Annotated in this window: 115 protein-coding genes (2 of these 115 only partly in view); 55 read left to right on the top strand and 60 right to left on the bottom strand. The window is 60.2% G+C overall.

Annotation, left to right across the window (positions count from 1 at the left end; translation table 11 throughout):
* Both C3F12_05300 and C3F12_05295 read left to right on the top strand, forming a co-directional pair.
* Window positions 1–273: the 3' portion of an AbrB family transcriptional regulator gene (locus C3F12_05300; protein ID PWB47386.1), read on the top strand. Its footprint begins 3 nt before the window's first position; only the last 273 of its 276 coding nucleotides appear in the window; the start codon falls outside the window, past its left edge; the stop codon is at window positions 271–273.
* Window positions 266–649 (top strand): VapC toxin family PIN domain ribonuclease, encoded by a 384-nt coding sequence (locus C3F12_05295; GenBank protein PWB47385.1) that lies wholly within the window; start codon window positions 266–268, stop codon window positions 647–649. Before C3F12_05300 ends, C3F12_05295 begins: the two co-directional genes overlap by 8 nt.
* Before the next feature lie 700 nt (window positions 650–1,349).
* Here the strand turns inward: C3F12_05295 and C3F12_05290 are convergent.
* Window positions 1,350–1,598 (bottom strand): hypothetical protein, encoded by a 249-nt coding sequence (locus C3F12_05290; GenBank protein ID PWB47384.1) that lies wholly within the window; start codon window positions 1,596–1,598, stop codon window positions 1,350–1,352.
* A 445-nt stretch (window positions 1,599–2,043) separates the two neighbouring features.
* On the opposite strand from C3F12_05290, the gene C3F12_05285 reads away from it, so the two are divergent.
* Both C3F12_05285 and C3F12_05280 read left to right on the top strand, forming a co-directional pair.
* Entirely contained in the window at window positions 2,044–2,283 is a 240-nt protein-coding gene (locus tag C3F12_05285; protein ID PWB47383.1) for a hypothetical protein, read from the top strand.
* Complete coding sequence (locus C3F12_05280) at window positions 2,277–2,621, top strand: mRNA interferase MazF2 (protein ID PWB47382.1); 345 nt, start codon at window positions 2,277–2,279, stop codon at window positions 2,619–2,621. Before C3F12_05285 ends, C3F12_05280 begins: the two co-directional genes overlap by 7 nt.
* Window position 2,622: 1 nt before the next feature.
* On the opposite strand, the gene C3F12_05275 is transcribed toward C3F12_05280, so the two are convergent.
* Both C3F12_05275 and C3F12_05270 read right to left on the bottom strand, forming a co-directional pair.
* Window positions 2,623–4,860 (bottom strand): hypothetical protein, encoded by a 2,238-nt coding sequence (locus C3F12_05275; protein ID PWB47381.1) that lies wholly within the window; start codon window positions 4,858–4,860, stop codon window positions 2,623–2,625.
* A gap of 734 nt (window positions 4,861–5,594) precedes the next feature.
* Window positions 5,595–7,982: a TonB-dependent receptor gene (locus C3F12_05270; GenBank protein ID PWB47380.1), complete on the bottom strand. Its 2,388-nt coding sequence runs from the start codon at window positions 7,980–7,982 to the stop codon at window positions 5,595–5,597.
* A gap of 260 nt (window positions 7,983–8,242) precedes the next feature.
* Between C3F12_05270 and C3F12_05265 the strand changes: the two genes are divergently transcribed.
* Both C3F12_05265 and C3F12_05260 read left to right on the top strand, forming a co-directional pair.
* Window positions 8,243–8,635, top strand: a complete 393-nt coding sequence (locus C3F12_05265) for a hypothetical protein (GenBank protein ID PWB47379.1) — start codon at window positions 8,243–8,245, stop codon at window positions 8,633–8,635.
* On the top strand, window positions 8,635–9,063 hold the full coding sequence (locus tag C3F12_05260) for a hypothetical protein (GenBank protein PWB47378.1): 429 nt from the start codon (window positions 8,635–8,637) through the stop codon (window positions 9,061–9,063). The genes C3F12_05265 and C3F12_05260 overlap by 1 nt, the downstream gene beginning before the upstream one ends.
* A gap of 39 nt (window positions 9,064–9,102) precedes the next feature.
* Here C3F12_05260 and C3F12_05255 read toward each other — a convergent pair whose 3' ends face one another.
* From C3F12_05255 to C3F12_05195, 13 genes are all read right to left on the bottom strand, one after another.
* The gene (locus C3F12_05255; GenBank protein PWB47377.1) at window positions 9,103–10,539 is read right to left on the bottom strand and encodes a hypothetical protein; all 1,437 of its coding nucleotides are present in this window, start codon (window positions 10,537–10,539) and stop codon (window positions 9,103–9,105) included.
* Entirely contained in the window at window positions 10,514–12,019 is a 1,506-nt protein-coding gene (locus C3F12_05250) for a hypothetical protein (GenBank protein ID PWB47376.1), read from the bottom strand. Before C3F12_05250 ends, C3F12_05255 begins: the two co-directional genes overlap by 26 nt.
* Before the next feature lie 92 nt (window positions 12,020–12,111).
* Complete coding sequence (locus C3F12_05245; GenBank protein PWB47375.1) at window positions 12,112–14,298, bottom strand: hypothetical protein; 2,187 nt, start codon at window positions 14,296–14,298, stop codon at window positions 12,112–12,114.
* A 197-nt stretch (window positions 14,299–14,495) separates the two neighbouring features.
* On the bottom strand, window positions 14,496–15,803 hold the full coding sequence (locus tag C3F12_05240; GenBank protein ID PWB47374.1) for a hypothetical protein: 1,308 nt from the start codon (window positions 15,801–15,803) through the stop codon (window positions 14,496–14,498).
* Window positions 15,800–16,954: a hypothetical protein gene (locus tag C3F12_05235; GenBank protein PWB47373.1), complete on the bottom strand. Its 1,155-nt coding sequence runs from the start codon at window positions 16,952–16,954 to the stop codon at window positions 15,800–15,802. Before C3F12_05235 ends, C3F12_05240 begins: the two co-directional genes overlap by 4 nt.
* 125 nt (window positions 16,955–17,079) lie before the next feature.
* Window positions 17,080–18,450, bottom strand: a complete 1,371-nt coding sequence (locus tag C3F12_05230) for an NAD synthetase (GenBank protein PWB47372.1) — start codon at window positions 18,448–18,450, stop codon at window positions 17,080–17,082.
* Window positions 18,447–18,746, bottom strand: a complete 300-nt coding sequence (locus C3F12_05225; protein PWB47371.1) for an NAD(P) transhydrogenase subunit alpha — start codon at window positions 18,744–18,746, stop codon at window positions 18,447–18,449. Before C3F12_05225 ends, C3F12_05230 begins: the two co-directional genes overlap by 4 nt.
* On the bottom strand, window positions 18,746–19,888 hold the full coding sequence (locus C3F12_05220; protein ID PWB47370.1) for an NAD(P)(+) transhydrogenase (Re/Si-specific) subunit alpha: 1,143 nt from the start codon (window positions 19,886–19,888) through the stop codon (window positions 18,746–18,748). The genes C3F12_05225 and C3F12_05220 overlap by 1 nt, the downstream gene beginning before the upstream one ends.
* Before the next feature lie 424 nt (window positions 19,889–20,312).
* The gene (locus C3F12_05215) at window positions 20,313–20,519 is read right to left on the bottom strand and encodes a twin-arginine translocase TatA/TatE family subunit (protein ID PWB47369.1); all 207 of its coding nucleotides are present in this window, start codon (window positions 20,517–20,519) and stop codon (window positions 20,313–20,315) included.
* A 23-nt stretch (window positions 20,520–20,542) separates the two neighbouring features.
* Complete coding sequence (selB, locus tag C3F12_05210; GenBank protein PWB47605.1) at window positions 20,543–22,450, bottom strand: selenocysteine-specific translation elongation factor; 1,908 nt, start codon at window positions 22,448–22,450, stop codon at window positions 20,543–20,545.
* Between the two features lie 158 nt (window positions 22,451–22,608).
* Window positions 22,609–22,806 (bottom strand): hypothetical protein, encoded by a 198-nt coding sequence (locus C3F12_05205; protein ID PWB47368.1) that lies wholly within the window; start codon window positions 22,804–22,806, stop codon window positions 22,609–22,611.
* Window positions 22,807–22,900: 94 nt separating this feature from the next.
* Window positions 22,901–23,317: a hypothetical protein gene (locus tag C3F12_05200; GenBank protein PWB47367.1), complete on the bottom strand. Its 417-nt coding sequence runs from the start codon at window positions 23,315–23,317 to the stop codon at window positions 22,901–22,903.
* Window positions 23,310–23,627, bottom strand: a complete 318-nt coding sequence (locus C3F12_05195) for a hypothetical protein (protein PWB47366.1) — start codon at window positions 23,625–23,627, stop codon at window positions 23,310–23,312. Before C3F12_05195 ends, C3F12_05200 begins: the two co-directional genes overlap by 8 nt.
* A gap of 293 nt (window positions 23,628–23,920) precedes the next feature.
* Here C3F12_05195 and C3F12_05190 point away from each other — a divergent pair, with 293 nt between their 5' ends.
* Window positions 23,921–24,541 (top strand): XRE family transcriptional regulator, encoded by a 621-nt coding sequence (locus C3F12_05190; GenBank protein ID PWB47365.1) that lies wholly within the window; start codon window positions 23,921–23,923, stop codon window positions 24,539–24,541.
* A 73-nt stretch (window positions 24,542–24,614) separates the two neighbouring features.
* Here C3F12_05190 and C3F12_05185 read toward each other — a convergent pair whose 3' ends face one another.
* From C3F12_05185 to C3F12_05175, 3 genes are all read right to left on the bottom strand, one after another.
* Window positions 24,615–25,661, bottom strand: a complete 1,047-nt coding sequence (locus C3F12_05185; protein PWB47364.1) for a hypothetical protein — start codon at window positions 25,659–25,661, stop codon at window positions 24,615–24,617.
* A 1-nt stretch (window position 25,662) separates the two neighbouring features.
* Window positions 25,663–27,060, bottom strand: coding sequence for an argininosuccinate lyase (argH, locus tag C3F12_05180; protein PWB47363.1), 1,398 nt, complete (start codon window positions 27,058–27,060; stop codon window positions 25,663–25,665).
* Window positions 27,061–27,134: 74 nt separating this feature from the next.
* Entirely contained in the window at window positions 27,135–28,379 is a 1,245-nt protein-coding gene (locus tag C3F12_05175) for an argininosuccinate synthase (GenBank protein PWB47362.1), read from the bottom strand.
* A gap of 161 nt (window positions 28,380–28,540) precedes the next feature.
* On the opposite strand from C3F12_05175, the gene C3F12_05170 reads away from it, so the two are divergent.
* On the top strand, window positions 28,541–29,038 hold the full coding sequence (locus tag C3F12_05170) for a hypothetical protein (GenBank protein PWB47361.1): 498 nt from the start codon (window positions 28,541–28,543) through the stop codon (window positions 29,036–29,038).
* A 477-nt stretch (window positions 29,039–29,515) separates the two neighbouring features.
* Here C3F12_05170 and C3F12_05165 read toward each other — a convergent pair whose 3' ends face one another.
* The 19 genes from C3F12_05165 to speD all read right to left on the bottom strand — a co-directional run bounded on the left by C3F12_05165 (window position 29,516) and on the right by speD (window position 49,962).
* Window positions 29,516–29,773, bottom strand: a complete 258-nt coding sequence (locus tag C3F12_05165) for a hypothetical protein (protein PWB47360.1) — start codon at window positions 29,771–29,773, stop codon at window positions 29,516–29,518.
* A 302-nt stretch (window positions 29,774–30,075) separates the two neighbouring features.
* Window positions 30,076–30,450, bottom strand: a complete 375-nt coding sequence (locus tag C3F12_05160; GenBank protein PWB47359.1) for a hypothetical protein — start codon at window positions 30,448–30,450, stop codon at window positions 30,076–30,078.
* A complete protein-coding gene (locus C3F12_05155; GenBank protein ID PWB47358.1) occupies window positions 30,447–30,707 on the bottom strand; it encodes a hypothetical protein in 261 nt (86 codons plus the stop codon). The genes C3F12_05160 and C3F12_05155 overlap by 4 nt, the downstream gene beginning before the upstream one ends.
* Before the next feature lie 69 nt (window positions 30,708–30,776).
* Entirely contained in the window at window positions 30,777–31,712 is a 936-nt protein-coding gene (argF, locus tag C3F12_05150) for an ornithine carbamoyltransferase (protein PWB47357.1), read from the bottom strand.
* On the bottom strand, window positions 31,709–32,908 hold the full coding sequence (locus C3F12_05145; GenBank protein ID PWB47356.1) for an aspartate aminotransferase family protein: 1,200 nt from the start codon (window positions 32,906–32,908) through the stop codon (window positions 31,709–31,711). Before C3F12_05145 ends, argF begins: the two co-directional genes overlap by 4 nt.
* A complete protein-coding gene (gene argB / locus C3F12_05140; protein PWB47604.1) occupies window positions 32,909–33,817 on the bottom strand; it encodes an acetylglutamate kinase in 909 nt (302 codons plus the stop codon).
* A gap of 155 nt (window positions 33,818–33,972) precedes the next feature.
* A complete protein-coding gene (locus C3F12_05135; protein ID PWB47355.1) occupies window positions 33,973–35,325 on the bottom strand; it encodes an HslU--HslV peptidase ATPase subunit in 1,353 nt (450 codons plus the stop codon).
* Window positions 35,326–35,468: 143 nt separating this feature from the next.
* Window positions 35,469–35,999, bottom strand: coding sequence for an HslU--HslV peptidase proteolytic subunit (locus C3F12_05130; GenBank protein PWB47603.1), 531 nt, complete (start codon window positions 35,997–35,999; stop codon window positions 35,469–35,471).
* A gap of 39 nt (window positions 36,000–36,038) precedes the next feature.
* Window positions 36,039–37,019 (bottom strand): tyrosine recombinase XerC, encoded by a 981-nt coding sequence (gene xerC, locus C3F12_05125; GenBank protein PWB47354.1) that lies wholly within the window; start codon window positions 37,017–37,019, stop codon window positions 36,039–36,041.
* 95 nt (window positions 37,020–37,114) lie between these two features.
* Window positions 37,115–38,446 carry a methylenetetrahydrofolate--tRNA-(uracil(54)-C(5))-methyltransferase (FADH(2)-oxidizing) TrmFO gene (locus C3F12_05120; GenBank protein PWB47353.1) on the bottom strand — a complete coding sequence of 444 codons (1,332 nt, stop codon included), beginning with the start codon at window positions 38,444–38,446 and terminating at the stop codon, window positions 37,115–37,117.
* On the bottom strand, window positions 38,443–40,920 hold the full coding sequence (locus C3F12_05115) for a type I DNA topoisomerase (protein PWB47352.1): 2,478 nt from the start codon (window positions 40,918–40,920) through the stop codon (window positions 38,443–38,445). Before C3F12_05115 ends, C3F12_05120 begins: the two co-directional genes overlap by 4 nt.
* Window positions 40,921–41,056: 136 nt before the next feature.
* Complete coding sequence (gene dprA, locus C3F12_05110) at window positions 41,057–42,190, bottom strand: DNA-protecting protein DprA (GenBank protein PWB47351.1); 1,134 nt, start codon at window positions 42,188–42,190, stop codon at window positions 41,057–41,059.
* Between the two features lie 189 nt (window positions 42,191–42,379).
* Complete coding sequence (locus C3F12_05105) at window positions 42,380–43,447, bottom strand: hypothetical protein (GenBank protein PWB47350.1); 1,068 nt, start codon at window positions 43,445–43,447, stop codon at window positions 42,380–42,382.
* Window positions 43,448–43,461: 14 nt separating this feature from the next.
* Window positions 43,462–44,028: a phosphoheptose isomerase gene (locus C3F12_05100; protein PWB47602.1), complete on the bottom strand. Its 567-nt coding sequence runs from the start codon at window positions 44,026–44,028 to the stop codon at window positions 43,462–43,464.
* Window positions 44,029–44,279: 251 nt separating this feature from the next.
* Window positions 44,280–45,218 carry a protein translocase subunit SecF gene (gene secF / locus C3F12_05095; protein ID PWB47349.1) on the bottom strand — a complete coding sequence of 313 codons (939 nt, stop codon included), beginning with the start codon at window positions 45,216–45,218 and terminating at the stop codon, window positions 44,280–44,282.
* Between the two features lie 114 nt (window positions 45,219–45,332).
* Entirely contained in the window at window positions 45,333–46,880 is a 1,548-nt protein-coding gene (gene secD, locus C3F12_05090) for a protein translocase subunit SecD (GenBank protein ID PWB47601.1), read from the bottom strand.
* Between the two features lie 157 nt (window positions 46,881–47,037).
* Complete coding sequence (locus tag C3F12_05085; GenBank protein PWB47348.1) at window positions 47,038–48,501, bottom strand: arginine decarboxylase; 1,464 nt, start codon at window positions 48,499–48,501, stop codon at window positions 47,038–47,040.
* A 140-nt stretch (window positions 48,502–48,641) separates the two neighbouring features.
* Window positions 48,642–49,559: a polyamine aminopropyltransferase gene (locus tag C3F12_05080; GenBank protein PWB47347.1), complete on the bottom strand. Its 918-nt coding sequence runs from the start codon at window positions 49,557–49,559 to the stop codon at window positions 48,642–48,644.
* The gene (gene speD, locus C3F12_05075; protein ID PWB47346.1) at window positions 49,528–49,962 is read right to left on the bottom strand and encodes an adenosylmethionine decarboxylase; all 435 of its coding nucleotides are present in this window, start codon (window positions 49,960–49,962) and stop codon (window positions 49,528–49,530) included. Before speD ends, C3F12_05080 begins: the two co-directional genes overlap by 32 nt.
* A 277-nt stretch (window positions 49,963–50,239) precedes the next feature.
* Between speD and C3F12_05070 the strand changes: the two genes are divergently transcribed.
* From C3F12_05070 to C3F12_05000, 15 genes are all read left to right on the top strand, one after another.
* Entirely contained in the window at window positions 50,240–51,358 is a 1,119-nt protein-coding gene (locus tag C3F12_05070) for a transcriptional regulator (protein PWB47600.1), read from the top strand.
* A gap of 388 nt (window positions 51,359–51,746) precedes the next feature.
* Window positions 51,747–52,544, top strand: a complete 798-nt coding sequence (locus C3F12_05065) for a carotenoid biosynthesis protein (protein ID PWB47599.1) — start codon at window positions 51,747–51,749, stop codon at window positions 52,542–52,544.
* Entirely contained in the window at window positions 52,541–53,542 is a 1,002-nt protein-coding gene (hpnH, locus tag C3F12_05060; protein ID PWB47345.1) for a hopanoid biosynthesis associated radical SAM protein HpnH, read from the top strand. Before C3F12_05065 ends, hpnH begins: the two co-directional genes overlap by 4 nt.
* Window positions 53,543–53,547: 5 nt before the next feature.
* Complete coding sequence (shc, locus tag C3F12_05055) at window positions 53,548–55,536, top strand: squalene--hopene cyclase (protein ID PWB47344.1); 1,989 nt, start codon at window positions 53,548–53,550, stop codon at window positions 55,534–55,536.
* Complete coding sequence (locus C3F12_05050; protein PWB47343.1) at window positions 55,508–56,350, top strand: hypothetical protein; 843 nt, start codon at window positions 55,508–55,510, stop codon at window positions 56,348–56,350. The genes shc and C3F12_05050 overlap by 29 nt, the downstream gene beginning before the upstream one ends.
* A 29-nt stretch (window positions 56,351–56,379) precedes the next feature.
* On the top strand, window positions 56,380–57,591 hold the full coding sequence (locus C3F12_05045; protein PWB47342.1) for an efflux RND transporter periplasmic adaptor subunit: 1,212 nt from the start codon (window positions 56,380–56,382) through the stop codon (window positions 57,589–57,591).
* A gap of 19 nt (window positions 57,592–57,610) precedes the next feature.
* A complete protein-coding gene (locus C3F12_05040; GenBank protein ID PWB47341.1) occupies window positions 57,611–58,330 on the top strand; it encodes an ABC transporter ATP-binding protein in 720 nt (239 codons plus the stop codon).
* A gap of 7 nt (window positions 58,331–58,337) precedes the next feature.
* Complete coding sequence (locus tag C3F12_05035) at window positions 58,338–59,495, top strand: ABC transporter ATP-binding protein (GenBank protein ID PWB47340.1); 1,158 nt, start codon at window positions 58,338–58,340, stop codon at window positions 59,493–59,495.
* A 16-nt stretch (window positions 59,496–59,511) separates the two neighbouring features.
* Window positions 59,512–60,678: a multidrug ABC transporter permease gene (locus C3F12_05030; GenBank protein PWB47339.1), complete on the top strand. Its 1,167-nt coding sequence runs from the start codon at window positions 59,512–59,514 to the stop codon at window positions 60,676–60,678.
* Window positions 60,679–60,779: 101 nt separating this feature from the next.
* Window positions 60,780–61,046 (top strand): hypothetical protein, encoded by a 267-nt coding sequence (locus C3F12_05025; GenBank protein PWB47338.1) that lies wholly within the window; start codon window positions 60,780–60,782, stop codon window positions 61,044–61,046.
* Window positions 61,043–61,399 carry a toxin-antitoxin system HicB family antitoxin gene (locus C3F12_05020; protein ID PWB47337.1) on the top strand — a complete coding sequence of 119 codons (357 nt, stop codon included), beginning with the start codon at window positions 61,043–61,045 and terminating at the stop codon, window positions 61,397–61,399. Before C3F12_05025 ends, C3F12_05020 begins: the two co-directional genes overlap by 4 nt.
* A 120-nt stretch (window positions 61,400–61,519) precedes the next feature.
* The gene (locus tag C3F12_05015; protein ID PWB47336.1) at window positions 61,520–61,762 is read left to right on the top strand and encodes a type II toxin-antitoxin system prevent-host-death family antitoxin; all 243 of its coding nucleotides are present in this window, start codon (window positions 61,520–61,522) and stop codon (window positions 61,760–61,762) included.
* Between the two features lie 28 nt (window positions 61,763–61,790).
* Window positions 61,791–61,991 carry a hypothetical protein gene (locus tag C3F12_05010; GenBank protein PWB47598.1) on the top strand — a complete coding sequence of 67 codons (201 nt, stop codon included), beginning with the start codon at window positions 61,791–61,793 and terminating at the stop codon, window positions 61,989–61,991.
* Window positions 61,988–62,248 carry a hypothetical protein gene (locus tag C3F12_05005; protein PWB47335.1) on the top strand — a complete coding sequence of 87 codons (261 nt, stop codon included), beginning with the start codon at window positions 61,988–61,990 and terminating at the stop codon, window positions 62,246–62,248. Before C3F12_05010 ends, C3F12_05005 begins: the two co-directional genes overlap by 4 nt.
* Before the next feature lie 169 nt (window positions 62,249–62,417).
* Window positions 62,418–62,867 (top strand): hypothetical protein, encoded by a 450-nt coding sequence (locus C3F12_05000; GenBank protein ID PWB47334.1) that lies wholly within the window; start codon window positions 62,418–62,420, stop codon window positions 62,865–62,867.
* Between the two features lie 220 nt (window positions 62,868–63,087).
* Here C3F12_05000 and C3F12_04995 read toward each other — a convergent pair whose 3' ends face one another.
* The 5 genes from C3F12_04995 to C3F12_04975 form a co-directional block, all read right to left on the bottom strand.
* Window positions 63,088–63,234, bottom strand: coding sequence for a YHS domain-containing protein (locus C3F12_04995; protein ID PWB47333.1), 147 nt, complete (start codon window positions 63,232–63,234; stop codon window positions 63,088–63,090).
* A 114-nt stretch (window positions 63,235–63,348) separates the two neighbouring features.
* Entirely contained in the window at window positions 63,349–63,672 is a 324-nt protein-coding gene (locus C3F12_04990) for a hypothetical protein (GenBank protein PWB47332.1), read from the bottom strand.
* Between the two features lie 241 nt (window positions 63,673–63,913).
* Window positions 63,914–66,631, bottom strand: a complete 2,718-nt coding sequence (locus C3F12_04985; protein ID PWB47331.1) for a copper-translocating P-type ATPase — start codon at window positions 66,629–66,631, stop codon at window positions 63,914–63,916.
* Window positions 66,631–67,824: a hypothetical protein gene (locus tag C3F12_04980; GenBank protein ID PWB47330.1), complete on the bottom strand. Its 1,194-nt coding sequence runs from the start codon at window positions 67,822–67,824 to the stop codon at window positions 66,631–66,633. The genes C3F12_04985 and C3F12_04980 overlap by 1 nt, the downstream gene beginning before the upstream one ends.
* 12 nt (window positions 67,825–67,836) lie before the next feature.
* Window positions 67,837–68,115, bottom strand: coding sequence for a transcriptional regulator (locus tag C3F12_04975; protein PWB47329.1), 279 nt, complete (start codon window positions 68,113–68,115; stop codon window positions 67,837–67,839).
* Between the two features lie 313 nt (window positions 68,116–68,428).
* Between C3F12_04975 and C3F12_04970 the strand changes: the two genes are divergently transcribed.
* From C3F12_04970 to C3F12_04955, 4 genes are all read left to right on the top strand, one after another.
* Window positions 68,429–68,707 (top strand): DUF2442 domain-containing protein, encoded by a 279-nt coding sequence (locus C3F12_04970; GenBank protein ID PWB47328.1) that lies wholly within the window; start codon window positions 68,429–68,431, stop codon window positions 68,705–68,707.
* An 8-nt stretch (window positions 68,708–68,715) separates the two neighbouring features.
* Complete coding sequence (locus C3F12_04965; protein PWB47327.1) at window positions 68,716–68,946, top strand: hypothetical protein; 231 nt, start codon at window positions 68,716–68,718, stop codon at window positions 68,944–68,946.
* Between the two features lie 2 nt (window positions 68,947–68,948).
* Complete coding sequence (locus C3F12_04960; protein ID PWB47597.1) at window positions 68,949–69,311, top strand: hypothetical protein; 363 nt, start codon at window positions 68,949–68,951, stop codon at window positions 69,309–69,311.
* A 186-nt stretch (window positions 69,312–69,497) separates the two neighbouring features.
* A complete protein-coding gene (locus C3F12_04955) occupies window positions 69,498–69,896 on the top strand; it encodes a hypothetical protein (protein PWB47326.1) in 399 nt (132 codons plus the stop codon).
* Window positions 69,897–69,923: 27 nt separating this feature from the next.
* On the opposite strand, the gene C3F12_04950 is transcribed toward C3F12_04955, so the two are convergent.
* Window positions 69,924–70,895 (bottom strand): galactose oxidase, encoded by a 972-nt coding sequence (locus tag C3F12_04950; protein PWB47325.1) that lies wholly within the window; start codon window positions 70,893–70,895, stop codon window positions 69,924–69,926.
* A 235-nt stretch (window positions 70,896–71,130) separates the two neighbouring features.
* Between C3F12_04950 and C3F12_04945 the strand changes: the two genes are divergently transcribed.
* The 3 genes from C3F12_04945 (at window position 71,131) to C3F12_04935 (ending at window position 73,357) form a co-directional block, all read left to right on the top strand.
* The gene (locus C3F12_04945) at window positions 71,131–71,598 is read left to right on the top strand and encodes a universal stress protein (GenBank protein PWB47324.1); all 468 of its coding nucleotides are present in this window, start codon (window positions 71,131–71,133) and stop codon (window positions 71,596–71,598) included.
* An 860-nt stretch (window positions 71,599–72,458) separates the two neighbouring features.
* A complete protein-coding gene (locus tag C3F12_04940; GenBank protein PWB47323.1) occupies window positions 72,459–73,040 on the top strand; it encodes a hypothetical protein in 582 nt (193 codons plus the stop codon).
* A gap of 5 nt (window positions 73,041–73,045) precedes the next feature.
* The gene (locus C3F12_04935) at window positions 73,046–73,357 is read left to right on the top strand and encodes a hypothetical protein (protein ID PWB47322.1); all 312 of its coding nucleotides are present in this window, start codon (window positions 73,046–73,048) and stop codon (window positions 73,355–73,357) included.
* A gap of 100 nt (window positions 73,358–73,457) precedes the next feature.
* On the opposite strand, the gene hisN is transcribed toward C3F12_04935, so the two are convergent.
* A complete protein-coding gene (gene hisN / locus C3F12_04930) occupies window positions 73,458–74,240 on the bottom strand; it encodes a histidinol-phosphatase (protein PWB47321.1) in 783 nt (260 codons plus the stop codon).
* A 13-nt stretch (window positions 74,241–74,253) separates the two neighbouring features.
* Complete coding sequence (locus C3F12_04925) at window positions 74,254–75,948, bottom strand: carbon starvation protein A (GenBank protein ID PWB47320.1); 1,695 nt, start codon at window positions 75,946–75,948, stop codon at window positions 74,254–74,256.
* 339 nt (window positions 75,949–76,287) lie between these two features.
* Here C3F12_04925 and C3F12_04920 point away from each other — a divergent pair, with 339 nt between their 5' ends.
* The 9 genes from C3F12_04920 to C3F12_04880 all read left to right on the top strand — a co-directional run bounded on the left by C3F12_04920 (window position 76,288) and on the right by C3F12_04880 (window position 83,739).
* A complete protein-coding gene (locus C3F12_04920) occupies window positions 76,288–77,070 on the top strand; it encodes an inositol monophosphatase (GenBank protein ID PWB47319.1) in 783 nt (260 codons plus the stop codon).
* A gap of 212 nt (window positions 77,071–77,282) precedes the next feature.
* Window positions 77,283–78,401: a 2-alkenal reductase gene (locus C3F12_04915; protein PWB47318.1), complete on the top strand. Its 1,119-nt coding sequence runs from the start codon at window positions 77,283–77,285 to the stop codon at window positions 78,399–78,401.
* On the top strand, window positions 78,398–78,841 hold the full coding sequence (locus tag C3F12_04910; protein ID PWB47317.1) for a hypothetical protein: 444 nt from the start codon (window positions 78,398–78,400) through the stop codon (window positions 78,839–78,841). Before C3F12_04915 ends, C3F12_04910 begins: the two co-directional genes overlap by 4 nt.
* Window positions 78,842–78,925: 84 nt before the next feature.
* Entirely contained in the window at window positions 78,926–80,209 is a 1,284-nt protein-coding gene (locus C3F12_04905; GenBank protein PWB47596.1) for an insulinase family protein, read from the top strand.
* A 66-nt stretch (window positions 80,210–80,275) separates the two neighbouring features.
* The gene (locus tag C3F12_04900; GenBank protein ID PWB47316.1) at window positions 80,276–81,613 is read left to right on the top strand and encodes a hypothetical protein; all 1,338 of its coding nucleotides are present in this window, start codon (window positions 80,276–80,278) and stop codon (window positions 81,611–81,613) included.
* 25 nt (window positions 81,614–81,638) lie between these two features.
* Window positions 81,639–82,388 (top strand): cytochrome C biogenesis protein, encoded by a 750-nt coding sequence (locus tag C3F12_04895; protein ID PWB47315.1) that lies wholly within the window; start codon window positions 81,639–81,641, stop codon window positions 82,386–82,388.
* A gap of 243 nt (window positions 82,389–82,631) precedes the next feature.
* Entirely contained in the window at window positions 82,632–82,997 is a 366-nt protein-coding gene (locus C3F12_04890) for a hypothetical protein (GenBank protein PWB47314.1), read from the top strand.
* A gap of 159 nt (window positions 82,998–83,156) precedes the next feature.
* Window positions 83,157–83,450, top strand: coding sequence for a BrnT family toxin (locus tag C3F12_04885; protein PWB47313.1), 294 nt, complete (start codon window positions 83,157–83,159; stop codon window positions 83,448–83,450).
* The gene (locus tag C3F12_04880) at window positions 83,425–83,739 is read left to right on the top strand and encodes a 3-oxoacyl-ACP synthase (protein ID PWB47312.1); all 315 of its coding nucleotides are present in this window, start codon (window positions 83,425–83,427) and stop codon (window positions 83,737–83,739) included. Before C3F12_04885 ends, C3F12_04880 begins: the two co-directional genes overlap by 26 nt.
* Before the next feature lie 228 nt (window positions 83,740–83,967).
* Here the strand turns inward: C3F12_04880 and C3F12_04875 are convergent, their stop codons facing one another.
* The 3 genes from C3F12_04875 to C3F12_04865 all read right to left on the bottom strand — a co-directional run bounded on the left by C3F12_04875 (window position 83,968) and on the right by C3F12_04865 (window position 86,957).
* Window positions 83,968–84,336 (bottom strand): esterase, encoded by a 369-nt coding sequence (locus C3F12_04875; GenBank protein PWB47311.1) that lies wholly within the window; start codon window positions 84,334–84,336, stop codon window positions 83,968–83,970.
* Between the two features lie 76 nt (window positions 84,337–84,412).
* Complete coding sequence (locus C3F12_04870) at window positions 84,413–85,402, bottom strand: NAD-dependent dehydratase (GenBank protein PWB47310.1); 990 nt, start codon at window positions 85,400–85,402, stop codon at window positions 84,413–84,415.
* Between the two features lie 169 nt (window positions 85,403–85,571).
* A complete protein-coding gene (locus C3F12_04865; GenBank protein ID PWB47309.1) occupies window positions 85,572–86,957 on the bottom strand; it encodes a chromosomal replication initiator protein DnaA in 1,386 nt (461 codons plus the stop codon).
* Between the two features lie 532 nt (window positions 86,958–87,489).
* Here C3F12_04865 and C3F12_04860 point away from each other — a divergent pair.
* The 11 genes from C3F12_04860 to C3F12_04810 all read left to right on the top strand — a co-directional run bounded on the left by C3F12_04860 (window position 87,490) and on the right by C3F12_04810 (window position 99,295).
* Window positions 87,490–88,875, top strand: a complete 1,386-nt coding sequence (locus C3F12_04860) for an aspartate aminotransferase family protein (GenBank protein ID PWB47308.1) — start codon at window positions 87,490–87,492, stop codon at window positions 88,873–88,875.
* 12 nt (window positions 88,876–88,887) lie between these two features.
* Complete coding sequence (locus C3F12_04855) at window positions 88,888–90,249, top strand: hypothetical protein (protein ID PWB47307.1); 1,362 nt, start codon at window positions 88,888–88,890, stop codon at window positions 90,247–90,249.
* A 44-nt stretch (window positions 90,250–90,293) separates the two neighbouring features.
* The gene (locus C3F12_04850; protein PWB47306.1) at window positions 90,294–91,751 is read left to right on the top strand and encodes an FAD-binding oxidoreductase; all 1,458 of its coding nucleotides are present in this window, start codon (window positions 90,294–90,296) and stop codon (window positions 91,749–91,751) included.
* A gap of 47 nt (window positions 91,752–91,798) precedes the next feature.
* The gene (locus C3F12_04845; GenBank protein ID PWB47305.1) at window positions 91,799–92,560 is read left to right on the top strand and encodes a hypothetical protein; all 762 of its coding nucleotides are present in this window, start codon (window positions 91,799–91,801) and stop codon (window positions 92,558–92,560) included.
* On the top strand, window positions 92,541–93,083 hold the full coding sequence (locus C3F12_04840; GenBank protein ID PWB47304.1) for a hypothetical protein: 543 nt from the start codon (window positions 92,541–92,543) through the stop codon (window positions 93,081–93,083). Before C3F12_04845 ends, C3F12_04840 begins: the two co-directional genes overlap by 20 nt.
* A 9-nt stretch (window positions 93,084–93,092) precedes the next feature.
* A complete protein-coding gene (locus tag C3F12_04835) occupies window positions 93,093–93,521 on the top strand; it encodes a hypothetical protein (GenBank protein ID PWB47303.1) in 429 nt (142 codons plus the stop codon).
* A gap of 63 nt (window positions 93,522–93,584) precedes the next feature.
* Entirely contained in the window at window positions 93,585–95,279 is a 1,695-nt protein-coding gene (locus C3F12_04830) for a hypothetical protein (GenBank protein ID PWB47302.1), read from the top strand.
* A gap of 5 nt (window positions 95,280–95,284) precedes the next feature.
* Window positions 95,285–96,685 carry an efflux RND transporter periplasmic adaptor subunit gene (locus tag C3F12_04825; protein PWB47595.1) on the top strand — a complete coding sequence of 467 codons (1,401 nt, stop codon included), beginning with the start codon at window positions 95,285–95,287 and terminating at the stop codon, window positions 96,683–96,685.
* 8 nt (window positions 96,686–96,693) lie between these two features.
* On the top strand, window positions 96,694–97,437 hold the full coding sequence (locus C3F12_04820) for a macrolide ABC transporter ATP-binding protein (protein ID PWB47301.1): 744 nt from the start codon (window positions 96,694–96,696) through the stop codon (window positions 97,435–97,437).
* A gap of 7 nt (window positions 97,438–97,444) precedes the next feature.
* On the top strand, window positions 97,445–98,677 hold the full coding sequence (locus C3F12_04815) for a multidrug ABC transporter substrate-binding protein (GenBank protein ID PWB47594.1): 1,233 nt from the start codon (window positions 97,445–97,447) through the stop codon (window positions 98,675–98,677).
* 195 nt (window positions 98,678–98,872) lie between these two features.
* On the top strand, window positions 98,873–99,295 hold the full coding sequence (locus tag C3F12_04810) for a hypothetical protein (protein ID PWB47300.1): 423 nt from the start codon (window positions 98,873–98,875) through the stop codon (window positions 99,293–99,295).
* 2 nt (window positions 99,296–99,297) lie between these two features.
* On the opposite strand, the gene C3F12_04805 is transcribed toward C3F12_04810, so the two are convergent.
* Window positions 99,298–99,957, bottom strand: coding sequence for an endonuclease III (locus tag C3F12_04805; GenBank protein ID PWB47299.1), 660 nt, complete (start codon window positions 99,955–99,957; stop codon window positions 99,298–99,300).
* 44 nt (window positions 99,958–100,001) lie between these two features.
* Window positions 100,002–100,667, bottom strand: coding sequence for a TIGR00730 family Rossman fold protein (locus C3F12_04800; protein ID PWB47298.1), 666 nt, complete (start codon window positions 100,665–100,667; stop codon window positions 100,002–100,004).
* 250 nt (window positions 100,668–100,917) lie between these two features.
* Here C3F12_04800 and C3F12_04795 point away from each other — a divergent pair, with 250 nt between their 5' ends.
* Together C3F12_04795 and C3F12_04790 are read left to right on the top strand one after the other, a co-directional pair.
* The gene (locus C3F12_04795) at window positions 100,918–101,262 is read left to right on the top strand and encodes a hypothetical protein (protein PWB47297.1); all 345 of its coding nucleotides are present in this window, start codon (window positions 100,918–100,920) and stop codon (window positions 101,260–101,262) included.
* A gap of 40 nt (window positions 101,263–101,302) precedes the next feature.
* Window positions 101,303–101,518 (top strand): NrdH-redoxin, encoded by a 216-nt coding sequence (locus C3F12_04790; protein ID PWB47593.1) that lies wholly within the window; start codon window positions 101,303–101,305, stop codon window positions 101,516–101,518.
* 266 nt (window positions 101,519–101,784) lie between these two features.
* Here C3F12_04790 and C3F12_04785 read toward each other — a convergent pair whose 3' ends face one another.
* The 3 genes from C3F12_04785 to C3F12_04775 all read right to left on the bottom strand — a co-directional run bounded on the left by C3F12_04785 (window position 101,785) and on the right by C3F12_04775 (window position 105,016).
* Window positions 101,785–102,090, bottom strand: a complete 306-nt coding sequence (locus tag C3F12_04785) for a hypothetical protein (protein ID PWB47296.1) — start codon at window positions 102,088–102,090, stop codon at window positions 101,785–101,787.
* A gap of 224 nt (window positions 102,091–102,314) precedes the next feature.
* Window positions 102,315–103,088: an SCO family protein gene (locus tag C3F12_04780; GenBank protein ID PWB47295.1), complete on the bottom strand. Its 774-nt coding sequence runs from the start codon at window positions 103,086–103,088 to the stop codon at window positions 102,315–102,317.
* 17 nt (window positions 103,089–103,105) lie between these two features.
* Window positions 103,106–105,016, bottom strand: coding sequence for a bilirubin oxidase (locus C3F12_04775; protein ID PWB47294.1), 1,911 nt, complete (start codon window positions 105,014–105,016; stop codon window positions 103,106–103,108).
* Between the two features lie 371 nt (window positions 105,017–105,387).
* On the opposite strand from C3F12_04775, the gene C3F12_04770 reads away from it, so the two are divergent.
* From C3F12_04770 to C3F12_04760, 3 genes are all read left to right on the top strand, one after another.
* Complete coding sequence (locus C3F12_04770) at window positions 105,388–106,074, top strand: phosphatase (protein PWB47293.1); 687 nt, start codon at window positions 105,388–105,390, stop codon at window positions 106,072–106,074.
* Window positions 106,075–106,358: 284 nt separating this feature from the next.
* On the top strand, window positions 106,359–107,477 hold the full coding sequence (gene ald, locus C3F12_04765) for an alanine dehydrogenase (GenBank protein PWB47292.1): 1,119 nt from the start codon (window positions 106,359–106,361) through the stop codon (window positions 107,475–107,477).
* A 23-nt stretch (window positions 107,478–107,500) separates the two neighbouring features.
* Entirely contained in the window at window positions 107,501–108,307 is an 807-nt protein-coding gene (locus tag C3F12_04760) for a hypothetical protein (GenBank protein PWB47291.1), read from the top strand.
* 88 nt (window positions 108,308–108,395) lie between these two features.
* Here C3F12_04760 and C3F12_04755 read toward each other — a convergent pair whose 3' ends face one another.
* The 6 genes from C3F12_04755 to C3F12_04730 all read right to left on the bottom strand — a co-directional run.
* Entirely contained in the window at window positions 108,396–109,094 is a 699-nt protein-coding gene (locus C3F12_04755; GenBank protein ID PWB47290.1) for a hypothetical protein, read from the bottom strand.
* 144 nt (window positions 109,095–109,238) lie between these two features.
* Window positions 109,239–109,715: a hypothetical protein gene (locus C3F12_04750; GenBank protein ID PWB47289.1), complete on the bottom strand. Its 477-nt coding sequence runs from the start codon at window positions 109,713–109,715 to the stop codon at window positions 109,239–109,241.
* 617 nt (window positions 109,716–110,332) lie between these two features.
* Complete coding sequence (locus C3F12_04745; GenBank protein PWB47288.1) at window positions 110,333–111,316, bottom strand: RluA family pseudouridine synthase; 984 nt, start codon at window positions 111,314–111,316, stop codon at window positions 110,333–110,335.
* Window positions 111,313–111,801: a signal peptidase II gene (gene lspA / locus C3F12_04740; protein ID PWB47287.1), complete on the bottom strand. Its 489-nt coding sequence runs from the start codon at window positions 111,799–111,801 to the stop codon at window positions 111,313–111,315. The genes C3F12_04745 and lspA overlap by 4 nt, the downstream gene beginning before the upstream one ends.
* Window positions 111,802–111,901: 100 nt before the next feature.
* The gene (locus tag C3F12_04735) at window positions 111,902–114,721 is read right to left on the bottom strand and encodes an isoleucine--tRNA ligase (GenBank protein ID PWB47286.1); all 2,820 of its coding nucleotides are present in this window, start codon (window positions 114,719–114,721) and stop codon (window positions 111,902–111,904) included.
* Between the two features lie 112 nt (window positions 114,722–114,833).
* Window positions 114,834–115,343: the final stretch of a rod shape-determining protein RodA gene (locus tag C3F12_04730; GenBank protein PWB47285.1), read on the bottom strand. 606 nt of this gene lie beyond the right edge of the window; 510 of the gene's 1,116 nt are visible here — the last part of the coding sequence; the start codon falls outside the window, past its right edge; the stop codon is at window positions 114,834–114,836.

Genomic DNA, 115,343 nt, shown 5'->3' with positions numbered 1-115,343 from the left:
ACAGTCAAGTTGAAAGACAGCCCACGCGACGGGGTGGTAACCAGAATAGGTCGAGGGGCAAGGGTCGTCATCCCGGCCTCGTTCCGCAAGGCACTTACCCTCAGACCGGGCGATCCTGTAGTCATCAGGATCGAAGAGGCGACGTTGCGCCTGATCCCGCTCCGACAAGCCATTGCTGAGGCCCAACGCCGCGTTCGCCGTCATATTCCGGCAGACGCCGCCCTGGTCGATACGCTGCTGCGGGAGCGTCGGAAAGAGGCGCAGCGTGAGTAGGGCTGTCCTGGATGCCTCGGCGCTCCTTGCCCTCCTGAATCAGGAGGTGGGGGCGGAGAAGGTTGCCCCGTTTTTAGCAGATGCTGCAATCTCAACGGTCAACCTGGCTGAGGTCGTCACACGCCTGGCTCTTGCCGGAATGCCGGAATCCGCCATTCGGGAGGTCCTGAACGTCCTGCCGCTGGAAACCGTCCTGTTCGATGTCGAGCAGAGCATCGAGGTGGGACTCCTCGCGCCGGCGACCCGACCCTCAGGGTTGTCCCTGGGCGATCGGGTCTGCCTGGTTCTCGCCCGTCGTCTCGACGCCACCGCCGTTACGGCGGACCAGGCGTGGGCAGACATCGACGCCGGGGTATCCGTCAAACTGATTCGCTGATCAGCCCGGATGCAATGAATGGTCAGGCGGATGGTGCTGCCTCAGGGGGCGTACGATTCTTGCGGCGCGAGCTGGTCACGTCACGAGATCGATCAACAGGGGCACAATCTGGTTGACGTCTACGGCATTGGGGCGGTTACCGCTCGAACAGCTCGATCGGCGGTATGCTGAATCCCGGCAGGAGGGGTGTACTGAGGGCGTCGGCCGTCGTCGGGGAACAGCAGGTAATCGTCGTAGGTGAATTTGACTTGTACGTCACGGTCCTGGCCCCTTGTTATCTCGTCGTAACCCTACCAAGAGTGTCAGGCGGTGTCAATCTCCTGTTGAGTTGCACAGGATCTTGCGTCGCAAGTCCCCCCCTTTACAAAAGGGGGGCGCGGGGGGATTTGCTCACCGGTTCCCATCGGCCCCCTCACGGCATCGGCCCGAACACGATCACATTGTTCGTCTCATCCTGCTCGGCGATGACGTTGGCGGCATCAAGCACGGCGATCACATACTGCCCCGAGGCGGTCGTGCCGGGAGGCAGCATCGCGCTCAGACTCTTGCCCTGGACCTGTCCCGGGCAGCTCGGGGCCTGGCGCCAAATGCACCGCTTTCCCTCTAAATACGAAGACACCGCTCGCGTTCCCGCGTCGGGGTGAGGCGGTGGCGTAGTCGATAATGAGGGTCCGGACATCGCGGTTGACCAGCCACGTGCTCATCGCGCTCCCCAGGTCACGCCACCGTCGGTGCTCTTGAAACCGCCGAGCCAGGTCCCCACGTAGAGAGTGGTGGGGGTGGCGGGGTCGATGGCGAGGGACCAAATTTGCCCACCCAAAAAGCCAAAACGGAACCACTCTCTGATTCCAGGCTGGCCCGTACTTCTCCCGCACGCCCAGAGCAAGGCGGATAAGAACACCACGCCGACGGTGATCCGCACGGCTTTACACGACCTTCGATCTCGCATTTCGGCACCTCCAGCGAAAACTGTTCATCCCCGGTCGCAAGAGGACTCTTCCAGCTTTGGTATGGGCGTATCGGCCCTCTCCGCTCCCTCTCTTTCCCTGGGATTAGGCGTCCCGATAAGTTCACGCTGATTGTGGCACGCGCTGCCCCATCTGCGTCAATAGTTCATTTGGCGTATATGGCGCAGCCAGGGGCCAGGTGAAGGCATTAGGATGCGGGGGATAGCTGGGGGGGGCGAGGGGAAGCAAAAAGAACTCCTGAGCAAGATGAATATCTGGAACGGCCTGTGACAACCTGTCTCGTGTACCCCGGCCAGGTAAGGCTGTCAATACGCCTTTTGGCCTAGTGCAGCCGGGTGGGGTCGAGGGAAAAGGACGGGAAGACGGTGTCCCGGGCTCCGGATTCTCCGCCTTGACACCCTGGATATCTGTGGTTATACTATCGGTATGAAAACTGCCGTCTCCATCCCTGACGAGATCTTCAAGCAGGTCGAGAGGTTGGCCAAACGCACAGGCATGTCCCGCAGTCGGCTGTTCAGCGAGGCCCTCTGCGAGTATGTCGCACGGCATGCCTCGGATGAGGTAACCGACGCAATGGACCGCGTGTGCGCCGAACTGGGAGAGGCCACGCCCGATGAGTTCACTGCGAGAGCTGCGCGCCAGATCCTGGAGCGTAGCGAGTGGTGATCTCACAGGGAGATGTGTGGTGGGCTGATCTGCCGGAGCCCAGCGGATCCGGTCCCGGGTTCCGGCGCCCTATCGTTGTCATCCAGGGTGACAGTCTGAACCGTAGCCGAATCGGTACGGTGGTGTGCATCCCGTTGACCAGCAATCTCAAGTGGGCGGCGGCGCCGGGGAACGTGACCCTCGCGCCCCGCGCCACGGGGCTCACCAGAGAGTCGGTCGCCAATGTGTCGCAGATCGTCACTGTGGATAAGGCGCACCTCACGGAGCGGGTCGGCAAGCTTCCGGCTGTACAGCTAAGACTCATCCTCGCCGGGATCGACATCGTACTCGGCAGGTAGTTCAGAATCGGTAGCTCATGCCGACCAGGACGTTGATGGGCGGGGCGGGGTTTAGGAAGCGCTCGATCGGTTCGCCGGCGACCTTGGCGTTGGGCGCAAAGGTCCCGAACGTCTCGTAACGGTTGTCGGTCAGATTACTGATCTTCACGAATCCGGCAACCTGCTGCCAGTGAAGATCGAGACCGGCGTTCAAGACGACGTAGTCGTCGAGCTTCGCCTGGGTATTCGCCTCGTCGCCTCGGAGAAACTGATCGCCGACGTAGCTCAGGTCCAGCGAGAAGGACAGCCATCGATTGAAATGATAGCGGAGACCGGCATTCATCCGGTGGCTTGGGGTCATGGGGATGTCGTCCCCCGCGTCGACCTGCTGAGGGATGCCGGGCGTCCGAGGCGAGGCGAGCTGGATGTTGTCCCGAAATGTCGCCCGGGTCAGCGTGTAGTTGACGTATGTTTCGAGGAGGTTCTGAAAGATTCCGCGCAGGCCGATCTCGATCCCCTGCCGTCGGGTGTTGCCCACGTTCTGAAAGAAGACCGTCAGCTCGGCCGGATCGGAGACCGAAAAGATATCGTCCCTCACGTCGGTCCGGTAGAGCGCCAGGTTCCCCTCCAGCCATGGGAGGGGACGCGCCCGGAAGCCAACCTCGTAGTTGTGGACTCGCACAGGACTCAACTTGAGAAACCCGGTATCCGGCGCCACCCCCGCCTGCAAGCCGACGCAGGGCGAATCGGCCCTTGCGCAGGTCAGCTCCAGAAAGGCCGGGACACGAAATCCTTGCGAATATGAGAAGTACAACCCGTAACGATCCGAGAGATTGTAATTGATACCCGCCCTGGGGAGTACACGACTGTACGAGGCCCTTCCCGACGCCTTTCCCGGCTCTTCGGGACTCGAGTCGATAATACTGTGACGGACATAGTCGGCCCGGAGCGCCCCGGTCACAAACAGGCTATCGCTCGACAGCAATAGCCCGCGCCCCAGCTCGGCGGTATTGTGGATATATGCCCCGACGGTGTCCTGTTTGTCGGAAAGGACGGAGGTCAGCGTCTTTTCCGGGCAGGCGTCATCAGGATCCTCGCCGGCGGCGATCGCCTCCGCTCGGCATTGCTGACGGGACCGGTCGTTCTGCTCCTCGGAGACCGTAATACCCACGTCATGACGCGCACCCTCAACCCCAAGTGTGAGACTATTTTTACGCCCCCAGAATCGACCTTCGTGTGTCAGTTGCACCGTCCCACCGCCGGAGAAGGTATCGTTAAACAGACGGGTGTTCTCGCTGATCAGACTGACGTTGAACTGCTCGGTTTCAAAACTTCTGGCAAAGCCGTTGAGGGCCAGAGAGAAGCCGGCTCCGAGCCGCTGGTGAACATTGAGAACGCCCATATGGAGGTTCGGATTGAAGAAGTCTCCCCCGGTAAAGTTCGCCGTTCGATCGACATTCAGGACGCTTTCCGGCAATGTCCCTGCCTGCAGGATCCTGTTGTTTTGAAACTGGTAGGAGAGGGTGATGTCGGTACCGCCATGGCGAAATCCCAGCTTCCCGAATGCCTGGGAGAGGCGGCTATCGGTTTGATCCCGCCAGCCGTCCTCATCGAACCGGCTCCCGGCGAAGTAATAATCGATCAGCCCGGCGGTCCCGCTGATGTGCCCGCCGCCCTTCCGGCGACCGAAGCTGCCGCCCGACATCTCACCCGAGATCTCCTGTTCTGCACCCCCACGTTTGGTGACGATGTTGATAGACCCGGCCAGCGCATTCCGGCCAAAGATTGCTGTCGGGCCGCGGATCAACTCGATCCGCTCCACATGGTCGAGGGGTAAGAGGTCGAAATTGATCTCCTCGACAGCCGGCTCATTCACCCGGACCCCATCCACGAAGACGCTGATCCCCTGCGGGACCCCGGTGACCGAGGTCCCACTGAAGCCTCGAAGCGACAGATCAAACTGATAGGAGTTGCCCTGCTGGTCATTGAGATGGACCCCTGGAAGCGTCTGCATGACATCCTGGAGATTGAGAGATCGAGAGCGCTGAACCTCTTCGCCCGTCATCACATGGACGGTGGCGGGGATTTCCGCCAAGGATAGCGGCGCCTCGGCCAGGCGGGTCGGTGCAGTGACCACGATTTCCGGAAGCGGGACAATCTCCGACGGGGTGTCAGCCTCTTGAGCCCGCACGCCGTTTCCCGACCATCCGATGATTGATGCCGCCAGCGCGCCGACGATCCACGCTCGACCTCCCGTCATACAGTTACCCCTTTAAGGATGTCCAGTGTCCTGAATCAGAAGTTCGGTGAAGAAGTCGGCGCTCCATGTGTCGTCATTCCCACGAAAGCGGGAATCCAGAACCCCCGGTATTTCCTGAATTCCGGCTCGCGCCCCCGATGCCGGCTTGGCCGGAATGACGGCCGGACAGATATAGCGAATTTCAGACACACCGCAGTGTAGTCTCGCTGTAATCGGTTGGCACTGGACCCGTTCGGGCTGAGCCTGTCGACACCGTTCGTCCTGAGCCTGCCGAAGGAACGAACGGTGCTCAGGACAGGCCTGTCGAAGCCAAGCACACACATCTTCGATCAGCGTAGGGCGAACGGCATGTCGAAAGAAGCGTAAAGGACACTATGCCAGTTGCGTAGCGCCCCCGATCGACGTGAGGCGCTCGGTTGGAAGCCTGATGCGCCAAGCCGAGATGCCAAGCCGGGTAAGAGGCCATAACCTCGTGGTTCCGAATCGTTCGGACACTCAATCCCAGAATGCCTGCAGAGGGGCGAGTGAACACGAAAACCTATCATGGGGCGGGGTCGTGGGCAATAGATATCGCACTTCACCAGCGAGTTCCATCAGAAATGACAACAGGACCGCGCTGAGTACCAGGCATTGTGTTTTCATGGGACTGCCTCCTTCCTCTAAAATCTGTTACCGGCGCCGACCGGAACGTTGATGGGTGGGGCAGGGTTGAGAAAGCGCTATCAGTGCAGGCATCAAAAGCGCAACTTGACACCGACCCAGCCGGCTACGGGCGATCCCGGGGCGACGAACCGCTCAACGGCGATGGGATTGCTGAAGGCGTTAAAATTGAGCGCGCCCGCCGTCTCGTAGTGGGTATCGGTGACGTTGTCGATGCGCGTCCAGATCTCCAGGTTCTTGATCGGCACGTAGCGGGCATGAAGATTCAGTATCGCGTAGGCATCCGTCTTGCTTTGGTTGTTGCCGTCGTCGCCGCGGAGATAGTTGCCGGACACGGCGATCACGTTGCCGCCGATCCAGAGATTGTCCAGCAGGGCGTACTCTGCGCCAATCTTGGCATTGTGCTTGGGGATGCCGGGAATCTGATCGCCGTCCTTGACCCTCACGCCGTCTGATTCCGTGACGCTCGCGAGCGTCACGTCGCTTTGGTAGGTGGCATCAACATACGCGTAGCTCCCAAAGTATCTCAGTCGCTGCCACCTGCCCTGCAGGCCGACCTCGACTCCCTGGCGGCGTGTCGCGTCAACGTTCCGGAAAAAGCCGGCCCCACCGGTTTCAACGACGGTAAACAGGATGTCGTTGCTCAAGTCGGTGCGGAAGAAGCCGGCGTTCCACCGCAACCCATTTCCGATCGGCAGACTGCCGCGCGTGCCGAACTCGTACGTGCGGGCAACGACCTTGTTGAGCGGCGGATCGGCAACAAACGCATTCGGCAGATTGCACGGATCATTCTCATCGGCGCAGGTAAGTTCCGCCGGAGTAGGGGCGCGAAAGCCCTCGCTGTAGGAAAAGAAGAGCGTGGCGTTTTTCAGCGCTTGAAACGTCAATCCAACGGCGGGACTGAAGCGCTCGAATGTATGGTGGCCGTTGAGATCGTCGTTCTCGCCCGTCCGGTCGCGTAGGCGAATGTCCACATGTTGATATCGCCCCGACAGCGTCAGCGCCAGTCGCTCGGTGATGTCGAAGGTATTGGTAATGTAGACACCGGCATTATCCTGCCGGGTGCCGACGTTCACCTCCGTCTCAAAGGGTTCCTCGCGTTCCGTGCCCACGCTGTTGCCATCCGGCACCAGTTCCGATTCGGCCTCGCGCTGGTTGAAATGGCTTTCGTGTCGATCGAAGGCGAATCCGACAGTCAGCCGGTTGACGCGGCCCATGATGGAACCGCTATGCGAAAGCTGGAGTATTCCGCCAAAGTCATGGGTGCGGGTTCTCGTCGTACGGTCCTCACCCTCGGCTTCGCGCTCCAGTGCTCCGCTCAGCGGATTGCCGTCCTCGTCAAAGAATCCGACGGCTGAGCCGGCGCACAGCCCCAGATGCAGCGGACGGCCGCCGGCGTCGAAGACCCCCTCGCCGGTCGCGTCGTCCATACAGCCGACCTCGGCATCCCCATTCAGGGTCTTGCGCTTGTAATAGCGATAGAACCCGTTCCCCGAGAGCAGCAGGGCATCCGTAATCCGGCGACTGCCGCGCAGGTTGAGCAGGTGCATACGATTTTCGGTCCGATCGGGAAATGTGTGGACGGCATCGCGGTCTCGCGCCAGTGTACTCTCCGGGACCAAGCCGTTGCCGATAAGATCATTGTCGGCCCAGATGTAGTTCAGGTTGAGATCAGTGCGCTCCGTTTTATACCCGATTCTGCTGAATAACTGCCGTAAGTCACTCGGCGAGTGCTCGCGCCAGCCGTGTTCGTCCAGTGCGTTGAATGTCAGATACAAGTCGAACGGACCGTGCGCAACGCCGTGCTCTGCCTCCACCGCCCAGCGCCCGAAAGATCCTCCGGACGCTTCGATTTCCGTACCCTGAAAATCGAATCCGCGCTTGGTGCGGATGTTGAGGGCGCCACCGAGGGTATTCAAGCCGAAGACCGGATTGGAACCGGGAATCAGATCGATTTCCGCGATGGCGGACTGGGGAATGAGGTCCCAGTTGACGGTTTCCCCGAATCCGTCGTTGAAGCGCATACCGTCCATATACACGGACAGACCGATGGGGCTGCCGGTCAGGGGCGAGGCGAGAAAACCGCGGAAGGTCACATCGTTCTGCCAGGGGTTGTTCTGAGCGGCGTTGATATTGACCGAGCCGAGATTCCGGTAGAGCATATCCGAGAGATCGGGGGGGTTCTGACTCTCGACCTCTTCAGACGCCATCTCCTGAACGTTCCCCGGGTATTTCTCGATGGGAATGCCGAGAGCCGGCACAGGGGTATGTTCGATCACCTCCACCGCCGGGAGCTCAAACGCCTCGAGGGGGCTCGCCTCCTGCGGAACTTCGGGTTCTTGCGCCCACGCCGTGTCAGCCGAATACCCGATGATCAACCCGCCCACCAATCCGACTGCCAGTGCTAGAGTTCCCCGCATAGCATTACCTCCAGAAGGACGCCCCGTGTGTGTCCCATACATCCCTTTAGAGCGATGGTCATTCCGGGCTTCACTCCGGATCGAGTCCAGGTCAGGTTCCGGAATCCAGTCTTTCGACGCTGGATTCCCGCTTTCGCGGGAATGACGGCTCCAGAATGGATGTAAGGAGGCGTCAGACGCACTGCATCAGGTCTACCTGAGCACGTTCGAGTAGACTCCTCCCCCGGGAGAAGTCTATGTTGCAACACGTATGCCGGATATGACCGAGGGTAAGGAGAGACTAAGTTGTTGGATTGTCAGCAGTGATTCCAGATCTCGTCCGAGTCTGGGCGGGTGAACAGGTGGTTGATTTCAACCGACGGTTGCTTTCAACCGGTTTGGGGAGAACGACGTTCCTTGATAAGATCCATAGCATGGTGTACACTGGTAGTCATTACAGAAAGGAGACCGGCTTTATGAAAACTACCGGCATCAAAGAGGCGCGTCAACATTTCACAGAATTCCTCGCAAGAGTCGAGAGGGGCGAGGAGGTCATTATCTCGAAGCGGAAAGAACCGATTGCGGTCATTATGCCCATCAAGAAAAGGGTTAAACGTCACCTGAAAAGCCATAAAGAGTTCAGAGCGTCAATCCTTGCGAAAGGGAAACCCCTATCAAAGGTTGTTTCTGAATCAAGAAAAGAAGAGACGTTCTGATGCCCTCTCTCTTCGTTGATACAAGCGCCCTCGTCAAATTCTACTATCCCGAACCGGATAGCGACAGGATAGAAGCCCTGCTATTACGTGCTGAACGTATCTACATCACCAACCTAACCGTTGTTGAAATGGCATCCGCCCTATCCAAAAAGGTCAGAATGGGTGACATCCAGAAAGAGCAGGAAACGGTCGTATGGAATACCTTTCTTGACGATCTTCAGACATGGCAGGTGGAGTTGGTCACCCTCAATGACAGAGATTACCTGAAGGCAGCCGACCTGATACGGGAGTTGGGCAGACGGTATGGCCTTAAAACTCTGGATGCGCTTCAGCTATCCGCAGCCCACAGTTTCCATGATGCTAAATTCCTCTGCTCAGATAAAACTCTCACCAAAACCGCTTTAAAGATCGGTATCAAGATCATCTAAGACTGTGAGAGCTGCGCGACGCGACTCCTCGCCCTCGTATCATGACGAAGAGCGGGTGATGCCGTGCTTCTGGATGCGATAGCGGAGCGCCTCACGACCGATATTGAGTTTTCGGGCGGCTTCCGTAACGTTGCCGTCCGTCAGATCGAGCGCCTGCCTGATCAGTTGTCGCTCGACCTCCTCCAGGTCGACCCCCTGTTCGGGAAACACGATCTGCAACGACGTATCGGTATCGGACGGAGGTGTGCGCCTTCGGCTCGGCACATCGGAGAACGGGGTGTCCAGGCCAAGGGCCGATGGGGTAATCTCTTCCTCATCACAGACCAACAGCGCCCGCTCGACCTGATGGAGAAGCTCCCGGACATTGCCGGGCCAGCGATACGTTCTGAGGGCTTCGATGGCGGCTTCCGTGAACCGCCGTGGCGGAAGGCAATACTTGTGTGTAAGCTGTTTCAGGAAGTGATTCGCCAGCAGGACGACGTCGTCGCCGCGCTCACGCAACGGCGGTAGTTCCACCGTGAGGACCTTCAGACGATAGTAGAGGTCCGGTCGGAAGGCGCCCGTCTCGACGGCAGCTTCGAGGTTGCGGTTGGTAGCCGCGATAATACGGATATTGATCTTTCGCTCGCGCAGGCTGCCCACCCGACGAACTTGCCGGCGCTCGATCGCCTTGAGGAGTTTCGCCTGAAGCTCCGGGCCCAATTCGCCGATCTCGTCCAGGAAGAGGGTCCCGCCGTCGGCGGCCTCGATCAGGCCGGGCTTCGTCGTCGTCGCGCTTGTGAACGCGCCCCGCTCATACCCGAACAGTTCCGCTTCGGCCAGCTCCTTCGGGATCGACGCGCAGTCGATCTCCACGAACGGCTGTCCGGCAAGCGTGCCTTGGCGATGGATCGCTCTCGCCACCAGATCCTTCCCCGTCCCAGTCTCACCCAGTAACAGCACCGTCGGCAGTTCGCCTGCCGATCCGGGTTCGAGGTGTGCGATCCGTTCGATCAGCTCGATCACCTGCATGATCCTGGGGGACGCACCGATAATCTCACCATGAGCGGCCTGCTGAATCTCTTTGCGCTGAAAGTAGGACAGGCGTTCCCGCAGGCGATGCGTCTCCAGCGCCTTTTCGATCACGAGGCCGAGTTCGTCGTGATCGACCGGCTTCTGGATATAATCGTACGCCCCGGCCTTCATGGCGGCCACGGCACTCTGCACGCTGCTGTAGGCGGTCACCATGATGACGATCAGGTCGGGGTCCAGACTTATCAGCCTCTTCAGCGCCTCGAGACCGCTGATCCCCGACAGCTTGACATCGAGCAGAATGATGTCAGGCCGATTCGTCTGGAGTGAGGCGATCCCCTCCTCCGCACTCGCCAGACTTCGGCACTCGTGACCGTTCCTGCTTAAGGCATGGGCCAACGAACGGGCGAATACGACCTCGTCATCGATAACCAGGATCTTAGCCATCCTGAGCAGTTCCTCCATGGTGGGCAAGCGGAAGGCGAACGCTCGCTATCGTCCCGCCCTCGGGTCGATCCGATATCACAAGGCTCCCGCCGTGGGCGCTGATGATCTTCCGGGCCATCGTCAGGCCCAGACCGATCCCATCGCTCTTCGTGGTCACGTACGGCGTAAACAGTCTCTGGAGTATCTCGGCGGGGATGCCCACCCCGTTATCGACCAGGTCAATGGCGATACCTGTGGGGCCATTACCCTCCCGCAGCACTCGGGAGGCAATCGCAAGCCTCCCGCCCCGTGGCGTCGCTTCGCAGGCATTTGTCAGGAGGGCCACGAAGGCCTGTTCCAGATACCGTTCGTCGAGGGGGATCGGAGGCAGGTCCGAGGACGCGCTCCACTCAGCCGCAATCCGCTTCTGTTCGATCATAGGGCGAACGACCTCAAGCGCCTGCTCGATCACTCGATTCGGATCGGCGGGCGTGAGTGTCGCCGTAATCGGCTTCAGCGCAAACAGTAAATGATGGACCCACTGCCCTAAGTGATCGACGGTGCCAATGACACTCTGAAGATCGTCCCGAACCTCTTCCGATACCTGTGATGTATTGAGGGCTGCCTGAGCCGAGGATCGGATGCTGGCCAACGGGTTGCGGATATTATGGGCGATATAGGCAGAGAGTTCGCCGGCCGCCGCCACCCGCTCGGCTTGCAGCAGGCGTTCCTGGATCTCTTTCAGCGATCCGGCCATACGATTGATCGATGTCGCCAGATCGCCCAATTCATCCTGCGACGCCACCCGTACACGATGATCCAACGCCCCGGTACTGATGACAGCGGTCGAGCGACCGATTACCTGAAGAGGTTTCACCAACCATCGCTGGATGCCGAAGAGCAACCCGCCCCCCCACGCAAGAGCGAGCAGTATGACAATCCCCGCCAGCAACTCACTTTGGACACCGATCGCAAGGGTCCGCTGCAGCGACCGCTGCGACGCCGCATCATAATAGGCGCGGAGTTGATCGATCGCGTCGTCCTGTCGCGCGAACGCCACTTGCTCCAACTCGCGCTCAACCTTTGGTACGGCCCGGTCCCGAGACCCTGTTGCCAGGAGATCAAAAATCTCTCTCGCCAGCAGAGTCACCTGTTGATGCGCCTCTACCAGTGCGTGAACCCGCTCTCGCTCTTCAGGGGTTCGAGCATGACGGCGCAGGCCGGCCAGTTCGTCCTCTAACGCGACGCCCAGCGCGTCGAACTCCTGTCTGGCAGATCGATCCCCGCTGACCAGTCGGTCGAGGATCTCTTTGATCTGTCGATACAGATCGCCCCGCAGTCGCTCGGCTTTCAGGCCTTGCGCGTGGGCGTAGGTGAGGTCTTCTGTGGCCGCCCGCCAGCCATGCATGGCCCAGATCATGACCAGCCCAATGCAGAGCGCCAGGACGAAGATGACCAGATAGCCGATACGGAGCTTTGTGCGGATCAGCATGGAATAGAAATAGCGTTCGGCTATCAACAGTGATTGTAGGGGCAGGGCTTGCCCTGCCCTCAGTGGGCGCAGCAAGCAGCGCCCCTACAGAAGTTACGGCTGATTGCTGACAGCTTGTGTCAGAACCGGACCCGGAGGCCGCCGTGGACCAGCACGGGGGCACCGGTCGTGACGATGCCGTCGGCCGTTTTGGCGACCTCAAAGGTCCTGTCGAAGAGATTTTCTACCCCCAGGAAGACCTCCCCCGCAGACAGCTTGGGGAGGGGAATCGGCCGCCATATCATGAGGTCCGCCACGAAGTAGTCGCCAAGCTTCAACGAGTTGAGGTCGTCCTCGAACTGATCCCCGACAAACCGCCCCTGAACGTAAAGGTTGATGAAGGACGGGTTGGTGTAACCCACCTTCAACGTGAACTGTTGTCTCGGAACCTGCGCGATCCATTTCCCTTCCAATTCCGGCTGGTTGGAGGCGCTTAAGACTTTGGTATGGTTATACAGATAGCTGCCGGACAAGGTCCACTGCTGATGCGGACGGTATTCCAGTTCGGCCTCGATCCCCCTGATTCGCGTCCGGTCCAGGTTTGCCCGCTGACGGCAGACGCCGCCGGCAGGGACGAAGCCGCACGGATCAATGGTGATCCCCGCTGAGCCGGCATTGATTCCCCTGGTGACGTTGACGACCGGGTCCTTCACCTCGTTCCAAAAGGCGGTGAGTCGACCGAACAGGTTGCGCAGTATGGCGTAGTCCATCCCGACCTCTCCCCCAATCAGCCGCTCCGGGTCCAGTTTCTCGTTGGCCTCGGTGATGTCGTTTCGGACCCTGAACGGTCGAAAGAGTTCATTGATGGTCGGTGCCCGAAATCCCTTGTAAAACGAGCTGCGCAGCGAGAGTTGGTCGGTCGCATGGTAAAGGACGGCGACCTTCGGGCTGAAGGCGAATTCGTCCCGGTCGTCAAACGGATTTTCTCGAGTGATCGCTCCGGTCTGTTTATTCCTCTCAATACGGGACGCATGGAAGCTCTGCCAGGAATCGAACCGACCGGCAATCGTCACCTGCCATCCGGGCGCCGGCGTAAAAATATCCTGAACATAAGCCCCTGTTAAGACCTGTTCTCCCCCGGCTTTCCGCCGTCTGGTGAAATCGTTCAGGGTCTGATTAAATGTGAAGAATTCATTGGTTGCTCCATCGATCCACCTGACATCGGTTCCCGCCGTTAGCAGATGCGATTGAAAGATCCGCTTCGACCACTGAAAGTTTATCCCTGCATCCGTTGAAGGAACATCGAACTGATCGAGCGCCGGGGTCTCCGAGTTCCGATCTGGAGCCGCAGAGCTGAAGGTGCTGTCGAAGGTCTGCAGATGAGAAAACACTGTAAGCTGCCACTCGCTGCCGTCCACGGTTTTCAGACGGCCTCCGGTTGCCACATAACCGGTCTCGGTCGAATTTTCCTGAAGCGGGGTCCCGTTCCCGCGATCCTCATGGAAAAAGCTGCCGGTCAGATACAGCGAGGAGTTCGAAGAGGGCGCATACTCCAGTCGGCCGTTAAAGGTCTTGTGGTTGGAGGTCGCCTGAACATCGATGTCTCCCCGCTGGCTCTTCTTGACGATCTTGTAGCCGTCGGTGTCGAAGTAGTTGCCCTCAAGCGAGATACCCCACGGCCCTGTCGCATGACTGACCAGGAGGTCGGCATCGACCGTGTCCCGCGTGCCGACATCGAGCTTGGCCTGCGCCACCCGCGCCTCCGGCCGCCTGGTGATGATATTGATGACGCCGCCCAGGGCATAGTTACCCCACACGCCGGAGCCGCCGCCACGCGTCACCTCGATACGTTCGATGCTCTCCATCGGCACCTTGCTCCAATAGACCCACCCGCCGAACGGATCATTCAGCGGCACCCCGTCCAAGAGCACCAGCGTCCGGCTGACCCCGCTGGGTCCGATCCCACGCAACGAGACCCCCTGCGCCGTCGGATGCGTGACCAGGCTGCTGCTGCGCCGGAACAGACTGAACCCCGGCACCTGCCGCAGCAGATCGTCCACCGTCCTGGCCGGCGACTGCCTGATCTCTTCTTGCGTGATGACCGTGACATTGGCCGGGATATCCCGCAGTCGCTGCTCCACCCGGCTGGCGGAGACCACAACCGGATCGAGACGCACCGTCTCTCCGTTTGTACCCGCCGTCGGCACGCCGGCATCGGCCCCCCACGCCGCCGGAGACGGTCGCATGAAGGTAGCGATGGCGAACAATCCTGCCACAGCGATAATCGTTCGATATGATCCGAACCTCGCCTTCCCTGTCAGCGTCATGCTTCCTCCCGGCACCCCCTCACCTTCATCCTCTCCCCCAGGTGTGGGGGAGAGGTGAGTTTATTATTAATCCCTCAACCCTTCGTGCAGCGAGCAGGCCCCTTTTGTGTTCCCCTCTCCCCTTTGGGGGAGAGGGTGCGGGTGAGGGGGAACTTGCAGAGCAATACACCCTCAATGGTGATCCGCACCGTGTCGCCTCATTGTACGAACTGCCGTTCAACCGTTTGCTTCCTGAACAACCAACTCCACTCGGTCTTATCGATCAAGATGGCATTCGGGATCGGCTCTCCGAAGTTCTGGGCCATGGAAAAGGTGTAGGCCCCGGCATTGAACACTGCCAGCAGGTCGCCCGGCTTCATGGGTCCGCTCACCAGTGAGAGCGGAACCGGCTCAGACGGTGTGCAGAGAAAATCGCCGACGTGATACAAGGTGCGTCCTGGTGACACCCGACATGGTATGACGACATATTCGGCGTTTTCGCGAGGCGGCAGGATATTCCGTCCCGCGTCCACCAGCGCCCAGCGTCGGTGCGCTGTTCGCTTGCACGTGAGCACGCTCGTCAGGCATGCGGCGGCATCATTGACCAGATATCGCCCCGGCTCAACGATGACCTGTCGGTCACCGGCCAGACCGACAAGCGGGTCCAACATCTCACGCACGAACTCGCGAAACGGCCACCCGTGGGCCTCCATCAGATAGCGACTGCCGAACCCGCCCCCAAGGTCGAGGATGGGAATCCGGATCCCGAGATCGGCTTCCACTTGTCGCAAAAACTTCACTACTGCCGCCACCTGAGCGCGATGAGCGTCAGGTGTGTATTGCCGCGTGTAGCCGTGACAATGGACCGCTCGGAGGGAGAGGAAGCGTGAGGCGACGATGGTTCGCACGGCGTTCTCTGCCTCACCGCCGGGTACATCAAAACCGAACTTGGATCCTGGAGGGGTAAACGGACCCCGGAGACGGCGCGACAGAAGCGGATTGATCCTGATGCCGACCTCGATCGTTCGCCCCAGCCGTCGGCCTAAGCCGTCGAGAAACGCGATCTCCGGCAGCGACTCCACATTGATCAGACAGACCCCATCACTGACGGCACGCTCCAGGAACTCCGGCCGCTTCGCGGGTCCGTTGACGATGATCTGATCCGGCGTAAAGCCGATCCGTCGAGCCAGCAGGTATTCATATTCGGATATCACCTCGACATTCAGCCCGGCCTGTTGAAGAAGCGATACAACCCCAACCAGATAACAGGCCTTCAATGCGAAGTGGATGCGGATCGGCCGGGGTGACGCGGCCGCCGCGGCTGTCGCCTCGACAATGTTCTCGCGCAGCCGCGCCGCCGAGTAGGCCAGGAGCGGCGTGCCGAGCGGTTTCACAACCTCCCGGCAGGGCAACTGTTCGATCCGGACCTCCCCATCCTTCACATGAAACGGCCTGTCCTGTTCGAGGAGGCGGCGCGTAGCCGATGATGCAAACCGGCGGTAGTCGTGGATTGTGCGTTTTGTCATACCGTTGTTGTCGCGTCCGGATATGTCTGCTCTATCGTCGCGGAGAGATCTACGAGCTGATTATAGCACTCCGACCGACTTTGTCCGCGTGAGAAAAGTGTGCAGACCGGCTTTCCCGGCGCGATCTGCTCCCCTTCGTGCGGCAGATCCCGAATGCCCTGCTCGAACCACCATTGCGGATTGTGAAAAATCAGCGCCCGCGAGGCAAAATGAACGGCCTTACCGAAGTAGCCCACGTCATGGTGTGCGAGGGGGTCGAAATCCGGCAGTCTCCCCAGACAGGCATCGAGATGAGTCCTGAAGATGTTCAGGCCGTAGGCCCTCTCGATCAATTCCATTGAAGCGGTATAGCGGGGATTGACCTCGATCGGGTAGACGGTCTGTCCCTTCAAAATGAAATCGATCCCATTCACGCCGACAAGGTGGAACGCGCGGGTAATGGCCCGAACGACCCGATTCACGCGCTCGACCAGATCGCTCCATTCGCTCCAACCCGCTCTCACCGGCCCAAGGATACTGCCGCAGTAGCGAAAGCCGTCCGCTCCGAACTCGGTCCTGCCGATAAGCTGTTCGGAGATACCCAACAGGCGCGCCTCCGACCCATCCGCAGCGAAGACTGCGCCGCACGACACACCATCCAGGTATTCCTGAAGAAATACAGCGCACTCAAGCCGGTCTTCGGAACGGTGAACGGCGATTCCATGACCGCCGCCGCCGCGCAGCGGTTTGCGCAACCAGACGGTATCAGGACCCAGATCGAGCCGCTCGGCGTCAAAGACAATGCGGGGCGCAGGAATCCCGGCCTGCGTGAGAACGTCGAATAATCTGGCAGGGTCCCTCACCGATGTCAGGACGGTAGGGCTATTGCCCAGGATCGGTTTATCGCCGGCTATCGCCTCGATGACTGACGGATAGTTTTCCAGGTTTGCGGTATAGATCAGCACGTCGAACGGAAGGTCTGCGGACGCGGCGATCAGATGACGGGCCTCATACGGAAGGTTCAGATCGCGCTTGATTGAACGGTGCGGGCAGAGCGACCCAAGGTCGAAATCTCCGAAGTAGTCGGCCGCAACGATTCGATGCGCCAGACCAGTCCGAATCGCCGACTCCGCCATGGCGCGCGCGCTAACCCCCACAATCAGAATATCCACGATTCCTCTTGCCGCTATGAGGAGGGAGCGGACGGCGGCGGGTTATGCGCGGAACGGATATTATCTGATCCGGAACAGAAGAGGCGTACGGGGTTGGGTCATCTGGGATGACCGTCGCACACGTGCTAATCCTTCAGTGCCTGCGCCATCTTCGCGAGGGTCTGTTTCGCGTCACCGAATACCATCATCGTGTTAGGCAGCGTGAAGAGCTCGTTGTCGATGCCCGCAAAGCCGGCGGCCATACTGCGCTTGAGGACGATGACCGTACGCGCCTCCTCCACATTCAGGACCGGCATGCCGTGAATAGGGCTCGAGGGGTTGGTCTTCGCGGCAGGATTGACGACGTCGTTCGCGCCGACGACAATCACCGCGTCCGTTTTCGAAAACTCTTCGTTAATGTCCTCAAGATCGTACAGTTGGTCGTACGACACATTGGCCTCAGCCAGAAGGACATTCATATGGCCCGGCATCCGGCCCGCCACCGGATGAATCGCATATTTGACGGTGACGCCGTCCGAGCTTAGCAGATCGGCCAATTCCCGCAGCGCATGCTGAGCCTGCGATACCGCCATACCGTACCCGGGTACGACAATCACACCCTGCGCATTCCTCAGAACCGTTACCGCATCGTCGATCGTTCCCTCATTGATACTGCCGGCGGTAGACGCCGCACCGGAGGGGGCCGCTGCTGCCGTTGCGCCGAACCCTCCGAACAGAACGTTCGCCAGCGATCGATTCATCCCCTTACACATAATGTCGGTCAGAATGATGCCCGAAGCGCCGACCAACGAGCCGGTGATGATGAGCGCATTATTGGAGAGGACAAAACCGGCGGCTGCGCCGGCAATCCCGGAGTAGGAGTTGAGCAGCGAGATCACAACCGGCATATCGGCCCCGCCGATCGGTATCACCACCAGCACGCCGAGCACAAGACCGATCAGGTTCAGGAGGATAAATTGACCCCAGGCATCCGGAACCGTCACCACCCATACGCTCAGCCCGGTGGAAAGCAGCAGAAACGAAAGATTGACCCAGTGCTGGCCCGTAAAGAGAATCGGCTGCCCAGACATCAGTTCCTGGAGCTTTGCGAAGGCGATCATACTGCCGCTGAAGGTCACTGCGCCGACAATCACGGTGAGTTGAACGGCAATCAGGGCCACCATGGACAACTCGGCCCCCAACCGATAGAGTTCCGACACGGCGATAAGCTGGGATGCGGCGCCACCGAATCCGTTAAAAAGCGCCACCATTTGCGGCATGGCCGTCATCTGGACCTTCATCGCAGATACGGCGCCGAGAACAGTGCCCACGATGACGCCGGCCACGATCTGTGTCCACGTGAAACCCTCGCCTTTCATGAGCGTCGCCAGAATCGCAAGACCCATGCCCCCAGCCGACAGGTAGTTGCCAAACCGGGCCGATCCCACGTTGCTCATTAACTTCAGGCCGATAATAAAGAGTACGGCCGCGGACAAATAGAGGAACTCGATGATCATCGGGCCTTCCCTTTGGGTTCGCGTTTAAACATCCGCAACATCCGGTCTGTCACAAGGTAGCCGCCGACCACATTCAGCGTGGCGAACGCAACCGCAAGGAAGCCGAAGAGCCCGAGCAGATCGAATCCGCCGTAGCCGGCGGCGATAATCGCGCCGACAAGGGTGATCCCGGAGATCGCGTTCGACCCGGACATCAAGGGGGTATGCAACATCGGCGGCACCTTTGAGATCACCTCAAACCCCACAAATATCGCCAGCACAAAGACGTACAAACCGAGCATCATCTCATTGGACATCAGGCTCCACCCCTTTTTGACAGCAGCTCCTTGACCTTCGGCTGAACAATCTCCCCTCCCAGCGTGATGACACACCCTTGGGTGATCTCCTCCTGGAGATTCAGCTTCAACCCGCCGTCACCCATCAGGTGCAGGAGGAGTTTCTCCATATTGCGCGAATACATCTGGCTCGCATGGACCGCCAGACGGCTGGGAAGATTCAACCGGCCGAGGATCGTCACGCCATGCTTGACGACCTCTTTTCCGGGCTCGGTCAGCGCGCAGTTACCGCTCTGCTCCGCCGCAAGATCCACGATCACCGACCCGGGCCTCATGGCCTGGACCATCTCTTCGGTGATCAGAATGGGCGCGCGCTGACCGGGGATCAACGCCGTCGTGATGCAGACATCCGATTTGACGATATGCCGGTGCAACAGCTCGGCCTGTCGCCGTTTATACTCGTCAGACAGCTCCTTCGCGTATCCGCTGGTCGTCTGGGCGTCCTCGGCGACATCCACCTCAACGAACCGCGCACCCAGGCTTTCCACCTGTTGCCTGACGACCTTGCGCGTGTCGAACGCCTCCACCGTGGCGCCAAGCCGTCTTGCGGTGGCGATAGCCTGAAGGCCGGCGACACCCGCGCCCAGAATCAGCACCTTGGCCGGCGCAATCGTCCCCGCGGCGGTCATCAACATGGGGAAGAACTTTGGCAGCGTGTACGCAGCCATGATCACCGCATAGTATCCGGCGATCGTTGCCTGCGAGCTCAAAACATCCATCATCTGGGCCAGCGTCGTCCGGGGGATGCTGTCCACCGCGACCGCGGTGATCTTGCGGGCGGCAAGCGTATGCACGAGGTCGTGGTTGACCAGCGGATAGAGCAAGCTGATGATCGTCGTGCCTTCCCGAATCTTCTGGAGTTCCGCCGGGGTCGGGCGCTGAATCTTCATGATGACATCCGTCGCGGCGAGTAGCGCCTCTGCCGAGGGCTCTATTGTCGCGCCGGCCTCCTCGTACTCCCCATCCCGGAAGCACGACCCCTCACCGGCGCCGGACTCAACGCAGACCTCAACACCCTTTTTAACCAATCGTTTGACCGTTTCAGGGATAATCGCGACGCGCTTTTCTCCTGACTCGGTCTCCTTCAGGACTGCAACCCTCATCGATCGGCTCTCTTCGATATGGTTAGACGGTTACCCCGCACTCGTTCCTGCTCCGATAATCGGTATGACTCTCCGGGATCCCCGGACGTAACAAGCACAACAGATATGACAGATACGTATAGATCTTTCTCGAGGCTAGAAGCAGCGGTTCAGCGTATCGCGTGAGTCTCGCACGTGTCTACTGCTTGCGGAAGCACAGTGTACTAAAACGCGACACCCAAGGTCAAGCACAAAAATACTCACAAAATTCCCCATACTTGCGCATCACAAGCCTGCACAAGACAGTCCAGTCGTTTATTGCTCAGATCTCCGCCCCTCGGATTATCGTCCAACCCCACAATACGTGAATCCCAACATCCGTACGCGCTCCGGTTCGTAGACATTGCGCAGGACTATACAGCTCCTCAGTTTATCTTATCGTACGTTACACCTTTCCTTTACCGGATCGTTTCTCCTCATCCTTGTCGTTCTTAGGCGTCACATCGATGGCATCCTTCCCTGCCAGCGAATCCTTGAAGCCTCGAATGGCCTTCCCCAGGCCGCTGCCGACCTCCGGTAACCGGCTGGCGCCGAACAGGAGCAGCACGATGATGAGAATGATCACCAATTCTTGAATCCCCAATCCGAACATGCGCCCTCCTCTCTTGCGGCCTCTTAGGTATAGAGGACCCGCTCATCGTTATGCCGACGGGTCAGCTTGACACTATCGAAGTGCTCCAGAAGGGGGATCGCAAACCTCCGGCTGATCCCCAGGAGTTCCTTGAACTGTTGCACGGTAATGGCGGCATGGGTCTCAAAGTGTTTGAGAAGCATCTCCTTCGCACGGCCGTAATGATCGTGGTGCAGGTAGAGGTTGTCCTTGATCTTGATGACTATCCCCTCGTCCACAAGGCGACGAAAGATGGTGATCCCGGTCTTGCGGTCGGCGCCGGCCTGGGTCAGCGCCGGCTCAAGGTCCGCCGGCTGAAGGGCGGCCTGCAGGTAGATCGCGGCCAGACGCGCCTTCACGGCCTGTTCTGCGGCTGAAAGGGTCGGACGGTGCTCGAAATGTCGTACCTTTTCCCGGTCGAGCGCGATGTGCCGCTGCTCTGCGAGTCCCTGTAGCAGGTGCACGAACAGGGCCGGACCGACCTGATGCAGTTTGGACCGCAGCTCCTCCTTCGGCAACCCGTCCTTCAGCGGTTCCTGTTTATGGAAATCCTTCAGACGAGATACGATCTCTGCCGCCAAACGATCATAGCTTTGCCGGTGCAGATATCCGAGTTCGCCTTTGGTCCCCAACGCCACAGCCGTACCGCCCTCAATAAGTTGTCCAAGCTCTCGCTGCAACGCGGTCTCATCCAGGCCGGCCGATACCCTGAGCGCATCCGGCATGATCGGTACCGGACCGGCCTGCAACAGCAGGCGCTCGACCTGCTGGGCCGATGTACCGGTCTGCAGGACCTTGAGGTGTTCGAGCAGCATCGCCCTGGCCCGGCGCCGGACCGGGGGATTCGGATCGAGGATACTTCCACCCCCGATCGTCTGGGCGGGCGAGTAGCTTCGGATGACGTACCGATCGCCGGCCAGGGCAACGGTCATCCCCTCCAATCGCAGGTGGGCATACGCCTCTTCGCCCGGATTCAACTCTTCACGATCGAGCAAGACGACGCGAGCCAGAATCTCGCCGGTCCCCAAGTGGAAACGGACCCGCGTCCGATTCCGCAAGGCACGCGGAGCGTCCTTCAACAGGGCTAATGATACGTCGAGGGTCAGGGTCGGTTGCAGCGTATCCGGAAACGCCAAGAGATCGCCGCGATTGAGTTGATCGACCTCGAGACCCGGCAGGTTAACGGCGGTCCGCTGTCCGGCCCAGGCCTGCTCGACTGTGTGGCCGTGGACCTGAAGCCGCCGGACGCGCGAACGGCGTCCGACAGGCAGGATGACCACCTCGCCTCCAACCCGCACCGTTCCAGACCAGAGGGTGCCGGTGACCACTGTGCCGAATCCTTTGATGGTAAAGACCCGATCGATCGGCAGACGGAAGATCCCGCTGTCGCACCTCGGCTCGATCGTCTCGGCCGTCTCGCGGAGGATCGTCCTCAACTGCGAAAGCCCCTGCCCGGTCACCGATGAGACGGCAACGACCGGCGCACCCTCAAGGAAGGTGCCGGCCAGAAACCCCTGCAAATCGGTCCGCACCATTTCCAGCCAATCGGGCTCGACGAGATCGATCTTCGTCAGTGCTACGACACCCCGCTTGACCTGAAGCAACTCGCAGATGTGCAGGTGCTCGCGCGTCTGGAGCATTACCCCCTCGTCGGCTGCAATGACCAGCACAACGATGTCGATCCCGCCGACGCCCGCAAGCATCGTCTTGACGAACCGCTCATGTCCCGGGACGTCGACGATCCCGAGTTGCAGGTCATCGGACAGGACCAGGTCGGCGAACCCGAGCTCGATGGAGATTCCGCGCTCCTTCTCCTCCTTCAACCGGTCGGTGTCGACGCCGGTGAGGGCCTTGACGAGCGCAGTCTTGCCGTGGTCAATATGGCCTGCGGTCCCTACGATAATGTGCTTCATGGTCGCCACAGCGCCATGGTACCACACGCCTCCAAGCGGCCACAAGGTTAAGGGCTCCATACCCCTGCCCTGGGTTTCCCTTGACACGCCTGGTTTGACATTACGGCTCTTGGCGGGTTCAACGAAATCGGATTGGCGATGGGCCGATTCTTGTTGGGTTAATTGACATTGTTTTGGAATGGCTTGCGTAGACTCTGGGTATGAACATCAAGGTGATCGTCGAACTCGGAGAAGATGGACAGTACGTCGCGCACTGTCCTACCCTGAAAAGCTGCTGGTCGCGGGGCAAAATCCGTCAGGAGGCGTTGCAGAATATCTGCCGCCCTGATCTCCGCCTTAGCCTTTCCCGGAAGCAAGCCGGATCAGATCCTGTCTCGCATCCGCCGAGGGGAGTTCGCGCGTTTTTGTCTTCTTTTTTTGTTTTGAGCTCCAGGACCGTCTCTGGGCGCCTTACACCCCGTCCTTTCGATTCGGAGGTTGCTGAGCCCTGATAGTCTTCACAAGGGAAAGGAGGTAAGCAATGGCCACAGGCTTGGGAAGCACGAGGGCGGCCCCTGCCTGTTTGGCCTCCTCGATGAGATCGGGTGAATTGTGTGCAGTAATCAGAATCGAGCGCGGGCAGCAGCCCACGGTTCGCAGGCATCTGAGCAGGGTCAGCCCGTTCAGATGAGGCATCTGATAGTCGGTAATGAGGAGATCGTACGTCCCAGCCTGTAAGCTGGCAAGCGCCTCCAGACCGTCTCTCACGCAAGTCACGCGGCACTCTATCGAACTGAGGGCCTCAAAGAGCAGTTCGCGGATCTCGCTGCTATCATCCGCAACCAGAACCCGAAACCGGTCGCGCCCCTCCAGGCTCGGATCAACCATCGTCTTTCTCGCGCCCGCGTCTCGGACCCCTCGACGCCGGACCTATTAACCGCTCTAAACCAAAGACTGTTGAGTAGACCACAGGAACTACATCACCTCGTTCACGCCCGCCGGCTTCCGGCGGATAGATCACACGCACCCTGGCAAGCCCATGCCGGCCCAAAGCTTCGCCTAGCCGCTCTATCTTCTTGACGGTCAGTGATGCTCCCAGCCCCCGCTTTAAGATCTCCCAAGCGATCTGCCCTTCCTCGCCAATCCGTACAGCGGAAACCAGGAGGAGAAGATATAACTTCAGTTCTTCCGTGGACATCGATGAAAACCATCGAGATCGGCAAATCAAGGCCAATAGTGCAACTCGCTTATTCATGGCGTCTGCTGCCACACAGCGTGACATTCGTATTTAAAGATTGTTTTAATGATGTTACACGCTCTTTCATGCTGCGACGTTTTTCTATGCGCGAAAGTGTAGGATATATACACATTATTGTCAAGCCATAATCAAGACTATATATCGTTTTTCGAAAGCCTCCTATTCTATGAGGACTTGGAATCCTATTGACTTCAGTAGAAAAGCGAAGTACTTTTCGCTTCCAGGAGGAATGTGTGAGCGCAGAGCTGACAATTCAAATTGGCAGGCGTCTGAGGCGGATTCGAAGGATGCGCAATCTGACCCAGAAGGAGGTGGCCAATAAGATTGTAGGAAGGGTAGACTACACGTATATCGGAAAGATCGAGCGGGGAGAGCAACTACCCTCACTCAAGGTGCTGGAAAAGCTCAGCGACGCATTAGCTGCCCCTCTTGCGTTTTTTTTCCAGGAAGAAGCCTCATCTCATCTGCTGCCGGAGGAACTCAGAACACTCAGCGGAGAAGCGGAAAGAACGGCGCTGCTCCGGGAAGTCGCTAAGATATCGCGCAGCGATATCCCACTGCTGCTGGAGATCATCCGCGTCCTCAACGTCCATCGCAGGATGACAGGAGGCAAGCGGAAGGCCGTCCGGTATGCGGTCGAACGAAACACGCGACAACGAGCGGCTGAGCAGGTGGGCCACTACGGGACAAAGGGGACAGGATCGCCTGCGGAACCGTATCAGGAAACGATCGACGTGCTGGAGCGGCTGATCAAGCAAGCGAAAAGATCACGGTCCGCAACCTCTCATCGGGCCGTGCTTGCGCTGGAGCGGGCCTGTCGGGAGCTGAGGCAGGGCGCAAACGGTTCCGCGTAACGCGCGTTACCTTCCCGTCACCGAATCGTTTGGAAACCTCGGCGACGATGTCAACCGCCCGGTATCCGTTTTTCTATGGAACGCGGGCTTCGACGGGCTCCGAGGCGACGCTTTCGTTGTGTCGGGATGAGGCGTCAATCGCCGTCACGGTGTAGAGATATCGACCGCGCGATCTGACCGATCGATCGGTAAAGGTCGGCGATTTGAGTGGAGCTTCTGTCAGCCGTTGGGGAGGGCGTTCGGTCGCATCGCTTCGATAGACGTGATAGCCCAGCAGGTCCGCCTCGCGGTTCAGATCCCAACTCAGCGAGACGGCCAGGCCGGGTCCAACGACGGCCCGTACCCGTTGTGGAGGCGCCGGAGGCGTCAGATCCATCGGCGCGGCGCTCACCTCGCCGGACGACAATCCCTCCTGCCAGGGCGGCTCCTGACTTTCCACGGCGGCGATGCGATAATAGTAGGTCCGATCGTTCACCAGATCCGTATCCTGAAACTGCGTACCAACAATGGGCTCTCGATTGACCGGGACGGGATCGTATTGGCCGGGGCTCGCACCACGGTAGATGTTATAGCGTGGCACAAGATCCAGCGGACTTCCATCAATTCGTCGAGCAGGCGCATCCCAGAAAAGACGAACCGCTCGCTCGCCGGCTTCAACTCGCACGTTGGAGGGGGCTTCCATCTCGACCGTGACCAGGGCGGTCGCCTCCGGTGACGACGGGCCGACCACCCCTCGCCGACTCACCGCCTCGACGGTATAGGTGTACCTGGCACCCACAACCACACTGCCGTCGGTAAATGCGTACCGATTGCGCGACACGACCGCATTCTCCGGCTTCTCGGCCTTTACGGTGGCGATGACCGAGTAGCCGGAGGTCTGGGGGGCTGTTTGCGCTCGGGAGATCTGAAACGTCGCCAGGTATTTCAGCGCCGTGCCATCGATATTCGTCGTCGGTCTCGTCCATGCAAGGACCACCGCACGGTTGCGCACAAGCGCCGTCAGATCGGTCGGCGGAGAGGGCTCTATCGTAATCGGTATGACAGGCGGACCGCTCCGGCCACACCCCGAGAACACCAACAAGCCTAGAGACGCTGCAACGATGATCTCTCGAATCCGCATCTTATCGACTCCGAAGTCTGGTCTTCGCGGCTGTGATCGCCTTTTTCACTGCGCTGGTCGCGGTCCCGCCGACGGCTGTTCGTCGCTCGATGCAGGCCTCGAGCGTAATATAGGGAAAGACGTCCTTCTCAAGCAGGGGGGAGGCAGTCTGTAGTTCTTGCAGCGACAGATCCTCGAGCCGACACCGCTTGGTAAGCGCGCTCCGGACGAGCAGGCCCACCACCTCGTGAGCTTGTCGAAACGGCATCCCCTTGCACACCAGATAATCGGCCAGATCGGTAGCGTTCAAGCATCCCTCCTCTGCCGCCTCCCGCATGCGATCCGCGCAGAATGTCAGATGACGCACCAATGACGCCATAATGACGAGCGTCGCCTTGACCGACTCCACGCTGTCAAAAAGCGGTTCCTTATCCTCCTGCAGATCGCGATTATAGCTGAGCGGCAGCCCCTTGACGATAGTGAGCAGCGCCATGAGGGCGCCGAAGACACGGCCGCTCTTCCCCCGCGCCAGCTCGGCGATATCCGGATTCTTTTTCTGCGGCATCATGCTGGACCCGGTGGCAAAGGCGTCCGGCAGCTCAATGAATCCGAACTCTGCCGACGCCCACAGGGCGATCTCCTCCGCCAGGCGGGATAGGTGCGCCATGAGAAGTGCGCATGCAGAAAGCGGTTCAATGACGAAGTCGCGGTCCGACACCGCATCCAGCGAATTGGCCGACAGCGACGGGAAACGGAGCGCCCTGGCGACAAAGGCGCGATCAATCGGCAGGCCGACCCCAGCCAGCGCCCCTGAACCGAGCGGGAGCACATTTACCCGGCGAATGGCATCGCGCAGTCGCTCGCGATCCCGCTCCAGCATCTCGACATAGGCCATCAGGTGGTGAGCCAGGAGGATCGGCTGGGCCCGTTGCAGGTGGGTGTAGCCGGGCATGATCAGTTTCAGATGCGCTTCCGCCTGTGTGATCAGCGCACGCTCAAGCTCAACGATCAGGTGTCGGACCTGATCGATCTCCTCCCGCAGATAGAGACGCAGATCAAGGGCAACCTGGTCATTCCGACTCCGGCCGGTGTGGAGCTTGGCGCCGGCCTCTCCCACCTTTTCGATCAGCCGGGCCTCAATCGCCATGTGGATATCTTCCAGCGACGGATCGAAACGGAACTCGCCACGCTCGATCTCGCCCCCGATCTCGGTCAGCCCTGAGCTGATCTTATCGGCCTCGGCCCTGGTCAGCAGGCCACACCGCGCCAGCATCCGCGCGTGGGCAATACTGCCGGCGATATCGTGCTGATAGAGGCGACGGTCGAAGTGAATCGAGGCGGTGTAGGCTTCGACCCGCGGATCGGTCGCCTGCTGAAACCGCCCACCCCATGGCTTTTTAGCTTTTCGTCTTGTTTTCATGGTCTAACTGCTGCGTCATTACATGCACCACACACCTCAAAAACAGGGTGTAGGGTTTAGGGGGTAGGGTCTAGCTATACCCTATATTTCGCCCTTGCGCGCCCCCGCACCCCACGTTGTTTTCTTAAGGCGCGAATACGAAGCCGCAACGCGTTCAGACGGATGAACCCCTCGGCGTCGGCCTGTCGGTACACCTGATCCGCCTCAAAGGTCGCGAAGGCTGGATCGTAGAGCGAGACTGCCGACTTCCGCCCCACCACCTCGCAGTTGCCCTTGTACAGTTTCACCCGGGCCGTCCCGGTCACCCCCTCTTGAGACGCCTCGATCGTCCGCAACAGCATCTCCATCTCCGGCGAGAACCAGTAGCCGTAGTAGACCAGCTCAGAGAAACGAGGGATGAGGGAGTCGCGCAGGTGCATCACCTCGCGATCCATTGTGAGCGATTCCACGGCGCGATGGGCGGCCTGCAGGATGGTTCCCCCCGGTGTCTCATAGACCCCTCGCGACTTCATCCCGACGTAGCGATTTTCAACGATATCGACCCGACCGATTCCGTGCTCTCCGCCGATCTTGTTCAAGCGCTGCAGCAGCCCCGCGGGCGAGAGGCGCTTGCCGTCCAGCGCGATAGGTCGGCCATTCTGGAACTCAACCTCAACATAGGTCGCGCGGTCCGGCGCCCGCTCCGGCGCGACGCTCAAGACAAACATCTCGTCCGGCGGCTCCTGCCACGGGTCCTCCAGGATCCCGCCCTCGAAGCTGATGTGAAACAGGTTGCGGTCGGTGCTGTACGGCCGCGCCTTTGTGATCGGCACCGGGATATCATACTTTCTGGCATACGCAATCAGATCGGACCGCGAACCGAGGTCCCATTCGCGCCACGGCGCGATGACCCGAATGCGGGGGTCGATGGCATAGTAGGCGAGCTCGAACCGAACCTGATCGTTCCCCTTCCCGGTGGCGCCATGTGCCACGGCATCCGCGCCCTCCTTGCGCGCAACCGCCATCTGGTGCTTCGCGATCAACGGCCTCGCCATCGAGGTGCCGAGCAGGTACCGCCCCTCATAGACTGCATTGGCCTGCACGCAGGGGAAGACGAAGTCGCGCACAAACTCCTCTCGCAGGTCTTTGATGTAGACCTTGCTAGCGCCCGTCTTGAGCGCCTTCTCCCGCACCGGCTCCAGCTCCTCGCCCTGTCCCAGGTCGGCGCAGAACGCGATCACCTCGGCGTGATAGGTCTCGATGAGCCAGCGCAGGATCACCGACGTATCCAGCCCGCCGGAGTATGCCAGGACGATCTTTTTCACCTTTTTCATGCCTATTGTCCCAATCCGCTGATGATGCGACGATGCATGGATACCGTAACAGCCTGCTGCACCTCACCGCTTTGCGTCGGAAAGACTGTCGGCCTCAATGACAAAAACGGTATTTTAGTATATCATTTCACATATTGCAGCTAAAAAAGGGTTCCTCGGAATTCCATATGAGCAGAGACCCGGTCGAAGAAGCCAAGAATGGAGGCGTAGTTTTGGAATCCAGACAACCTCTCATCAGCCATTTAGAAGAATTTTTTAGAAACAATGCGGGACGCTATGGGATAGATATGGCCCTCTTGTACGGTTCGTGGGCCACAGGGTTCCCGAGACCGGATTCCGATATCGATATTGCCTTAGTTTTTTCACAAAAGCTTTCTTGTGAAGAAGAGATCTTCAGACATATCACCGACATATCGTTACGGCTGTCAAGGGAGCTTCATTCAGAGGTGAATGTCATCGCAATCGATCCCTCGTTTGGTAAACCGATGCTGTGTTATAACGCGATTGTTTCAGGTGTCCCCGTATTTTTTGAGGACTTTAATCGATACGTTGATCTGAAAAACGAAGCCGTTTCCCAGATGGAAGATTTTAGTCTATTTGGCCGCGATTGGCAGCTAACCGTTGCGAAGCGCAATCTGGAGGCGTTATCAAAAAAACCTGGCTAAGCTGGCTATTCAACGCAACCGTCTCGCCCACCGATACCTCAACTTTCGCTGGCAGGCCGTCAAGATGTTCGCTGATCAGAGAAGATTGATCGCGCAGTTGGCCACGTTGATTCTGGAAAGGGAGGAGAAACGGTAGATCTGGTAACATCTAAAGGAATGCTGTTGCGATGGGCACCGCCAGGCGACGTGGTCCAAGTCCAACGGCCTGATCGCCTCGGTACAGGACCACCGAAAAGCGAATTCGCTTCCCTAGAGCGCCTTCGCACACTTCAATCCCTGCAAGGTCGCTACGCTCTACGCGAGTGGTTGCTTTCACCTCAATAGCAACCATCTCTTCCCCACGGGCCAACAGAAAATCCACCACTTGATGGTGGATTTTCAGGCTACATCGCACCGCTTAAGAACAGGCGAGACTTCTGAGGTATTCCCCCTTGTAAAGCCTATAACACTCTAGCGGCCTTGAAGCTGAAAGGGAGGCTATCGCCGCTCACCGATCAGGTCCCGGAGATATCTCCGGTGCTGCTCGCCAAGATCCGGCGGGCCCCCGGACAGACTGCCGACCAGATCGCGAACTCTTTCGTAGGGCAGGCTGTCGATCCGAGCGACCTCTCCGCCCAGAAAGGCTTCAAGCGCCTTCCGAACGAGGTGCGAGCGCCGGACCCGACGTTTACAGGCCTCCTGATTAAGTTGCTTGAACAATGGCTCCTGCAGCCGAATCGAAATCTGCGTTCCCATGGGACACCCTCCTTATCCGACCACATCGACCGGGCATATCCCAACCACATCCCATATGTATCCCACAGTCAATTATCGTATATCCCTGCGGCGCACAGAGTTTTTATTTTCCCCTCGCCCCCATTTGGGGGTGAGGGTGAGGGGATTTTCGACGAGTGATCTCCCGATCCCAGGAAGACGACGCGGGGCCACCATTGAGCCGGATGCTACCAGAGGTCTAAGTACGTGGGTATTACGGGCGAGCAACGCTCCCTTGACCGATATCTTCCCCCGTCTGTGTTGATCCGACTGTCCACAAAAGATTACTCCTCAGCTTCAAAGGCCGGTTCGTGAACCCTGAGTCGGCCAGGTTCGACGATCCACAATCTGTGCGCGGGGTCTTTGCGTTTCAACCAATCGGCAAACTGGCGAACCAGGTTCAAGACACCGGCTGCCGTCGGTTTACGATGTCGTAGGACCACCAGTCCGAAATATTTCTCTGGAGGATAGGCGAACACGTTCGCAAAGTCGAGATCGAGCGTCACAAAGCAACGCCCTTCCTGCCGACAAGCCGCCTCCACAACGGTATCCGGCTGACCCGTTAGGTACTCATCGGGTACAGTGAGGACATCGTGACCGGCACTATGCAGGATTCTCACGGCGCGGGGATCCAGGTTCTCGTCGAGCTTCAGCCTCACGAAATCCCCACGACTTCCACGGGGATGACACGCTCGCGGGTCATCTCGGCGGCGTAGGCGAGCGCGGCCTGAACGTCCTCCCGGGTCAGCGACGGAAAAGCGGCGAGTACCTCCTCGACGGAATCCCCATTGGCAAGGTAATCGACGATGATCCACACCATGATCCGGGTCCCCTTGATACACGGCTTGCCATGGCATACATTGGGATCAATCGAAATGCGATCTCTCCAGTCGTTCACCTTCCCCCTCCCCTTCATCCCCTCCCACCGAGAGGGGAGATCAGTCACCCACCTCTTTGCCGATCTCCTGGAGCTGCACTTGATACCTCAATCCGCTGACTGGTGTCCCAGCAGCGTCACCAGGATGGCCTTTTGGACGTGGAGGCGATTTTCGGCCTCGTCGTAGACGATGGAGTGCGGGCCGTCGAGGACCTCGTCGGTAATCTCTTCGCCCCGATGGGCAGGCAGGCAGTGCATGACCAGGACGTCGGGTTTCGCCAGTTGAACGAGTGCCGCATCGACTTGAAATTCCTGGAAGTCTCGCCGCCGTTTCGCCGTTTCGGCCTCCTGGCCCATGCTGGTCCAGACATCGGTGTACAGGACATCGGCGCCCTCGGCCGCAGCCCGCGCATCGTTCAGCAGCGTAATACACCCGCCGGAGAGCTCGGCCTCACGGCGAGAGGCGGCCACCACGTCGGGGTCCGGCTCGTACCCTTTCGGACAGCCCACGTGAAGCTCGATTCCGGTCCTCGCCGCGCCGTACAGCCACGAATGACAGACGTTATTGCCGTCACCGATGTAAGCGACCTTCACGCCGCGCAGGGTGCCGCACCTTTCCTGAAGGGTATAGAGATCCGCGAGAATCTGACAGGGGTGAGTCAGGTCGCTCAGCCCGTTGATCACCGGGACCGCCGCATGGCGGGCCAGCTCCTCAACGGTGTTGTGAGTGAAGGTCCGTGCCACGATTCCATCGACCCATCGCTCAAGATTCTTTGCCACATCCTTGACGGTTTCCCGTATCCCAAGCTGTATGTCAGCGGGCGCCAAATAGATGGCGCGACCGCCCAACTGGGTCATGCCGACATCGAACGTCACTCGAGTCCTGAGCGACGGCTTCTCGAAGATCATGCCCAGTGTCTTATTAAGCAACAGTGGCTGAGCGATCCCCTTGCGCTGCTGCGCTTTCAGATCAGCAGTCAGGATAAACAGTGAGTTGATCTCGGAGGCCGTCAGGTCGCTGATCGACAGAAGATCCTTTTTCATCGAACATACTCCGCCAGAACCGGATCGAGGATGCCTATCGCCTCGTCCACCTCGGTCTCGCTGATAATCAACGGCGGCACGAAACGCAGGACCTGATCGCCGGCAACCAGGATAAGCAGGCCGTGATCGAGGCAGCGTTCGACGATCGGCTTGGCCGGTATCGTCAACTCCAGCGCCAGCATCAGCCCTTTGCCGCGGGCCTCTTTGACGACGGGGTATCGCGCTGCCAGTTGCCGCAGACGCTCAAGGAGGTAGGCGCCGATCTTCGCGGCATGATCCGACAACCGCGCATCGAGAATCTCTGTCAGGACCGTCAGCGCGACGGTCGTGACGAACGGGTTGCCGCCGAAGGTCGAGGCGTGACTGCCCGGCACAAAGGCGTCGGCCACGGTCGCCTTCGCCACCATCGCGCCGATCGGCAGCCCACCGCCCAGTCCCTTGGCGAGCGTCATGATGTCGGGCTGAATGCCCCAGTGTTCATAGCCAAAGAGGCGCCCCGTTCGACCCATCCCGGTCTGGACCTCGTCCAGTATCAGCAGGACCTCCCGCTCCGAACAGAGCCGCCGAAGTCCAGGCAGATAGCCGTCATCCGGGATACGCACGCCCCCTTCGCCCTGGATCGGTTCAACCAGCATCGCACAGGTCCGGGAGTCGATCGCCCGCTCGGCGGCGGGCAGATCGTTAAATGGGATATGCTTGAAGCCCGGCAGGAGCGGCTCGAACCCCTGGCTGTACTTCGGCTGGCCGGTGGCGGTCACGGTGGCCATCGTCCGGCCGTGGAATGAGTCCTGCGTGCAGATGATCTCATATCGGTCCGAACTCCACCGCGCCTTGGCATAACGGCGGGCCAGCTTGATCGCAGCCTCATTCGCCTCGGCCCCGCTGTTGCAGAAAAAGACCTTCCCGCCGAACGACTGGTCGCTCAGCACGCGGGCCAGTCGAATCTGCGGTTCGACATGATAGAGGTTTGAGACGTGCAGCAACGTCTCTGCCTGCGCCCGGATGGCCTGCACCACCTTGGGGTGGCAGTGACCCAGGACATCGACGGCGATACCGGCTGCGAAGTCGAGGTAGACCTTGCCCTCAGCATCCCAGACCCGCGCACCTCCCCCCTTCGCCAGCGCCACCGGGAAGCGGGCATAGGTGTTGGTCAGATAGCGCGCCGCCTGTGCGATCAATTCATCGGTTGTCGACATCTACGCAACGATCTCCGTGCCGACCCCTTCCGACGTAAAAAACTCCAGCAGCAGCGCATGGGGGATCGTGCCATTGATCATATGGGTCTTTCCAACCCCCTTGTCCAGCGCGGCAAGACAGGCCCGAACCTTGGGCAGCATCCCTCCCGAAATGACGCCGTCGCCGATAAGCTGTTCCACCCGTTGCCTGCTCAGCGTGGGAAGAAGGGTACCGTTTCGATCCAGAACGCCGTCAGTGTCGGTCAAGAAGACCAGCTTCTCCGCTTGAAGCGCGGCCGCAATCGCGCCGGCCGCCAGATCGGCATTGATATTGTAGGTGACGCCGGCCTCATCGACGCCGGTCGGCGCCACGATCGGCGTGAATCCGTCGCGCTCGAGGGCAAGCAGCACCCGTTCATCAACGCTGATAATCTCGCCGACGAATCCCAGGTCGACCTGCGACTCGACGGTACCCGTCGCAGGCTCAGCGGTCGCCGCCGGACCGGCCTTCCTGGCTCGAATCAGCCCGCCGTCCTTCCCTGAGAGACCGACGGCCGATCCGCCGCTGCTGTTGATTAGCGCCACCAGTTCCTGGTTGATCCGGCCAACCATCACCATCTCAACAATCTTCATCGTCTCACGATCGGTCACCCGGAACCCCGAGATAAAGGTTGGCTTGAGGCCCGCTTGCTCCATCGCCCGCGAAATCTCAGGACCGCCGCCGTGGACCACGACGGGTTGCATCCCGACATATCGCATCAGGATGATGTCCAGCGCCACCGACCGCTTCAGCGCCTCGTCGGTCATGGCCGCGCCGCCGTATTTGATGACGACGGTCTTACCGGCAAAGGTCTTGATGTACGGCAGTGCCTCGATCAGGATCTTTGCCTTATCGATCCCGCGTCGAATCTCCGACTTCTGCTGTCCCACCATCTTCTCCGCTTCCTAGAACGTGCCCCAGGCGTGTCATTGCGAGGCGCAGCCGAAGCAATCTGACCGTTTTTCAAGACAACAACGGCGAGATTGCCGCGCTCCCGTTGGTCGCTCGCAATGACAAACGGTAAGAGTAAGTGCGTTTGCTTTTGCTACAGGATATAGCGGCTCAAGTCCTCGCTCTTAACGATCTCCTGAAGCCGCTCCCGGACATACGCAGCGTTGATCGTCACCTGGGCCCCGTGCATAGCAGGCGCCTCAAACGAGACCTCGTCCAGCAGCCGCTCCAAGATGGTGTACAGGCGGCGGGCGCCGATGTTCTCGGTCGCCTGATTGACGGCGCTTGCGGTAGCGGCCAGCTCCTGTACAGCATCTTCTGTAAAGTTCAGCGTAACCTCTTCTGTCTTCAGAAGAGCGGTATACTGTTTGATCAGGGCATTCTGCGGCTCTGTAAGGATCCTGACGAAGTCGTCCTGCGTCAGACTGGCCAGTTCGACGCGCAGCGGGAAGCGCCCCTGCAACTCCGGAATCAGATCAGACGGTTTCGCCACGTGGAACGCGCCGGCCGCAATGAACAGGATGTGGTCCGTCCGCACCAGGCCGTACTTGGTGTTGACCGTGCACCCCTCGACAATCGGCAAGAGGTCGCGTTGCACGCCCTGGCGTGAGACATCCGGGCCGTGGCTTGAATCTCGACCGGCGATCTTGTCGATCTCATCCAGGAAGACGATTCCGGAATCCTCAACGCGGCGAATCGCCTCAGACCGCACCTCGTCCACGTCGATCAGCTTGTCGGCCTCTTCCTGAGCAAGGATCCGATGCGCTTCCCGGATCTTGACCTTACGCCGCTTGGTCCGCTGGGGCAACAGGTTCCCCAGCATCTCCTTCATATTGATGTCCATCCCCTCCATGCCGGCGCCGCTGAAGATCTCGACCATCGGCGTGGCCCGATCCTTGACCTCCAGTTCCACAGTGCGGTCGTCCAGTTTCCCTTCGTGCAGGCGCTTCCTGAGTTTCTCGCGTGTCTCGGCCACCGAGGCGGCTGCTGCGTCATGAGATTGTTCGATACCGGAGGGCGTGGGTATCCTGCTGGTGGGTAACAGCAGGTCCAGGAGCCGCTCCTCCGCCAACTCCCTCGCCCGTTCCTGGACCCCCTTGATCCGTTCCTCCTTCACCATGTCGACCGCCAGTTCGGTCAGATCGCGCACCATCGATTCGACGTCGCGTCCGACATAGCCCACCTCGGTGTACTTGCTGGCCTCAACCTTGATGAACGGGGCATCCACCAGCTTGGCCAGGCGGCGGGCAATCTCGGTCTTACCCACTCCCGTCGGTCCGATCATGATGATGTTCTTCGGCGCTACCTCGTCCCGCAATTCCGTCGGCAGCTTCTGACGCCGCCACCGATTGCGCAACGCAATGGCGACGGCTCGCTTGGCGTCCTTCTGACCGATAATGTATTTATCCAACTCGGCCACAATCTGTCGCGGTGTCAACTGTTCCATACCAGGCTCCCACTTCCCGTAACGTTACACTGTCATTGCGAGCGTAGCGAAGTAATCTCGTTCTTACCAAGACCATGAAGCTTGCCCCACGCCCTGAGATTGCTTCGTCGCGTTGCTCCTCGCAATGACGCTTACGGAATGATCTACAACTCTTCGATCGTGATCGTATCGTTCGTATAGACGCAGATAGAGGCAGCGATCTTCATCGCCTCTTCGGCGATCCTTCTGGCGTCGAGTTCGGAAAACCGTACAAGCGCCCGAGCCGCAGCGGCCGCGTATTGCCCACCGGAGCCGATGCCGACGACCCCGTCGTCCGGTTCAATCACATCCCCCGTCCCCGAAATGACCAGCGAATGCTCTTTATCGACTGTTACCAGCAGCGCCTCCAGTCGGCGCAGCGCCCGGTCGGTTCGCCAATCCTTCGCCAGCTCAACCGCAGCGCGCGGCAGGTTGCCGCCAAACGCCTCCAGCTTTGCCTCGAACCGTGATTGGAGGGCAAACGCATCGGCGGCCGCCCCGGCAAACCCGGCGATCACCCGATCATTCCATAGCCGACGGACCTTGCGGGCGGTCTGCTTCATCACCGTCTCGCCGACGGACACCTGCCCGTCCCCGGCCACCACGACTTTCCCCTTATGCCGTACCGCCAGAATTGTTGTGCTTCGTGTTGTTATCACCCTATACCCTCTACCCTCTACCCTATACCCTAGTTCTTAGGCCCGCGGATGCGCCTTGTCATACACCTCCATCAGGTGATCCAGATTCACGTGGGTATACCGCTGGGTCGTCGAAAGCCGTGCATGCCCCAGCAGCTCCTGAATCGCGCGCAGATCGGCCCCGGCCTGCAGCAGATGCGTCGCATAGCTGTGGCGCAGTCCGTGGGGTGTGATCTTCGGCCCCAGACCGCTCCGATTCAGGCACTTCAGTACGATTCGCGCGGTACTCCGTGGGGTCAAGCGGCCGCCTTGCTGATTCAGAAACAGCGCCGCCAGTTCGGGAGTATCGTGTTTTGACTTCAGGATCAGGTCATCCCGTTGATCAAGATAACGCCTCAGGACAGCAATCGCCTTAGATCCTATCGGAACGATTCGCTCTTTTCCTCCTTTACCTCGCACCCGAACCAGACCCTGCCGCATATCAACATCCCGCACATCCAAGCCCGTCAACTCGCTCAATCTGATCCCTGAGGCATAGAAAAGCTCGAGGATCGCGAGATCTCGGGCGCCGGGGGGATCTGGCTCATGGGATGACGCCAGGAGCCGATCCGCCTCGTCCACAGTCAGATAGGCCGGTAACCGCTTCGGCAGCTTCGGGGTCGGAACGAGCTTTGCCGGATTTGCTGTAACGATACCCTCCCGGCACAGGTACCGGAAGAACGATCGCAGGGTCGCCAGCTTCCGCGCAATGCTGCTTCTGGCGATGCCCCGTCTGTGCAGATCCGCCACAAAGGCCCTGATCGCCAGGACATCTATCTCGTTCGGCTCGATCTCCCGGCGGAGGGCATCCCCGTGTTCGGCGTCGCTTGTGGTGAGCCTGGTCGAACCGCTCCCAATCGGTTCCCGCCGCGACAACCCGCGAGTTCTCAGGAACGTTTGAAGCTGCTGCAGGTCGATCGCGTAGTTCTGCAGCGTGTGCGACGACGCCGCCCGCTCCACCTGAAGATACACAAGATATGCCTCAATCTGCTTCAACACCGGCTCTATCCCCGTCCGTTCCTGTCCGGTACGATACGAGGAATAGCCTGAAAGATCAAGCCCAAAGGTTGCAGTTGTGGGACCTGAGGCTGTCTTCAAGACAGATCGGGCAGGTCGCGGAGAGCGCGCGCGGCGAGGGCCTGGCGCCGCTGCCGCTTCGCCCGAATCAGTTCGTCGAGCGGCGGCAGCAGGCCGAAGTTCACGTTCATCGGCTGGAAGGTACGGGCATCGGCGTGACAGATGTGACGGATAAGGGCTCCGAGAGCGGTGGTCGGCGACAGCACGATGGGATCGTCGCCGCAGAGACGTCTCACCGCGTTGACCCCGGCTAAGAGTCCGGTGCCGGCCGATTCCAGGTACCCTTCCACGCCGGTGAGCTGTCCCGCCAGCAGGATTCCGGGATCGCCTTTGAACTGCATCGTCTCCTGGAGCAGGGCCGGCGCAGCGATGAAGGTGTTGCGGTGGATCGAACCGTATCGAAGGAATTCGGTGTCGCCAAGCCCAGGAATCATCCGTAGAACGCGGCGCTGCTCGCCCCACTTCATCCGCGTCTGAAATCCCACCATGTTGTACATGGTGGCCTCCCGATTCTCCAGCCGAAGCTGGACAACGGCGTAGGGTTGGCGTCCGGTCCGGGGATCGGTCAGGCCTACCGGTTTCATCGGCCCGAACCGCAAGGCATCCTCGCCGCGGGCCACCAGGACCTCAACAGGCAGACAGCGTTCGAAGTAGTGCGCCCCTTCGAACGGGTGAATCGGCGCGAGTTCCGCCGTCCGGATTGCATCCCAAAAACGCCGATACTCCTCACGCGTGAGAGGGCAGTTCAGATAGTCATGACCACCTTTATCATAACGGGAGGCGGCAAAGGCTACGGTGCGGTCGATGGACTCGGCGGCAACGATGGGCGAGATGGCGTCATAGAAATAGAGCAGATCGTGCGTATCGACGGAGGCCTCCACCGATGCCTGATAGTTCACCAGCAGATCGCGCAGTGCGTCGGCCAACCGACCGGAGGTGAGCGGACCGGTGGCGATAATGAGCGGCCTGCCGTCCGGAATCGCCTTGATCTCCTCCCGGATCACGGTGATGCGCGGGTGCCCCGTAAGCCGTGCGGTCACCTCAGCCGCAAAGGCATCACGATCCACGGCCAGTGCCGACCCGGCCGGGACAGTATGCGCCCGCGCGGCGGCCATGATGACCGATCCATACGAGGTCAGTTCCCGCTTCAACAGGCCGTGACAGTCGTCCGACGCGTCCGATTTGAGCGAGTTACTGCAGACCAGCTCGGCCAGCCGATCGGTCTTGTGGGCGGCCGTACAGACGGCCGGCCGCATCTCGTACAGGCGCACATGGGCGCCCCGCGAGGCGGCCTGCCAGGCCGCCTCGCACCCGGCCAGCCCTCCTCCAACGACGACAATCTCGGTCACGCCTTCGCCTGTACAGCCGCCTCGGCCTCCCGCGTATAGGTACACCCTTCGGCGCTACACCGGATCGTGACCCCGCCGCCTTTCAGCCGTTTCTCGATCAGGAAGGCCGCCCCGCACTGCGGACAGGCCTCCTGAATCGGACGATCCCAGATGGCGAAGGCGCATTTTGGATAGCCGGTACACCCATAAAAAACCCGTCCCCGTTTGGTGCGTCGCTCGGAGAGCGGGCTGCCGCATTGCGGACACTGGACCCCGATCGGGATCGGCTTGAGATGTTTGCAGGCGGGATAGGTAGAGCAGGAGAGGAAGCGGCCGTAGCGCCCCTCCCGCATAACCATCGGGCTCCCGCACTTCTCGCAGACCTCGTCGGTCGGCTGCGGCGCCGGACGCGCGCCGGCGGACTCTGCCGGCGTGAGTTTCCGGATCGTCTTGCACTCGGGGTAGCCGGAGCAGCCCAGGAAGGGTCCGAACCGGCCGCGCTTCATGACCATAGGCCGGCCACAATTTTCGCACGATGCCGTCTCGGCCTCGGCCGATGCATGGACATCCTCATCCGTCGCGTGCTCACCCTTCAGCTCGGCCGTCAATTCCCGCGTGCCTTTGCACTCCGGGTAGTTGGTGCAGGCCAGAAACCGGCCGAATCGACCCCAGCGGATCACCATCCGACTACCGCACCGCTCGCAGACCTCCTCGGTCTTCTCTTCCATCGCCTTGATATTCCGCATCCCGACTTCGGCCTCCTTCACCCACTGGGCGAAGGGTCCGTAGAAGCGGCGCATCTCCTCAAGCCAGTTCTTCTGTCCCTCCTCGATCTCATCGAGGGTGGTCTCCATCCTGGCCGTAAATTCATAGTCCATCACGTGAGGGAAGCTTTCCACCAAAAGGCCGACCACAATCCCACCCAACTCCGTCGGTCGGAATTTCCCTTGGGTTTTTACCACATAGTCGCGGTTCTGAATCACGCTCAGAATGGAGGCATAGGTGCTGGGACGCCCGATCCCCCGTTCCTCCAGCTCCTTGACCAGCGTGGCCTCGGTATAGCGTGGCGGCGGCTGTGTGAAGTGCTGGGCCGGGGTCACATCGAGCAGCCGCAACGGCTCCCCGACCTCCAGGGAGGGGAGCACCAATTCGGCCTCCTCCTCGACGGCTGTTCCCTCGGCTGTTTCATCTTTCGCCTCGGCCGGCTTGGTCTCGGCCGCCTCGTCCCGCCCCTCGATATAGACCTGCATGAAGCCCGCAAACCGTTGATGTCGACCGCTGGCTCGCAAGGTAAATCGTCCGCCCTGGATCGTCACCGTGGTGACGTCGTAGAGGGCCGGCGGCATCTGGGACGCGACGAAGCGACTCCAGATCAGGGCGTAGAGGGCTAATTGGTCCTTCGTCAGAAACTGCCGAAGCGATGCCGGATCCCGGTAGATCGATGTCGGGCGGATCGCCTCGTGGGCCTCCTGGGCGCCGCGGCCGCTCCGGTAGGTCGGTGGTCGATCAGGCACAAACGCCTGCCCGAACCGCTCGGCAATATAGCGGGCCGCCTCTGTCTGAGCCTCCCTGGAGACGCGGACCGAGTCTGTCCGCATGTAGGTGATCAGCCCGACGGCGCCTTCATCACCGATCTCGATCCCCTCGTAGAGTTGCTGGGCGATCTGCATCGCCCGTCTGGCCGTCAAGCGGAGCTTTCGAACGGCCTCCTGTTGCAGCTTGCTGGTCGTAAACGGCGGGACCGGATTGCGGCGCTTTTCCTTCTTGGCAAGGTCAGTGACCCGGAACTCCTGCCGGCGGAGTTCCTCGACAACCCGGTCGGTGTGCGCCTGGTCCGACAGGTTCACCCGTTCGCCGTCGATCCTGTACAGGCCCGCCGTAAACGGTGGGGGTGTGCGGCCTTCCAAGGCGACATCGACCGACCAGTACTCGGTCTTGACGAACGCCTTGATCTCCCGTTCCCGATCCACGATCAGGCGCAACGCGACCGACTGGACCCGCCCGGCGGACAGCCCACGCCGTACCTTGTCCCAGAGGAGCGGACTGATCTGGTAGCCGACCAGACGATCCAGAATCCGTCTGGCCTGCTGCGCGTCGACAAGCCGCTGGTCGATTGCGGACGGATGCTCGAACGCCTCCCGTACAGCACGCTTCGTGATCTCATCGAAGGTGACGCGGTGGACCGGTTTTTTGGCAAGGCTCAACGCCTGCACCAGATGCCAGCAGATGGCCTCGCCCTCCCGATCCGGGTCGGCCGCCAGATAGATCGCGTCGGCGCCCTTGGCCGCCTTTTTCAGCGCCGATACGACCTTCTCTCGTCCCTCGATGATCTCGTACTGAGGGGCGAAGTCGTGCGCGACGTCGATGCTCAGCGACTTGGCCGGCAGATCGCGGATATGGCCCATCGAGGCCGCCACCACGAACCCTTTTCCGAGATATTTTCCGATCGTCTTCGCCTTTGCAGGCGACTCAACAACTACCAATGACTTAGACACGCCCAACTCAGCCTCCTTTACCAGCTATCAGCGTAGGAGCCGGATTTTCCCTGCCCCATAGGGCGCAGCAAGCGGCGCCCCTACATTACTAGCCGCTGATTTTCTACCCTGCACCCTCCACGCTACACCCTCCACCCTATTTTTTTACCGGCCGGAGCCGCTTGGCAAAACTTTTCCCTGGCAGCTCCTCGATCATCCCCTTGAGCATCAACGACAAGAGGAGTGACGCCATCTGACCGGCCGGAAGCTGTGTCCGGTCGATCAGGTCATCGATCTGCATCGGTCCGGCCTCCAGCGTATCGACGATCAGGGTCTCTTCAGGCTCAAGCGGACCCCTCATGGGGGTCAGATCCAGCTCGATCTGTGTCGGCGCCGACACCTGGGGCTCAATATCCTCCCAGATGTCCTCCCACCCTTCCGTCAGTTTCGCGCCCGCCTTAATAAGCTGATGGCACCCGCGACTCAGGCGCGATGTGACCTGTCCGGGAACCGCGAAGACATCGCGCCCTTGCTCCAGCGCATAATTCGCCGTGATCAGCGCCCCGCTGTCGAGTCCGGCTTCAATCACGACGACGCCCCGCGCGAGGCCGCTGATGATCCGGTTCCGGCGCGGGAAGTGGCTCGGCTTGGGCGGCGTAAAAACAGGGAACTCGCTGATCAGGGCGCCTCGTGCGGCAATCTGATCGGCCAGTTCCGCGTGCTCGGAAGGATAGGTGACCCCGACTCCGCATCCCAGTACGGCGACGGTCCGCCCGCCCGCCCCCAGCGCCCCTCGATGCGCCGCGGCGTCGATCCCACGAGCCATGCCGCTTACGATCGTCACCCCGCGCTGTGCGAGTTCTGCGCTGATCTGTTCCGCCATCGCGCTGCCGTACGGGCTGGCCGTTCGCGAACCGACCACCGCAACAGCCACCCGATCTTCCGCTCTCATCGCACCTCGCAGATAGAGAACCGGCGGTGGTGAATGTATGGCGGCCAGCAACTCGGGATATCCCGCTTCACCGAATCGCACCAGACCAAGACTTCGTGCCTCGATCACTCGCAGTTCCCGATGAAGGGCATCACGCCAGGGAAAGGAGACAATGGTCTGCGCGTTCTGCAGGCTCACGCCCGGAATCTGCGTGAGCGCCTCTATATCGGCCTCGAGAACAGCCTCGGCCGAACCGAATCTCTCTACCAGGCGGTAAAAGGTGGCCGAGCCGACCTCAGGGATCAGACCGAGCGCCAGCCAGGCTTCCCGCTCCGTCAGTCGCTGCCTAGTTTCACCCATGACCTCTATCGCCTCGTCACTATGTGAAAAGCTGCCGGTCGTCAGCCCTCAAACCGATCCGGTTATTTCCGTACGTATGCAGGCAACAGGTTGAATGGAGTGAGCAGACCTGCGAATTTCCGGCGGCACGTCTCTCATAGGAAAGGCGGAAGAAAGCGGGATACGGAATCGTTGTGGCAGAGGACGGCCTTAGCCCCCTTCACCTTTCGGCATATCGGCAGCGCCTCCATCGGATACCCCGAGACCGGAGCCTCCGCCGCCGAGCGCGGCAAAACCGTACTCCAGCAATGCGACGGCCTCACTCCACCGACGGACATCGTTCAGGAGAACGGCGATCAGTTGGCGCTCGCCCCGCGTGGCCGACGCGACAAGGCACCGGCCGGCTGATGACGTGTAGCCGGTCTTGACACCGTCCGCCCCGACAAACTGTCCGAGCAGTTGATTGTGGGTGCGGATCACCCTTCGCTTCACCACGTTTCCTCTTCGCCCCGTCAGGATGGCGATTCGAACCTCGCGGGTCTGGACCATGCGGGCGAACGTCGGATTACGCAAGGCCTGACGAGTCAGGATCGCCAAGTCGTACGCGGTTGAGTAGTGATCCGGATCGTCAAGTCCGTGCGGATTCGCGAACCATGTCCCCTGCATCCCCAGAGCGGCTGCCTTCGCATTCATTTGGGTAACAAACCGCGCTTCACTTCCACCGACATGTTCGGCTGCGGCCAACGCGGCATCGTTCGCAGACTTCAACAGGATCGCCCACAACAGGTCTCGAAGCATAATCCGCTCACCGCGTCGCAGTCCCAGCCCGGTGCCGCTGACAGCGGCGGCCCGCTCACTGATCACCACCTGGTCATCCAGCCGTCCCTCTTCCAAAATAAGGAGCGCCGTCATGATCTTCGTCGTACTGGCGGGGGAGCGTCGCTCCGTGGGGTACCTCGCAAACAGTACCGCGCCCGTATCGGCGTCCATCAATAGCGCTGACGCGGCGCTCAGCGCCTCAGGATCGGCTACGAACCAATCGAGATCGGTTGAGACGCCCCCGCGACCCGTCTGTCGCGTCGGCGCAGGCCCATCTGATTGGCGAACCGTTTGTACGCGAGTGATCTGGGAGTGGCGGGTTGAAAGGCCGGTCACCGATGGGAGGGTAAGATCCTCTCGAATCCTTGCTGAACGCGGCGATCGCCCCCACGCCGGGAGAGCGGTTGCCAGGATGATGCTCAGCGTGACGAGCGCAATCCGCTTCTTCCCTCTTTCCACGGGCTCTCCTTTACCTACGGCGCGCCGAACAGCTCGGTCTCGACCATCTGACAGAGGGCGTGGCCCAGCGTGGCATGGACCTCCTGAATCCTGGGTGTCGATTGAGAGGGCACCACAAACGCATAGTCCACTGACTCAGCGAGGTTTCCGCCATCCCTGCCGGTAAACGCAACGGTGCGAAGTTGCATCTTGCTCGCCGCTTCGATTCCACATATGACACTCGGAGATCGGCCACTTGTACTGATTCCGATAGCCACATCGCCCGCAGAGCCTAGGGCTTCAACTTGACGGGCAAACACCTGAGCGTAACCCCGGTCATTGCTGATACTCGTCAGAATTGAGCCGTCAGTGGTCAGGGCGATGGCCGGGAGCGCCGGTCGGTCAAGCAAGAGACAGTTGACCAACTCGCCCGCCAGATGCTGTGCGTCGGTCGCACTCCCGCCGTTGCCGAAGATTAATATCTTCCTGCCGGCTCGCAAAGCGCCTGCGACCGCTGTGGCGGCCTGGACCATCAGGTCCAGGTGACCCTCCAGAAAGGCAAGCGTAAGTTCGGCGCTCTCACGGAATATCGCCTCGGCCATATCCCGACGCCAATATCCGACGTCGGGTTTCATATTCCTGACATCAGATCCCAGGCTGAACGGCTGTCCCACATCTGAGCCACCACGCGTTGTAACATTCCCATGTCTATCATGTGGAACGCAGAACCTGGTACGTAGAACCGACAATGGAATCGCATCAATCGCGGTTATAGCGGAGCTATTACCTTATGGTGAGTCTGATTGTCAAGGAGAAAAAAGGCAAAGGCACTGCAGGGGATGTGACTGCCGTGTTATCCCTTGGCTTTGACCTTAGCGGAGGCTTGCACTTTGGCCCGCTCCCATATACGCCACTCATAGACAATGGGAGAAGCCACAAACCAGGAAGAAAAGGTCCCTACACCGATACCGGCGATAAGCGCGAGAGAGAAATCGTGGAGCACCTCCCCGCCGAGTAGGAAGAGGGCAAACAAAACCAATAGAACCGTGATTCCCGTCACGGTCGTCCGGCTCACGACCTCATTGATGCTTATGTTGATGATCTCGCCCAGCGATTCTTTCCGTCGGCCCCGAAGGTTCTCACGGATTCGGTCGAAAACTACCACGGTATCAGACAGCGAATACCCGGCAAGGGTGAGCAACGCGGTGACGATGAGCAGGGTGATCTCCCGGTTTAATACCATGAAAAGTCCCAGCACCGCCAGGACGTCGTGGAGGGTAGCGATGGCCGCAGCCACCCCGAACTTAAACTCAAAACGCCAGGCGATATAGGCGATGATGCCGAGCATAGAAATCGTAATCGCCCATAAGGCGGCCTTCTGCAGGTCCTTTCCTATGGCCGGTCCGACCTCATTCGTCCCCTCTACGACAAAGGGATTATCGGGTAACCCTTTCGAAAAAATGTCCTGTACCCGCTGGGCCATCCCGACCTGACTGTCCTCCGCACGCTTCACACGAACCATGATCCGGTCCCCGCCGGCGAACTGCTGGGGTTCGCTGTCCTTCAGCCCACTTTCAGCCAGCAGCGTCCTGATCTGACCAAGGTCCACCGGCTTGTTGAACTTGAGCTGCACTGAGGTGCCGCCGGCGAAGTCGATGCCGAGATTCGCCGCGCCGCGCCCAATCTGAATGATCGCAACAATGCCGAGCAGGCAGAGAATCGACGATATGATAAACGCAATCCGCCGCCAGGCAACAAAATCAATCTGTGTCTTGCCGAGAAGTTCAATCACTGTTAACCCTAGGGGATGGGGGTTGGGGGTTGGGGGTTGGGGGTTGGGGGTTGGGGACCGGAACTCACTAGCCATTTTTTCCATACCCTATACCCTACACCCTGTACCCTGTCTTTAGATGCTTAAGGTTTTCAGATTCCACCGCTGGGTCATCCAATCGTACACGACTCGGGTGCCCGTCAGCGCCGTCACCAGGTTAAAGATAACCCCGAGGCTCAGCGTAACCGCAAAGCCTTTCACGGGCCCGGTCCCGAACAAAAACAACGCAAACGCGGTAATCAGTGTCGTCACATGGGAATCGACAATGCTGAAGAAGGCCTTGTCGTAGCCCCCATCAATAGCCGACCGGACCGTCTTACCTAATCGGAGCTCTTCACGAATCCGCTCCAGGATCAGGACGTTCGAATCCACCGCCATCCCGATTCCCAGAATGATTCCCGCGATCCCCGGCAGTGTCAGCGTGGCCCTGAGACTGGCCAATGCCCCGACCAGCCAAATCAGGTTCAGCAGTAATGCAAGGTTGGCGATAACCCCGGACAACTTGTAGTAGATCGCCATAAAGGCGATGACAAGAACGCCGCCGAAAATCGCGGCCTGCACACCCTTTTGAATCGAGTCCAGACCGAGCGACGGACCAACCGTCAGATTCGAAATGATATCGACGGGCGCGGGGAGTGCGCCGGCCCGTAACACAATCGCCAGGTCGCGCGCCTCCTCCATGGTGAAGCTTCCGGAGATCTGGGCCTTGCCGCCGGGGATCTTCTCCCTGATGACCGGCGCCGAATAGATCGTATCATCCAACACAATGGCCAGGCGTCGGCCCACATTGGCCGCCGTCGCCTCACCAAAGAGTCGTGTCCCCTCCCGATCGAACTCTATAGAGACGACCGGCTGATTCGTCTGGCTGTCGATCTGCACCTGAGCCGAGGTCAGCAGATCACCGCTGAGGACGGCCTGCTTGTGCAGAACAAGGGGGATCTTGCCGGTCTCGTTCTGCCCCCCTCCACGACGCAGATACAGAAGCTGATCGTCCACTGGGATCTTGCCGGCCATAGCTTCAGCAAGATTGGCATCCTCGACTACCAGTTTGAACTCTAAAAGGGCGGTCTTCCCGATCAGATTAATGGCACGCTGCGGATCCTTGATGCCGGGAAGCTGGACGACAATCCGCCGATCTCCCTCCTGAACAATGTGAGGCTCGGCGACCCCGAACTGATCAATGCGGTTTCGAATGGTCTCCAGACTTTGTCGGACGGCCGACTCCTGGATCCGCTTCGCCTCACCAGAGGCCAGGCTCAGGACCAGTTCGGTCGGATCGGCACCGCCGGATTGTTCCAGGTTGCTATAATCCTTCAGGATGCGTCGCAATCCCTCCAGGCCCTCTTTCGCCTGAAGTTTGACCCTGATCCGGTCGTTGCCCTCGCGAGTCATCCGCTCGACAGCAATGCTGTCCTTCTCGGTTTCGCGGCGCAATTCGGCCAGCAGTCGATCGATGGTGTTTTCTATTGCCTTTTCGGTCGCGACCTCCAGCACTAAATGCATCCCACCCTGCAGATCGAGTCCGAGATTAAGTCGCTCAGCTCGCGGAAGTAACGGCGGCAGCAGTGACGGCAGCGACGGCCGACCGGACAGCGTGGGAAACAGATAGTACCCCGCGATCACGGTGACCCCCAAGAGCGAGAGGGTCTTCCAGACGACCGTTTTTTTCATTCGACTAGGTCCGCCTCTTTAGCAACACGCAACGCCGCAGGAATATTCGGACGGCAAAATATACGGAAACGGTACCGAAAAAGCAATGGAAAAGTTCAAGGGGAAGGGCTCAGTCGCATAGGACGCGGATCTGGGGCTCATCCAGCTCTGAGACCCCGTCGATTCGCGCCCCGTACGAGGCAAGCGACAGTAGATAGTCAATTGCGGCCAACCCCACCTCTTCACCCGGCACAAGGACAGGCACACCGGGCGGATAGATCGTGATGATGTCGGCACTGACACGCCCCTCCGCCTTTGCAAGCGGCAGATACTCCGAAGGGCCAAAGAAGGCGTCACGCGGGGTTCGATGAAGCTCCCGACCCAACGGCGGCAGCAAAGAGGGAACAGCCCGCAGATCGCGGGATCGGGCACCACGCCCGGCCAGACTCTCCAGCGCCGCGACCAGCCGATCCAGGTCATCCCTGCGATCCCCGATGCTCACGATGACAAGGACGTTGAAGAGGTCGGCCATCTCTACCTGGATGCCGAAGTCGGCGTTCAGGATAGCAGACACCTCAAATCCGCTGAGACCGAGTCCCTTGACGCAAATAGTCAGTTTCGTCACATCCAGAAAGAAATCCCGATCTCGCAGCTCAGCCTCCCCAAAGCAGGAGAGACCGGGAATCCGATTGATACGGTTCCTCGCGTCTTGCGCAAGGTTGATGGCTTTATCCAACAGCTTCTCCCCCTCGGTCGCCATCTGCATTCTGGCCAGATCCAACGAGGCCATCAAAATATACGACGGACTGGTGCTTTGCAGAAGCAGCAGCAGCTTGACAACTCTAGGATAATCGATCGCCGCACTCTTCAGGTGCAGCATGGAGGACTGGGTCATCCCCCCCAGGATCTTATGGGTGGACTGGACGCAAAGGTCGGTGCCGGCATCAAGCGCCGAGGGCGGCAGGCCCGGGTGGAAATGCAGGTGCGGACCGTGCGCCTCGTCGACCAGCACGACGACACCCCGGCGCCTGGCCATCGCGACGATAGCGCATAGGTCGGCCGTCACGCCGTAATAATTCGGACTGGTCAGGGAGAGCACCTTGGCCTTCGGATGCTGCGCCATGGCGCGCCCCACATCCTCGGCCGTCACGTTTAACAGCATGCCCAGCTCCGGGTCGAAGGTCGGCAGGAAGAAGCGCGGTATCGCGCCGCTGAGGATGATCCCGGTCAGGATCGATTTATGCGCATTCCTCGCGATGAGGATCTCATCTCCCGGTCTGACCGTTGACAGGATCATGGCATGATTGCCGCCGGTCGTTCCATTAATCAGAAAGAACGAGTGATCGGCTCCGTATGCCTCGGCCGCCAACTCCTGGGCCTCCTTGATAACCCCGATCGGACGCTGCAGACAATCGACCTCGTCAAGTGTTGTCAGGTCGATCGTAAAGATCTTGGGGCCGACGAACTTGCGGAAGCGAGTCGAGATCCCCTTGCCGCTCTTGTGCCCGGGGGTGTGGAACGAGACCTTGCGGCTCTCCGCCAGGTTGACCATCGCATCAAAGAGGGGAGTCCTATACTGTCGTTCGGGAACCATCACAAAAACAGGGGATAGGGGTTAGGGTATAGGGTATAGGAGGGGCAAGAAGAGCAAAGAACCATGGGATGTGTGTTTGTAGGATAAGTTCTCGTCGGACCGATCTTGCATTCTAAACCCTTCACCCTAAACCCTGTCTTTCAGTGGAAGGTAAAGAGGGGGGCGTTGTCCTCGATGATCCGCTTCTCCTCTTCAAGCCGCTGCCGTACATACTTGGGGAGGAGAAACGACATCTGATGTGTCTGCCCATCATAATACCGCAGGTCACACCCCATCCGTTCGGCAATCAGGCGATCGATCGCATCCGGGTTAAACGCTCGCGGGTCGGCCCCCTTCGAAGCTATAGAAAATCCCCAGGGGAGGGCAAAGCTGGGGATCGTCGCCCAGTAAGGGGCTACGACGGGAAATACAGTGCGCAAGGTCTGGTGGATGGCAGTAAAGCAGGATAGATCTGAGAGACTGACCGCACCTGCCTGCAGCGCGATCACCCCCTGATCGGTCAGACAACGATGTACGATATGATAAAACTCCCGCGTAAACAGGAGATAGGCCGGACCCTCTTCCACCGGCTCAGAGATATCGATAATGATCACGTCAAACCGCTCGTCCGTCTCCTCCAGATAGCGTCTGGCGTCCAGGAAACGAACCTCGGCGCGCGGATCGTCGAACGCGCCCTTATGCCACTCGGGGAGCAGTTCTTTGCATCGATTGACAACCTCCTCATCAATATCGACCATCAGCGCCCGCTCCACCGTCGGGTGCCGAAGGACCTCCCGCAGCGTCGCCCCCTCCCCGCCGCCCACAATGAATACCCTCTTGGGGGCCGGATGACTGAGCATCGCCGGATGGACCAATGTCTCATGGTAGATAAACTCATCAAGGAGGCTCGACTGGATCTTGCCGTCGAGGATCAGGGCCTTCCCGTAGCTGCCGAGCTCCATAATATCGAGCGACTGAAACGGGGTCTGCGTCGAAAACAGGGCCCGCCGAACTCCGTGCAGGTGTCCCTCATCAGGACCCAGCGCTTCAATGAACCAGTGAAAGCTCTTGATCGGCATCGACAACCTTCTCGATGGACGAACTGAGTTTATGGATCAACTTCCCGACATGTCCTGGGATGATCCCCCGCCGCATCTCGACCACCGACGGCTTTTTGCACCGAAAGCGGGCGGCAATATAATCGACGGCTACCTCAGGTCTGAGAACATCCCCACAGGTAAAGATATCGACCGCCGCATACCGGTATTCGGGCCAGGTGTGAATCGAGATGTGAGACTCGGCGATCACAACCACGCCGCTCACACCAAAGGGATTGAACTCGTGGAAGGAGGTGTCAACAATAGTAGCCTTACAGGCATTCGCCGCACTAACCAGAATATCCCTGACAACTTCAGCTTTTTTCAGCGACTCTGGGTTACAACCGTGTAGCTCCACCAACAGGTGTTTCCCGAGTGCTTGCAACGATCTACCCCCCCTCGTAAAATTGTTGTTCGATATCCACCTCCCCGTACGTCTATACGCAAATGCCTTATATCGCGTTTTGAGAGAAATGCAAGAAAAAAATGAGGGGGTCGCGAAATTTCTCGTCCCCTTCTCTTCCGTTCCTCAGTCGGCACGACGGTCGATCGGACGACATCGTGAAAAAGCTGTAGACTTCATCGGCAGACGTGCGTAGAATTTTTAAAAGTGATAACGTAACGTAGACAATAGTGCTGGCATCCAGACGGATATGAATATGATGCGGGTCCCCTTCTTCGATTTGAAAGCACAGTACGCGGTCATCAAGCGCGAGATCAGGCGTGCAATGGATGAGGTCTGCGACAATCAGCAGTTCATCCTTGGCCCGCAGGTTCGGCGGCTTGAGGATGAGATGGCGCGGTATTGTGGAACCCCCCACGCGGTGGGCGTCTCCTCCGGTACCGACGCCCTCCTGCTGGTTCTCATGGCCCTGGACATCCGCCCGGGGGACGAGGTGATCACGACCCCATACACCTTTATTGCGACGGCGGGATCTATCGTCAGGTCCGGGGCCACACCGGTCTTCGTCGATATCGATCCGATCCGTTTCACGATTGATCCGAAGCGGATTGTCGATCGAATCACGGAGCGGACGCGCGCGATCCTCCCGGTCCACCTGTTCGGTCGATGCGCCGAGTTGGAGCCGATCCGCACCTTGGCTGCGCAGCACAACCTCGCTGTTATAGAAGATGCCGCCCAGGCGATCGGAGCAGAGGATGAATACGGCAGGAGGGCGGGCTCGATCGGGCAGGTGGGCTGTTTCTCGTTTTATCCCACAAAAAACCTGGGCGGTTTCGGCGATGGCGGGATGGTCGTCACCGCCGACCCCTCCCTGACCTCAACGCTTGTGTCTCTCAGGAACCATGGGGCGTCAACCAAATATCTCCACTCGCTGCTCGGCGGTAATTTCCGCCTTGATGAGTTGCAGGCAGCCGTCCTGGGGGTCAAATTTCCACACCTCGATCGGTGGATCGAACAGCGGATCGGCAATGCCAAAGCGTATGATGCCCTCTTCCGTAAGATGGGTCTGGAGCATCGGATCCGGCTTCCGGACATTCCGAGGAATGAACGGCACGTCTTCAATCAGTATGTCATCAGGGTTTCACGGCGAGACGAGTTGAGTCGCTTCCTTACGTCTCGGAGCATCGGCCACGACATCTACTATCCTGTGCCGCTCCATTTGCAGGTCTGCTTCCAGTACCTTGGGTACAAGGAAGGGGACATGCCGGCGTCCGAACAGGCCGCCAGAGAGGCATTAGCTCTGCCGATCTATCCGGAGCTGACCCAGCCGATGCTGGAATATGTCGTGGATGCCATCCAAACCTTCTACGACGGATGATCCCGCAGACCGGCCTGTGATAACTGCCTTTCATCACGGAACCATCCTCATACGTTCAATGCCGGTGGGAACGCTCGGCAGTGAGAACACTCCTGCGAGCGCTACGTTCTTTTGGGATTGCCAGCGCTCGACCAGATGTGATATATATAAAAATCCCGCGTGAACGGTCAATGGCTGATCAGTTGCAGTGGCCTATATTGCCACAATACGGTAGGTCTGCGGCTTGGAATGCACCCTACCCTTGGGGTAGTATCCATTCTCATGGCCGGAGCGTCCCGAAGGCCGGGTATCGACCGCGTCCCTGACCCGCTGACCCACCGCTGACACTATCACTGTTCACGCAGGATGTGGGAGCATATGGGGACGGCTGCCATGAGGGAGCTGAATGGTGGAGACGATTCAACTCCTTATCGCGACGGTCTTCTTACGACCCTACGTATTTGTATTCCTGGCGTTCTACCTGACGGCGGCGACCGTTGCCATCGGGTGGCAGCGGACCGCGCTGCTGACAGCAATCGCCTGGGTCGTCGCATTCACGGCCGAATACTCCTCGACCAGGAACGGAATTCCATTCGGTTTTTACAGCTATATTCCGAGCACCATCGGTCAGGAACTGTGGATCAGCAACGTCCCGTTTATGGATTCGCTCTCGTTTACGTTTCTTGCGTACGTCAGCTTCACACTGGCGCAATGGCTCAGGCTGCCTGTCGGCGCAAGCGATCAAGAGGTGGTCGCCGCCAGACGGTCCTTCCCGGTTTTGGTGCTGACGGCCTTTCTCTTCATGCTGATCGATGTGGTAATTGACCCGGTCGCGCTGAGGGGCGATCGCTGGTTTTTGGGAAAGATCTACGAATATCCGGAACCGGGAATCTATTTCGGCGTGCCGCTCACCAACTTTCTTGGGTGGGCAATTGTCGGATTCGTGACAATCGCAATATTCCAACAGGTTGACCGCGCCCTGCCGCCGGAGAGGGGATCGAACCCTGGTGTAAAACCGATCCTCTGTGGGGTCATGCTTTACTATCTGATTCTGGTCTTCAACCTCGTGATGACCTTTATTATTGGCGAAATGCTGCTCGGGATCACCGGAATTGTGTTGTACACCCCGATTACCTGGCTGGTCCTCAAACGCTACTGGCAGCAGGGGTCAGCGCATACGCTTGTCGGTCGCAGGGTGCTGTCATGAGATTTCCACTGCACATCACCACCGATATGATCAAACACCAGGTCCGCCATGGGCTGAAAGGGCAGGCACGTTATCCGTTCGTCCTCATGCTGGAACCGCTCTACACCTGTAATCTGGCCTGCCTCGGATGCTCTGTCGAACGACACACCGGACGCATCGAGGACCGGTTAACACTCGAGGAGTGCCTGAAGGCGGCGGATGATTCGGGCGCTCCGGTCGTCTCGCTCTGCGGTGGAGAGCCCACCATCTACCCCGAACTGAAGGAGTTGGTGGAGGGGATCATCGCGCGCAAGCGCCACATCTACCTCTGCACAAACGGGCTGCTGCTCGATCGGACCGTCTACGGCCAAATCGCGCCGCACAACCGACTCTCGATCAACATCCACCTGGATGGATTGAAGCGAACCCACGACGAGGTCTGCGACAGGGAGGGGGTCTTCGATAAGGCGCTCGAGATGATCAAGGAGGGGAAGAGGCTCGGCTTTCGCGTGACAACTAATACGACGATCTTCAAAGAGACCGACATGGATGAGGTCGAGGCGCTGTGCCGCCTGCTGCGCGAGTATCAGGTGGACGGCATGCTCCTGTCCCCGGGATATCACTACGCCTCGATCGAGTCCGATTTCTTCCTGGCGCGCGAGGAGATCCACCAAAAGTTCCAGCGAGTGCTCGATCTGTCGACGCGGTATCGGCTGACCTCCACCCCGATGTTTCTCGAATTTGCGGCCGGCCTGCGCGAGTATCCCTGCTCCCCCTGGAGCACCGTGACCTACACCCCCCAAGGTTGGAGGGGGCCCTGCTACCTCATCGGGGAAAAGTATTACCGAACATTCGAGGAGTTCTGGCAAAGCGTAGACTGGGACTACTGGGAATCCCGCCAGGATCTGCGCTGTTACAACTGTAAAATGCACTCCGGCTTCGAGGCCTCCGTCGTCCGCGGACTCCGAAACAGCCCGAAGGACATGCTCAGGATGGCCGTCTGGAACTTTCTGGAGTAGGCAGCATGGCGACATCATCCAATAGGAATCAACAGCTTGAGACGGCGGCCGATACTCTGCGAGCCGATAGAAGCCCGCTCGATAAGGCGATCGATCAGGCGCGGGCCCGACTCCTGGCCATGCAAGATCCCGCCGGCTTTTGGGTTGCGGAGCTGGAAGCCGACACCACACTAACCTCCGAGTACATCATGCTCCGTTATCTGCTCGGCAAGGTCGACGCAACCAAACAGCGGAAGGCTGCGGCCTATCTGCGCGAGACACAACTGCCCGATGGCGGCTGGAACATCTACTATGGCGGACCAAGCCACCTGAGCACCACGGTCAAGGCATACTTCGCGTTAAAGCTCTGCGGCTATGCTCAGACAGAGCCGTTCATGCAGCGGGCCCGAGAGCTCATCCTCCGTCAGGGCGGCCTCTTTCACGCCAACGTCTTTACGAAGTTTGCGCTCGCCATCTTCGGCCAACTCGATTGGCGGGGCGTCCCGGCCATGCCCGTTGAACCGTTCCTCCTTCCGGAGCGGTCATTCTTCAACATGCATGAGATCTCCTATTGGTCCAGGACCGTACTCACCCCGTTGATGATCATCTTCGCTCATAAGCCGGTCATACCCGTCCCGACCGGAGCCGATCTGATGGAACTCCGGACGGAGCCTGCGCCGAAGCATGACTACCGGTTTCCCAAAGACCATCGGCTGGTGTCGTGGCAAAACCTTTTCCTGGCCGTCGACCGACTGCTCCACTGGTATGAGCGACGTCCGAACCAGCGCCTCCGCCAGTTGGCGATAGAACGAGCGACCAACTGGATGCTTCGCCGCATGGGAGAAGGCGGCCTCGGCGGAATCTTTCCGGCCATGGCCAATTCGGTCATCGCGCTGCGATGCCTGGGCTACGAGGTCGAGCACTCTGTAGTAGCCGGAGCGTTCAAACAGATCGAGGCCCTCGAGGTGGAAGACGAACGGACCCTCCACCTGCAACCGTGTCTTTCCCCGGTCTGGGACACCTGCCTCGCGGTCAATGCGCTTCTCACGTCCGGGCTTCCCGTCGACCATCCCGTCCTGGTTGGCGCATGTCAATGGCTGCTCTCAAGGCAGACTCAGACCGTGGGCGACTGGAAGGTCAAGGCTCCGGACGCCGAACCGGGCGGCTGGTATTTTCAGTTTGAAAACGAGTTCTATCCCGACATCGACGACAGCGCAGTGGTCATGACCGCCCTGATCAAGACCGTTCTCCCAGATCAGGCCACCAAAGAGGCGGCGATCAGGCAGGCGCTCAAGTGGGTCCTCCCACTGCAGTCGAGCGATGGGGGCTGGGCCGCGTACGATAAGGACAACAACAAACGGTTCCTGAACGAACACCCCTTCGCGGATCACAAGGCGCTGCTCGATCCACCCACGGCGGATCTGACGGGGCGGGTGCTTGAGATGCTCGGCCATCTGGGCTGGAGCAACGCCACCTCGGTGGCGCAGCGCGCGATCGCGTTCCTGAAGCGCGAACAGGAACCCGAGGGGTGCTGGTACGGCCGATGGGGGGTCAATTACCTGTACGGAACCTGGGCGGTGCTGGCGGGTCTTCGAGGCATCGGAGAACAGATGGACCAGCCGTACATCCGGCGGGCCGTTGACTGGCTGATCGGTCATCAGAATCCCGACGGCGGCTGGGGCGAATCGTGCCATTCCTATGAGGATCCGCGGACAGCCGGTCAGGGTCCCAGCACTGCCTCCCAGACCGCCTGGGCGCTTTTGGGGCTCTTACACGCCGGTGTCGTACGGCACCCTTCAGTAGAAAAGGGCATCGACTATCTCCTCCGAACCCAGGGCGCGGATGGCGGGTGGGAGGAACGGGAATTCACCGGAACAGGATTCCCCCGCGTCTTTTACCTGCGGTATCATCTCTATCGACTCTACTTCCCACTCTGGGCCCTTTCCCTGTATCGTACCCTGCTCCAGAAGGCCGCTTCCGGCCACAATGACAACGGCGCACCCCCCTCAGACTGATCGGGTCAGCAGCGCGCCGCTCGCCGTCTTCGTGGCGACGCGGGCAGAGATGAAGCCGATCGCGACCGCCCTGCCGCCCACCCGTCAATCAGCGCACCGATCGGATTCGATCGTCCGGGTTGAGACAGGGGGCCGGAATCTCCTGCTGACGCGAACAGGGGTGGGACCGGATCACGCCGAAGCCGCTGCCCGCCGCCTCTTCGAAGACACGTCTATTGCTGCCGCCTTATCGCTGGGCGTGACTGCCGGGCTGGATCCTGAGCTGCGGACCGGAGACCTGGTTGTGGCGGACCGGGTGATCCTTCGACGCGGCTCAGGGCAGGTTCTTCGACGCGACCCTCAACAACGCCCACACAGAGCAGGCGACTCGACATTGGAGAGTGTCTCCTGTGACTCAGGCTTGCAGGACGCGGCCGTCACCGTTATCCAACGGTGGAACAGTCGGTACTGCCTTGGTCCGATCCTCACCGTTGACCGCATCGTCCTGACGGCAGAGGACAAACGCCGTCTGGCGGCGGAGTCGGGCGCAACGGCCCTGGATATGGAGAGTGCCGCTATCGCCTTCGCCGCCGCGGCCCGCTCCATCCCGTTCCTGGCCGTTCGCGGCGTCCTCGACACCGTCGATGAAGATATTACGGTCGGCTTTGATCAGTTTCTGAACGGCCACGGGGAGCCGCAACCCCTTCCGCTCATGCGCTATCTAATCACGCACCCGTTCGCCGTTCCGTACCTGATCGGACTGGGCGTTCGAACAAAGGCAATCTGCGCCCGCCTCGGTCTGTTACTCCAGGCGCTCTCGACTACCCTGAGCTGACCAGTGGTCTACACCTCCAGAGGTTCGTTGTGGCAAATCCCGATCTCTCGAAGCTGAGCATCGACAAGAGTGCGGCCCGTATCCCGCGCGCGCGTCGACGGCTGTGGCCCTGGGCGGCAGGCGTCGCCCTCTTGGTCGTTGCGGCGATACTCGGTTTCTCTGGCGGCCTCGGTGGTACGGTGACGGTAGAGACCGCAACGGTCACGACCGCATATCCATCGCAGGCGGTCACCGCACTCAACGCCACCGGCTATGTCGTCGCACAGCGCAAGGCGGCGGTAGCGTCGAAGGCAACGGGGCGTCTCGAATGGCTCGGCGTCATGGAAGGCAGCCACGTCAAGAAGGACGAGGTCATCGCGCGGCTCGAGAGCCGCGACGTTGCGGCAAGCCGCGAGCAGGCAGCAGCCAACGTTAAGGTTGCGACGGCAAACCTCGAGCAGGCGCAGGCCGAACTGCGCGACGCCGAACGTACCCTGGCACGCTGGCGCGAGCTGTGGCAGAACAAGTTTGTCAGCGAGTTGGAGCTCGATACGGCGGTTGCGCGGGCCGACAAGGCGCGCGCGACAGCTCAGTCGAATGAGGCCGCCATCTCAGTAGCGCGGGCCAACCTGAAGGCGGCGGAGGTCGCGCTGGACCAGACGCTGATCCGCGCGCCGTTCGACGGGGTGGTCCTGACCAAGAACGCCAACGTCGGCGACAACATCACCCCGTTCTCAAGCGCCATGGATACCAAGGGCGCGGTCGTGACCATCGCCGATATGTCGACGCTGGAGGTTGAGGCAGACGTGGCCGAGTCGTCGCTGGGTCGGATTACAGTCGGCCAGCCGTGCGAGATCCAACTCGATGCCATACCCGATACACGCTTTGCCGCCGTCGTGAACCGGATCGTGCCGACCGTCGACCGCGCGAAGGCGACGGTGATGGTCAAAATCGGGCTTGTGGAGCGTGACACGCGCGTCCTGCCGGACATGAGCGCGAAGGTTGCGTTCCTCGAGCGCGAGGTCGCGCCCGAGGAACGGAAGTCCGTCATCGCCGTCCCAAGACAGGCGGTCGTCGAGCGCAACGGACAGCAGGTCGTGTTCGTCGTCAAAGAGGGCCGGGCGATGCGCACCACGGTCGAGACCGGCCGCACACTCGGCGATCTTGTCGAGATTCGCGGCGTTCCGACAGGGGAGAAGGTCGCCCTCACACCACTCGACAAACTGACCGACGGCACGCGCGTCAAGACGGACCGGAAGTGACGGTAAGAGGCACACACCCGTGAATGAGACTGCCGCTCGGCCGCTGATCGATATCCACAACCTCGCCAAGTCCTACCGGCGCGGCGGACAGGTCGTACCGGTGCTGACCGATATTACCCTTCAGGTGCGGGCAGGCGACTTCCTCGGCCTGATGGGTCCGTCCGGATCAGGCAAGTCGACGCTGCTCAACCTGATCGCCGGAATCGACAAGCCCGACACCGGCGAGATCCTCTTTGACGGCGTTGACATCACCCGGCTGTCGGAGACCGAACTCGCCGACTGGCGCGCCGGAACCGTCGGCTTTATCTTCCAGTTCTATAACCTGATACCGGTTCTCACGGCCTTTGAGAACGTCGAGCTGCCGCTCACGCTGACCCGTCTGAACCGCCGCAAGCGACGGGAGCACGTCGAGGCCGCGCTTGCGCTCGTCGGTCTGTCCGATCGCATGGCCCACTACCCATCCGAGCTCTCCGGTGGACAGCAGCAGCGCGTCGCCATCGCGCGGGCCATCATTACCGACCCGCGCCTGATTGTCGCCGACGAACCGACCGGCGATCTCGACCGACACTCGGCCGAGGAGGTGCTCACGCTCATGGACCGCCTGAACACCGACCTCGGTAAGACAATCGTGATGGTCACCCACGACCGACGCGCCGCCGACCAGGCCCACGCGATCATGTATCTCGACAAGGGCGAGCTGTCGACGGCGGACGACGTGCACGAGCGGTCGCTGCGGTGAACGTCCGGTGCAGTTTCTGAAGCTCGTATTGCGGAATGCGCTCCGCCACAAGTTGCGCACCGCGCTGACGTTGCTCGGCCTGGTGGTGGCGATCCTGTCGTTCGGGTTGCTGCAAACGGTCGTGGACGCCTGGTACGCCGGGGCGGCCGGGGCGGCCCCGACGCGGCTGGTCACGCGCAACGCGGTCTCGCTGGTCTTCCATCTGCCGCTCAGCTATCGCGACCAGATCCGCGGCGTCGACGGGGTGCGTGCCGTCTCGTACGCCACCTGGTTCGCCGGCATCTATCAGGACCCGAAAAACTTCTTTCCGCAATTCGCCGTCGAACCGCGCACCTATTTCGCCATGTACCGCGAATATGTCGTCGCGCCGGAGGAGTTTGCCGCCTTTCTGCGCGACCGCAAGGGCGCCGTGGTCGGCCGCAAGCTCGCCGACACCTACCACTTCAAGGTCGGCGACGTACTACCGCTGCGCGGGACGATCTACCCCGGCACCTGGGAGTTCACGGTGCGCGCCATCTACGACGGCGTCGACACCAAGACCGATACCTCGCAGATGTTCTTTCACTGGGAGTATCTGAACGAAACGATCAAGAAGCGCGCCATCCGTCAGACCGATCAGGTCGGCGTCTACCTTGTCGACGTCACCGACATCGACCGCGTCGCCGAGGTGAGTCGCGCCATCGATGCCGTCTTCAAGAACTCGCTGGCTGAGACCCTGACCGAAACCGAGCGCGCCTTTCAGATCGGCTTCGTCAAGCAGACCGAGGCGCTGGTCATCGCCATCCGGATCGTCTCCTATGTCGTCATCGTCATCATCCTGGCGGTCATGGCCAACACGATCGCGATGACCGCCCGCGAGCGGCTCTGCGAGTACGCGACGCTCAAGACCCTCGGCTTCTCACCGGCCTATATCGCAGCGCTCATCTTCGGTGAATCGGTCGCCATCGCCGCCAGCGGCGCGGTCATCGGTATCGTCGCCACATTTCCGGTCGCCGCCTGGTTCGCCGCAAAGGTGGGGACGCTGTTTCCCGTGTTTGAGGTGAGCGGCGAGACCGTCGCCCTGCAGATCGTCTGCGCGCTGGGGGTCGGGATCGCCGCGGCGGTCGTCCCGGGACGGCGGGCGGCGACGGTCAAGATCGTCGAGGGGCTGCGCGCCATCGGGTGATGGCGGAGGGTACGCGATGCCGATCCCGGTCTCATACAGTGTCCGGAACCTCTGGACCCGGAAGTTGACCACCGCACTGACTGCCGGCGGGATGGCGCTCGTGGTCTTTGTGTTTGCGGCGGTGATGATGCTCGACGCGGGACTGAAGCAGACACTCGTCGCGACCGGACAGCCGAACAACATCCTGGTAAGCCGCCGCTCCTCGGGCACCGAGATCCAGAGCGCCGTCGCCCGCGCGCAGGCAGCCATCATCGAGAGCCAGCCGGAGATCGCCACCGGTCCTGCCGGGGTGCGAATGGCCTCGAAGGAGGTGGTCGTCCTGATCACGCAACCCAAGCGCGGGACCGGCGTACCGACCAATGTGACCGTGCGGGGGGTCGGCGCGCAGGGCCTCGCCCTTCGCCCCCAGGTCCGGGTCGTCTCTGGGCGGATGTTTCGGCCCGACAGCACCGAGATCACCGTGGGCAGGAGTATCGCCGAGCGCTTCGACGGAACGGGGATCGGCGAACGACTGCGCTTCGGCGGTCGTCACTGGACGGTGGTCGGCGTCTTCGACGCCGGCGGATCGGCGTTCGACTCGGAGGTGTGGGGCGACGGCGAGCAGATGATGCAGGCGTTTCGACGGACGGCGTTCTCGTCGGTCGCCGCGCGGCTGACCGACCCGTCGCAGTTCGAGGCGCTGAAGCGGCGGCTGGAATCCGATCCGCGGCTGACCCTCGACGTCAAGCGCGAGCGCTCCTTCTATGAGGAGCAGTCGCAGGCCATGTCGAACTTCATCAGCTACCTCGGGCTGACCCTTTCGGTGATCTTCTCGGTCGGCGCGATGATCGGCGCCATGATCACTATGTACGCAGCGGTGGCCATCCGCACGTCGGAAATCGGCGCCCTGCGCGCGCTGGGATTCCGCCGGGGTGCGATCCTGGCGGCGTTTCTCCTGGAGGCGCTGTTTCTCGGACTCGTCGGTTGGGTGGTTGGACTGGCGTGCGCCTCGGCAATGCAACTCGTCCAGATCTCGACGATGAACTGGCAGTCGTTCTCGGAGCTGGCGTTCCGGTTCGCTCTCACGCCGGAAATCGTCTGGAAATCGCTCGTCTTCGCGCTCACCATGGGGCTGCTGGGCGGCTTCCTGCCGGCCGTCCGCGCCGCCCGCCTCAAAATCGTCGACGCCCTCCGAGCAGCTTGATACAAAGGCATCTGGATCCCCACCGAGCCAGTGCCGGGTAGCAACAGGGACACTTACCGACCGAAACCTTGACAGGCTATTGGAAAAGCTAGAGAATCAGCATGCAACCAAGGCTGAGCGCGAAGCATCGCAAGACATTGGAAGCCGTCTTTGCAGACCCTGTGCGTGCCAACATCCATTGGGCAGATATCGAGCGTTTATTGGTCGCTTGCGGAGCAGATATCACTGAAGGACGCGGTTCAAGAGTGCGCATTGCCCTCAAGGGCGTTCGCGCGGTATTTCATTGTCCCCATCCCGGAAAAGAAACTGATCGAGGCGCGGTTGCGGCAATGCGCCGTTTTTTGACAGAAGCAGGGGTGATGCCATGATGGAGTACAAAGGCTATCTAGCCCACACCGAGTTCGACGATAAAGCCAATCTCTTTCACGGAGAGGTGATCAACATCCGCGACGTGATTACGTTTCAGGGCAAATCGGTGGATGAACTACGTCGGGCGTTTGAGGATTCGGTAGAGGATTATTTGGCTTTCTGCGCCGAGCGCGGGGAAGAGCCGGAACAACCGTTTGCGGGTCAGTTGACGGTACGGCTATCACCCGAACAACACCGCCGAGTAGTTTTAGCCGCTGAGAAGGCGGGGAAAAAACCTGAAAGATGGGTGGCCGAAGTGCTAACGCAAGCGACGAGTTTGGCACGCGGCCCCAAGGCAGGGAAGGTCGCCTAACAGGCCTAGATAGGCTTTCAGGCGCAGATGATGCTCGGTGCCGAATAACACACGGGACCATCGAAATAGATATGGCGTACGGTACACCGTACGCCATCATAGGGGATTGGAGAGACGCATATGACCAGTATAACCGCCACTGAGGCCCGAAAAAGACTGTACGCGCTTCTGGACGATGTTGCCGATTCCCACGAACCGATCCAGATCGCTGGCAAGCGTCATTCCGCCGTGCTCGTATCGGAAGCCGATTGGCGCGCCATCCAGGAGACGCTATACCTGAATGCGATCCCGGGAATGCGTGCGTCGATTCGCAAGGGCTTCAAAACGCCTGTCGGGAAGTGTCACGAGGTGCTTGATTGGTAAAATGAAGGCTCGCTGCAAGGAGAGCGTCATGACAACTGTAGAGACGATCGAACGCGCTATCGAACAACTTCCTCCGGAGGAACTGGCAAAGTTTCGACGTTGGTTCTTGGAGTTCGATGCTGCTGCCTGGGATGCCCAAATCGAGGCGGATGCCGCTGCCGGAAAGTTCGATGCGTTAGCTAAAGAGGCACTAGTCGAATATCGTGCGGGTAAGGCGCGCGAGATGTGAGACACTTCACGTCGAGTGGATTCTGGCGATGTTTCGATACTCTGCCACCCGACGTTCAAGATCTCGCCCGACGCTGTTTCACTCTCCTCAAAAAGAATCCGGCACACCCCTCCCTACACTTCAAATCCGTGCACGGCGGACGCTTCCGTAGCGTCCGAGTCGGTATGCATTACCGCGCCCTCGGCGTATTAGTCCCTGACGGAGTTCAGTGGTTCTGGATCGGGTCGCATGCCGAGTACGACAAGCGTTTTGGCTGATCGACGTTTGTCGACAATGGCGAAATCTGAAAAATATTGACAAGCCCCTGGAACGGCAAGAGACTCGCGATAACCGTTTGGGGCTCTAAGGTTACACGAGGTCGATCAGCCCTGTACCGATAGCTCGACTAGTGTGGTTAATGGTCAGGTTACCTATGCGGAAGCCGCAATGAGCATTACATTCCAACTGACTTCACCTGTAGATCTTTTTGAGAAATTACGAAGGGAGGCAGCACGGCTGGATCAGGGTGTCAGTGCCGATAACGTGTTCAATTTCGCCGTGACGGCGTGGCATCTTTACGAGTGGCTCAAGAAGAAGCCCGGTACGTGGGCTCCTGAACAGGAAGCTGATCTCGATACAATCCGAAAGAGTGAATATTTACAGATTTGCCGCGACATCGCAAACGCGAGTAAACACTACTCGCTCACATATACTCCGACTGCCAAGGATATTGTCCACGTACCAGGGGGTATAGGCAGAACGAAATTGGGAGTGAGTCGTTTAGGAAAAGCGAAAGATACGATCGATATTAAAACAGACGTCGGTCGGTACGAGATAATCAACCTAAAAAATCGAGTTATTGAGTTGTACGAGGCATTTTTCGCGAAGTGCCCGTAAACTGACCGTCCAGGGTATGTAGTTGCCGGAAGGTTTTTCAACTCTCCATGGCTGGGACACAGAACATCTTGTCATGGACAGACGATTACTCGGCACAACCCATGGGTTGGATAGGCGATGGGACTCGCGGACGGATTCCTGCCCGCAGTGCGCGCCGCGCGCCTCAAAATCGTCGACGCCCTCCGAGCAGCTTAAACACAATACATCCCGCCTCGGCCTCCTATTTCGAAAGATATTTCTCCGGCGACTGTTCGAAGGCGCGCTTGCAGCCCACGGCACAGAAATAGTAGGTCACCCCTTGATGGACGGCGGTCGCCGCCGCCTGCTTCTCATTCACCGTCATCTTGCACACGGGATCGATAGCCATCGCTCTCTCCTTTTATCGCGCATACTTTCGATCGATTGCCGCCTTGATCTCTGGAACCTTCTTCCCCTGCTTGTACATGGCATACGCATCCAGCGTAATGTCTTGGCACATCCTTCACGTGTCCGCATGCCGATCCGCGTAACAGTCGAGGTTGTTCCGGTGGTCCGCCATCCCGTAGCAGCCACAATAGCACGGCATCTGCTCGATCAGCTCCGGTACCTCCCTGGCGATCCGATAAGTCTCAGCCAGCTTGCCACTGAACAGCGCGGGCGAAGGTGTCGCCGGGCGAGGACGCCTGGGGATCCCCGGCAGGCTGCCATCCCCACCTGCCACAGCAAGTCCACCGGTCGCCAGCCCGACGAGGAGGCCCACCAGACCTCCGCCAATGATCTTTAACGCCCATCGCCTATCGGATTGCTTCATTGGATCTTGTTCCATATACGCGTTCACCTCCCTTCTTACCAATCAACCCGAACCAAAATCGTGTACTCGACATTCGTTGCAGCTTTCTGGACGTCATTCCGGCCAAGCTCGCGTCGCGGGCACGAGTCGGAATCCAGGAAAGAACGTAGGTTCTGGATTCCTGCTTTCGCAGGAATGACGACTCAGAGGGTGTCGACCTTTTCATCGAATTTCTGACACAGAATACCGGCTGCTATTGTATCACACCGGTAAGCCGCTATGCGGATGCGGCTACGTCCATCGGCCGGAATCGCCGTAACCGGAGGGCATTGCTGACCACCGTCACCGACGACAGCGCCATGGCGCCACCGGCCAGGACCGGACTCAACATTACCCCGAACAACGGGTATAGGACACCGGCGGCCACCGGGATCAGGATCACATTGTAGGCAAACGCCCAAAACAGGTTCTGCCTGATATTGCGCATCGTCAGCCTGCTTAACTGGAGGGCCGTCACAACGCTGCGCAGGTCGCCACCGATCAGGGTGATATCGGCCGCCTCCATCGCCACATCGGTCCCGGTTCCGATGGCGATTCCGACATCGGCCTGGGCCAGGGCTGGGGCATCGTTGATCCCGTCGCCCACCATCGCGACCAGCTTCCCCTGCTCCTGGAGCTGACGGACCTGGAGCGCCTTGTGTTCGGGGAGGACCTCGGCCAGGACGCGATCGATCCCCACCTGCCCGGCGATGGCCTGTGCGGTCCGACGGGTATCACCGGTCATCATCACCACCTCGATACCCAAATCATGTAGCGCCGCCACGGCTGCCTTGGAATGCGGCTTGACGACGTCGGCTACGGCGATGATGCCGAGAAACCGACCATCGGCGGCCACGAACATCGGCGTCTTACCTGCGCCCGAGAGCGCCTGCGCCTGGACGTCCATCCCGGCAAGGTCGATCCGGTGCTGCCGCATCAAAGCCGCGTTGCCGAGAAGAACCTCCTGTCCCTCTACCACCGCCCTGATGCCATGTCCTGGAGCGGCCTTAAACTCCTGCGGCTGGGCAAGATCGAGCCCCTGCGCCCTGGCGTGCTCAATAATCGCCTGGCCGAGCGGGTGCTCGGAACCCAGTTCCGCTGAGGCGGCCAAGCGAACGAGTTCGCGTGAGGCGTGAGGCGTGAGGGGAACACTCGGAACAACGTCGGTGACGACCGGTTGGCCGACGGTCAGCGTGCCGGTCTTGTCGAAAATAATGGCGCCCACCTGATAGGCCCGTTCGAGGCTCTCGGCGTTCTTGATCAGGACACCATGCTCGGCCCCCTTGCCGATACCGACCATAATCGAGGTGGGCGTCGCCAGACCCAGGGCGCAGGGGCAGGCGATCACCAGGACGGCGACGAAGTTCGAGAGGGCTACAAGAAACGCCTGCTCCCCCCCGACCAACCACCAGATCCCAAAGGTCATCACCGCGATCACCAGGACGATCGGGACAAAGACGCCGGCAATCCTATCGACCAGTCGCTGGATCGGCGCCTTCGATCCCTGGGCCTGCTCCACCAGTCGGACGATCTGGGCGAGGACCGTCTCCCGTCCGACCCGCGTCGCCTCGAACGTGAAGCTTCCCATCTTATTGACCGTCGCGCCGATCACCTGATCGCTCGGCCCCTTCTCGACGGGAAGGCTCTCTCCGGTCAGCATCGACTCATCCAGCGCCGACTGCCCCTCGCGGATGATCCCGTCCACCGGGACCTTCTCACCCGGCCTCACCAACACCAGGTCACCGACCCGGACCTCTTCCACGGGGATGTCTTGCATGACGTCGCCGCGGATCACCCGAGCGGTCTTGGCTCGCAGTCCCATCAACTTCTTGATCGCCTCGGAGGTGCGGCCCTTGGCCTTGGCCTCCAGCCACCGCCCCATGACGATCAGGGTCATCAGGATGGCGGCGGTGTCGTAGTAGGTCATCGTCTCCATCCCCGCCGGCGCGATGGACGCCGGGAAGAGGGTAAGTGCCGCACTGTAGAGATAGGCCGCATTTGTCCCGATCGAGACCAGGGTGTTCATGTCGGCGGTTCGGTGTCTCAGGCTCGCCCAGAACCCCCGATGAAACTGCCGGCCGACCCAGAACTGCACCGGGGTGGTCAGGACCAGGAGGACGTAGGGGTCGGAGAGCGGCGCCGGAGCCCATGGGAACCAGGCCGGAAAGCTCCCGAACAGGACAGGAAGGCTCAGGGCCGCGCCCGCCACAAACTTGGTTCGAAGTAGACGGATCTCTGCATCTGCCGTCGCCTTCTCCTGATCGGGCGCTGCGGCGGCAGTAGTTACGTCCGCAACCTGATACCCAGCATCTTCAATCGCCTTCCGCAGATCGGACGGTTGAACGATCGGGGCAAGGTAGGTCACGGTCGCCCGATCCGTCGCAAAGTTGACGGAGGCGGAGACCACCCCCGGGACTGACGATAACGCCTGCTCGATGTGCTGAACGCATGAGGCGCAGGACATCCCACGGATCGGGAAGACAACGTCGGCGACCGGTACTTCATAGCCGAGCTCTCGAACCTCCCGGACAAGTCGATCGATGGTGGCCTGCGTGGGATCGTACGAGATCGTCGCCTGTTGCGTTGCAAAATTGACACTGGCCGCCTCGACCCCGTCGAGCCGCGACAGGCCGTCCTCGATCCTGGCCACACATGAGGCACAGGTCATGCCCCCGATGGGGAGCGCGACGGTATGAAGAGCGCGGGAGGCGGGAGGCGGGAGGCGGGAGGCTTCGACACTGGCAGCTTGAGCTTCAGGCTTCGCACCTGAAATCCCCCCGTGCCCCCCTTTGGTAAAGGGGGGGTGGGGGGATTTAGGCACATACTGTTCCGGCGACCTGTCGAACGCCTCTTTGCAGGCCACCGCACAGAAGTAATAGTCCACGCCTTGATAGCGGCTTGTGCCTGCAGCCTCTTCGGGGAGTACATCCATGCCGCAAATCGGATCTGTTGCCATTACCGGCTCCCCAAACCCTGAGGTCTATCGCGAAGGGCCCCTCGCCCGGCCCAAAGGCCATACAGCCAAACTATAGGACGAGGCGTCCCCGCCCAGACCTGATCTTCAAACCATCGGTAGCCTGCGTCACCCATCAAGACCTTTCGGTACAGATCGATCACCGAACGACGCCGCTTGAGGACCTGAAACCAGAGCCACGGGGCCCGATGGGCCGCACGGCTGAGCCGATCGGCCGCCTCGAGCTCCGGGATGATCGTCCGCGAGACGGCGGTCTGATATGACGATAGGTCGCCGTTGCGGCTTCCGTCGGTCAGGATCGTCCGCGCCGCCTGTTGTCCGCTCTGAATGGCGTAATAGATCCCCTCCCCAAGAAAGGGATCGACCAGGCGGGCCGCATCACCTACAAGAAGGGCGCGCCCTCGGTGAAGCGAGCGGACCCCGTTGCCATGAATCGGAATCAACGCCCCGGTGGTCCGTATGGCGCTGCGATCCTGGAAGCCGGTCGAGTTCAGAAAGGCCGTCAGGCACGACTGGACCCGTTTCGCCGATCTGCGATCGACCGCCACACCGACCGAGGCCACGCCGCCTTTCGGAAAGGCCCAGCCGTACCCTCCCGGCGCGTGCCCCACATCCAGTACCACCCGACCCTTCAGCTTCGCCTCTCCCGTCCTCGTCAAGGGGAGCTCCACATCCAGCGCCGCCAGACCCGGCTGTCCGCGATCCGGAAAGAGATCCCGGGCCACGACACTGTAGGCCCCATCGGCCCCGACCAGGAAATCGGCGGTGACCGTCCTGCCCGCAATCTCGACCTCGACATGGTTTGCAGATGTCCTGGCGGATCGGATGGTCTGTCCATCCTGCAACTCGGCTCCGGCGTCAACCGCGCGTCCGCACAGCGCCTGATCAAACATGTTGCGCCAGATCATGAGGGCCACCGGCTCCGAGAAGGTCGCCTCCACCGCATCACGACCGCGCCAGGTAAAGGTGAGTCCGGTGATCCGCTCCTCTATCAGCACACTCGGATCGAACGGAAGCCACCGCTCCACCCGTCGCGACAGGCAGCCGCCGCACGGCTTGTAACGAGGCAACCGCCGCCGCTCCAGCAACAGCACCCGGGCGCCGCCCTTGGCCAGGGTAAGCGCCGCCGTCGCCCCGGCAGGCCCGCCGCCCACCACAATCGCATCGTACCGCATCACGGACCTGACCTACTTACCGTAGCGGGTGAAGACATCCAGAAGCTCCTCAATCTTCTTCTGGCGATCCTCCGCCCGCCCGGAGGCCATCGCCTCGACGACGCACGATTCGATGTGACGGCCGAGCAGGATCTTGCGAACCTGCTCCAATGCGCCCTGGATAGCGGAGAGCTGGAGCAGGATATCGACGCAGTACTTCTCCTCCTCCACCATCCGCTGCACACCCTGCACCTGCCCCTCGATCCGACTCAGCCGAGCCAGCGCCTTTTGCCTCGTCTCCTCGTCCATCATCTCACCCCCAACACGGCCGTCGACTATCACTACCCTACCCTGGTAGAGTATATACCAGGCAGGGGATCCAGTCAAGACCGGGATTGAAAACCTTGACAACCCAACAGAAACGCCGGACAATCGCCCCAACCATATGCGAGGTTTTTCGGCGAGCTTGTATGGCCAGTCGACTCTTTGGTTGTCCAGACTCAAAGGGTCGCTGCTTTGTAAAGTTAGTCGATGCATGGATTGAAATACACCAAGAAGACCTGCTTGCGGACTGGGAACTGGCGGTTAATGGCAAGAAACCTTTTCCTATTCGAGGACTGGACCAATGAACATTGCAGAGATCGTTCCGAAAGAAAATTACATACTTTACATAAAGACCGATGATGGGCAAACCGGTCTATTTGATGTAACGCCTTATCTCGAATCAGAAGCCTTCAAGCCTCTGAAAGACAGAAGTGAGTTCGAGCGCATTCATAATGGGAGGTACTATATTGAGTGGGAGTGTGGGGCAGATCTTTCTGTTGATACCATTGAGGCACGGTGGAAGCCTGGGGCAATAGAAAACGCCCAACAAGACCGTCCATCAGGCGTTCATACCTTGTGAGGTGGCGTATGAAGCAGTTGACGCGCATTACCTTAGATCCTGAAGTCATGGGTGGCAAAGCGTGTATTCGGGGTTTGCGGGTCACGGTCGGGACGATCGTGGGACTACTGGCGGCCGGCCGGTCTCGCGAAGAGATCCTCAAGGCATACCCGTACCTCGAACCGGAAGACATTGACCAGGCGCTAGCCTACGCGGCGTGGCGAGTCGAGGAGCGGGAGGTTCCGCTGGCCGCCGGATGAGTGTGAACGTTCTGGTCGACATGAATCTGTCCCCTGACTGGGTGCCTGTATTGCAGCGCCACGGCTGGTCGGCAGTCCACTGGTCCACGATAGGCGATCCACGGGCCACCGACCGGACCATCATGGACTGGGCCGCAGCGAATGGCTACATCGTATTTACCCACGACTTGGATTTTGGCGCGTTGCTTGCCCTGACGCGTGCAACGGGTCCGAGCGTGCTTCAGATTCGTGTCGACGATGTGTTGCCTGACTATCTGGAAGGCGTGGTGATTGCCGCCCTCAAGCAACACGATGCTGACTTGGCTTCTGGGGCGCTTGTTGCTGTAGACGAGAGCAAATCTCGAGTGAGGGTCTTGCCAATATGAGCGGTGGTGCGGTCGCCACCCAACAACTCGCTGAAGCTGACGTCCAGACCCCACCGCGTTTTTAAGCAATTCCGAGATCTATCCGTTCGGTTGGGCCACAGCTTCACTCAAGCGTTCAACGGACGCCGGAAGTTGTGAAGGGGGTGTCGTGGTCGACTGTAGAGATCACTATAAGAGGGGTGCCCTATGAATCGTTGGCTCGGAGCGTATTCGGAGTTGTTGTATGCGGTAATGCGCCTGGTGATCGGCCTTCTGTTTGCTTGTCATGGAGCGCAGAAGCTTTTTGGTGTTCTGGGAGAGGTGAGTCAACCCTCCAACCCCTTGATGGTTACGGCGGGAATTATTGAGTTCGTTGGTGGTCTACTGGTAGCGCTGGGGTTGCGGGCGCGCTACCTTGCATTCATCGCAAGTGGGCAGATGGCGGTCGCGTACTTCATGGTACACGCACCTCTTGGCTTCTGGCCCATCCTGAATGCAGGTGAGATGGCTGTACTCTACTGCTTCGTGTTCCTGTTCATTGCCTCTAAGGGTTCTGGCGTTTGGAGTATCGATGAATTCATCGGCAAAAGAGCGCGAGCCCTCTAGGGTTCGTGCTCAGTGTGTCGAACCGCTTTACGACCAGGGGTCGAAGACCTCGTTGAGGGCGCTTTTTGAGGCGCCGGGTTTCACCCCACCTCCAATGACATAGATCCTGCCGCCGACCGCCGCAGCGCCGAGCCCATGCCGCGCCGTCGGCATTGGCGCCAGGGTTGTCCAGCGATCTGTACCCGCATCGTAGGCTTCAGTCTGGGCGAACGTTCCCGCAGACTCCTCTCCGCCAAAGACAAAGAGTCGGCCGCCCAGGGCTACGGCAGCAATACCACCCCTGGCCGTCGGCATCGGCCGCCTGTCGTCCCACCGATCAGTATCCGGATCGTAGACCTCGGTGACTGCCAGATTTTCACCCAGCATGGCCACCCCCGTTCCGACACGCCCACCGACCGCATACAGTTTCCCGTCCAATGCGGCCGCCGCCAGGTGATCGCGGGCCGTCGGCATCGGTGCCCGTTTACGCCAGGTATCGGTCACTGGATCGTACTCCTCGTTGACGTTGAGCACCCGGTCGGCCATCCCGCCAACGGCGTAGAGTTTGCCGTTGATCACGCCGACGGCCAACGCTCCTCGCGCAGTGGGCATCGGTCGTCGCGCCTCCCACCGATTGGTCGAGGGATCGTAGCGCCAAAGGTTGGCAACCGGCTGCCAGGGCCATGCCCGGCGATACCCGCCAACCACGTACAGCTTACCGTCTATGTCGACGGCGGCCACGTGATGAAGGGCTTGGGGAAGCGGCGCCCGATTCTCCCATCGGTCCAGCGCCGGATCGTACGCCTGAACAGCACCGGTCACGCCACCGATGAAGAACATCTTGAAGCCCCCGATCACATAAATCTTCCCATCAACCGCCGCTGCCGCCACCTCGGTGCGTTCCATCGGCATGGGGGCAACGGTACGCCAACTCCCCAGCCCCTCAGCCCGGACACCGAGCGCAATAAGGAGACAGGACACTGCAATCGCGCCTATCAGATATCTCACCCCTCGCTTCATCCGTCGTTCACCACACTAACCAGCTCTTTAAGCGTTCCTACACCCCAGTATTCATTGCTGTTTTTGTAGCTTTTCGGTCCTTCCCCACCCATTGACAATATACCGGCAGAGGGCTACATTAACAATGTTGTTTGGAATCGATATACGACAGGTATAACAAACGGTCGCAATCGTGATGACCCCATGTCAGTAACTGGGCGGCAACAACCTGCTTATCAAAAGGAGGTATCGTGCCATGGTGCCGACATATCAGAAGGTATTGGTAACCACTGATCTCTCACCTCTCGGAAACGGCGCGGTTCCCCATGCCTATGCGCTCCTAGGTGAACGGGGCGGCACTGTCATCCTCTGGTGCGCCGTTGACGTCTCAGGGATGCCGGACCCGCTCTACGCCCAGCCTACGCCCGGTGAAACCCTCGCTGAAGAGCGGGCGGAGATCCGGGACAATCTCTTCTCCTCACTGGAGGCGCTCGTACCCGAGGAGGTTCGCACAGAGGGAAAGATCAAAACGGAGGTACGGGTACTGGAGATTTCCGGGGCGGTCCATGACGCAATCTGCCAGGAGGCGGCGGCCAAGGAGGCTGATGTGATCGTCATGGCCTCCCACGGCTATTCCGGGGTAAAGCACCTGCTCCTCGGCTCAGTCGTAGAGCATGTGTTGCGGAACGCCGATCGACCCGTCCTCGTTGTCCGGACCAAGTAGTACGGAGATCGACTGAGGGTCTGGAGCGCCTAAGGATATAGACTGACCGACGGCCTGATCCCTGGCAGCCTACGCTATTATATAAGTCAAGCCGGATTGAGAAAAAGCCGGGCGCAGGACGCGCCCGGCTTTCTTTGCTGATATTAACTCACCTCGAAGCCGACTCACCGAAAGCGACGTTCTTCGACTTTTTTAATAGCCGCCTAGACCATCGCTTTTCGAACGCTCACCACAGGCGGCGGATCTCGCGAACCCGCCGACCATACACCGATATTGCCTATACTACCAGCCCATTATGATAGGTCCCGGTAATATAGTCGCAATATCGAGGATGAGCATCCAACTTTCGGTCTGCTAGGGATGTCTTGCGCTGATTTTATGAGTTCGTGTGACCCTGAAGCTCGCACATCTGCTGGAACCACTAGCTCATGAACGAGATAATCATAGCGACCGTCACAAAGATCAGCAGGCCACCAGCCGCAAGCCACAACAGTATTGTGTCGCCGCGATCCACTGAAATCCTCCCTTAGTTTGACTGGTTAGCGGTTAACTCTGATCGTTCGACAACGTTCACCACTCGTTACTTTCCGTGTCGTGTTTCGGCGATTCACCCTGCAATCGCCGGCAATCCGGAAAGGTTCGCGTGGTATGTGGCCGTCCGACCAGAGCAGTACAACTCCTCCCTGCAATTTCAGGCGCTGAACGGAAGCGTCGCCGCGTTAGCCTCCACATTCTTCCAGGAACCGATAACCGGCGTACTGTATAACCTTCTACCTTACCGCTCACCGTCTCGGATCTGCTCGGATTAAACTGCCACAGATTTGCTCTGTGCGAACGGTACGGGCGCCGATTACTCCGGTATGAGGGCCGGCAAATCATTCGGCAGGATTCAGCCAGCAGCCTTTCTTCGAACAGCGTCGGGATGTAATCTAGCCAAGCGGGATTCCATTGTCAAGCTAAAAATGAGCTCTCTGGAATCTTGCGCCTTGACCTCACCCGGTGGCTTTGATACAGTAGACCCGAGTTCACCGGGCATTTGCTTAAGGAGGCCCATGTCTACGGTAGAGTACGCTCTATGGGCAATTGTCGCCCTATTCTTCGTGTTGGTATGCGCCGCGATCCCCATGCTGTTTCAGCTTCGCCGTACCGCGAGGCAGACGGAGGATTTCCTGAGGGTCGTGGAGCTTGAACTGCGACCGTCGCTGGTGGAGCTGAAAGAGGTGATTCGGAACCTCAATCGCGCCTCGGATCAAGTAACCGGTGGGTTGGGAAAGATGGGCGGGACACTCGACGCGATTGCTGAAGCAGGGCAGACCGTGCGGGATGTGAATCAGTTGGTACAGCAGTTCGTCTATCCGAAGCTGATCGCCGGTGCCGCCTTTACGACCGGCCTTCGGGTCGGTCTCAAGACTCTCATCATCAGGCTCATAAAAAGGAGGTGACGAACATGAGTGAGGAACGGGGGTGTTCGCCTGCGTCTGTTGGCCTCGCGTTTATCATCGGCGGCGCGCTTGGAGCGAGCTTGGCTCTCCTGTTTGCCCCGGAGGGGGGCCGTAAGACCCGCACTCGCCTCAGGGACCTCGCGACAGACGTGAAGGATCGGAGTACGGATATCGTTGACGATGTGAAAGACCGGGTCGAAGATGCCATCGGGGCAGGGAGAGAAATTTTTGAAGAAAAGAAGGCCATTCTGACCGCCGCCTACCAGGCCGGTAAGGAGGCGATGGACAGAGAACGAGGTAAGCTCTTGGAGCGATGATCGCTACAACCACATCGCAACGGGCGTTCCCGGATCACCTGGGAACGCCCGTGTTATTTATTGGAACCGAGACTCGGACAGACGCGCCGGACGTATTGTGTTAGTACTCCTTCTTGACGGCCTGCATCACCTGATCGAACAGCCGACCGTTGGTTGAGATCGCGTTCCCCCCCCGAATGGTCGGTCTCCCCTTCCAATCCGTAAAGGTACCGCCCGCCTCGCGCAGAATTGGCAGCAGCGCCGCACAGTCCCAGATGCTCATCACCGGATCGAGCATCACCTCCGCCCGCCCTGTTGCCACCAGAATATGGCCGTAACAGTCGCCCCAGCTCCGGTACATCCCGGTGGCAGTGATCAGGTGGCGGAAGGCGGGTTCACGTCCATGCGGCTCAAAACCGGCGCCGTCGGTGTACACGAGCAACGCCTCCTTCAGATCATCCAGACCGGAGACCGACGCACGGCGCCCGTTCCAGAAACAGCCCATTCCCCTGGCGGCATAGACGATTTCGTTCAGCGCAGGGAAGTTGGCGACCCCAAGGACTACCTCCCCATCGACCTCTAATCCGAGCAGGACGCCGAAGAGCGGAACGCCGTGCAGAAAGGAGGCGGTGCCGTCGAGCGGGTCGATAATCCAGATCCGGTTGGAATCTCCCCGCTGCTCGCCGAACTCCTCCCCAAGAACTCCGTGGTCCGGATAGGTCTGCCGGATCAAGGTTCGGAGTCTCTCCTCGGCCTGACGGTCGGCCGCCGTCACAAAGGTCCGATCCGGTTTTCGCTCCGGCGTCAACGCAGTCTGGAAGTAGGTCATGATGATCTCGCCGGCCTGTGTCGCTGCACCGACGGCAAAGTCGAGGAGCCTCTGAAGTTCGTCGCCTGTGGGCATCCGCTTCCTCATGTCAGGTGGTCGGGGCCTTGGCCGTCGACATCGCCGGATGGGCCAGGCTTCGCAGCGCCTCAGCGATCAGCATCACGGCGAGCAGCAATAGACTGATGCTGACAACCCCATTCAAGATCGTCGTATTCAGGATGAGGCCCTCCTGCAGGATGACGGCATAGGCCCCCCTCGCCTGAATCACAAGAGACCAGATTGTCATGCTCATGACGAAGAGCATCGGCAGCGCGACAAACCAGGTCGGTCGAGACGACCGTTTCAACCAAACCGTAATCCCCAGAAGGGTCAGGGCCGCCAGCAGTTGATTGCCTGTTCCGAAGAGGGTCCAGAAGAGCCGATAGGCCCCCTCACCGGAGGTAGTGATCAGCATAAGGGGCAATACAATCGTCATCGCCGTCGCGAGTACCGCACCCCGCTTGCCGGACCAGTTGAACAGCTCTTGAATGATATAGCGGCTCAGGCGGGTGGCCACGTCCAGTGTATCGAAGACAAAGGTGGAAAAGGCCATAGCCCCAAAGGTCATCGCGAATTGAAGATGCTCCTTGCCGATGAGGATCGCAAGGAACCTGCCGATCCCATCCCCATAGATCTTTCCCGGCGCCATTCCCTGAAGCTGAGGCTGAGCCACGATCATGACGGTGGCCAGCGCGATAAAGGCCACAAACCCTTCCAGCAGCATCGCACCGTACCCTACCGGCCGGCAGTGGGCCTCTTTCTCGATCTGCTTTGACGTGGTCCCCGAGCAGACCAGGCCGTGAAAGCCGGAACAGGCGCCGCAGGCGATGGTGACAAACAGAAACGGAAACAGCGCCCCGGTCATACCCGGCGCGTGCCAGGTCTTAAACGACTCCTGCTGGACCTCAAATCCGCCAAAGAAGATCCCGATGAGGCCGACAAAGAGGGTGAGATACAGGATGAACCCGCCCAGGTATCCCCGCGGCTGGAGAAGGAGCCACATCGGCAGGAGGGAGGCCGCGAAGCAGTAAAGCAAAATCAGCACCCCCCACATCTTCACGTCCAGGATCAGGAGGGTCGAAATCTTTGTACCGAACCAGACAACGCCCAAGGTCGCCGGGACAAAGATGAGTGTCTGCAGCCACAGTGGCGGGTTGAAGCGCCACTGCACTAATCCCATCAGAACGGCGAGGAGCAGGTACATGATGCTCGCCGCAGCAACCGCCCCGCCCGGATTAAAGGCGAAGACCTCCCCCTCAAACTCTTCCGTTTTGCCGACGAAGGTGCTCGCCGTGATATCGGTAAAGGCCACGATCACATAGATCAGGGCCAGCCAGATGAAGAGCATCATGATGAGCCAGCCCCGCGGCCCAAGATGCACACGGACGATCTCGGCAATGGACCGGGCGCCGTGTTTGACCGACGCTACCAGACTGGAGAAGTCGTGAACTGCCCCGATAAAGATCGTCCCCAGGCCGATCCAGAGCAGGCACGGAAGCCATCCGAACATCTGGGCGGCCATGATCGGACCGGCGATAGGACCCGCCGCAGCAATGGCGCTGAAGTGCTGGCCAAGCAGGTAGAACGGTTTAGTGGGGACATAGTCGACCCCGTCGTTGATCTCACACGCCGGGGTCTGACGCGTATCATCCAGACCGTACTGCCCGGCCACAAATCGGCTGTAGAGCCGATACCCCACACCGATTCCTACCAGCAGAATGACCGCGAGTAACGGCAGGCTCATACGTCGCCGATCCTTTTCAGTCGATGCTCAACACGCGTCAACAACGATCAGTCCTCCTCTACCAGGACAAACTCTTCCTTTGGCGCACCGCAGTTCGGACAGTGCGCCGGCGGCCGGTCGTCCTGTTGGTGGTGGCCGCAGATGAGGCACTTCCAGACGATGGTCATGGGGTACCGCTGCCTCGCGATCATTTCGTCAGGTACGTGGAGAGCATGACCCACACTCTCGCACCATATTATCACTACGATAGGTCCCGGACAATGCGTGACCCAGATCGACGAGGCTTCGACAGCATTGGATCAATATGATAGACTACACCCACTGTTATCAGGAGGAGCGATGGAAATCGACGCCATACGCGAGGTCGCACTGCGCGCTGCGAAGGAGGCCGGGGCGATCCTTCGCCAGGGGTTAGAACAACAGCGAACCATCGAGTTCAAGGGGGTGAAGAACCTCGTGACCGATATGGATCGCCGTTCAGAGGAAACCATTGCCGACCTGGTGCGGCAGGCGCTGCCGCACCACAATGTCCTCTGTGAGGAGGGGACCAGACTCCAGGGCGATTCCGGATATCGGTGGTACGTCGACCCGCTGGACGGGACGACCAATTACGCCCACGGTTACCCCTGTTACTCAGTATCGATCGGGGTGGAACAAGACGGAGAGTTGATCTTCGGGATCGTATATGATCCGAGCCAGGAGGAGCTGTTTATGGCCGAGCGAGGCGGAGGCGCGTTTCTCAACGGAAAGCGTTTACAGGTCTCAACCATCGCCGGCCTGCCTGACGCGCTGCTGGCTACCGGGTTTCCCAACGATGTCGCAGGTGCCGAGCACAATAACCTGGATCAGTTCGTGAAGTTTATGACACGCGCGCAGGGCGTCCGTCGCCCCGGTTCAGCCGCCCTTGACCTCTGCTATGTGGCCGCCGGTCGATTTGACGGCTTCTGGGAGCTGAAGCTGTATCCGTGGGACATGGCGGCAGGCATTCTGATGGTCACCGAGGCGGGCGGCCGGGTGACCGACCTTCACGGTGGGCCGCATCGCCTGTCTAACCCCCAAATCGTAGCCAGCAACGGCCTGCTCCATGCCGAGATGCTCCGCGTCCTGGCCATGGAACGCTGATCCTGCCGCTTGCCATTCGTTGACCTCTCTATCTTCTTGTGACGCATACCCCCATCGATCAGCGCATCAAGGGGTTGCGTCTCACAACTGACGGTAGATTGACCCGCCTTGGACGTTGACAAGCCTATGCTGGTGTTCTACAGTGATCGAGGTGGACGGAAGGTCCACTTTATCTTTTTCGGGAGCAAACAAAAATCGAAGGAGCGAGACGTTTGTCCATCTACCGCTGCATTCGGGTTCGACGTGTCGTATTCGCGGCACTCGCGGCTGTCGGATGCCTCGCTATCCGGACCGATGCCTGGGCGGAAAAAACCCAGACCGAAGGCCCCGGTCTCAGCCCCGAGGAACAGATCGTGATCTCGGTCTATAAACATGCCAGCCCCGGCGTCGTTCATATCACCAGTACTGCGCTAGCCTACGATGTCTTCTTCAATCCGATACCTCAGAAGGGAGCCGGTTCGGGTGTCGTAGTCGACGACCGAGGCTACATTCTGACCAATAACCATGTGGTGGAGGAGGCCGACAGCCTGGAGGTCACACTACCCGACAAAAGTAAGGTTCCCGCCAAGTTGATCGGCCGCGATCCGAGTAACGATCTGGCCGTCATCAAGATCTCCGTCCCAAAGGAGAAGCTGTTTCCGTTGAAGATGGGCAACAGCGATGCCTTGCAGGTGGGGCAGATGGCTATCGCGATCGGTAATCCGTTCGGCCTGGATCGAACAGTAACGCGTGGCGTCGTGAGTTCGGTGGGCCGGACGTTGCGTTCGGAGAGCGGTCGGCAGATCCGAGGTGTTATCCAGACCGATGCGCCGATTAATCCCGGTAATTCGGGCGGACCGCTGCTGAATTCGAGGGGCGAGGTGATCGGCATCAACAGTGCGATCTATACGCCAAGCGGCGGGTCGGTCGGAATCGGGTTTGCCGTCCCGGTGAATACGGCGAAACGGTTGCTCCCTCAGTTGATCGCCAAGGGGCGGGTCAGCCATCCCTGGTTGGGGATCGCCGGTCTGGACATCACGCCGGAACTGGCCGACGCCCTGAAGCTGCCGGTTCGAGAAGGCATCGTGGTGGTACAGGTCGCTCCTAAAGGCCCTGTTCAGCGCGCGGGTATCAAGGGGGCGATAAGACGGGTACGGGTCGGCAATGTGGTGGTAGGTGTAGGGGGAGACATCATTGTCGCGGTCGAGGGTCGGAAGGTCACATCGATAGACGATCTGACGGCGTTTCTGGACGCGGAGCGGAAGGCGGGAGACCAGATCAGGATCGAAGTGCTTAGGGGCGGTAAGTCGCTCACCGTATCGGTTCGCCTGGGAGAGTTGCCTGAGGCATGAGGCGTCCGCTGCTGCTTGGTCTCTTACTGAGTGTCATGTGGGTCTGTAACGCCTCGGCCCTTCAAAGGGGCAGTGTCGTTATCGACGATCGGGTGACGATTACTGTTGAGGTGGCGCGGACCAGGCGCGAGCAGGCCAAAGGGCTTGCGGGTCGATCATCGCTTCCAAAGGGTGAAGGGATGCTCTTTCCCTTTGATGCGGCGGAACACCGGACATTCTGGATGAAAGGGATGTTGATTCCACTCGACATTGTATGGATCAGGGAGGGGGAGGTTGTCGCCATTCACGCGAATATTCCTCCGCCGCGCCCGCACGAAACGCCTGCCGTTATCAGTCACCTCGCCGATCTTGTGTTGGAGGTGCCTGCAGGCTTTACTCAAGAAATGGATATTCGCGCGGGTCAGACAGTCCGCGTCAGATACGATGAATCGACTCGTTAGCGCATGATGGAGGTGCTGGTGCGACAGAGAGGACGCCTGTGGAGGCGGGACGCGACAGCGGCCTGGATCGTGCTGTCCCTCCTGCTGTTTGAGGGTCTGGCTGAGGCGCAGATGGCCGCCAGAGTGAAAGAGTCGACGCTCGAAAACGGGCTGAAAATCCTGTTACTTGAAGAGCATAAGGCGCCTGTGGTCACCATCCATGTCTGGTATCGGGTCGGCGCGCGCAACGAGCAGCCCGGCACTACCGGTCTGTCCCACCTGTTGGAACATATGATGTTCAAGGGGACCTCCAATGTGGGTCCGGGGCAGTTTTCGAGGATCATCAGAAAGAACGGCGGTCGGGATAACGCCTTTACCAGCGATGACTACACCGGCTATTTCGAGACCTTTGCATCGGACCGGATCGAACTGGCCCTGAAACTCGAGGCTGATCGGATGCGGGGCCTGTTGATCGATCCAAAAGAGGCGGAATCGGAGAAGAAGGTCGTTATGGAAGAACGCCGTCTGCGCACCGACGACGATCCGGTCTCCGCCTTAAGGGAGGCGATGGCGGCGGCGGCGTTCCAGGCCCATCCCTACCGACAGCCGGTCATCGGCTGGATGACCGATATCGAAGGGATCACGAGGGACGATCTGGTACGGTACTACAACACCTACTACGTACCGAACAACGCGGTGCTGGTCGTCGTCGGTGATTTCAACAGCGATGAACTGCTTCCCAAGATCCGGCAGTATTTTGGCTCGATTCCGCGGGGCGTCGATCCGCCGGTCGTCCGTGCTGTGGAGCCGGCGCAACGGGGAGAGCGTCGGGTCTTTCTGAAGAAGGAGGCGGAGCTACCGTTTGTGTTCATGGGGTATCACGTCCCGAATCTGAAACATCCCGACAACTTCGCGCTCGAGGTGCTGGCCTATATCCTGTCCGGCGGCAAGAGTGCCAGAATCTACAAGAGCCTGGTATACGAGCAACAACTTGCCCTTTTTGCCGGTGGAGGATACCACCGGGAGAGCATCGATCCCAACCTGTTTCCGTTATACGCCAGCGTAATGCCCGGAAAAACGGCCGAAGAGGTTGAGCGGGCGCTGACGGCAGAGATCGAGCGGCTGAAGAACGAGTCTGTTCCGGATCGGGAGTTACAGAAGGCAAAGAATCAGATTGAAGCCGACTTTCTGCTCGGACAGGATTCGGTCTTCAATCTGGCCAGGCGGCTGGCTGAGTATGAAATTGTCGCCGGCTGGCGCGCCTGGGACGCGTACCTCCCGGGTATCCGCGCCGTGACGGCGGCGGATCTGCAACGGGCGGCAAAAACCTACCTGACGCCGGACAACCGCACCGTTGGGATCCTGATTCCGGAAAAGATCAAGAAGTAGCGGCGCACAAGGTGCAAGGTCATGTAGGGGCGCTGCTTGCTGCGCCCAGTGCGAGGTGCAACTGAGATGATTCGTCGGTACAGTAAGGCTGGAGCGGTCGGTCTTCTACTGCTTCTGCTGCTGCCCGTTGTCGCGACCGCGGCCCCATTGGCCGAGCGGCAGGTTCTGGACAATGGGTTGACCCTGCTGATCAGGAGCAGCCGCGCGCTGCCGATCGTCACGATTAAGGTGACGGTACAGGCGGGCTCACTCTGGGAGCCGGAGACGCGCGCCGGGCTGGCCGATCTGACAGCCCTTCTGCTCACAAGGGGTACGACGAGCCGAACGGCCGCCCAGATCGACGAGTCGGTCGACTTTATCGGCGCCTCCCTGTCGTCATCCGCCGGCCGGGACTCCAGCGAGGTGGATCTGACCGTCTTGAAAAAAGATCTACCGAAGGGACTGGAATTGCTGTCGGACATCCTGCTGCACCCGGTCTTCGAACAGGGGGAGATCGTCAGGAAGGTGCAAGAGCTCAGGGCGGCGTTGCGAAAGCGGCAGGAGGACCCCGGCGAGGTGGCGGAGGAGGAGTTCAACCGGCTGGTCTTTGGGAGTCATCCATACGGCCGCCCACTGGAGGGAACCGATGCCTCCCTCGCGGCGATCACCCGGGATGATATTCTGGGGTTTTATCGCGATCACTACACGCCGGAGCGGACCTCGATCACCATCGTGGGCGACGTTGATCGCGATGAGATCACCGACCGGATCCGCAGATCGCTCGGTTCGTGGACAAGAGGTAAGGCGTCGGTCGAGCGAGCGACGGTGCCCACGCCGCTTCAGGAGAGGATCGTTGTCAAAAAGATCGATCGACGTGTGACACAGGCCAGTATTGTCCTCGGCCATCAAGGTATCCGGCGAGACAACCCTGATTTCTACGCACTCACCGTGATGAACTATATTCTTGGCGGGGGCGGGTTTTCCTCCCGCCTGGTAGAGCGAATCCGCGAAAAGAACGGCTGGGCCTATGATGTCAGCTCCCAATTCTCTCCCGGTCTGGAGCCGGGCGCCTTTCAGGTGGTGCTGCAGACCAAGAACGAAACAGCCGGCCCGGCCGTACGGGAGGTGGTACGGGAGCTTCAGCGGATCCGGGAGCAGGGGGTGAGCGATCAGGAGCTGGCGGATGCCAAGGCCTACCTTATCGGAAGCTTTCCCATGCGGCTCGACACCAACGCGAAGCTGGCCGGGTTGATTTCAACGGTCGAGTATTATAAATTAGGATTGGACTACGCAGACCGGTACCGAACGCTGATTGAGGGCGTCAGTAAAGAGGATATCCTACGGGTCGCGCGTACCTATCTCAAGCCGGAGGGTTACGTTCTGGTCGTTGTCGCAGACCAGGCTAAGGCAGCGCTCTCCGAGTAGAGCAGGGTAAGGCGAGAGGCTGCTGATGTCGGAGACTGGCGAGGCTTTAACTATTTGGATGGCCCTTGGGGCCGGGATCCTCTCTTTTATCTCGCCCTGTGTACTGCCCCTCTTTCCCTCGTACCTCTCGTTTGTAACCGGCCTCTCCTTCAGCGAGCTGTCGGGCCCGGTAGCGAATGTCAAAACGCGACGGGCGATCATCCTGAACGCCCTCTGCTTCATCCTCGGTTTCTCGATGGTCTTTATGTCCTTGGGCGCCTCCTTCAGCCTGCTGGGTCGGCTGCTGTTTGACTACCAACAGGTGCTGAAGAAGGTCGGAGGCGTACTGGTGATCCTCTTCGGTCTCTATATCGCCGGCCTCCTGAAGCTCCCCTTTCTCGCAAAGACTATCCGATTCGAGCTGCAGGATCGACCGGCCGGGTACCTGGGCGCCTTTATCGTGGGAATAACCTTTGCGGCCGGCTGGACGCCCTGCGTCGGGCCGATCCTGGGCTCCATCCTGCTGTATGCGAGCACGGCCAAGACGGCGTCTACGGGTATCCTGATGCTGGGCGCCTACTCGCTTGGCCTTGCCATCCCGTTCTTTTTGAGCGCACTGGCCCTCAACCGTTTTCTCGACTACTTCGACCGCTTTAAACGACTCATGCCGATTGTAAACGCGGTCAGTGGGATCTTCCTGGTTGTCGTCGGCAGCCTCCTGCTGACGAACTACTTCACGATCCTCTCAGCCTACGCGCTGCGGCTCACGCCGCAATGGCTCTGGCAGCGACTCTAAGAAAGGCGAGCTGGCCCCACCCGCAGGGCTGTAGTATCGGGCCCTATGAGGATTAGGCCACCGGCAAGGGCGGTCTTTGGCGCTCTAGGCCCTGGTGAAATTCCGTTGACAACTCTGCGAGCTGGCAGGAAAATCCGGCATATCGTCAGGCTTCTTGGGTCGATGCCATATAAACCAGCATAATCGTAGTTAGGCGTAACGGAGTACCTTGCGCAGCTCGTCAACGAGCGTCGCTCTCTTCACTTGCGGTCCGACGCCGTCGCCGTCCACAAGGTTGCAAGGGAGCTCGAGGACCGGGATCCGTCGGACCCACTCTTGGTCCCGCTCAAAGGCCTCTCGGCTGATACTCGAAAGACGGTCCTTCCGGCTGACCCGTACTCGGAGGAAGGATTAATCTACCGGACCATCAACTACAGAAACGAGGTCGTCCATCGCAACACCAATCCCTTTCACTTCGTACTGAACGCGGGTCCGAAGATCGCGTTCCTTTGGCTCGACCCGCGGGATCGGAGCCGCGGACAGTCCACCCGCCCCGTGGATGTGGACCTCTCGAGCATGTTCGCAGTGATCGACCAACGATGTCGGATCGTTCTGGCGATCCTAAGGTAGCTCAACGTCTTCAGGCCAGGTATCAATCTGGGCAGCAACGAGAGCTGGCTAACTTCACGATGGACTGGTCTGTCATCGTGCGCGTTAGCCCGCGTCGGGTTCGCGCCTTCCGCTGCAAGAGGGGCTTGACAGGTTGTATATACAGTAGTATATGTTGGTATGCGGTTCACCTGGGACCGGCGTAAGAGCGACGCGAACTATCGGGAGCGCGGATTCGACTTCGAGTTTGCCTCGCTCATCTTTGACGGTCTCATTGTCATGGTGGAGGACACTCGTCGTGACTATGGCGAACGACGGTTTGTGGCAATCGGTTCGGCAGATGGCCTCCACCTTACGGTCGTGTTTACGGATCGTATCGGGGTGAAGGGCGAAATCGCGCGTCGGATCATCTCGGCGCGACAGAGTAACCGGCGGGAGCGGAATCTATATGATCAGGCCATCCAGCAAGAATAGGCGACCGAGCAGGGGTCGAGCAAATCTGGCGCGTCTCAGGCGTGTGAGTGACGCCGAGATCGCTCGGACGGCACCACCAGAACTCGCTGACCTTCCGGACGATTTCTGGACTGAACCTACGCTCGTACTGCCTGTGACCAAGCGGGCCATCTCGTTGCGGGTAGATGAAGATGTGCTGAACTGGTTCAGGGCCTCCGGCCCACGTTACCAGTCGCGCATGAATGCGGTCTTGCGCAGCTACATGGCCTACGTACGACGGCACAGAGGTGGGGAAGGTACAGCAGCTTGACGGTTATTGGAGAAGCTGGTTGAAGTTTAGCAAGCTCGTCAGATTACCGGAACAGAATCGAGAAGTTCTCATCCACAAGGAAAAGAGATTGGCCGTAGCGTAATTTTCTTGCTATTTTTGCCTCACATACCCGTTGCCGGTGAACCAGCGAACCGCTTTGTCTAGCACCCGCTCGATCGGTGATTGTATCGGGCGCTTCGCCTCACGCCGCAATGGCTCTGGCAGCGGCTATAGGGCCTTCCGTACAACGGCCCATGTCCCGAGGGCCTTGGCGATCAATCGACCCGACTGATCGATGACCTCCGCCTCTCCGACCAGGAGGCGCTGACCTTCACGGAGCAGCCGTCCTCTCGCGACCAGAACCCCACGCTCAGCCGGGGCAAGGAAATTGATCTTCAGTTCGGCCGTGACGGCCCGCCCGCCGTGACCAAGGGCGAAGATCACCGCCGCGCCGATGGCGTGATCAACAAGGCTGCAGATCACGCCGCCGTGGACCAGCCCCAGACCGTTCAGAACCGCCTCCGTCACCTCCAGCCGAACCTCCGCCCCTCCTTCGGTCCGGGTCGTCTGGAGTCCCAGGTCCTCAACAAAACCCATCGGCCCCTCTCCGTTTGTGCTCCTCAGTCCCCCTCAAGCTCTACCCTCTTTACGCGATACCCTACACCCTGTTCTCTTATCGCTTCACATACCCGTTGTCGGTGAACCATCGAACCGCCGCTTCAAGCGCCTGCTCGATCGGCGATTGCGGCAGCCCCAGTTCCCGTACCGCCTTGGAGGCGTCAAAGAACATCCGTCGCTTGGCCATCTTCACCCCCTCCAATGGGATGCGCGGCGGCTTCCTGGTCACACTGGACAGCCAGTGATTCGCATAGGCCAGCGGGACGATCAACCGGTATGGCAGACGGACACTGGGCGGCGGGAGCTTCGTCATCCGGCCCAGGACGGTGAAGAGTTCCTGGAGCGTCAGGTTGCTGTGGCCGAGGATATACCGTTCGCCGATCCGACCCCGCTCGGCGGCCAGCAGGTGGCCTCGGGCCACATCGTCGACGTCGATGAAATTCAGGCCGGTGTCGACATAGGCCGGCATGCGGCGGTTGAGGAAATCGACGATGATCCGGCCTGTCGGTGTCGGTTTGATGTCGCGCGGCCCGACCGGTGTGCTCGGGTTAACGATCACGACCGGCAGTCCGCGGCGTGCGGCCCCTCGCGCCTCCTCTTCGGCCAGGAACTTCGATCGCTTGTAGTGGCCGATCATCTGAACGAGGTTCGCCGGCGTCTCTTCGTCGGCGGGGTTGCCATTGTCCTGATGGCCGAGTGCGCCGACGGTGCTGGTGTAGACGACCCGCTCAACCCCTTCCTCCAGGGCGGCCTCCAGGAGGTTGCGGGTGCCGTCCACATTCACCCGGTAAAAGACCTCCGGTGAGGGCTCCCACAGCGAGTAGTGGGCCCCGACGTGGTAGAGTCGTCGGCACCCTTTGCACGCCCGCCGCAGTGATTCCTTATCCAGCAGGTCGCCGAAGGCGAGGTCGACATCGAGGCCGTCGAGGTTGTGCAGGTCGCTGCCGCGTCGCGCCAGCGCCCGGACGGTATGGCCTTCCGACAACAGCAGTCGGACCACGGCGGCACCGACGAAGCCGGTCCCGCCCGTAACAAGCGTCAACATGCCTGAATCATACGTGAACGGGCGATCTGAGGCAAGGACTGAAGGATATGCCGGGCGTGAGGTGCGCGGTGCGGGATACAGAATCAGGGCTCAGGAATTGGGCATGGGGTTAGAAAATTTACGTGCCCTGCTTTTCCTAGACCCTACACCCTAAACCCTATACCCTGTTTTATGAGGTGATCGCCTGGGAGAGCGATTCGATCTGTCGCCGGAAGGCCTCATCGGTTGTGAGCTTTTGCTTGATCTTTTCGCAGGAGTGGATGACCGTTGTATGGTCCTTCCCGCCGAACGCCTCGCCGATGACCGGCAACGAGGAGGCGGTCAGCGTCCGACCGAGGTACATCGCGACCTGGCGCGGCAAGACCACACCCCAGTTTCGATCCTTCGATTTCAGATCTTCGACCTTGACGCGATAAAAGTCGGCGACCGCCTGCTGGATGGCGGCCAGTGTAATGACCTTGGCCCGCTCTGCATTCAGGTCCTTCAGGGTCTCCTGGGCGAGTTCCAAAGTGATATCGCGACCGGTCATCGAGGCGTAGGCGATGAGACGGACCAATGAGCCTTCCAGTTCCCGAATATTCGACTGTACGTTCTTCGCGATAAAGAGTGAGACATCGTCAGGCAGCCGCACACCCTCCGCCTGCGCCTTCTTTCGGATGATGGCGGCCTTGGTCTCAAGGTCGGGCGGTTGGATGTCGGCGATCAGCCCCCACTCGAACCTGGAGCGCAGCCGCTCCTCCAGTGTGGGAATCTCGCGCGGCAGGCTGTCGGAAGAGATCACAATCTGTTTCGAGGAGTCGTACAATTCATTGAAGGTATGGAAGAACTCCTCCTGGGTCCGCTCCTTGCCGGCGATAAACTGGATATCGTCGATAAGCAGCAGGTCCAGGCTGCGGTAGCGGCTGCGGAACTCGCCGGTGGAATCGAAGCGGATGGAATTGATCAGGTCGTTCGTAAACTTCTCCGATGAGACGTAGGAGAGCCTGAGTCGGTTGTTGCGTTTGAGGACCAGGTGGCCGATGGCATGGAGCAGATGGGTCTTCCCCAAACCCACCCCGCCATAAATAAAGAGCGGGTTGTACGCCTTTGAGAGCTGCTCAGCCACGGCCAGGCAACCGGCGTGGGCGAATTGGCTGGAGCTGCCGACCACGAAGTTCTCGAAGGTGTACTTCGGATTCAGGTTTGCGGCTTCGTGCCGGTATCGCTTGACTGGGCGCCTCGCCGCAGGCTCAGGCTTGACGGTGGGCTCGGCCTGTCCCGAGGGCTCGGCTATGCGGAGGATCACGTCGACACCTGTAAACATCAGATCGGTGAAGACCGACTTGAGCACGTCCAGATAATGATCTTCGAACCACTCCTTAAAAAACTGGTTCGGGAGCCGGACCGTGACGCACGAGTCTTCCAGTGATTCCAGGGCCAGTGGGCGGAACCAATTGTCGTAGCTTTGGCGTGTGACCTTTCCCTGGATGGTCGCAAGGGCCTCATTCCAGATATCATTTGCCTTTACGGGTGAATTGGCCAGACTCGACTTCGCGCCTTGTCCAACGTTTTCCACAGGAAGCCTCCTTATCTAACCCGTTGAATATACGATGAAATCCTGCTATCATTCCCAGCGAATCGCTATCGGACGCGGTTTCTATTATCCACAGATTTATCCACAGATGTGGATAAGCCGCAAGTGGCTGTCCCGCCTCATAAAGGGGGCGATCATCCCTGGTGAGGGGCTGATTCGACAAACAGGGTCGCTGTGGAAAACCGTTTTTCATGTGTCGGTACCGACAGTGCGTTGTTGAAGAGGTGTCTCTTTTAGCCCACCCCCATCACGGCTGTCAAGTCATTTTTGAGCTTGGGAAAATAATCTTTTGTATGGCGTATAACTCCGTATTCATAATAGGTTACACGAATGATGCATATGTCCTAGCCGTCGGCTGATAGGCGGGCATAGCGCGATGCGACAGAGGGTTTACGCACGCGATCTATCACAGACGGCCGCTGCGTTGACAGCCGGAAGGGGGACATGGTAACGTGCCTGGAGTTATACGCGGTGAGCGGGTAGTGGCAGGTGTCTACCCGCTGAACGATGCCATGTGAAAGGCGGTGGGAGAGTGAAAAAGGCCGAACCATCGATCTACGAGGAGTTTCGCCGCACCCATTCTCGATCGGAGGCGCTATTCCGACGGGCGAAGACGACGATTGCGGGAGGTCTGACGCACGATATTCGCCACCTCCATCCGTTTCCCATCTATGTCGATCGGGCCGGCGGCTCCAGGAAGTGGGACGTCGACGGTCACGAGTTGATCGACTACTGGATGGGACACGGGGCGCTCATCCTTGGCCATGGCTATCCGACTGTCCAACAGGCCGTGGCTGAACAGCTTGGCCGCGGCACCCACTACGGCGCGTGTCATGAGCTGGAGATTCGGTGGGCCGAGCAGGTGCTGAAGATGATCCCGGGGATCGACAGGGTCCGCTTTGTCGGCTCAGGGACGGAGGCGACGCTGCTCGCGATTCGGCTTGCCCGGGCCGCAACCGGTCGAGACAAGATCATCAAGTTCGAGGGGCATTTTCACGGATGGCACGACGCTGCGGCGGTCGCGATCCGTCCGCCATTCGACCGGCCGGTCTCCGCAGGTGTCCCACGAGGCATTCGCGACGATATCCTCATCTGTCCGCCGAACAACTGGGATGCGTTCATGACGCTCGTTTCGGACAGAGACGATATCGCCGGCGCGATCCTGGAGCCGGCCGGCGGCAGTTGCGGGACCATCCCCACCGATCACGGCTTCCTGCAACAGCTCCGTGATGTGACTCGCGCCCACGGGATCGTCCTCATCTTCGACGAGGTGATCACAGGATTCCGGTTGGCCCCAGGCGGCGCGCAGCAGCGGTATGGCATCCATGCAGACCTGACCACGCTGGCTAAGATCCTGGCCGGGGGGCTCCCAGGGGGCGCCGTGGTCGGTGCCGCCCCCCTGATGGACCAGTTGGCCTTCAGGGAGGATCAGACCTGGAATCGGGAAGAGCGGGTGTGGCACGCCGGGACCTTCAACGCGAATCCGCTTTCAGCGGCGGCCGGCGTGGCGACGCTCCCGCTCCTGGCCGACGGCCAAGTCCAGGGTAGCGCCGATCGCGCCGGCCGGGTACTACGGAACGGCATCAACGAAGTCATCACACGCCTCGGCGTAGACGCCTGCGTCTATGGTGAATCATCAATCGTCAATCTCTTCCTCCAGCCTCGTCGTCATGCCCTTGTTCTCGACCGACCCGACTCTCCAGTCGATCATCGCCTCCTCATGGACCATCCGAACCAGGAGGCGTATCACCGGATGCGGTGCGCGCTGATCCTGCACGGTGTCGATTTTCCCCTCTTTCATGGGTGGGTCTCGGCAGCCCACTCGGATGCGGATCTGGAGCAGACCATCCGGGCCTTCGAGGCTGCGTTCCGTCTGATGCGGGACGAAGGCGCAGTATAGCGCCGGCACACCGTGGACTCGGAACGCCTGATACGTCGGCTGGCCGGAATTGTCGGGACCGAGCATGTCTTGGTCGCCGAGTCGTGCGCCCTATATACCGTCGATGACCGGATTCCCACCGCGGTCGTCTTTCCTGGGGACGAGCAGCAGCTCTCCGGCATCATGAAACTGGCGTCGTCTGAGCGGCTGTCGGTGGCGCCGTGGGGGGGCGGAACGACGGTCGGCCTCGGAGGGATTCCTGCGAGGGTCGATCTGGCGGTTGTGCTCACGCGGCTGAACCGGATCATCGATCACGAACCTGGCGATCTGACGGCGACCTTTCAGGCTGGGATTCTGCTGTGCGAGGCCCAGGCGTCCCTTTCCCGGAGCGGTCAGTTTCTGCCCCTCGATCCGGCCGGCTGCGAGCGGGCCACGATCGGAGGCATCCTTGCCACGAATTCGAGCGGTTCGTGGCGGCACCGGTATGGGGCCGCCCGCGACCTGGTTATCGGGATTCGCATCGTCCACGCCGACGGCACCATCACAAAGGGCGGCGCAAAGGTGGTCAAGAACGTCAGCGGCTACGATATGAATAAACTCTATGTCGGCTCGCTGGGGACCCTCGGCATCATTCTCGAGGCCACCGTCAAGCTCTACCCGTTGCCGGCCGTCGAGCACACCTGGATCGCGCTGTTCCCCACAGGCGACGCGGCAGCCTGCGCCCTCACTCAACTCCTCCACTCGACCGTCGTCTGCACCAGGATCGAGCTCCTCTCGTCGGTTGCGGCCCAGCCGCTCGGTCGACAGATATCTTGCGACGTTCCGGTGGGGGCCGTCATGGTTGCGGTGTCGGTGGGGAGCGTCCCGGAGGCGGTCGATGCGCAGATCACGGCTATTCAGGCGCTCTGCGATCAAGCGGGGGCCTCGACGGGGTTCCTCGTTGAGGGGCACGCGCACGTCGCCCTGTGGCAGATGGTTCGGGATTTCCCGTCGGCGAACGGCAACGGTCCGAATTGGGTGATACTGAAGGCAAGCGTCCTGCCGACAGACGTGATCGAGACGATCCGGTATGCGGAGACGACCGCTTACAACCTCGGCCTGGAGTCGGCGGCAATCGCCGAGGCCGGCTGCGGGATCGTTCGGCTGTATTGGACGGGCGCGCCGGGTCCGGCAGCCGGGGATCCGATCTCTATCGCAAAAGGGGTCGAAGATTTTCGCAGCTGGGTCGTACGCCACGGTGGAAGTCTGGTGATCCTGTCGGCGCCACCGGCCATTAAGGCCGTCGTCGACGTATGGGGTCCGGTCGGCAACGCCCTGTCCCTCATGCGGGAATTGAAGCGCCAGTTCGATCCCCAAGGGCTGCTCAATCACGGTCGTTTCGTGGGTAAGATCTAGGGTGGAGGGTGTAGGAGGTGGGGGGTAGTAAGAGGATAGAACGCATGGATAAGCAACGGATTATCCAAGCGCTGGCAGCCATCGTGGGCCGCAAATGGGTGATCGCGGACCCGGACGAGTTAAGCGTCTACGAGTGTGACGGGATGACATTCCTGGAGAAGGCAAAGCCCGACGTGGTGGTTCTCCCCAACAGTACGGAGCAGGTGGTCGAGGTGGTGAAACTGTGCGACAGGGAGCAGCTTCCCTTCCTGCCGCGTGGGGCGGGGACCGGGCTGTCCGGCGGCGCCATTGCTGCCCAGGGAGGAATCATTATCGGGCTGAACCGCATGAACCGGATCCTGGAGATCGATCTGGCGAATCAGCGCGCAGTGGTCGAACCTGGTCTGGTGAACATTGCCCTGACCCAGGCGGTTGCCGATCGCGGCCACTACTTCGCGCCGGATCCGGCCAGCCAGATTGCCTCAACCATCGGCGGGAATGTCGCGGAAAACGCCGGAGGCCCCCACTGCCTGAAGTACGGGACGACGACGATACATATCCTCGGTCTTGAGCTGGTCCTGCCGTCAGGAGAGGTTGTCCAGCTTGGCGGAAGGACCCTGGACTGCCCCGGTTACGATCTCACCGGTCTCTTTACCGGCTCCGAAGGGACCCTGGGAATTGCGACGAAGGTCATTGTTCGCCTCCTGCCCCGCGCGGAGGCCGTGAAAACTCTGCTGGCCTCCTTCCCCACCGTTGACGCGGCCAGTGAGGTCGTGTCGGAAACCATCGCCGCAGGCATCATCCCTGCGGCGATGGAGATGATGGATCGCCACATCATCAGGGCGCTTGAAGCGTGGCTGCAGATCGGCTACCCTGAGGGCGCCGGCGCGGTGCTGCTGATCGAGCTGGATGGGCCGGCTGCGGAGATCGAGGCCCAGGCTGAGCAGATTAAGCGCATCTGTGTGCGGCGCGGCGCCCTGGACCTTCGACTCGCCAAAGATGAGCAGGAGCGGGCCCTGCTCTGGAGGGGACGGAAGGGCGCGGTGGCGGCCATCGGCCGGATTACCCATGAATTCTATCTGCAGGACGGCGTCGTCCCACGAACCAGGCTCCCCCAGGTACTCAGGGAGGTTGAGGCGATCGCGGAGCGACATGTGTGCGTCATTGCAAATGTCTTCCACGCAGGCGACGGCAACCTCCATCCCCTGATCTGCTTCGATTCACGCCGAGAGGGCGAATTGCAGCGGGCGCTTGCGGCCGGGTCGGAGATCATGAGGCTCTGCCTGGCCGTCGGCGGTAGCATTACGGGGGAGCACGGCATCGGGATGGAAAAGATTGACTTTATCCCGCTGATGTACAGTCCTGACGATGTGGATGCGATGCGGCGGGTTCGGACGGCCTTTGACGGCTCTTCACGGTGTAACCCCGGTAAACTCCTGCCCACCCCCAGGTCGTGCGGTGAAACCAACATCTCCTATCGACCACATCGTATTGAACGGGAGGGTCTGACGCAGCGCTACTGAAAGAAATAGGGTAGAGGGTGCGGGGTATAGGGTTTAGAGAACAACCCATGCCTTGTAAACCCATACCCTACACCCCATACCCCCTACACCCTTTCTTCACTTCAGGTAACCGAACGGCCTGGTCATACGTACTTATGATGGACAGCCAAAAAGGTCAGGAGGCTGCAGAGAGATGGCAAGAGGCTTCCACGCGAGAAGCCCGGCTCATCCGGCAGGCGCAAGAGGGTGATCAGTACGCCTTCGAAGCCCTGCTCAAACTGTACGATCGGCATGTTTTTGCCATCATCGGCAGCTTTTTGCGGCGCAAACAGGACGTGGAAGACCTAGCGCAAGAGGTGTTTCTGAAGGCGTACCTGGCGATCCCGCGGTTTCGGGTGGGGGCGCCGTTTGGGCCATGGTTGCGCCGGATTACGGTCAACACCTGTTACGATTACCTGCGGAGGGCCCGTCGGCACCCCGAGGTCGCCTTTACCGATCTGGGGGAGGCCGAGCGTGATGTGATGCAGATCCTGACCGAAAAGGGCTATCCGTCAATCGGGCGCCAGGATCGCGATCAGGTGGCCGCCAGGGATCTTGCCGAACGGATACTGGCCGACCTGACCCCAAAGGACAGACTGGTCATTACATTACGGGAGGTTCACGGACTTGACATTGTGGAGATTGCCGACGCCCTGGGGTGCTCCAGAGCGGCGGTGAAGGTCCGATTGTGGCGGGCGCGCCGGGCCATGCAGATAGGGCTTCAGTATCTGATCCGCGAGGGAGATGAGGCGCATCGTAAAGGAGGGACAGATGACCTGTCGGGAGGTTGAGCGACTGTTAAAGGGGGAAGGACGAGACGGTCCACCCCAAACGGACGACAGGGCGCTGACGGCGCACCTGGAGAGCTGCCATCGGTGCGGCCAGGCGCTGAAGGTTGCCGCGCTGTCGGCGGCGTTGTTTCAGAGCTTGCGTGAAGAGCGCGAGCCCGAGCCCACCTTCTATCCGCGTCTGCGAGCGCGACTGGCAGAGATGGAGGCCGGTCGGCCCGACATGGGCCTGCTTCAGGCCTTGGGATTGGCGAGGCGACTCATTCCGGCGCTGGCCGTGGGGGTCCTGCTGCTCGCCGGTGTGACGCTCTCCGTAGGCCGGTCGCGCTCGTTGCTTCCGGTTCAAATCCATGGCGGAACAGAGGTGTACGCCTTCTCCCTGGAGGAGGTGAACCTGCCGGGGGTGGTCGGAGAGCCCAGTCGAGACCAGATGCTCGCGTTTGTGCTCGGACAGGATGACGTGCGAGGGTCCGGATCCGTACGGATCCCGGACCACCTGCCGACACAATCGAGGTCAGACAGGTAGGACGAATCGATGATCGAGACACGCGCGAAGGTCGGAATCGCCTTTCTGATCGTCTTTCTCTTGGGGGTAGCGGCCGGCGCCCTCGCCTTATCCGCCTATCTGCGCCGGAGCGAGCCGGCGCCTCAGGCGGTGTGGGCCGGACGATTCAATCGAGAGCGCTACGTCAAAGAGCTGACGGAGGCCGTACAACTTCGGCCGGAACAGATGAGCGCGTTGAATACGGCGCTGGATGAAACGCGCGAGGAGTTTCTGGCCCTGCGCAGACAGCTTCAGCCACAGTTCGACGAGGTGAAACAACGGGCGCGCCGGCGGATCCGGTCGATTCTGAACGCGGATCAGCAGCCTCGCTTTGAGGCGTTTCTGAAGCGATGGGACGAGGAGCGTCGCAGAGAAGAATCGGCCGCCTCCGCCTCGAAGGCGTCAGAGCGCAAACCATAGCAATAGGGTATAGGGTAAAAGATAAGAACGTGGGTATGGTGAAGAGTGAAACGGGTCCGGGGTATGAAAGTAAGGTCAGCATGCGAGTTCTACACCCTACACCCTAACCCCTATACCCTGTCTTTCAAAGGAGGTAGCATGACGGCGCTACAACGCAAGGTGTGCGTATGGACGATAGCGGTGATATGTGTGGCGGTGCTGCGTGCGGTCGCCGCCAATGCTGAGGATGATCCGCCGCCCTCGCCTGCGCTGCATCGCGCCGGACCGTCGGAGGACCTAACGCGGCCGGCCGGCCCCGCGGCGCCTCAAGATCAATCCGCTGCCAGCGAATCGACCGAGGTCGGCGATCTGCGGCTGGCGCTGCGGGAGGCTGTGGTGCTGGCGCTGAAGAACAACCTGGATATTGCCATCGCCGGCTACAATCCAAGAATCACCGCAGAGGACATCGCGATTGCGAAGGCGGTCTTTGACCCGACCTTCTCGCTCACCCTCGATGCGAACCGGACGGTCTCACCGACAGCAACGCAGCTTGCTGCAGGAGTTGGGGTCCCTGTCAGCGAGATAGAGAACCGGGATGTCAATACCTCGCTCGTTCAGAAGCTGCCGTTCGGCGCCAACTACACGTTAAGCATGACCAATAACCGACTGAAGACGAACTCCAGTTTCGCGTCGATCAATCCAGCCTATAAGACATTTCTCAACCTCAGCATTACCCAGGATCTTCTCAAGAACTTCGGCGTCGATGTCAACACGGCGCCGATCAGGATCGCCAGGAACGATCAGGCGATCTCTGTGACGCAGTTCCGTCAGCAGGCCAATCAGGTGATCAATAACGTTCACAACGCCTACTGGAATTTAGTATTTGCTATCGATAACCTGGAGGTTCAGAAACGCTCGCTGCGCCTGGCCAGGGAACTCGAGGATCTGAACAGGGCGCGGGTGCGGGCCGGTGTCGCGGCACCGGTCGAGGTGACGCAGGCGGAGGCCCAGGCCGCCGCCCAGGTGCAGTTCGTGATTCTGGCCGAGAAGGCCATCAAGGACGCCGAGGATCAACTTAAGCTGATCATCAACCTTCCCGACGGCGAACGTCTCTGGGCCAGAACAATCCTGCCGACCGATCAGCCGCCGTTTGACATGGTCCTGGTGAACACGGAGGCCAGCATTCAGGAGGCCCTGGAGAAGCGGCCGGAATACGCCGCCCAAAAGCTGACCCTTCAGAATACCGACTTGAACCTGAGGGTTGCCAGGAACCAGTTGCTGCCCAGTCTGCAGTTGCAGGGGAATGTTGGCCTCAACGGTCTGAACGGCAGCGCCGGCGGCGATCTGGATCGGTTGACCTCAGGCGACTTTACGCAGTGGTCGGCAGCCCTGGTTCTCACCTACCCGCTAGGCAATCGATCCGCCAGGTCGGCGTTTGTTCAGGCACGGCTCAGTCGCGATCAGGCCGAGACGAGTCTGCTCAACCTCAAACGTCAGATCATCTCGCAGGTTCGCGAGGCGGTCCGCCGGATCGAGGCCGATATCCGGCGTGTGGAGGCCACCCGGGCGGCGCGGGTGCTCGCGGAGGAGCAGCTCCGGGTCGAGCAGAAGCGACTCGAGGCCGGTGTGACCACGACCTTCAACGTCCTATCGTTTCAGCGTGATCTGGCGGTCGCTGAGGTCAGTGAGATCCAGGCCATCGCGACCTACAATCAGGACCTGGCCAATCTTGAACTCCAGAAAGGGACGATCCTGGAACACGATCGCCTCGCCTTGTGATCTCAATGAAGACGCCGAGCACACAGGTGTTGCTGGTTATCGCCGGTCTCGTCGTGCTGTCCGGCCTGGGCGGCTGGACGTACCTGAGCAGGCAGAGCCGGACCGAATACCGGACGGTCGCGCTCGAGCGGGGTACCATTGAGTCGACCGTGTCGGCGACCGGCAACCCCAATGCCGTCGTCACGGTCCAGGTCGGCAGCCAGATATCCGGCAATATCAAGGCGCTCTATGCCGACTTCAATACCAAGGTCAGGAAGGGACAACTGGTGGCGAGAATCGATCCGGAGATCTTTGAGGCCAAGGTCAACCAGGCCAAGGGCAACCGGGAAAACGCTCGCGCGGCCGTCCTCAACGCCCGGGCGATGCTTCAGAAAACTGAGGCCGATATCGCCAGCGCCAAGGCGTCATTGGAGGGTGCGAAGGCGAACGCGGCCAAGGCCAAGGTCGCCGTCCTGGATGCGCAGATCAAGCTCAAGAGCCGCCTCAACCTCTTCAAGGAGGGGGGCATCTCGGCCGAGGAGCGTGACTCTGCGCAGGCAACCTACGACTCCAACATTGCAGCCCTCGAGGCGGCGAAGGCCCAGGATCAAGCGGCGCAGTTTGCGCTGCGCGCCGCTCAGGCCCAGCATGACGTCGCCGTCGCCCAGCTCGCAGCGGCCGAGGCGCAGGTGAAGCAGAGTGAGGCGGCTCTCAGACAGGCGCAGATCGATCTGGATCATACCTATATCCGGGCGCCGGTGGACGGAACCGTCGTCTCGCGGAATGTGGATGTCGGACAGACGGTAGCGGCCTCACTTCAGGCGCCGACCCTGTTCCTGATCGCGCAGGACCTGACCAAGATGCAGGTGGACACGAACGTGGATGAGGCCGATATCGGGCGGGTGCAACTGGGGCAGGACGCCACCTTCACCGTCGACGCCTTCCCAGGTGAGATCTTCAAGGGGAAGGTCGTTCAGATTCGCCAGGCGGCCATTAACATCCAGAACGTCATCACGTACAATGCCGTCGTCGGGGTCGCGAATCCTGAGCTTAAACTCTTTCCGGGGATGACGGCGAACGTCACGTTCCTCGTGGACAGACGAGACAATGTCCTGAAGATTCCCAACGCCGCTCTGCGATTCCGGCCTCCGGACCTGAAACAACAGCAGGCAAGCAAGGAAGGGACGGTTCGCGCAACGGCATCAGGCGGCGGTCTAAAGGGAGGCGGCGGCCAGACCGTTTGGGTTCTGGGGAGCGACAAGCAGCCTCGACCGGTCCCGGTCACGTTGGGTATCACGGATGGAAGTGCCAGTGAATTGCTCCAAGGCGACGTGAAGGAGGGCGACGAGGTTATTATCGGGGTGGCGTCCAAGGAGGCCGCAGGCGGACCGGCACAGCCGTTTGGCCAGCGTGGGCCGAGGTTCTAGGTCGGGACATGGCGGCACTCATCGAAATCGAGAATCTGGTCAAGCACTACCGGCTCGGGGATGTAATCGTCCAGGCGTTGAGGGGGGTCTCCTTCCACATTGAGCGAGGGGAGTTTGTGGCCATCATGGGCGCCTCGGGGTCGGGCAAGTCCACCTTGATGAACATCCTGGGATGTCTGGACAAGCCGACATCCGGCAGCTACCGGCTTGACGGCGCTGGCGTGGGGCAGCTCAGCCGAGATGAACTGGCCGACATTCGGAACAGGAAGATCGGCTTTGTCTTTCAGTCATTCAACCTCCTGTCGAGGACCAGTGCGGTTGCGAACGTCGAGCTTCCCCTCATGTATAATGGCACTGCAGTCCGAGACCGCCGGACGAAGGCACTGAAGGCGCTGCATGCGGTCGGGCTGGCCGGCCGGGAGGACCATCATCCGAGTCAACTCTCGGGCGGTCAGCAGCAGCGGGTGGCGATCGCCAGGGCACTCGTCAACGATCCGCAGATCATCATGGCCGACGAGCCGACGGGCAACCTTGACTCGCGAACGAGTATTGAGATCATGGCGATCTTCCAGCGGCTGAATCGCGAAGCGGGGATGACCATTATCCTTGTCACCCACGAGCCGGACGTTGCCGCTTTTGCAAAGCGGGTACTTGTGTTCAAGGATGGCCGGCTGCTGAGCGATGAGCAGGTCCAGCAGCCAAGAACAGCGCTGGAGGAGTTGCAGCAGATCGGACCCGATGAAGGGCCATAGACGGTTTATGAATCTCCTGATCAATATTACGATCGCCTTGAAGGCGCTACGGGTGAACCGACTGCGATCGGCCCTGACGATGCTGGGGATTATCATCGGGGTCGCGGCCGTGATCGCGATGATGGCCGTCGGCTCCGGGGCCACAGCCCAGATCCAGGAGCAGATCCGCAGCATCGGCAGCAACGTCATCATCGTGATGTCCGGCAGCATGACCAGCGGCGGGATCCGGATCGGCGCCGGGTCGGTTCTGACGTTATCGGAGGATGATGCCAAAGCCATTGCCAATGAGTGCCCGGCAGTGGCGCTCGTCGCCCCGAGCAGTCGGGGAACGGCCCAGGTGGTCTTCGGTAACACCAACTGGTCTACCGTCATTCGGGGAACGACGCCTGAGTACCTGCAAATCCGGGACTTCACAGTAGAATCCGGGCGTCCGTTTACCTGGCGGGATGTGGATGGGTCCACAAAGGTGGCCCTGATCGGGCAGACCGTAGCGCAGAACCTGTTCGGCGGCAGCGATCCCGTCGGACAGATCATACGGATCAAGAAGGTCCCGTTCACCGTTCTGGGAGTCCTTACGCCAAAGGGCCAGTCAGCCTGGGGACAGGATCAGGATGACATTATCATGCTCCCCCTCTCCACGGCCAAGAAGAAGGTGCTGGGCGTGAGCCAGGCCAATGCCAGATCGGTGGGCGCTATCATGGTGCAGACGCGAGGCCCGATGCTGATGAAAGAGGCCGAGGAGCAGATCGTGGCGCTGCTGCGGCAGCGGCATCGTCTTCAACCGGAGCAGGACGACGACTTTACCGTCCGCAATCTTACCGAGGTCTTTGCCGCCCAGGAACAGTCGGCTCGAGTGATGGCCATCCTATTGGGCGCGATCGCCTCGGTCTCGCTGGTGGTAGGGGGAATCGGGATCATGAATATCATGCTGGTATCCGTGACCGAACGAACTCGCGAGATCGGATTGCGACTGGCGGTGGGCGCCAAGGCGCGCGACATCCTGACGCAGTTTCTTGTCGAGGCGGTCACCCTGTCGATCATCGGCGGCCTGATCGGTATCGTGCTCGGTCTGGGGGCATCGGTAGCGGTGTCGTACATCGCACAGTGGGCCACCCTGATCAGCACAGGCGCTATCGTGATGGCATTCGCCTTTTCCGCCCTGGTGGGGGTATTCTTCGGCTACTACCCCGCACGCAAGGCGGCCTTCCTCGACCCGATAGAGGCGCTGCGATATGAGTGACAGCGCCAGGCACATCGGTGTAAGGGGTGGACGGTGGGTGGCGCTGCTTAATCTCGCCGTACATCCGTGTACGGCTCGAATCGGCGCTGGCAGCCTGCGCTGTCCGCGCTTCGCCTGCCATCGACGACGCGTCGCCACCCGCCGCCCACCCAAGGCCGTAGGGGCGCTGCTTGCTGCGCCCTCCAGAGGCCAGACATGACAGATCTTGGCTATGAGTCGTTCGAGACAACGGCGGATGTCGGGATTACGGTCTGGGGCGAGACGGTGGAGGAACTGTTCGCCAACGCCGCACGAGGGATGTTTGCGTTGATGGTCGATCCGGCAACCGTACGCCCTGCCGGCCTGCTGTCTGTTGAGGCGCGCGGAAGTGATCTGCCCTCCCTGCTGGTTGCATGGCTGAACGAGCTGTTATACCGATGCGAGGCCGAGGAATGGGCGCCCGCCGATATTCGGGTGACAGCGGTCGAGGGCGTGCGCGCGACCGGAGAGTTGGTGGGTGAGTCGATAGAGACGGGATGCCCTCAGTTGAGGGGTGTGGTCAAGGCGGCCACCTATCATCTGCTCGAATGTCGGCAGGACAACAATCGCTGGTGCGCCCGGGTCGTCTTTGATGTGTAACCCTAGCGATGCCGTGTCACGCCGACCCGGGCGCACCAGCGTTCGATGGGGCAGCGACTGCAAAAGGGAGAGATCGGGCGGCAGACGTGCTGACCGAACGGGACCAGCAGGTCGTTGTAACAGATCCAGTGCCGCTTCGGGAGTCTCAGTCGGAGGGCCGCCTCGGTCCGCTCTGGGGTCGTGGTGTTGACGTAACCCCAGCGATTCGAGATACGATGGACGTGGGTATCGACGCAGATCCCCGGTTTCCCGTAGCCGACGGTGACCACCAGGTTGGCGGTCTTACGCCCGACGCCAGGGAGCGTCAGCAGCATGTCAATCGTGTCGGGGACCTGCCCGCCGAATCGAGTGATCAGGCCGTGGCAGACCCTGCGAAGGGTTGCAGCCTTGGTCTTGTAGAAACTGACCGGGTAGATAGCTCGAGCGATCTGCTGCTCGCTCAGCGCACGCATCGTATCGGGTCGGTCCGCCAGCTTATACAGCCGCTCTGAGGCCTCGCCTGTGATGGGATCCTTGGTCTGCTGGCTCAGGATGCACGAGATCAGAACCCGGAACGGATCACGGGACGCCTCGGCGATCTGACCCACGACAGCGGGCTCCCACGCGGAGATCGTCCGGCGAACCGACCGCAAGACGGAATCAATCTGTCTGTTCGTGATCATCTCCCTGTCCTCAAGGGCCTCGGGACGCCGACGACCATAGCGGGCTACGGGGTATGAAATTCGGAGATCGAAGAATCCTTGATGATCCGAATGACCTCCTCAGGATTATGGGCCGTCTTGAGCAGTGTGAGGTCGTTCGGTGTAATCTTCCCCCCGTGCATGACCGGATCACGCAGCCACTCCCCCAGGCCACGCCAGTAATCGTTCCCCGCCAGAATGACCGGAAACGGCTTGATCTTTCTGGTCTGGATCAGCGTGATCGATTCAAACAGCTCGTCCAGCGTGCCGAAGCCGCCCGGCAGGATAACAAACGCGACGGAATGCTTCACGAACATGACCTTCCGAACAAAGAAGTGCTGAAAATTCACAAGGTTGGTCAGGTATCGATTAGGTTCCTGCTGTTGGGGGAGTTCGATATTGAGGCCGATCGATACGCCGCCCGCCTCAAAGGCGCCCTTGTTGGCCGCCTCCATGGCCCCGGGACCCCCGCCGGTCAGGACGGCATACCCATTCTGAACCAACAGGCGACCGATCTGTTCCGCCATCGTATAGGCGGGGTCATCTCGTCCGATATGGGTCGATCCGAAGACGGAGACCGCGGGCGGAATCGCGGCAAGCGCCTCCAATCCGTCGACAAACTCGGCGACGACACGGAAGATCATCCGGATGTCTTGCGCAGCCAGACGATCAAGGGTAAACGGGAATTTCATGCCGGGTTCGGTCCCTCCCCCACTAGTCGCTCAACACGAGACACTGCATACCGAGCATAATATATCACATACAGCCGGGTCGTGGCGGATGGGCGTCAAGGCGATTACCGGGTCGTTGACAAAATGCCGTAATTTTGGTGATATAAAATCACCATTCACCTCCATATGTTCAGACATTGGTGGTAAGGCACAAGGTGTGCTAAGATGCACGCGGCGTAATGATGATTGGACGGTGCACGAAGGAGAGACCATGCTCGATATTCGATATCGAATCGATCGGATGAAGGCCCTCCACACCCTGGTGGAAAGCGGCCTCACGGAGAACCAGGCGCAACAGTTGGAGGCGCTGTACCAGGCACGCGACGAGGACGGGATGCTGGCACTTCTGGAAGAGGCGACGCTTTCCGCGCCGGCACAACAGAAGATCGAGATCCTCAAGCAGGCCAAGCTGCTTGGGGAGCGGCTGACTCAATTGAGCCGGGTCATTCCACTTCCCCATGAGAGGATCCAGGAGCTCTACCCGCAGATTCGCGAGATCAAGCGAGCGTACGAGCGGCTGACCACAGAGGCCGACCGATACACAACACGAGTCTGACCGGCCGAGATCAGAAGGACTGAAGCCGATGGAGGAAGCCATGGAAGCACCGGTCATCATCTACGGGAAGGATACCTGACCCTATACCCAGGCGGCCCGTGAGGACTATGCCAAACGAAACGTCCCATTCACGTACCTCAACGTCCAGAAGGATCCCCAAGCCTTGGCCCGGATGTTGGAATTTTCGAAGGGCTCACGCGATGTCCCTGTCATTGTAGAGCAGGGTAAGGTAACCATCGGGTTTGGCGGGACCTGAGCGGTATAAAGAGGCCGACGGTCGTCGGCGTGCATGAGGAAGGGGTATGCAACCTGATAAGTGGCGCCACGTGCAGTTGGTTTTGGGGATGGCCCTGCTGTTGGCCTCGATGTTTGCGATGCGGTATGTGACAAAGCTGCTGATCTGGCTGGGATAACCTGTGGCTTCAGAGTTCACCAACGCCCCCAGGCGACCCCATAGGCATATTCATTTCCGCATTGAGTCCCCCTGATCCCCCCTTCGGCACCCTACTCGCCGATACGAATTCATGCTGCGTGTTCAGCGCTCGCCTGGCGCTGAACACGCGCAATCCAGCGCCACGTCGGATCCGCGATAGAAGTCGCCGCGCCCACGCTTCGCTTCGGATCGAGGGTTGATAGAAACTCGCGGACCGTAAAACCGCAGCTCTCACAGCGCCGGTAGTAAAATTTCTCTTCGTCCTCCTCCTGTACCGCTCCCACCCGCGCCATCCTACGCGAGCAGCACCGACTGGGGAACGGTGGCGAAATAATCTCATAAGGAAAGCTGTTGCGCGCCCTTCGTTCAGTGGAATACTTCACAATAGTCGCCATCTGCCCCCTCCGTAGACGCTCTCCTTCCCTGCCGTCTATTTAGCTCCACCATGGTCCTCTTCCCACGCTCTCCATGAAGTGTGGAGCAGACTCGGGGCGCTGCATATCAGAAATTGGCGGATTTTCCTGTGGGATTTTGAGGAATCCGATATTGGTAGTTGTCCTACAAGAGGGTAGAAAAGACAGGGTATGTGGTTTACAGGGTGGACAGCAGGCGCCTCCGCTTAATCTCGCCGTACGTCCCTGTACGGCTCGAATCGGCGCTGGCAGGCTGCGCTGTCCATGCTTCGCCTGCCATCGACGACGCGTCGCCACCTGCTGTCCACCCCCCCGCACCCTACACCCTGCTTGTTCGGCTCCAGCCAGGTGATGTAGCGAGCGATCGATTCGGAGGGGACAAGGGCCGGGCAGCCTTCCCACCGCTCCAGCGGCTCGATCCCGTATCGGACCATGTTGAGATGCTGCGATCGGCGAATGTCTTGGGACGGGTCGTCACCGAATGCGCGGCGCAGCCGTCCGATATCGTCCTTCGTCCCAGTCAAAAAGAGCCAACCCGGTCGCACGCGAAAGCGGTGAGCATACCGCTTGAGCACGGCAGGTGTGTCGTGCGCCGGATCGAGGGTGATCGAGTAGAAGAAGATATCGCGCCCAACGCGATCACCAAGGATGTTCTGGACCTGAGCCAGATTCGCGGTTGTGAGCAGGCAGTCGTCTTTGCAGGCCGTATACATGAAGTTGATCATAACGGTCTTGCCCTTGATCAGGTCGTCGTAGAACCTGACCGCCGTGTTCTCATGGGTGCGGAGGACGACGTTCGGGAAGCGGCGCCTTCGACGCGCTTCGGCGACGGTCATCGACGGAGGGCATCGATCCGCATGCCCCCACCCGTCCCCTTCCCCCTCGGAGGGGGAGGGAGGGGGTGCAGGGGAGGTAGAACCAATGATGGTCGAACCAATAAGAGTCCCTGTAAGGGAACCGAGGAATTGTCGCCTGCTCATGACGTCTCTATCCTTTCTTACGGCACCACCTCAAACAGCAACATCATGGCGTGGTCTTCATGAAGCGTGTTGTGGCAGTGCATCGGGTAGTCGCCGAACCAGTCGCGGAACTGCCTGAAGAACTTGGCCTTGCCGCTATTCTGTCTCCCTCCGGCATTCATACCGATCCTGACGATGTCCTTTCTGGCGACCTCGTCAATCGGAACGGCTTTGCCGTCCCGTTCCAAGAGGATGAATTCTTCCTGATGGGGATGGACCGGGTGTTGCCAGCCGCCGGCGCTGGTCAACGTCCAGATCTCGGCGGTATCCTGCGGCAGTCGGAAGTTGGGTGGGCGGTTCAGGTCTTCGCTCACGAACTCCCCATTAATCGTCCAGGCGCCGTTGGATCGGTCAAACGCGAAGCGGCGTTCGCGCGCGACCGGTTGCAGGTCCGGAAGTGGGAGCAGCGCCTCGCCCTCCTGATAGGCCCGGCTATCGTCCGCCGCGTCGCCTTCAACCCGGAACTCGACAAGATTGGTGGGCTCAATCAGCTTGCCGGTGGGACCGCGGCCGTCGAGCTGTTCCAGCCGATTCTGCAGATAGATCCTCTCGCCGATCTGCGCATCGGTGAAGTCTACGATGACATCTACCCGCTCCGCCACCCCCAGCGTGATGCTCCGACGGGCGAGCGCCCGCGGTAACAGGTTGCCGTCGTTGCTGAGCTGGATGAAGTTTCGACCATTGCTCAGAAACAGTTCATAGACGCGTGACGGCCCGCCGTCCAGGATGCGGAAGCGATACCGACGCCGCTTCACCTCCAGGAAGGGCTGGATCTTACCGTTGACGGCAAACTTATCGCCCAGGATCCCATCCAGGTTGAAGAGGTCGAAGAAGAGCTGTCCGGTCGTAGGGTCAAAGACCTTATCGGTCAGGATCATCGGGATGTCGAATTCGCCGCTCGGAAGTCTCAATCCGGTCGTCTCATCGTCGGTGTCCAGGTCGATGTCGTCGCTGAAGAGGTGATAGAACATAGCCAGCCCCTTGTAGACATTCTGCGCGGTAAAGCCGACTCGATGGTCGTGGAGCCAGAGGAAGCTCATGGTCTCCCGGACATCACCTGGGACGGTCCTGCCGTTGAAGTTGCTGGTCGGGTGGGTGCTGGCAAAGCCGGCCCGGACGCTGGCGTGATGGAAGTCCTTGAACTGCCCCGCCTGATAGAAGTGAAATGGCCCGCCGTCGGATTCCGAGGCGGTGTGGCCGTTGTGCAGGTGGGTCGAGGTCTGATTACAGCCGAACCCGTCGTTCAGATTCGATAACGCGTTGTGAATCCGCACGACGACCGGCTCCCCGTACCTGGCCTTGATCCGAAGGGCGCCGGCGTTCCCGTTGGTGGCGTCGACGAACGCCCAGATGGTGCCGGGCGGCACGCCGTCTACGGCCGGATAGTAGTTGTGGGAGATCGCCTGCTCGATCAGCTCATACTGTGGGCCACTGAAGCCGGGGCCGGTCGCGCTCCCTCCGAACTCCTCCCAGCGCTGGTGGTCGGGCCTTGGCGCTTCCGTAAAACCGGTAACCGCCGACGCCACGAGATTCGGCCCCTTCGTCGGTGTCGGGTTCAGGATGGTCGTCTGGACGACGGGGGGAATCGGCAGCGGATCGACGAATGGGGTGTTACGCGGGCTGATGAGTGTCGTCGGATCGTTGATCCAGACATCTTGCGGAATACCCAGGCAGACCGGTGACGACTCACTCTCGGAGTGAGCCCAGGAGAGACGCGCGTTTCCTAACCCGTGCAAGCCTGCCAGGCCGCCGCCGCTCATGACCAGCCCCATCCTGAGTAGTTCCCGCCGGCTCAGCCGCGCCTTGGCGATCTCCCTGACCTGCTGGATATAACGGCCGACGAGCTTTTCCTTTCTGCTCGCCACCGGCTTCAATATGTGTAGCGACATCTCCGTTCGCTCCTTGCTCTATCTCCGCCCTCGGACGGAAGAGACAAAACGCATGAAACCACCCCTCCATTTAAGATAAATCCGGATGTCGAGAAGGTCTGTAGACAAAAATGTGATTTCGCTGTCACGTTTTGTACGACAAGAGCCTCGAAGCAACTGATCAAACCCTAGATTCTGCTTGCTCCCCCACCCATCGACGTACTATCTTTCGTTAACGGCCAAGTCATTGCGGGGCAAAGCCGAAGCAATCTCGCAGTGCTTCGGAATAACAACGGCGAGATTGCCGCGCTCCCCTTGGTCGCTCGCAATGACCGGACCTTTGGATCGAGGAGGGCGGTAAATCGGTAGTGAGCGAAAGAGTCACAGGAGCGATGGGCAGACTCAAGGCGATGATCTTCGACGTTGATGGGACGCTGGCCGATACGGAGCGGAACGGCCATCTGGTCGCCTGCAACGAGGCGTTTGCGCAGATGGGATTCAATATCCGCTGGAGCTGGGAGGAGTTCCGGGAACTGCTGAAGATCCCCGGCAATGCCCGGCGGATGCGACTCGCGCTCTCGGCCCAGACGCCGCTTTCAGAGGCCGACATCGACCGGATCGTGCCGGAGTTGTTCGAGCTGAAAAAGGCGTTATATCTGAAGCGGGTCGGTGGGCTGCCGCTTCGGCCCGGCGTCGCCGGGATCATCCGCGAGGCGATCGATCGGGGTGTTCGACTGGCGATCGTGTCGGTCACCCACGAAGAGCAGATCATCGCGCTGCTGAAGGCGCAGATCCCCGAGGCGCTCGATGTCTTTGATCCGATCTTCGGCCAGCACGCCGGCGAGAAGAATGCGGCGCTCTATACCCGGTGCGCTGCGAGCCTCGGATGCGACAGCTCTGAGGTCCTGGTAATCGAAGACTCTGAAAAGGGGTTCAAGGCGGCTCAGGGTGCGGGTCTGCCCTGCGCGGTGATCTACAACGACTATACCAAGGGGCAGGACTTCACCGGCGCGGAACTTGTTGCCAGAAGTCTCGAATATCTGGATCTCACCCTTCTCGAACGGCTGTGCCTGGACTGAACAAAGCCCTCCACTCACGTCATTGCGAGGGAGCGCAGCGACCGAAGCAATCTCACCGTCTTTCGCAGCGTAGAGTACAGTAAGATTGCCGCGCTCTCGTTGGTCGCTCGCAATGACGGAGCCGCGGGATTTTCACGCCAATGGGCGCGCCACCTGCGCCTGACGTATGGCGTGGAGGGATCGATCCTTGACATTGTCAAGGATCATATGTCACTGTCTGCACAGCAAGTGCCCTCACCCGCACCCTCTCCCAGAGGGAGAGGGGAAAAACTTGTAGAGTTGCGATGGTCATTGGGGTCCCAAAAGAGATTAAAGAGGCTGAGAACCGGGTCGCGGTCATACCGGCCGGCGTAAAGGCGCTGCGGGCGCATGGACACCGCGTGCTGGTCCAGCGAGGGGCCGGGGTCGGCTCGGGCCTGCCGGACGAGGCTTACGCCAAGGCCGGGGCGGAGTTGGCGGACGATCCGCAGGCCGTCTATGGTGAGGCCGACCTCATCTGCAAGGTCAAAGAGCCGATCCATCATGAGTGCGAGATGCTCCGGGAGGGACAGGTACTGTTTACCTACCTGCATCTGGCGCCCATGCCCGAACTGACCAAACGACTCCTTGCGCGGGGGGTGGTGGCGGTAGCGTACGAGACCGTACAGACGCCGGACGGGCGAAAGCCGCTGCTTGAGCCGATGAGCGAGATTGCCGGACGGATGGCGGTTCACATCGGGGCGCACTACCTGGCCACCCCGTATGGCGGGCGGGGCGTATTGATCGGCGGGGTCCCCGGGGTCCCCCCCGCCACCGTCGTCATCCTGGGCGGCGGTACCGTCGGGGCTAACGCCGCACGGGTGGCGGCCGGAATGGGCGCCTGGGTCTATCTGTTGGATATCGACCAGTCCCGTATGCGCCGCCTTGACGAGATCCTGCCCGAAAATGTGACGACCCTCATTTCCAATCAGATGAGCATCGAAGAGTGCGTGCGGCGGGCCGACATCCTGATCGGAGCGGTCTATATCTCCGGGGCCAGGGCGCCCAAGCTGGTCACCCGAGAGATGATCGTGCTCATGAAGCCGGGATCGGTCATTGTCGACGTGGCCATCGACCAGGGCGGCTGCATCGAGACCAGCCACCCTACCTCTCACAGCGATCCTGTCTATGTCGTAGACGGTATCCTCCACTATTGTGTCGCCAATATGCCCGGCGCCTTCGCCAGGACCTCGACCTTTGCGCTTACCAATGTCACCCTTCCCTATGCCCTCCGACTGGCCGACCGCGGCTGGCGCCAGGCGGTGTTGGAGTGTCAGGAACTTGCGCTGGGACTGAACATTGCCCTCGGTCAGGTCACCCATCCCGCTGTCGCCGATGCGCACGGCCTGGCCTATCTTCCACCCTTGCAGGCGGCCAAGCAATAACGCGAGACGACGTCCCCTCTCCTATGACGGCTCAGCATAACCGGCATGATGTCGGCTCCCATGTGGCGGCGGTCTATAACGCCATGCTGGCGGAGTACGACCAGATCGAGAGCCAGTTTTATTTCGCCGAATGCTACCGGGTGTATCAAGAAACGGTCGAGTGGATTAACCGCGAGCGGCCCGACGGCCTGGCAATTGACCTGGGGTGCGGGACGGGCAAGCAGACGATCCTGCTGACCGGACGGCGCGGTCCGGTGATCGGAATCGACATCTCGGGTCAGATGATCGAGGCGGCCCGCAGACGATGTGATGGTCGGTCCAACGTCGGCTTTGTAACCGGCGACATCACCAGACTGCCATTCGAAGACGGATGCGCCCAGGCGATGGTGGCCTACGGCGATGTCATCGGCCACAACTTTACCGCAGTCGATGTGGTATTGAGAGAAATGGTCCGGGTTTGCGCTCCGCGCGGCCTGATTTCGTTCGAGATCGATTCGAAGTGGTGTCCCGACCTGCTCTATCTGCCGAAAGAGCTGTGGCAGGCTCTGACGACCAAGGGTGGACACCTGCGGGAGTGGAAGGAGATGCAGTTTAAGACCTTCACCTGGCCGGAGTTGACGCGCCTGTTGCAGGCACACAATCTGCGGCTTATTGAGGTCCGGAGCATGAACATCCTGACGATGCTGTTCCCTCCGTCGCTCCTCTTCCGCCAACGGAAGGAGGCCCCAGGTTTCGACGCCCTCTTTTCCCGCGTGATGACGTTCGACCTGGCGCTGGGGAAATTCCTGCGGTGCGGTTCTACCAGAATTGTGACGGTGGAGAAACCGTGAACGGTGCGATGCGCGGAAGGTAAAGGCGGCGTGTTGCCCCGCCGCCTTTACCTTCCGTCATTCAGGCTGGTTCAATATGCAGCGAAGGTTAGGGTGTAGGCGCAAGGTGCAGGGCGACGCCGCGCAGGACGAGCCTGTCGGCAGTATCACCAATATTTAACCTTAAGCCCAGCAGAACGGCGCCCAGGCTTGGATCAACTGATGTTGCAGCGCTATCGACGCACACCGAGTTTTCCGCTGGGCCAACGTTGGGTTGCACGGTTGCATCGTCGAGGAGTACGAGGGCACTGCTTGGTGGGTCCTGGACCTGTGCGAGCCGAATCTGGGTGATATTGCTTGTCGCGCCGGCAGACCATTCATAACAGAGGCGCACACCAGTCACAGTAAAGCGCGGGGGCACCTGGATCGCCTTTTCAATCACCTTATTACCTCCGGCCGGGAACGTGTCCCCTACGGATGCGGAGGTAATAATCAAGCCTGCCAGACCGCCCCCGATGCCGGAACTGGTCGAGTTAAACGAGGTCGTCAGGTCAGTCGGATCACCAGACAGGAAATCGAGATGCTCGATCCACATGACGGCGGGCGCATTGCCGGTAGCCTCTAGCGCGTCCAGCCGCGCATCCAAACCATTAATCTGTTCCTGTAGGGCGGCCAATGGATTTCCCGGCCCCGGCGGCAGCCCTGAGCGGCCACGCCGTGCGGACTCTGCAGGTCGCACAGCCAGAACCATCAACAATGCGAGCAGCATCACCCCCACGCCCAAACCCCTGTCCACTCTTATTCTCATCGTGCTCCCCTCCTTATGCTGGCATAATGATGTGTTCAAGCCCGCCACGATCTGATCTATTCTCTCGCTCTGGGGCTACACAGGTAACCCGCGGTTCCCATCATAGGCGGGCCACGTGCCTCTCTGATCCGATTCACTGTCTCGCTAATCATCCTTCCACTTATGCCCGCGTCCCTTCCCGTGGCCGCCCCGGTGCGGCGGGCCTCCGATCTTCTTCCTGTGGCCGGGTGGGACCTTGTAGTAGGATACGGGTACGGCAAGGACAGGTCGGGGAATCCGGTTCGCCGCGATGAAGGTCCATGGGCCGGTGGAGTTCGCAGCCACAAACCAGGCCCCGTTATGGTGGCTGTAGTATCGCCCGCCATACGCGAAGAAATTCAGGCTTAAGCCGGGCGCGTAGTAGACCGGCGTGCCGGGGACGACGACCAGCGGCGGTGGCGTTACCAGGGCAATCGGCGGTGGCGGCGGCGGAATCAGGGCAATCTGCGGAGGCGGTGGAGGCGCCGGTACCCCGATATTCACGCCAATGTTGAATTTGTCCGCCCAGACCGGTGCGGGCCTCATCGCAAGGTCCGAGGCGGCTGCGACAGCAAGGCCGGCGACAACCAGCGCGTACTTCATCTCACACCCTCCTTTCGTGTCTTGAGACATGGGAGACGCGACCCGGCGGCGGCGTCGTCCTGTTAGGCGAGGTCGCATTGATGCTGCATAGATGTTGCCAAGCGAGGCGCCTCCCGAAGGCCCTGATTTTGTGGGGCCTTCTTGCTTGGCGCGTGTCAGGATGGTGTCTCTGAGGCCACGCAAAAATTACATAGGCGTGTAATTCTTGGAAGGGCGTAACCGATGTAAATGAAGGCCCCGGACACCTCGAGTTCGGCTTGCATGCTGAAGTTCTTCCACCAATCTACGCGTTCCATCCATCTCTCTCCATTGGGGACATAACTATTACGTATGCTGATCGGCCCATCTCGACTATCCCGGCATGAAGTTACGGCAGATGGTGGTATAACGTTCTCGAGGAGTTAGCAACAAATCCCTGTGAATCCTGACGGTGGCAAACGCTGCATTTGTGTCAGCTATTCCGGCCTCTGATAACGAGCCGCGCAAGCATCCCAGGGATTATGAGCAACAGTTATTGACCGGGTATCCTTTCCCGTTACTGTCTCCTGGATTCCGGCTCGCGCCCGCTGTGCGGGCGTGGCCGGAATGACGTCCAGAAATATGAAGGGATTTCAGGCTCAGAACACTAGAGACAATCCGGTGGAGGTAGCGTCCGCTGACAATTGATCGAACAGCCATTGTCTGAAATCCTCCGGTAGCGGGGCTTCGAATTCCATCCATTCATGGGTCCTTGGATGGAAGAGGCCCAACTTCCACGCATGCAGCAGATGCCGCTCCGCTGTCCCCTCCCGCCTCCCGCCTCCCGCCTCCCGCTTGCGTTCTCTTCGTCCCCCATACACCTTGTCGCCCACGACCGGATGGCCGATGGCCGACAGGTGGACGCGGATCTGGTGGGTCCGACCGGTGTACGGCTGAAGCTGAAGCAGCGTCAGGCCGGGGAGACGCTTCATCACTCGATAGGTCGTCACCGCCTCCCGGCCTTTGCGTGTGCCGACAGCCATCCGTTTCCGATCCCGTTCGTGACGGCCGATGTCGGCCGCGATCTGTCCCTCGGGTGCCTTCACCGCTCCATGCACCAGTGCGATGTAGGTCTTCTTCACCCGCCGTCCCTTGAACTGACCGGCCAGGGAGGCCATGGCGGCGTCGGTCTTGGCTACGACCATGACGCCCGACGTCTCTTTGTCGAGGCGGTGGACAATGCCCGGCCGTCGCTCCTCAGCGATCCCCGGCAGGTCGGGACAGTGATACAGGATGGCATGGACCAGGGTGCCGGCCTGATGTCCGGGGGCCGGATGGACGACAAGTCCTGCCGGTTTATTCAGGATCAACAGATCGGCGTCTTCGTACAGGATGTCGAGCGGAATCGGTTCGGGGGTAAGGCTGGACGGCTGCGGCGGAGGGATCGAGAGACGGATCTGCTGGCCGGGAACGGCTGTGGCGCTCGCCTTCGGGCAGCGACCATCAACCAGCACCCGGCCGCCTTTGATCAAGCGCTGGATCTGGGAGCGTGGGAGGCCGGTGGCGGCCGTCAGGTAGCGATCCAGGCGCAGACCGCTCGCCGAGGCATCGGCGACGACTTCGCGGACCTCATCGGCGCTCATGAGGCCGGCCCGCGATGGCGCCCTCGACGCTCATCGAGGATGAGTGTGAGCATCATCAACGAGACACCGATGGTAATACCGGAGTCGGCCACGTTAAATGCGGGCCAGTGGTACTGGTAGTAGTGGACATCGATGAAGTCGACCACCATGCCGATCCTCAACCGATCTGTCAGGTTGCCTACGGCGCCGCCGAGGATCAGGCTCAGCCCCAGAGAGGCCAACGGATGGTCGTCAAGCCGGCGATGCCGATAGTACAGGATGAACCCGATGGCCAGCAGGGAGATGCCGATGAAGAAGGGGTTGCGGACCCCTGCGGCCTGTGCGGCCAATAACCCGAATGCCGCGCCGGGGTTCAGGACGTGGACGATCGCGAAGAAATCAGGGATCAGGGGGATGCTGTGACCGAGGGGGATCGTCGCTTGTATCCACAGCTTCGAGATCTGATCGAGCGCTACAACGGCGAGCGCAACCGCATAGAACCGCATCGGTCAGTGGGGGATATGAGGCATTGGGCGCTGGATCGGGGACGTGGCGTGTGGGATACGTATCCCACACCCTACACCCCACACCCTACACCCCGGTCTCTTAGCCTCCATACCCTATCTCTTCAAGGACGCCGGCACACCGGGCGCAGACGTCCGGATACGGAATGGACCGGCCCACGCTGTCGCTATAGGTCCAACAGCGGGCGCACTTGGACCCCTCGGCTCGCTCGACCCGTACCTCAACCCGTTTGCCGGCTGCCTCCGCCTCCGCCAGGCCGGCGATGCTCACGGCCGAGACGATGAACAGCATCGGCAGATCGGCCTGGTACTGGGTGAGGATCGGCAATAAAGCGGGTTCAACCAGCAGATCGATCCGCGCCTCCAGCGAGGTCCCGATCAGCTTGGCCTTGCGTGCGGCCTCAAGCGCCTTCAGCGCCTCATCGCGGATCGACAGCAAGACCTCCCATCGGGCTTCCAGCGCCTCGTCCAATAGATCGGACCGGACGGTCGGAAATTCGGCGAGGTGGATACTCTCCCCCTCGCCCCCCTGCTTCGGCATCAACTGCCAGACCTCATCGGCAGTGAAGGCGAGGACCGGCGCCATCAGCCTGACGAGCGCATCAAGGATCAGATACATCGCGGTCTGAGCGGCGCGCCGGGCACGGGAGCGTGGGGCGGAGGTGTAGACCCGGTCCTTGAGGATATCCAGGTAAAAGGCCGACAGGTCGACGGCGCAGAAGTTGTGCAGGCCATGATACAGGAGATGGAACTCATAGCTCTCGTAGGCCCGGCGCAATCGTTCGATCAGCCGACCCAGCCGGTGCAGGATGAACCGATCGATCTCTTCGAGCTCGTTGAGCGGCAACGTATCGTGGGCCGGCCGGAAGTCGGACAGGTTGCCCAGGAGATAGCGACAGGTGTTCCGGATCCGCCGGTACCCTTCAGCCAGCCGCTTCAAGATCTCCTCGGAGATGCGGATATCGTCGCGGTAGTCCTCGGCCGCAACCCACAGACGAAGGATCTCGGCGCCATACCGTTCGATCACCTCCTGGGGGGCGACGACATTGCCGAGGGATTTGGACATCTTTTTGCCGTCGCCGTCGACGACAAAGCCGTGGGTCAGAACGGATCGATAGGGCGCCCGTCCCCTGGTCCCGACCGACGTGAGCAGCGAGCTGTGGAACCACCCTCGATGCTGATCGCTCCCCTCCAGATACATGTCGGCCGGCCACTGCAGGTCGGACCTGACCGCAAGGACGGCCGCGTGGCTGACACCGGAATCGAACCAGACATCCAGGATGTCCTGTTCCTTCTCGAAGTCGGCCTTCGCGCAGTTGGGACAGACGGTCCCATACGGCAACAGCTCGGCGGCCGTGTGTGTATACCAGAGGTCGGCCCCGGCCTGCTCCATCATGCTCGCCACATGCTCGGCGAGGGGCTGGTCGGCCAGGATATGGCCGCAATGCGCGCAGTAGAAGGCGACGATCGGAACCCCCCAGGCCCGTTGCCGCGAGATGCACCAGTCCGAGCGATAAGCGATCATATTGCTGATCCGATCCTCACCCCAGGAGGGAATCCATTGGACTCGCTTGATCTCCGCCAGGGCCTTTGCGCGCAGTCCGGTCCGTCCGCCCCCCTCATCAGGCAGGATGGCGGCATCCATCGAGATGAACCACTGCTCGGTCGCCCGGAAGATCGTCGGGTGCTTGCACCGCCAGCAATGGGGATAGGAGTGCTCGACCTGTACCTCAGACAGCAGCAGGCCGCGGCGCTCAAGTTCGGCAATGATCGTCCCGTTGGCCTTCCAGACGCTCAGGCCGCCGACGAGCGGAAGATCCGCCACGAACCGACCGGCGGCGTCGACCGGGTTATAGATATCGAGGCCGTAGCGGAGGCCGGTCTCATAGTCTTCGACACCGTGGCCCGGCGCCGTATGGACACACCCGGTCCCCTGGTCCATCGTGACGTAGTCGGCCAATACGACCCTTGAAGATCGGTCGATCCAGGGGTGCCTGGCCGTTAGCCCTTCCAGCGTGCGGCCCGTCACCTCCTCGACGACCCGACCCTCTTGTACTTGCACGGCGCCAAGCGTTACCTCCAGCCGATCTTTCGCGAGGATGAAATACTCGTCACCCTTTTCGACGATGACGTAGGGTGCGTCCGGGTGGACGGCGATGGCCAGATTCGCCGGCAACGTCCACGGCGTCGTCGTCCAGATGACGACGAACGCCCGTCTCCCCTGCAGTACCGGCAGGCGCTCCGCGGCATCCGGGGTGAGCGGAAACTTGACGTAAATGGACGGCGATGTATGATCGGCATATTCGACCTCGGCCTCGGCCAAGGCGGTCCGGCATGAGGCGCACCAGTGGACCGGCTTCTTCCCCTTGTAGACGACACCCGCTCCGAACAACCGCCCCATCTCACGGACGATCGTCGCCTCGTACAGGTAATCCATGGTGAGATAGGGGGCTGTCCAGTTGCCGAGCACCCCGAGACGCCTGAACTCGTCCCGCTGAATGTCGACGAACCTGGCGGCGTACTCGCGACAGAGCGCACGCTTTTCGACTAACGACACCTCCGCTTTTTTGCTGCCCAGGTTCTTATCGACCTGGTGTTCGATCGGCAGCCCGTGGCAATCCCATCCGGGGACATAGGTCGCGTGATAGCCGAACATCGACTTCGACCTGACCACGATGTCCTTCAGAATTTTATTGAGCGCATGGCCGATATGGATGTGGCCATTCGCGTAGGGGGGGCCGTCGTGGAGAATCCAGACCTGCCGATCAGCACGGACCTCACGGATTCTGTCGTACAAACGCAAGGTCTCCCACCGCGCCAGGATCGACGGCTCAAGCACGGGGAGATCCGCCTTCATCGGAAAGGCCGTAGTGGGCAGATTCAGCGTCTCTTTATAGTTCATCCCTGAACTCCAGGGTGTAGGAGGCCGAGCGTAACGACACCCTACCCCCTAGACCCTCAACCCTGTCTCTCATAGCAGTGACGATGGTGTCTGTCAAGGTTTCAGTCCTGTCTCAATATTGATAGCGATACTTTTGAATGTTGAGCAGAAGACCGACGGCCAGCATATTGACGAGCATAGACGACCCGCCGTAGGAAAGCAGCGGCAACGGAATCCCGACGACCGGCATGATGCCGGTCACCATTCCGATGTTGATCACCATCTGCCACGCGATCATGCTGACGATACCGAAACTTGTTATCATGCTGAACAGATCCGAGGCGTCTTTGGCGAGACGCAGTCCCCGTGACAGGAGGTAGGCATAGACCAGCAGCAGACCCAGCGCGCCCATGAAACCCCACTGCTCCGCCAGTCCGGCGAAGACGAAATCGGTATGATTGGCCGGCAGGAAGTTAAGCTGGCTCTGCGTGGCCGCCATCCATCCCTTCCCGATGAACCCCCCTGAGCCGACGGCGATTTTCGATTGGGCGACATGGTAGCCTACCCCCATCGGATCCATATCGGGATAGACAAAGACAAGGATTCGATTCTTCTGGTAGTCGTGCAGGAAATGCCAGAGGAT

The organism is Candidatus Methylomirabilota bacterium, from assembly GCA_003104975.1.
GTDB lineage: Bacteria > Methylomirabilota > Methylomirabilia > Methylomirabilales > Methylomirabilaceae > Methylomirabilis.
The sequence above is the reverse complement of the archived record's forward strand: the minus strand, read 5'-3'. Positions and strand labels throughout refer to the sequence as shown.

Coding starts and splice junctions, on each gene's coding strand:
- C3F12_04770 (PWB47293.1), top strand. CDS start 105,388: ATGGGCAGACTCAAGGCGATGATCTTCGACGTTGATGGGACGCTGGCC.
- C3F12_04750 (PWB47289.1), bottom strand. CDS start 109,715: ATGAAGTACGCGCTGGTTGTCGCCGGCCTTGCTGTCGCAGCCGCCTCG.
- C3F12_05200 (PWB47367.1), bottom strand. CDS start 23,317: ATGGTTGATCCGAGCCTGGAGGGGCGCGACCGGTTTCGGGTTCTGGTT.
- C3F12_04885 (PWB47313.1), top strand. CDS start 83,157: ATGCGGTTCACCTGGGACCGGCGTAAGAGCGACGCGAACTATCGGGAG.
- C3F12_04800 (PWB47298.1), bottom strand. CDS start 100,667: ATGAAATTCCCGTTTACCCTTGATCGTCTGGCTGCGCAAGACATCCGG.
- C3F12_04845 (PWB47305.1), top strand. CDS start 91,799: ATGCCTTGTAAACCCATACCCTACACCCCATACCCCCTACACCCTTTC.
- C3F12_05240 (PWB47374.1), bottom strand. CDS start 15,803: ATGACAAAACGCACAATCCACGACTACCGCCGGTTTGCATCATCGGCT.
- C3F12_05255 (PWB47377.1), bottom strand. CDS start 10,539: ATGGAGGAACTGCTCAGGATGGCTAAGATCCTGGTTATCGATGACGAG.
- C3F12_04875 (PWB47311.1), bottom strand. CDS start 84,336: ATGGGTTTTGTTGAGGACCTGGGACTCCAGACGACCCGGACCGAAGGA.
- C3F12_04810 (PWB47300.1), top strand. CDS start 98,873: ATGACAGATCTTGGCTATGAGTCGTTCGAGACAACGGCGGATGTCGGG.
- C3F12_05000 (PWB47334.1), top strand. CDS start 62,418: ATGAGCATTACATTCCAACTGACTTCACCTGTAGATCTTTTTGAGAAA.
- C3F12_04780 (PWB47295.1), bottom strand. CDS start 103,088: ATGAGCAGGCGACAATTCCTCGGTTCCCTTACAGGGACTCTTATTGGT.
- C3F12_05030 (PWB47339.1), top strand. CDS start 59,512: ATGCCGATCCCGGTCTCATACAGTGTCCGGAACCTCTGGACCCGGAAG.
- C3F12_05285 (PWB47383.1), top strand. CDS start 2,044: ATGAAAACTGCCGTCTCCATCCCTGACGAGATCTTCAAGCAGGTCGAG.
- C3F12_04970 (PWB47328.1), top strand. CDS start 68,429: ATGAACATTGCAGAGATCGTTCCGAAAGAAAATTACATACTTTACATA.
- C3F12_05275 (PWB47381.1), bottom strand. CDS start 4,860: ATGACGGGAGGTCGAGCGTGGATCGTCGGCGCGCTGGCGGCATCAATC.
- C3F12_04975 (PWB47329.1), bottom strand. CDS start 68,115: ATGATGGACGAGGAGACGAGGCAAAAGGCGCTGGCTCGGCTGAGTCGG.
- C3F12_05080 (PWB47347.1), bottom strand. CDS start 49,559: ATGCCGATCAAGAGCTTTCACTGGTTCATTGAAGCGCTGGGTCCTGAT.
- hisN (PWB47321.1), bottom strand. CDS start 74,240: ATGCCCACAGGCGACGAACTTCAGAGGCTCCTCGACTTTGCCGTCGGT.
- C3F12_04895 (PWB47315.1), top strand. CDS start 81,639: ATGTCGGAGACTGGCGAGGCTTTAACTATTTGGATGGCCCTTGGGGCC.
- ald (PWB47292.1), top strand. CDS start 106,359: ATGGTCATTGGGGTCCCAAAAGAGATTAAAGAGGCTGAGAACCGGGTC.
- hpnH (PWB47345.1), top strand. CDS start 52,541: ATGAGATTTCCACTGCACATCACCACCGATATGATCAAACACCAGGTC.
- C3F12_04840 (PWB47304.1), top strand. CDS start 92,541: ATGACCTGTCGGGAGGTTGAGCGACTGTTAAAGGGGGAAGGACGAGAC.
- C3F12_04910 (PWB47317.1), top strand. CDS start 78,398: ATGAGGCGTCCGCTGCTGCTTGGTCTCTTACTGAGTGTCATGTGGGTC.
- C3F12_04735 (PWB47286.1), bottom strand. CDS start 114,721: ATGAACTATAAAGAGACGCTGAATCTGCCCACTACGGCCTTTCCGATG.
- C3F12_04785 (PWB47296.1), bottom strand. CDS start 102,090: ATGGCGACTATTGTGAAGTATTCCACTGAACGAAGGGCGCGCAACAGC.
- C3F12_05290 (PWB47384.1), bottom strand. CDS start 1,598: ATGCGAGATCGAAGGTCGTGTAAAGCCGTGCGGATCACCGTCGGCGTG.
- C3F12_04755 (PWB47290.1), bottom strand. CDS start 109,094: ATGAGAATAAGAGTGGACAGGGGTTTGGGCGTGGGGGTGATGCTGCTC.
- C3F12_05225 (PWB47371.1), bottom strand. CDS start 18,746: ATGTCCAATGAGATGATGCTCGGTTTGTACGTCTTTGTGCTGGCGATA.
- C3F12_04945 (PWB47324.1), top strand. CDS start 71,131: ATGGTGCCGACATATCAGAAGGTATTGGTAACCACTGATCTCTCACCT.
- C3F12_04965 (PWB47327.1), top strand. CDS start 68,716: ATGAAGCAGTTGACGCGCATTACCTTAGATCCTGAAGTCATGGGTGGC.
- argH (PWB47363.1), bottom strand. CDS start 27,060: ATGAAAACAAGACGAAAAGCTAAAAAGCCATGGGGTGGGCGGTTTCAG.
- C3F12_05260 (PWB47378.1), top strand. CDS start 8,635: ATGCCCTCTCTCTTCGTTGATACAAGCGCCCTCGTCAAATTCTACTAT.
- C3F12_04925 (PWB47320.1), bottom strand. CDS start 75,948: ATGAGCCTGCCGTTACTCGCGGTCATTCTGCTGGTAGGAATCGGTGTG.
- C3F12_04760 (PWB47291.1), top strand. CDS start 107,501: ATGACGGCTCAGCATAACCGGCATGATGTCGGCTCCCATGTGGCGGCG.
- C3F12_05155 (PWB47358.1), bottom strand. CDS start 30,707: ATGAAGGGGAGGGGGAAGGTGAACGACTGGAGAGATCGCATTTCGATT.
- C3F12_04795 (PWB47297.1), top strand. CDS start 100,918: ATGCTCGATATTCGATATCGAATCGATCGGATGAAGGCCCTCCACACC.
- C3F12_04940 (PWB47323.1), top strand. CDS start 72,459: ATGAGGGCCGGCAAATCATTCGGCAGGATTCAGCCAGCAGCCTTTCTT.
- C3F12_05020 (PWB47337.1), top strand. CDS start 61,043: ATGATGGAGTACAAAGGCTATCTAGCCCACACCGAGTTCGACGATAAA.
- C3F12_04900 (PWB47316.1), top strand. CDS start 80,276: ATGATTCGTCGGTACAGTAAGGCTGGAGCGGTCGGTCTTCTACTGCTT.
- C3F12_04775 (PWB47294.1), bottom strand. CDS start 105,016: ATGTCGCTACACATATTGAAGCCGGTGGCGAGCAGAAAGGAAAAGCTC.
- C3F12_04950 (PWB47325.1), bottom strand. CDS start 70,895: ATGAAGCGAGGGGTGAGATATCTGATAGGCGCGATTGCAGTGTCCTGT.
- C3F12_04990 (PWB47332.1), bottom strand. CDS start 63,672: ATGGAACAAGATCCAATGAAGCAATCCGATAGGCGATGGGCGTTAAAG.
- C3F12_05100 (PWB47602.1), bottom strand. CDS start 44,028: ATGGCCGAGGCGATATTCCGTGAGAGCGCCGAACTTACGCTTGCCTTT.
- C3F12_05270 (PWB47380.1), bottom strand. CDS start 7,982: ATGTATGGGACACACACGGGGCGTCCTTCTGGAGGTAATGCTATGCGG.
- C3F12_05195 (PWB47366.1), bottom strand. CDS start 23,627: ATGTCCACGGAAGAACTGAAGTTATATCTTCTCCTCCTGGTTTCCGCT.
- C3F12_05215 (PWB47369.1), bottom strand. CDS start 20,519: ATGTTCGGATTGGGGATTCAAGAATTGGTGATCATTCTCATCATCGTG.
- C3F12_04815 (PWB47594.1), top strand. CDS start 97,445: ATGAATCTCCTGATCAATATTACGATCGCCTTGAAGGCGCTACGGGTG.
- C3F12_04985 (PWB47331.1), bottom strand. CDS start 66,631: ATGGCAACAGATCCGATTTGCGGCATGGATGTACTCCCCGAAGAGGCT.
- C3F12_05185 (PWB47364.1), bottom strand. CDS start 25,661: ATGCGGATTCGAGAGATCATCGTTGCAGCGTCTCTAGGCTTGTTGGTG.
- C3F12_04745 (PWB47288.1), bottom strand. CDS start 111,316: ATGAGCGCCGATGAGGTCCGCGAAGTCGTCGCCGATGCCTCGGCGAGC.
- C3F12_04980 (PWB47330.1), bottom strand. CDS start 67,824: ATGCGGTACGATGCGATTGTGGTGGGCGGCGGGCCTGCCGGGGCGACG.
- argF (PWB47357.1), bottom strand. CDS start 31,712: ATGAAAAAGGATCTTCTGTCGATCAGCGACCTGACGGCCTCCGAGATC.
- lspA (PWB47287.1), bottom strand. CDS start 111,801: ATGCGGTTCTATGCGGTTGCGCTCGCCGTTGTAGCGCTCGATCAGATC.
- C3F12_05070 (PWB47600.1), top strand. CDS start 50,240: ATGCGGGTCCCCTTCTTCGATTTGAAAGCACAGTACGCGGTCATCAAG.
- C3F12_05135 (PWB47355.1), bottom strand. CDS start 35,325: ATGGAACAGTTGACACCGCGACAGATTGTGGCCGAGTTGGATAAATAC.
- C3F12_05245 (PWB47375.1), bottom strand. CDS start 14,298: ATGACGCTGACAGGGAAGGCGAGGTTCGGATCATATCGAACGATTATC.
- C3F12_04955 (PWB47326.1), top strand. CDS start 69,498: ATGAATCGTTGGCTCGGAGCGTATTCGGAGTTGTTGTATGCGGTAATG.
- C3F12_05220 (PWB47370.1), bottom strand. CDS start 19,888: ATGAGGGTTGCAGTCCTGAAGGAGACCGAGTCAGGAGAAAAGCGCGTC.
- C3F12_04870 (PWB47310.1), bottom strand. CDS start 85,402: ATGTTGACGCTTGTTACGGGCGGGACCGGCTTCGTCGGTGCCGCCGTG.
- C3F12_05015 (PWB47336.1), top strand. CDS start 61,520: ATGACCAGTATAACCGCCACTGAGGCCCGAAAAAGACTGTACGCGCTT.
- C3F12_05010 (PWB47598.1), top strand. CDS start 61,791: ATGACAACTGTAGAGACGATCGAACGCGCTATCGAACAACTTCCTCCG.
- C3F12_05170 (PWB47361.1), top strand. CDS start 28,541: ATGAGCAGAGACCCGGTCGAAGAAGCCAAGAATGGAGGCGTAGTTTTG.
- C3F12_05085 (PWB47348.1), bottom strand. CDS start 48,501: ATGGTTCCCGAACGACAGTATAGGACTCCCCTCTTTGATGCGATGGTC.
- C3F12_04835 (PWB47303.1), top strand. CDS start 93,093: ATGATCGAGACACGCGCGAAGGTCGGAATCGCCTTTCTGATCGTCTTT.
- C3F12_05145 (PWB47356.1), bottom strand. CDS start 32,908: ATGTCGACAACCGATGAATTGATCGCACAGGCGGCGCGCTATCTGACC.
- C3F12_04820 (PWB47301.1), top strand. CDS start 96,694: ATGGCGGCACTCATCGAAATCGAGAATCTGGTCAAGCACTACCGGCTC.
- C3F12_05165 (PWB47360.1), bottom strand. CDS start 29,773: ATGGGAACGCAGATTTCGATTCGGCTGCAGGAGCCATTGTTCAAGCAA.
- C3F12_04920 (PWB47319.1), top strand. CDS start 76,288: ATGGAAATCGACGCCATACGCGAGGTCGCACTGCGCGCTGCGAAGGAG.
- C3F12_05025 (PWB47338.1), top strand. CDS start 60,780: ATGCAACCAAGGCTGAGCGCGAAGCATCGCAAGACATTGGAAGCCGTC.
- C3F12_04805 (PWB47299.1), bottom strand. CDS start 99,957: ATGATCACGAACAGACAGATTGATTCCGTCTTGCGGTCGGTTCGCCGG.
- C3F12_04935 (PWB47322.1), top strand. CDS start 73,046: ATGAGTGAGGAACGGGGGTGTTCGCCTGCGTCTGTTGGCCTCGCGTTT.
- C3F12_04825 (PWB47595.1), top strand. CDS start 95,285: ATGAAGACGCCGAGCACACAGGTGTTGCTGGTTATCGCCGGTCTCGTC.
- C3F12_04830 (PWB47302.1), top strand. CDS start 93,585: ATGAAAGTAAGGTCAGCATGCGAGTTCTACACCCTACACCCTAACCCC.
- C3F12_05230 (PWB47372.1), bottom strand. CDS start 18,450: ATGATCATCGAGTTCCTCTATTTGTCCGCGGCCGTACTCTTTATTATC.
- C3F12_04995 (PWB47333.1), bottom strand. CDS start 63,234: ATGGCTATCGATCCCGTGTGCAAGATGACGGTGAATGAGAAGCAGGCG.
- C3F12_04850 (PWB47306.1), top strand. CDS start 90,294: ATGGATAAGCAACGGATTATCCAAGCGCTGGCAGCCATCGTGGGCCGC.
- shc (PWB47344.1), top strand. CDS start 53,548: ATGGCGACATCATCCAATAGGAATCAACAGCTTGAGACGGCGGCCGAT.
- dprA (PWB47351.1), bottom strand. CDS start 42,190: ATGGGTGAAACTAGGCAGCGACTGACGGAGCGGGAAGCCTGGCTGGCG.
- C3F12_05050 (PWB47343.1), top strand. CDS start 55,508: ATGACAACGGCGCACCCCCCTCAGACTGATCGGGTCAGCAGCGCGCCG.
- selB (PWB47605.1), bottom strand. CDS start 22,450: ATGAAGCACATTATCGTAGGGACCGCAGGCCATATTGACCACGGCAAG.
- C3F12_04880 (PWB47312.1), top strand. CDS start 83,425: ATGATCAGGCCATCCAGCAAGAATAGGCGACCGAGCAGGGGTCGAGCA.